The following is a 108,443-nucleotide window of genomic DNA, read 5'->3' as shown; positions in this document are numbered from 1 at the left end:
ACGGCCGCACCCGCCGCACCGCCGGCCGGGCCCCCCGCGCCGCCCGCATCGCCCTGGGCCGGGCCTCCGCTCGCCCCCGACCTCGCAGCGCCCGCCCCCGAGCAGGCGCCCCGCGCCCCGCGCCGCCCCCGCCCCGTCCTGCTGACGGTGTGCGGCCTGGTGCTGGGCACCCTGGCCGGCGGCGGCGTCGGCTACGCCGTGCAGGCGCAGCGCCCGCCCACGCCGCTGCCGCCGCTGCAGGTCGCCCGCCCGTCCTACCCGGCCGTCGTGGTCGACCCGACCGCCTTCGCCGCCGAGCAGCCCCGGCCGCTGGCCATCGACGGTGACCTGCTGAAGCTGCTGATGAGCGCCCCGCAGGGCAGCGGCCCCTGGGGCGACTACCCGGACAAGCCGTCCTGGGTGTCGGTCGGCGAGCTCGCCGAGCGCGCCGGCAACTCCGTGCGCGAGTTCAAGGACCTCAACTCGCGCGGCTTCCGGCGCGCGGCCGAGGTCGACTGGAAGAAGGACGACGTCAAGTACCGGGTCTCGCTGATCCAGTACGCGCCGGAGAACGCGAGCGAGGCGAAGCTCCGCGCCTCCCTCTCCCACCTCCTGTCGTTCGCCGACGGCGCCAACGGCGGTTACAAGGTGGAGGACCAGCCCAGCCGCTGGGCCGAGACCACCGACCAGTACTACTACGGCGTCGCCGTCGCCCAGCGCGGCACGGTGCTGATGTCGGTCGAGGTCTTCGGCACCAAGCCGGTGAACCCCGACGTCGTGAAGGACCTCGCCAAGCAGCAGTGGGAGCGACTGGCATGACCGAGAACACCGTGACCGGGGCCGAGCACCCCGAGCAGGCCCCGGCCGCCGCGCCCGCCGCCGAGCCCGCCGTCGAGCCCGCGGCCGAGCAGCACCCGGCCGCCGCCCGCCCCGCCTCCCGCCGCCTGCTGCGCGCGGGCGCCGCGACCGCCGCGGCGGCCCTGGCCGGCGTGGCCATCGGCATCGGCATCATCAAGACCCAGTACGACGACCCGGCCCCGGCCGTCGCCGCCGGGCCGTCCGCCGCGCCCGCCGCCCCCAGCCCCACCGCGACCCCGTTCGGCGCCAAGTCCAACGGCAACCACTTCGGTTCGCTGCGCGACCTGCTGCTGCCCGTCCCGGCCGGCTACGAGCTGGGCCCCGACCAGGGCGGCTACGGCAACGACACCGAGCTCGGCGCCGAGCAGCTCTCCGACGAGCTGGACGCCGAACTCCAGCAGATCCCCAAGGACAAGCGCGACAAGCTCCGCTCCTACTGGGACGGCCTGCACGTCAAGGCCACCGGCGTGCGCACCTACCGCACCAGCGGCGACGACCTGGTCATCGGCCTGAAGCTGCGCCAGTTCAACCAGCAGGAGGTGCAGAAGCTCAACGAGTACACCGCGGTCTTCACCGGCGACACCGGCCTGTTCCGGATCGGCCCGGAGGTCCCGGGACACCCCGAGGCGCACTGCTACCTGATGCCGGCCCCGCCGTCCGCGCCGATCGACTACCTGGAGTGCTCGGCCGCCGAGGGCGACCTCCTGGTGGTGATGAACGCCGAGGGCGTGGCACCGCTGCCCAAGGACAAGATCGTCGCCCTCTTCACGATGCAGCTCGACCGTCTCGCCAGCCCGGGAGCGTCCGCATGACCGACCACGCCACCCCGCCGCAGCCGTCGCCCCAGCCGCCGTCCGAGCTGCCGCCGCCCCCGCCGGCCCCGCCCGCGGCCCCGGCCCTCGCTCCCCTCGGCACCTCCGAGGTCATCGGCACCGCCCCGCAGGCCCCCGCGGCCCCCGCGGCCCCCGCGGCCCCCGAGACGCCCGAGGAGCGCGAGGCCCGCCTCGCCCGGCGCACCCGCCGCCGCCGGGCCGCGCTGCGCTGGAGCACCGCCACCCTGGTGTTCGCCCTCGCCGGCACCGGCGCCGCCCTGGCCGTCACCGCACCGGAGCGCACCGACATCCCCGGCCTGGCCACCGCGAGCGACGGCCGCTACACCTTCCCGCCGCTGGCGCTGCCGCCCCTGCCCGCCGGCAAGAGCGCACCGGACCCGAAGGGCAAGGGCCTGCACCAGGCGGACCTGCGCCACCTGCTGCTGCCCACCCCCAAGGAGGCCGGCGGCCCGCTGACCGCCCCGACCTTCCCCGCCCCGAGCGCGCCGCCCTCCGCCGGCCCGTCCGCGAGCGCCTCCGCCAGTGCCTCCGCCCCGGCGAGCCCCGCGGCGAGCGCGACGGCGTCCCCCGCCCCCTCCGCGACGGGCCCGGCGCCCGCCGACTGGGTGCCCTGCGACGCCGTCCTCGCCGAGCAGCAGAACCCCGCCGCGCTGCGCGCCCTGCTCGTGCAGGACGCCTGCCGCGCGGCCACCGTCCGCGAGTGGACGGCCTCGGACGGCACCCGCACCCAGATCCGGCTGCTGCGCTTCGGCTCCTCCGCCGAGTCCTGGGACGTCTTCTCCTCGCTGCGTTCGGACAGCCTGCCCAAGGCCCTGCCCGGCGTGCGGGTCGCCGCCCGCGAGGGCTGGGACGCCGTCCCGGGCATCGACCTGTCGACGAAGGAGACCTCGGTGAACGGCGCCAAGGGCACCCCGACCGCCCGCCTCGCCTACCTCTCCGCCTCCGACGTCCTGGCCGTCATCACCATGACCAACCCGGACGGCGTGCCCGCGGCGGCCTTCCGCCAGGTCGTCACCCTGCAGTCCGACCTGCTCGCCTGAGCCGCCGTCCGCCCACCTCCGGGCCGGACACCCCGGGCCGGCCACCCGCCGAGCCGACCACCCCGCGGTGGCCGGACGACGGGTGGCCGGCCCGTTGTCGGTGCGGGGTGCCACGATGCCCGGGCCGCTCGCGCCCCCTGCACCCGGTCGACGACGCCGAGGCCTACGCCGACGCCGTCCGCACGGCCGACCTCGCCTTCGACGCCACCGTCCTCGACGACCCCGACGACGACCCGGAGGACCACCCCCTCGCCAGCGAGGCCGTCGCCGCCCTCGACCGCCTGTAGCACCGGCGCCGGTGGCCGGACGGGCGGGGCGTCAGCGCATGCCGCCGGAGGCGAGGATGACGTCCCCGGTGATCCAGCGCGCGTCGTCGGACGCCAGGAAGGCCACCAGCGGGCCGTAGTCGTCCGGGGTGCCCGTGCGGCCCAGCGGGGTGTCGGCGATCGCCTGCGCCTCCTGGGCGGAGCCGGGGAACCCCATGGCCCTGGTGCCCTCGGTGTCCGACGGCCCGGGCATGATCGCGTTGACCCGGATGCCGCGCGGGCCCAGCTCCTTGGCCGCCACGACGGTGAACGCGTTGACGGCGCTCTTGGACGCGACGTAGAGCGAGGCGTACGGCGGGTGGGTGAGGGTGCCGGCCGTCGAGACGTTGATGATCGACGCGGCGTCGACGTCGTCCTGCGCGGCCAGGGCCTGCGTGGTGAGGATGGTGCCCAGCAGGTTCGTGGTCAGCTCGCGCTGGAACTCCTCCTCGGTGATGGCCGACAGCGGGGCGAAGGCGGCCACGGCCGCGTTGTTCACGAGCACGTCGACCGGCCCGTACTCCTCGCGCGCACGGTCGAACAGGCCGCGCACGTCGTCGCCGCGGGCCACGTCCGCCCGGACCGCGATCGCCCGGCCGCCCCCGGCGGTGATGTCCGCGACGACCCGCTCGGCGCCCGCCGCGTCCTCCCGGTAGTTCACCACGACGGCGGCGCCGGTCCGGGCCAGCGTCTTGGCGATCCCCGCGCCGAGACCCTTCGACGCGCCGGTGACGATCGCCGTACGGGCGTTGTTGCTGCTCACAGTGACTCCTCGAACGTTGGTGCCTGCGGAAGTCACCGTAGGAAAGCTGGTTACTGCAGGGAAGTACCTACTTTTTTGTAAGCTCGTGAGGTGATGGAAACTCAGCACGTCGCGACGGCCGCCCGACTCCTGGCCCACGACACCTTCGACAACAAGTGCGCGCTCAGGCCGATCATGGACCAGACGACGAGCCGCTGGGCGACACTGATCATCTCGGCCCTCGTCGCCGGCCCGCACCGCTTCGCGCAGCTGCACCAACGGGTCGGCGGCATCAGCCAGAAGATGCTGTCGCAGAACCTCAAGGCCCTGGTCCGGGCCGGGCTCGTCGACCGCGAGGTCGCGCCCACCGTCCCGCCCCAGGTCACCTACGCCCTGACGGAACTCGGCGTCGGCCTGGCCGGGCCGCTGACCGAACTCATCCAGTGGTTCGGCCGGCACGGGGACGAGCTCCTCGCCGCCCAGGAGCACTACGACCGGCAGCAGGCGTCGCCGACCGCGTGACGGGCCGCTCCCGGAACCGCCGGAACGCCTCCCGGGCCGGCCAGCGCGGTCGCGGGCCGGCGGGGACGCCTCCCCGGTGACCGTCCGTCACCCGGGTGACGGTGCGCCACCGCCGTCCGGCCGCCGGGCCGCCGTGGCCCCGGTCCGCCGGTGCGTCATGGTCCCGTCGCGGTGTCCGGGTCCTGGTCCGGTGTGCGGTCGGGGCGCAGGGCCGCGGCCACGCCGCAGGCCGCCGCGGCCAGGCCCAGCAGGGCGAGGGGCCGGGACCACTCGCCCGCCGCGGTGGGGGCGAAGGCCACCGGCAGGACCAGCAGGGCGGCGCCGGCGGCGGCCACCGCGGCGAAGGGGCGGACGGTGCGGCGTCGGGGGCCGAGCGCGTCGAGCAGCAGCAGGTAGCCGATGAGCAGGACGGTCACCGCGAGCGCCCGCCACAGCGGCGGCTCGCCGAGGGCGGCGAACAGGACGGCCGCGGTGGGCAGGAGGGTGGTGCGGGCGGCGGTCAGGCGCGCCGGCCAGGTCACCGGGTGGGCGGCCGCTCCCTCAGGGGCCGGCACGGCCGCCCAGAGCGCGCCGACGGCGACGGCCGCGACGCCGATCGGCCCGAACCGGGCGGTCAGCGTGCCCTCCCCGGTGCCGGCGGCGGCGAGGGCGAGGGCGGTGCCGGCGCCGCGCAGCGCGGCGGACTCGAGCCGCGGGGCCCAGGCGGCCCGGTCGGTCCACCCGCTCCACCCGGTGGACGGGCCGGTGCGGGGGCGGGGGGCCGGTGCGGCCACCGTGCGCCGCACCGGCGGCTTCGGCGCCCGCCCGCCCGCCGGGCCGTGCACCGGCCTGCCGGTGGGCCTGCCGGTGGGCCTGCTGGTGGGCTCGTTCACCGGGCCGCTCCCGTGATCCGGCGGCGCAGCAGCGGCGCGAGGGCGAGGTCCAGCGTCCGGCCCGGGGTGTGGCGCACCACCGGGATGCCGCGGCCGCGCAGGGTGGCGCGCATCGCCTCGCGTTCGGCGTGCCACAGGCGCAGCGCGAGGGCGTCGGTCTCGTCGTCGGGGTGCGTCGCCGGTTCGCCGACCGGGATCTCCACCACGACGAGCGGGTTGCCGCGTTCGCGGACCTGGCCGAGGACGTCGAGGATGCGCTGGTCGGCGAGCGGGGTGAAGGCGTAGACGAGGGCGTGGGCGGGCAGGGCCGCGAGCGGCAGGGGCGGGAGGGTGCCGTGCCGGGGGCGGTCCTGACGGACCTCCAGCACGCTCTCGACCATCCGGTAGAACTGCCGGTCCCCGCCGGCGGCGGTGAGCCGGCGCAGCTGTCCGCCGACGGCGACCAGGCCGATGCGGTCGTGGCGGCGCAGGTAGGCGCGGGTCAGGCCGGTGGCGGCGCGCAGGGTCTCGTCGAGGCTGCGCAGCCCGGTGGTGGCGTCGTGGAAGTCGGCGAGGGTGTCCAGCAGGACGACGGCGTCGGCGGCGCGTTCGGCGGCGAACTGGTTGATCTGGACGGCGTCGCGGCGGGTGGTGGACGGCCAGTGGATGCGCCGCTGCCGCTCGCCGGGCACGTGGGGGCGCACGCCGACGACCTCGACGCCGGCGCCCTCGTGCGCGGTGGTGTGCTCGCCGATCCGCTCGGGCAGGCGCACCGGGATCGGGGTCAGGTGGGCGGCGCCGGGGACGGGGAAGACGTCGACGGTGCCGAGGTCGGTGCGCAGGGTACGGCGGGTCAGGCCGCCGGCGTCGGGCACGTCGAGGTCGAGGACGCCCAGGTGGCGCCGGCCCCAGCTGTCGGCGCGCAGGACCAGGTCGACGCCGGTGGCGGTGACGGTCAGGGCGTCCAGGGACAGGCCGGGGCCCAGGGCCACGACGGGTTCCAGCGCACCGATCCGCCCGTCGTGGTGGACGGCGACCCGCACGGTGACGGGCTCGCCCTCGAAGCAGCGCGCCGGCCGGGTGGTGCTCTCGGCGGACAGCCGGGTGGGGCGGCTGCGCCCGGGGGCGGCGAGGGCGAGCAGGACGGCGGGTGCGGCGGCCAGGGCGAGCAGCCAGGCGTGGCCGGTGGCCAGGGCGGCGAGGGCCGCGGCGGTGGCGACGGTGAGCAGGCGCAGGGTCTGCTCGCCGGCGCGCCAGTGCGGCGGGGGCGGGCTGTCGGGCAGGCCGGCGGCGTGGGCCCGGGCGCTGCGGGCGGCGGCCAGCGCCTGGGCGCGCAGGGTGGCGCGGTCCGGGGCGGGGGCGGCTGCGGCGGGCGCTGCGGAGGCGGGGCTCCCGGGGCGGGCCGGGTTCACGGGGTGACCGCGCGGGGCAGGGTCTGCGGTGCCGGGACGGAGCCGACCAGGCGCGCCACCACGTCGTCCGCCTCGATCTGACGCACCCACAGTTCCGGCTTGAGCGTGATGCGGTGGGCCAGGGCGGGGACGGCGAGCGCTTTGACGTCCTCCGGGGTGAGGTAGTCGCGGCCCTCCAGCATGGCGCGGGCGCGGGCCAGTTGGATCAGCGCGAGGCCGCCGCGGGGCGAGGCGCCGACCTGGATCTGCTGGTCCTTGCGGGTGGCGTCGACGAGGGCGATCACGTACTCGACCAGGTCGTCGTCGACCTCGACCCGCTCCACCGCGGCCCGCATGGCGAGGAGTTCGGCCGGTCCGACGACGGTCTCCAGCACCGGTTCGGGGGCCGCCCGGTCGATCCTGGCGCGCAGCATCGCCGCCTCGGTGGCGGGGGAGAGGTAGCCCATCCGCACGCGCAGCAGGAAGCGGTCGAGCTGGGCCTCGGGCAGGGCGTATGTGCCTTCGTACTCGATCGGGTTGGCGGTGGCGATGACCAGGAACGGGTCCGGCAGGCGGCGGGTGACGCCGTCGACGGAGACCTGGCCCTCGGCCATCGCCTCCAGCAGGGCGGCCTGGGTCTTGGGCGGGGTCCGGTTGATCTCGTCGGCGAGCAGCAGCCGGGTGAACAGCGGGCCGGGCCGGAACACCATCTCGCCGGTGCCGCGCTCGTAGAACGGGGCGCCGGTGACGTCCGAGGGCAGCAGGTCGGGGGTGAACTGGATCCGGCGGAAGTCGAGGCCGAGGGCGGTCGCGAAGGAGCGGGCCAGCAGGGTCTTGCCGAGTCCGGGCAGGTCCTCGATCAGGACGTGCCCGCCGGCCAGGGCGCCGAGCATGACCAGGCGCAGCGCCTCGGGCTTGCCGACGACGGCCCGTTCGATCTCCGCGACCACGGCGCGGGCGAGCTCCCCGGCCTTCTGCGGGGTGAGCACGGGGACGGCCCCCGGGGCGGCTTCCGGGGCGGCTTCCGGGGCGGCTCCGGGGTCGGTTTCCCGGTGACCGGGACCGGCGGGGGCGGTGGCTGCGGTGGTGTCGGCAGGGCTGGACGGGGCGGGCATGGCTCTCCTGTGGAAACGATGCGGTGGGTGGTGGGCCCGGGGCCGGGTCTGTGGGGCGCCGGCCCCGGCGGGTTCAGGTCACAGCGACTCGAGCCGGTCGACGAGGGCGCGCAGGACCGCTGCCGGCAGGGGCCCGGCCGGGGCCGGTGCCGCGGGGTCGATCCACGGCCACAGCCGGGGCCCGAGGAGTTCGGCGGCCCGCTCGCGGTCGGCCGGCAGGTGCACGCCGTGGCCCTCCGCGAGCCGGACGGCGTACAGCCGCTGGAGGCGGGTGCGCAGCGGCCCGGTGTCGCCCTGCGGGTCGAGGCCCTGGCCGACGGTCCAGCGCCAGTCGCCGAGGCCGGGCTCGTAGGCCTCCAGCTGCCGCGGCCGGCGGCGCAGGGGGGAACCCGTCGTGCCCGCGCCGGCCACGTGGCGGGCGGTGAGCAGGGCGGCGGCGGCCAGCAGCACGGCCCCGGCCCCGGCACCGGGCCAGCCGCCGACCAGGGCGCACAGGACCTCGGCGAGGACGGCGGGGACGGCCAGTTCGAGCAGGCTGTGGCGCACCGAGCCCGGTACGGCGATCCCGCCCTCGGCCCCGCCGTCCGGCTGCCCGTTCTGCCCGGCCGCTCCGGTGCGTCCGGTGCGTCCGGTGCGTCCGGTGCGTCCGATCGTGGGTTCGCCGCTCATCGGTTCCCTCCCGTTGCGCCCGCTGCGTCCGTTGGGTCCGTTGCGCCCGCTGCGTCCGCCGCCGTCGCGCCCGCCCCGGCGGCGGGGTCGGCGTTCGACCCGGCCGGGTCGGTGGCCGCGAGCCGGGCGGCGATGGCGTCCAGGGCGGTGCGGGCCCGGCGCACCCGGGCGTCGTCCATCGGGTGGGTCGAGTACCGGGCCTCCCGGAACAGTGCGGTGAGCGCCCGGGCCGCGCCGGGGTCGACCCGGTCGTCGGACAGGGCGCGCTCCAGCAGGTCCGTCGGGCTCTCCCAGGCCTGCCGGGGCAGTCCGGAGGCGGCCAGCGAGCCCTCCATCGCCGCGTAGCAGGCGATCACCGCCGCCCGGGCGTCGTCCCCCTCCAGCGCCCTGCGGCCGGAGGCAACGGCCTCGGCGAGGGCGGCCTCGGGGCCGGCCGGCGCGGTGGGCAGCGGCGGGGTCGCCGGGCGGCGGTGGATGCGCAGGTGCCGCAGCGCCCGCACGAGGACGAACACGAAGGCGGTGACCGCGGCCAGGGCCAGGGAGCCGACCAGCACCGCGAACAGCACGCCGAACCCCGGGTCGTCCGCCGGCTTCACCGGGGGCGGGGGCGGGGGAGGGGTCGGGGAGAGGTCCGGGAGCGGCAGCGGCGGCGGCAGCTGGGGCGCGTCGAGCGCCGCGGGCGCGGTGCGGCCGTGCAGGACCAGCAGCAGCACCGGCACCGCGGCGGCGGCCAGCGGCAGCAGGACCATGGCGGCCTCCCGCAGCCGTTCGGCCCGCGGCGTCGGCCCGGCCAGGTGGCGCACCTCCTCGCGGAAGCGCACGGCGAACCGTCCGACCAGGGCGGCCCAGCCGATCCCGATCAGCACCACGAAGCCGACGGCGCCCACCGGCCCGGTGGCCGCCGTGCCCAGCAGTCCGCCCTCGGGGCGCAGCGCCGCCGCGGCCGTCAGCAGTCCGACGACGACCAGCAGCGCGGCCACGTGCCGGCCCCCGGGCCCGCGTGTGCGGCCCATGTGAACCCCCCGGTTCCCCCTCGTGGCGCGCTTCCCGGCGCGCCGGTCCTGCAGCGTCGCACACCGACCGTCACGGTGTCACCTGCCGTCACTCCCGTCACCGCCGCCCCACCGGTCCGGCCCCGGCCCCGGTGCGGGGCCTGCGTGCGCTTCCGGGTACGGGCCGGGGCGCGGGGTCTCAGCCGGTGGTCTGCCCGGGCCGGCCCGGCACCCACAGCGGCACCGGGGAGCCGCACGGCATGGACCGGGCGGCCTCCGCCTCCAGCCACTCCTCGGCCCGCCCCGGGTCCCCGTCGCACAGGTCGACCAGCGCGGCCGCCGCGATCCGGGCGCAGGACAGCATGAGCGCCAGGGCGTCCTGGCGGTGGTGGTGCTCGCGCACGTACGCCTCGGCCCGCTCGTCGATGCGCCGCCCGTGGGCCTCCCGGTCCGCCACCGCGGCGGGCCCGTCCTCGGCCCAGGCGGCCTGCACGCCGTGCCAGACCAGGGCCAGCGCCGCCGGCTCGGCCGGGTGCGCCACCTCCTCCCGGCGGGCCTGCTCCCGGGCCTCGGCGGAGCGTCTGCCCAGCCACTCCAGCGCCTCCGCGCCGTCCCCGTGGCGGGCCCGCAGGACCAGCTCGCCCGCCCGGTAGGCCACCGAGCGCAGCACCTCTCCCGCGGGCACCCGAAGCCCGGGCGCGGCCGAGCCGCCGAAGGCCAGCCACGCGTCCGCGAACGAGGCCGCCCGCACCCGCCCCAGCCAGCCCGGCGCCCCCGAGGCCCCGTCCTGCCACTCCTGCGTACCCAGACGAACCAGGCCCACGGCGGCGAGCCGCACCGCGTCCCCGTCCAGGCCGAGCAGCCTTCCACTCCTCACCACACACCCCCACCAGCGGTCATCAACCCGTGACGGCACATCCCACCACAGAGGGACGCGGACGAACTAGAGCGGGTGGCGGTGCGATTTTTCACCCCACGCATCCGGGCCGCCCGACCGGGGGCCCGGCGGGGGCCTGCCGATCCCGCCGCCCCGGCCGCCGGGCGCGTGCCCGGGGACGGGGGCCCGCCACGGTGGCGGCGGTCATGGCGGGGGCGGTGAGCGGGGGGCGCGTGCAGCGGTGGCAGCGGGGTGCGGTCGTGACCTGGGCGGTCCTGGTGGCCGGGGGCGGCGCCGGGGTGCTGCTCCTCGGCGACGGCGCCGAGAGCACCCCGCAGCCGGCCCCGCCGGCCACCCCGGCCCGCACCCCGTCCGTCCACGCTCCGCCCGTCCACGCTCCGGGCGACCCCTGCAGCGGCTCCGACGTGATCTGCGCCGTCACCGTCCTGTCGGCGCCCTGACCACCCCGCCGACCGGGGGACGCTGCGGCGGGTGCGCCGCCGGGGCGCGATGACGGAGCGTCAGGCGTGCTCTCCTCGACGGGCACCCGGCCATCGCCGACCCGCCGAGGAGAGACCATGCCCCGTCAGACCCGAACCGCCCGGCGCCCGCGCGCCGCAGGACGCGCCGCTGCCGCCGCCGCGGCCTGCGCCGCCCTGGCCCTGGTGGCCGCCACCCCGGCCGTCGCCGTCGCCCCACCGCTGTCCGACCCGCGGATCATCGCCCACTTCGACCTGGCCCGGGGTCAGCAGCCGGAGAACATCGCCCTCGAACCCGACGGCTCCGCCGACCTCACCCTGTCCTTCGCCCGCCAGATCGCCCGGGTCGACCCGGCCGGGGCCCTCACCGTCCTCGCCACCCTGCCCGCCCCCGCCCACCCGAACACCCCGCTCCTGGGTGCCGCGATCGTCACCGGCATCGCCCGCGCCCACGACGGCACCCTCTACTTCGGCTACGCCACCGGCACCGACGACCTGCACGGCATCTGGCGGCTGTGCCCGGGCGGGACGCCCGAGCGCATCGCCGCCCTGCCCGTCACCGGCTTCCCCAACGGCCTGGCCCTCGACGAGCACGAGGGCCGCCTCTACACCGCCGACTCCGCGCTCGGCGTGGTCTACGCGGTACCGGCGGCCGGCGGCACCGCGACGACCTGGTCCGACGACGCGCTGCTCAAGCCCGTCACCGCGTTCGGCGCCAACGGCCTGAAGGTGCACCGCCACGCCGTCTGGGTCGGCAACACCGACACCGGCCAGCTGCTGCGCATCCCCGTCCGCCGGGACGGCTCGGCCGCGCCCGCCCGCGTCCACGCCGCGGGCCTCGACGGCATCGACGACTTCGCCTTCACCGGGCACGGCGACGACCTGATCGCCGCCCTGAACGCGCCCGACGAGGCCGTCGAGGTGACGGCGGACGGCAGCCACCACACCGTCCTGACCGGCGCCGACGGCCTGTCCAACCCGACCTCGGTCGCGGTGCGCGGCGGGACGGTCTACGTCCCCAGCGCGGCCTACTTCACCCGCACCGACCCCAACCTGCTCCTCGCCGACCTGCACCGCTAGGGCGTGTCTTGTGGATCACTGCCGGGGTCGCGACGCCAGGGCACGCACTCCCCCAGCCTTCGGCCGGGGGTACCCCCACGCCGCGTTGTCGTCGGTCGCCGATGGCCCCCAGCCTGGCGGCCGGGAGGTGCCCCCACCGCATGGACTCTCCCCCAGCCTTCGGCCGGGAGGTGCCCCCATCCTCCGCCTTGCGATGCACGCACCCTGACGCCGCGACCTACCCGACAAGATCCACAAGACACGCCCTGGGCCCCGGCGGCCGGGGTCCGCGTACCGGGGAGGGTGTCCGGCAGCGGAGCCGGACACCCTCCCTCGCCCGCACTCCACGGGAAGATCGTCGATCTGCCGGGCCGCTGCTCGGGCGCGGCGCCCGGTGCCGAACGCGGCGGGCGGGGCGGGCCGGCAGGACGCCGGTGTGAACGCCGCCGTGCAGCAGCCGGGTTCACCGTGACCGTCACGGATCCGCCCGCTCCGCCCGTCCACCCGCCGGCCGTTGCACGGGATCCCGGCCGGCTCCCCGGCGGCGCCGCGGCCGCCGGCCCGTGACCGGGCGTCAGGCCCGGACCGGTTGGGGCCGGAACCGGGTGGCGCGGGAGTAGACGGCGGTCACGCACGCCTCGAAGGCAGCGATGGCGAGCAGCGCGGGCCCGGCGCCCGACCGCAGCAACAGCGCGCCGAGCGCCCCGCCGACGAACATCCCGAGGACGGTGGCGCTGCGCCGGGCCCGGACGAGGACCAGGCGCGGGGACGGCGCGGTGTGGATCGACAGCACGTCCGCCAGCAGCTTGACCAGGGTGATCTGCGCGACCGTGGTCGGCATCTCGGGGACCCCGGCCTCCAGCATCCCGCGGCTGCGCCACCCCATGGCGCCCGCGACCAGCGCGGCGACGAGGGCCTCGGCACCGCCGGGCAGTGCACCGGTGCCGCCGACCGCGGTGGCGTACCCGCCGGCGGCGGCCAGGGCCGCGGCCTCGGCGGCGAGGACCAGGACGAGCCAGCGCCGCCCCCGCCCGCTCGCCCGGGAGATGACGGTGTTCGCGGCCGCGGCCCCGATCACGAAGGAGGCCACCGCCTCGGCGGGGCGGGCGACCGGAATCCCGGCGGTCTGCGCGGCCCCGAAGCCGAGCAGCAGGACGTTTCCGGTGGCCAGCGCGGCGAAGGCGTGCCCGAGGCCGAGGAAGGTGACGGCGTCGACGGCGCCCGCGCTGACGGTCAGGGCGGACATCACCAGGCTGATGCGGACCTGGCTCCGGGTGGGATCGGCGGGCACGCCGTCAGTGTGCCCGGGGCGCCGGCCCGGTACGGGCCGTGACACACCGGCCGCGGGTGGCGCACGGCCGGGGGCGCGTCCTGCGGGTGGCGGACGGCCTGCGGGCGGCGTCGCCGCTCAGCGCGTTCCCGCGGTGTCCCCGCCCCCGCCGACGGTGCCCGCGGTGCGCTGGGCGTCGAGGCGGCCGTGGGCGTCGGCCCAGGTGATCGGGAGCTGCTCGACGGGGGTCTGCCAGAAGGTGAAGGTGGACTCCCGCATGGTGCCGCGCAGGCCCCGCATCACGCTGCGGTGGGGTTCGGCGGCGGCGAAGGCGTCGAGGGCCTCGCGGCTCTCCCAGGCGGACAGGGTGTAGAAGGTCCGGCGCAACGGGCGGGCGATCAGAGAGCCGCCGAGGGCACCGGGGGAGCGGCGCAGCTGGCGCCAGACGGTCATCGACCGGGCGAAGAAGCGTGGGACGTCGGACAGCGACCGGACCTCGAACCGGGAGGCCATGACGATCGCCGAGGTGCCGGGGGTGGCCGGGTTCGGGGCGGTCCAGGGCAGCGTGGGCATGGCTGATGCTCCTCGGGGAGGGGTCGGCGCCACATTGGGTAGTGGCACTATCTATGTTAGACAGTGCCGGTATCCAAAAGCCAGGGGAGAACGCGCCCCGGGGAAGACGAAGCCAGAGGAAGGCCGGTGCAGCAGCAGTGCGCATCTCCGAACTGAGCCGCCGCAGCGGAGTCCCGACCGCGACCATCAAGTACTACCTGCGCGAGGGCCTGCTGCCGCCCGGCCGCGCCACCGCCGCCACCCAGGCCGAGTACGACGAGACCCACCTGCGCCGCCTGCGCCTGGTGCGCGCGCTCATCGGCCTGCGCGGACTGAGCGTCAGCGCCACCAAGGAGATCCTCGGCGCGGCCGCCGCCCACGCGGGGGAACGCCACCAGGTCCTCGGACTCGTCGTCGGCGCCCGCCCGGCCGACGAGGATGCGCCACCACCGGCCCCCGCCCCCGGCGCCGCCGAGGTGGACGCCCTGATCGACGGACTCGGCTGGGAGGTCTCCGCACACGCCCCCGCCCGCGCCGTCCTCGGCGAGACCCTGGAGACCCTGCGCTCCCTCGGCGAGGGGGTCTCCGCGGACGCCCTGCGCGGCTACGCCGCCCTCGCCGAGCGCACCGCCGCCCTCGACCTCGACCAGCTCGACCCCGACGCCGACCCCCTCGACCAGGCCGAGAGCGCCCTGCTGCGCACCATCCTGTTCGAACCCGCCCTGCTCGCCCTGCGCCGTCTCGCCCAGGAGAACGAGTCGGCCCGCCGCAACACCTGACCCCCTGTGGGAAAGCCGGCTGCCGGAGGGCGGGGTGCCGGGGGCCGGGCCGTCAGGCGGCCGGGGGCGGGGTCCAGGAGGGGGCGCGGCCGGTCAGGGTGAGCAGGCGCTCCATCGGGGTGGCGGCGGACGCGGCGACGGGCGGGCCGAACAGGCCGGGGAGGCCGTCCGGGTGGGCCTCGGCGACCGTGCGCACCCAGGCCGTGGCGGAGCCGATCGCCGGGGCGAGGGCGGGCAGGTCGCCGGGGAAGCGCTGCCCGGTGGCCACCGCGAGGTCCCAGCCGTGGACGAGCACCTCGTCGATCGCGGCGGCCCCCGCGACCTCGGCCGGCATCTCGCCGCCGCCCACCGTCGCGGTGCCCGTCCAGGCCCCGGCGGGCTGCCAGGCCTCCGCCAGGGCGGCGAGCCGGGCGGGCAGGCTCTCGCGCCAGTCCCGGTCCAGCCGGGTGGCGTCCGGCACCCGGGCCCCGCCGCCGTCGGCCCGGACGGTCTTGGCCGCGGCGTCGTGGAACGCCTCGCTGAGGCCGGCGAGGTGGTCCAGCAGCTCGCCGACGGTGAGCGGGCCGCAGGGGGTGGGGGCGTTCAGCTGGTCGTCCCGCACGCCGCGGACCAGGCCGGCCACGACGGCAGTGGCCGGGCGCAGGTCCGTCCGCATCCCGGCCTCTCCGGGGGAAGGTGTCGTCATCGAAGCTCGCTCCTCGGATGTGCGGGTGGACGGGCGGGCGGGGCAGGGCCGTCAGGCGGCGGGCAGGCCGGCGTAGGCCCGTATCGCGGGGCGGTCCTGCGGCAGCCCCCAGGCCCTCAGGATCTCCAGGAAGTTGCCCCACCGCCAGGTGGGTTCGTCGAGGTCGGCCAGGGTGCGGACCAGGCGCCGGCGGCGTTCGTCGAGCTCGGCGAAGGGCGGCAGCGGCCCGGGGCGCGGCGGGCCGAACGCCAGGCGCAGGGCCGCCGCGGTGACGGCGAAGGCCGCGGGGCCCGACGTCCGGGCCAGGCCGTCGATGACCGCGTCCAGGGCCTCTTCGGGGTGGTCGGCGGCGAGCAGGGTGAGCGAGGCGGCGGCGTAGCCGCGCAGGTCCCCCTCGTGGAAGGCGACGCCGGGCGCGCCGGGCTCCGGGGGATCGGCCTCGGCGGCCGTCAGCTCGGTGAGCACCGCCGCCCCGAGGCCCTGGTCGGCCTCCCCGGTGCCGGCCGTGGGGGTGTCGGCCGCCGCCGTGCCGGTGGCCGTGGGGGTGCTCGTGAGGCGGGCGAGGGCGACGGCGGCCGCCCAGCGCAGCAGCCCGTCGGGGGAGGCCAGGAAGGGGCGCAGGCGCGGCACGAGCGGGGCGTCGCCGAGCAGCCCGACGGCGACCAGGGCGGTGGCGGCGACGGCGGAGTCCGGCCCCCCGGCGCCTTCGCCCCCGGAGCCGTGGGCGTCCAGCAGGGCGAGCAGGAGCGGCAGCGAGTGCGGGGCCTGCTCGGGGAACCAGGCCAGCAGGTACGCCGTCGCCGCGCGCACGCCCGCGTCGCCGTCCGCCAGCAGTGCGGCCAGCCGTGGCACCTCGGCGCGGACGGCGTCGTAGGCGCCGAGCTCCGCGTCCACCGAGCGCAGGTGCTCGTCGGGGTCGAACGTGCGGCGCCGGAACTCCCGGACGCGGCGCTCGCCCTCGTCGGGGGCCGCGGCGACCCAGGCGTCGAGCTCGGCGAGGACCGCCGCCCCGTCCTTCGCCGCCAGTTCGGCCCGTTCGTGGCGCCACTGTGTGATCGCCACCCCCGCGGGCAGGTGCGCCTCGTCGTAGCCGATCGCCAACGAGGCCAGCAGGCCGAGGACTTCGGCCCGGCCGGGCAGCGTGGCGTCCACGGCCAGCCGGGCCAGGAAGGGCACCGCGACGGCCGAGGCCGGATAGCGGCTGCCCTGGTGGAAGATGTTGCCGTACAGGGCGCCGAGCGCCCGGTCGCGTTCGCGCTCCCCGGGCCCGCACAGGGCGCGCAGCAGCCCCGGTACGTCGCCCGCCCCGCCGTAGGCGTGGTCGAGGCCGGCCCAGTCGATCGCGTCCAGGCCGTCCAGGGGATCCGTGGTCGTGCTCCTCATGCCCGGCACTGTGCCACGCGTCACTGACATCCGACCCGCCGTCAGCCCGCGGACCGCCCGGACCGCCCGGACCGCCCGGGGCCCGGCCCTGCCGTCAGGCCGCCGCGAGGTCGTCGAGCAGGGCGAGGGCGTCCTCGACCGAGCCCGCCGGGTCGGTGACCGGGTAGAGGACGCCGCGGACGGTGCGGTCGGCGTCGAGGACGAGGGTGAGCCGCTTGAGCCGGTCGACGCCGGCGGCCCGGAAGGTGGGCAGGCGCAGGGCGGCGGCGAGCTGCAGGTCGGCGTCGGAGAGCAGCGGGAAGGGGATCCGCGCGTGCTCGGCGAACGCGGCGAGCTGGTCCGGGCGCTGGGTGCTGACGCCGTGGACGGCGGCGCCGCGGGCGGTGAACTCGGGGGCCCGGTCGCGGAAGGTGCTGGACTCCAGGGTGCAGCCGGGGGCGCCGGGGATGGCGCCCCAGCCGGGCGGGAGGTCCAGGCCGCCGGGCGGGTAGGCGCCGGGGAAGCAGTAGAGCACCGTCCAGGCGGGCCCGGTGGCGACGGGGTCGGTGCGTTCGCCGGTGGCGGCGGTGAGCTCCAGCACGGGCAGCCGGTGGCCGGTCAGGGCGAGCACCCTGCGGGTCTCGGCGGAGTCGGCGGTGCTGGTGCCGGAGAGCGTGCCGTCCCCCAGGACGTACCGGCCGCCCCAGTCCTGGAGCGCGACCAGCAGGGGCAGCAGGCCGCGTCCGGCCGGCGTCAGGTGGTACTCGTAGCGCGGCGGGTGCGGGTGGTAGAGCCGCTTCTCCAGCACCCCGTCGGCGACCAGTGCCTTGAGGCGCTCGGTGAGGACCCGGCGGCTGATGCCCAGGCCGTCGCGCAGGGCCTCGAACTGGTGGGTCCCGCCGGCGACGTCCCTGATCAGGAGCAGCGTCCACGCGTCGCCGACCACGGCCAGGGCCTGGGAGATCGCGCAGTCCGGGTCCGCCGCTTCGGTGTGCCGCATGAGCACCCATTATAGTGAGTTCCAAAAAGAGACTCACTCGCGGCGACAGGGGGCGGACGGACGTGGCGACGCGTACGGCGATACGGGCACGAGCGAAGCGGACCGGACACGGGGACGGCGCGGGGCAACACGCGACGACGCGCGGAACAGCGGCCGCGGGCGGGGCGGGAGCGTTCTGGCGCTACTGGGGCGCCTCCACCGTCAGCGAACTCGGGGACGAGGTGACCAGGGTGGCCCTGCCGCTGATCGCCGTCGTCACCCTGCACGCGACGGCCCTGCAGGTCGGCCTGCTCACCGGCGCCGCCTACCTGGCCTGGCTGCTGGTCGGACTGCCCGCCGGCGTCCTGGTCCACCGCCTCCCGCTGCGCGGCACCCAGGTGGCGATGGACCTGCTGCGCGCGGCGGCCGTCGCCTCCGTGCCGCTGGCGGCCGCCTTCGGGGTCCTCGGACTGCCACAACTGGTGGTGGTCGCGCTGCTGGTCGGCCTCGCCGGCGTGGTCTTCGACGTCGCCAACTCCACCTTCCTGCCCTCGATCGTCGCCAAGGAGCAGCTGACCGCCCGCAACAGCCTGGTCTCCGGCAGCGCCGCCGCCACCCAGCTGGCCGGCCCCTCGCTCGGCGGAGTGCTCGTCCAACTCGTCGGCGGCGCCGCCTCGATGGTGCTGGACGCCGCCAGCTACCTGCTCTCGGCCGCCCTGCTGCGCAGCCTGCCGAGGGTGGCACAGCCCGGCGCCGACCGGGCGGCCGGGGCCGGGATGCGCGAGCAGATCCGCGAGGGCTGGCGCTACGTCACCCGGCACCCGGTGATCGGGCCGTGCGTCGCCGACGTCACCGTCATCAACTTCGTCTGCGGCGGACTGATGACGCTCACCCCGGTGTTCCTGGTCCGCACCCTCGGCGCGCCCGCCGCCGCCGTGGGCGTCCTGATGGCCACCGGCGGCGTGGGCAGCGTGCTCGGCGCGGCCCTCACCCCCCGCCTGGCCGCCCGGACCGGCAGCGCCGGCCTGCTGCGCCGGGCCGGCGCGGTCGCCGCGCTCTCCGCCTTCCTGCTCCCGGCGGCCGGCCCCGGCTGGGCGACGCTGGTCTTCGCCGTCGGCAACGCGGGCTTCTCCGCGGGGGTGGTGGTCACCAGCATCGTCACCCGCACCCACCGCCAGACCCACACCCCGCCCGAGCTGCTGCCCCGGGTGATGGCCACCGTCCGGTTCGTCTCCTGGGGCGTCATCCCGATCGGCGCCGTCGCCGCCGGAGCCGCCTCCGCGGCCTGGGGGCCGCGCACCACCCTGCTCCTGCTGGCGGTCCTCAGCCTCGCCGCCCCGGCGATCCTGCTGGCCGGCCCCGTCCGCCGACTGCGCGACCTGGGGTGATCCCGCGGGGTGCGGGGTGCGGGGTGCGGGGTGCGGGGTGCGAGGTGCGGGGTGCGCTGCGCGGGGAGGTGCCTCGTGGTCGACTCCCGCGTCGCACGTGGGCCCCGTGCCGGCGCCGCCGGTCGGGGCGGCGGCCTGGCCGGGTACGGAGCCTGCGTCAGGCCGCGGCCCGGTCGGTCGCGCGGTCGGTCGCCCGGTCGGCGGCGTGGTGCCAGGCGGCGGTGACCGCGGCGTGGGCGGTGGCGGTGGCGGCGGCCGGGTCACCGGTCAGCCGCAGCGGGGCGCCGAGGTGGACGTGCAGGGCCGGGCGGCGGACGGGGGCGGTGGCCAGGCCGGCGAGCTGCTTGAGCGGGCCGCCGGAGGTCAGGCGCCGGGAGCCGGCCTGCCCGAGCGGGACGACGGGCGCACCGGTGGCCGTCGCGAGGCGGGCCAGGCCGCTGCGGAACGGGCGGGGCGGCTGCTCGCCGGAGTCGCGGCGCCGGGGCAGGCCGCCCTCGCCGTAGATCAGCACGATCCGCCCGGCGGCGAGCGCCTCGGCGGCCCGGTCCAGGGCGTCGGCCGCGTGCGCGGTGCCGCGGTGGACGGGGATGTGGCCGTCGTGGCGCAGCAGGCGGCCGAGCACCGGCACCCGCCACAGGCCGGCCGTGGCGAGGACCACCGGCCGGGCGCCGAGCCGGTGCAGGGCGGCGAGGACGACGGCCGGGTCGCCGAGCGAGGTGTGGTTGGCGGCGACGATGCTTCCGGGCGCGAGGTCGGCGTCGGGGTCGCTGGTGATCCGCAGGGGCCCGAAGGCGGGGACGAGCAGGGCGGCGGTACGGCTGAGCATGACGGATCCTGATCCTCCGACGGTCGGATGAGCCGTCCACCAGTGTTCGCCGTCGCGCCCCGGCGCACCTGAGTACGCGTACTCAAACCGGACCCCCGCCGCTCCCTCACCTGCCCGGTGCGGCGGCTTCGAGCTCCTCGACGGTGCCGGACATGACGGTGCGCAGGTGCTGCGTGAGGTGTTCGACCGGCCAGTCCCACCAGGCCAGGGCGAGCAGCCGGGTGACGTCGGGTCCGCTGAAGCGGGTGCGGATGAGCCGGGCCGGGTTGCCGCCGACGATGCCGTAGTCGGGCACGTCGTCGACGACGACGGAACCGGAGGCGACGACGGCGCCGTGGCCGATGCGGACCCCGGGCATCACCAGGGCGCCGTGGCCGAGCCAGACGTCGTTGCCGACCACGGTGTCCCCGCGGGTGCTCGCAGCTCGTGCGGTCCGGTGCCCGGGCACCGGCCGGTCCGGCCCGGCGAGGGCACGCGGCCGGCTGATCCGCCGGGCGGGGCGCGGTTCAGCCGGGCGGGTCCGCGCAGCGGCGCAGCACGACGCCGCGGCGGAAGCGCACGCCGCCGGGCAGGTCGAAGTGCCCCTGCCGGCCGGCCACCGGGATCCGCTCGACGGCCACCCCGGCCTTGGCGGTGCAGGAGCCCGCCCGCACGGCCACCAGCCGGCCCCCGCGCACCACCGCGATGATCCCGCTGAGGTCGAACTCCACCTCGATGTCCACCGCGAGGGTGCCGACCGACACCCCGTCGACCAGCACCTTGACGCTGGGGTGGTGGACCGAGCGGATCCGGTGGTCCAGCAGTGCCACGACCTCCTCGCTGCCCGCGGCCGCGCAGGTGCTGCGGGCGGCGGCGGTGAGCGCCGCGTGGGTGCGCCAGCCGCCGGCCAGCAGGTCGATCATGTCCAGCCCCAGGAAGCCCTGGACGACGCTGGCGACCTCCTGCTCGGCGGCCCGGGCCAGCGGCCGGCCCAGGCCGGTCAGGGCCTGCAGCGCCCCCTCGCGGTGCAGCGAGTCGGCGAACGGCTCCACCGCCCCCAGGAAGGTCCCCAGGGCGTAGGGGTCGTCCGTCGAGACGGTCGTCACGGGGTGCTCCCTCGGTCGTCGGGCGGTTCCTCGAGGCTCTGCCGGCCCGGGTCCGGGCGCGGTTCCAGTCGGACGACCCGACCCGTCCGGGTGTCCCCGCCCCGCTCGGTCTCGGTCAGCTTCGTCTCCATGTCCCACCGGGCGCCGATCTCGGCCGTCACCCGGCCCGGCGTGCCGGACGTGCCGGAGGGCGTGCCGGACGGTGCGCCGGCCGGGCGGCGCCCGCGGACCAGGTGCCGCAGCGCGAGCGCCGCGAGGGCGGCGGTGGCGAGGGCGGCGCCGAGCACGATCCAGGTCGTGCGGTCCGACCCGGGCTGCGGGACCTGCCGGGCGACGAGGACCGGGACGGTCTGGGTGACGGCGTGGGTGTCCGCGCACTCCACCGTGATGGTGTGCGGGCCCAGGGGTGCGTCCGGCGGGATGGTGGCGCGGGCGTGGACCCGACCCGAGCCGTCGGCCTGGATCGGGTGCGACCTGGGGCCGCCGTCCCAGGAGAGCACGACCCACGGCGGACCGCCGCCCCGCGGGCAGCCGTCCGTCGGGCCGGACAGGGAGAGCGCGGTGCCGGGGGTCGCGGTGGACGTCCCGTCGGGCTCGCGGGAGGTCGGCCCCGGCGGGGTCGGGGTGACGGGCGGGGTCGGTGCGACGGCCCGGACGTGGACGCGGGCGGTGGCCGCGATGCCCGCCTCCGACCCGCAGGAGGCCCGTACGTCGTGGTCGCCTGTGGCCGCGTCGCGGGGCACGGTGACGGCCGTGGCGAAGCCTCCGCCGCCGTCCGGCCGCCCCTGGTCGGGCAGCGGCGTGCCGTCCCAGGTCAGGGTGGCGGTGTCGCCGGCGGGGCAGGCGAAGCCGGCGCCGGTCACGGTGATGCGCGAGCCGGCCGCGCCCTGCGGCGGATCGGCCGTCAGGGTGGCGGGTGCGACGGTGAGGACGGCGGTCGCGTCGGCCCGGGTGGCTGGCCCCTGGCAGGTGGCCGTCACCGTGTGCGGGCCGGCCCCGGACCCGGGCGGGACCTTGATGGTGCCGGTGGACGGGTTGTCGCCGTCGACCCCGATGGTGGCGAGGACCCCGGCCGGGTCGTCCCAGGTGACCTGGACGATGGTCGGGCGCTTGGTCTTGGAGGTCCGGCAGGCGCCGAACCCGGAGACCGTCACCTGCACCGTTCCGAGCTGCGGTGCGCGGGCCGGGACCAGCCCGAGGGCCGGCTGCCGGGTGCCGGACCCGGTGCCCGAGGGCGACGTCGGGGTCGGGGCCGGGGTCGCAGGCGAGGTCGACGGTGCGGGCGGTGTCGAGGGGGACGGTGACGGGGTGTCCGCCGGGGCCGCGGGGGCCGCGACCATCGCCCGGGCCGCGACCGCCGACACGGCGGGGAGCGCCGCCGGGGCCGGGACCGCCGCCAGGGCCGGGTAGGCGGCCGGGGCGAGGGCGGCGAGCAGCGCGACGAGGCCGGCCGGCACCACCTTCACCAGCGACTCCGTTCGTCTCCCGGCCCCCGCGGCCCATTCTCGCCGCCGCCCCGCCCGCCCGCAGTGCTCCGCACACGTCCCACCCCCGTTTGCCGCCATCCCGCACTCCCACGGCCCATCCCGGCATCCGGACGGCGCAGCGGCGGGGCGCCCCGCCGCCGCGCGGAGCGGCCCCGGCGGCGGACGGCGGGTGGCGGGGGCCGGGGGAGGAGGGGTGCGGCGGCCCGAGGACGGCCCGAGGACGGCTCCGCGGTAGTCCCGAGGGCGGTCCCACGGTGGTCCGGTGACGGAATCCGGCGAGATTCGGCGAGGGCCCCGGCCCCCGGCCGGGCCACGGATCCGGCGACACTACCGGCTATGGATCTGCTGTCCCTGCGCTACTTCCAGACCGTCGCCCGCCACCAGCACATCAGCCGTGCCGCGGAGGAACTGCGGGTCGCCCAGCCGTCGGTGAGCCGCACCATCATCCGGCTCGAGTCCGAGCTCGGCCTGCCGCTGTTCGACCGCCAGGGCCGGCGGATCCGGCTCAACGAGCACGGCGCCGCGTTCCTGCGCAGGGTCGACCGGGTGCTGACCGAACTCGACGACGCCCGACGGGAGATGACCGACGCCGCCGTCGCCGGGCCGGGCCGCCTGGCCGTCGCCGCCGAGACCCTGCCGCAGCTGGCCGGGGCGCTGGCCGCCTTCCGCGCCCACCGCCCCGGGGTGCGGGTGCACCTGTTCCAGGCCCCGGTGGGCGCGATGCGCCGCCATCTGCGCTCCGCCGAGGTCGACTTCGCGCTCGCCTCCCAGCCGCTGGCCGGCCCCGACCTGTGCGCCGTGGAGCTGCTGCGCGAGGAGGTGCTGCTGGCCGTGCCGCCCGGGCACCGGCTGGCCGGCCGCGAGAGCGTCACGGTGGCCGAACTGGCCGACGAGGACTTCGTCAGCACCCGCGCCGGGCACTGGCAACGCGCCCTGCTGGAAAGGCTGTTCGCCCGCGAGGGGCTCACCCCGCAGGTGGTCTGCGAAGGCGACGAGGCGGCCGCCACCTCGGAGCTGGTCCGCGCCGGACTCGGTGTCGGTCTGATGCCCGAGGTCGCCCGGCGCGCCCTCGGCGAGGACGGCCCGGTGGTCTGGCTGCGCCTGGACGCCGCGCACTGCCACCGGACGCTGACCCTGGTGTGGCGCCGGGAGGCCTATCTCTCCCCGGCCGCCCAGGACTTCCGCCGCCTGGCGGTCGAGCACTTCAGACCCGGGGGAGACTCGGCGCCCGGCAGTGGCGGCGGGCCGGACGGGGGCGTCGTGCCGGACGGGGGCGTCGTGCCGGGCGGGATCCTCATGCCCGAGGAGGCATGAGCACATGCTGCAACAGGTCGTGGAAGGCATGAGCGGGCGGCGTTAGCGTCGAAGGCGCCCACCGGTTCCTCGACCACGAGGGGGAGACACCAACGATGACCCGGCCCCGCACCTCCACGCACACCACGCACACCGCACCCGGCCCGAGCGGCCCGAACAACCCCGACGGACCTGCCGGCCCGAGCGGCCCGGACGCCCCGGGGCAGGCCGCCGGCGGCTACGTCGAGGCCCTCCTCGCCGCCCTGGCCGCCGACCCGCACCGCCCGGCCGTCACCACCGCCGAAGGGCGCGTCGTCACCGCGGCCGACCTGCACGACCAGGTCCACCGCCTCGCCGCCGAACTCGCCGAGCGCGGCGTGCGCCGCGGCGCCACCGTCACCCTGCTCACCGGCAACACCGCCGAGGCCCTCGCCGCCCGCTACGCCGCCAACCTGGCCGGCGCCCGGGTGGTCAGCCTCTACGAGGGCATGAGCTCCTCGACGATGGCCCGCATCATGGCCGGCACGGACTGCTCCCTCCTCCTGGCCGACGGACAACGCCACGACACCGCATGGGACCTGCAGCAGATCCCCGGCGCCCCGCAGCTGCTCTGCCTGGGCCCGGACGGCGCCGCCGAGGACGTCCTCGCCGCGGCCGCCCAGCGCCCCGCCCACCCGTTCGACGGTCCGGCCGGCCCCGACGACGACTGGTGCATCCGCCACACCGGCGGCACCACCGGAATCCCCAAGGGCATCCGCACCACCCACGGCGCCTACCGCCAGGTCCTCGACCAGCCCCTCACCGGCGCCGGCGACCCGCCCCGCTACCTGGCCTGCACCTCGCTCGCCCACCTCGCCGGCATCTTCACCGACCTGACCCTCCACCAGGGCGGCACCGTCGTCCTGCAGCACGGCTTCGACCCCGCCGACGTGCTCGCCACCATCGCACGCGAACGCATCACCCACACCTGGCTGCTGCCGCCGCTGCTCTACCGGCTGCTCGACCACCCCGACCTGCCCCGCACCGACCTGTCCAGCCTGCGCCGCATCACCTACGGCGGCACCGCCGCCTCCCCGGCCAGGCTGCGCCAGGCCGCCCACGCCCTGGGGCCCGTCCTCTACGGCTACTACGGGCAGGCCGAGACCCAGCACATCACCCAGACCCTGCCCGGCGACCAGGAGCGCACCGGCCGCGGCGGCCACCTGACGGTCGGCCGGGCCCTGCCCGGCGTGGAGATCGCCGTCCGGGACGCCGACGGCGCCACCCTGCCCGCCGGCGAACCCGGCGAGGTCCAGGTGCGCTCGCCGTACGTGATGACCGGCTACTGGAAGCGGCCCGAGCTGACCGCCGAGGTCCTGCGCGACGGCTGGGTGCACACCGGCGACGTCGGCTACCTCGACGAGGACGGCTACCTCTACGTCGTCGACCGGATCAAGGAGATGATCGTGGTCGTCGGCGGCCACGTCTACCCGGCCGAGGTCGAGGAACTGCTGCTCAGCCACCCGGACGTCGCCCAGTGCGTGGTCTTCGGCGCCCGGGACGCCGACCGGGCCGAGCACGTCCACGCCGCCGTGGTCCCCGCCCCCGGCCGCCGGCCCACCCTGGGCGAGCTGCAGGAGTTCGTCACCACCCGCAGGGGCCGCCTCTACGCCCCGCACGCCCTCCACCTGCTGCCCGCCATCCCCCTCACCGCCGCGGGCAAGCCCGACCGGAACCAGCTGCGCACCCGCCTGCCCGCCGCCTGACCCGGCCCGGACCTGCCGCCCGTCCCCCTCTTCGCATCGGGCGCCCGCACCGCTACTGTTCGGTAACCAAGGCGCCGCGCCCCACCGCGGCGCCGCACCCGAAGGAGCGGCAGTGGCGGAACCGACGGCAGTGACGCACGAGACGGCGTCCCAGACGCCCGCCCGCCTCCTGGGCGCCCTGCTGGTCTCCGCGGGGATCGCCCACTTCGCCGCGCCCCGCCCCTTCGACGCCATCGTGCCGCGGGCCCTGCCCGGCAGCCCCCGGGCGTGGACCTACGCCAGCGGCGCGGCCGAACTCGCCGTCGGCGCCGCCGTCCTCGCCCCGCGCACCAGGTCGGCGGGCGCGCTGGCCGCCGTCGGCCTGTTCGCCGCCGTCTTCCCGGCGAACGTCAAGATGGCCCGCGACTGGCGCCACCGCCCGGCCCCCTGGCGCCACCTGGCGACCGCCCGCCTACCCCTCCAGCTGCCCCTCGCCCTCTGGGCCCTGCACGTCCACCGCACCGCCCGCTGACCGGGCGGTCCCTTTCAAGGGTTGGGCAAGTATGTGGGGGACAGCGTGTTGCTCCTCGGCTGGGGCAACCGCAGCTGACTGCCAGGCAGCCCCAGCCGGCGTTGGGCGGCTGGGGCGTTCGTCTGACAGGACCGCGCCGGACCAGCATCCTTGGAACCACGTAGAACCTGATCGGCATCGGAGGCAGTCATGGCTCTAGAGTTCCTGGGGATCTACCCGAACACCCCGGACGACGGCTCCCCGACCATCTGGCGGGAGACGGAGACCGGTGACCTGCTCATCCAGTCGTACAAGGCCAGCGAGGACGACATCAAGGCCGCGCAGGAGGTCGGCTCGGTCCCCGGTCACACCACGGACATCCCGGACCACGAGTTCATGATCCGGCTGCCCGCCAACATGATCCAGTTCATCCCCCGGCCCGAGGGCGAGGACAACAGCGGTGGCAACAGCGGTTCGTGAGCAGTTGGCGAAGGCCCGGCGCTCTGCGGTTCACCTGGAGATGCGGGACAGCTACATGCTGGACGACCCGGAATTCATCGCCTGGCAGAATGGCAAGCGGCTCGATCCCGCCGACCGTGAATCCTGGTGGCGATCCTGGCTGGACGTCGTTGCCGAGGCGACCGGCCGAGGGGTCGTCATGCGGCGCCTGCGCGTGGTCTCCGAGCCGGTCACCGACTACATCCGGTACGAGTACGACGTGACGTTCCCGAACGTCGCGGCGGGCGAGGACGTACGGTGGCTGCCGCGTTCCCGCGCTGGTGACCTTCTGCTGCCTGGCCTGGACGGCTGGGTGATGGACGACGAGGTGGTGATCCTCCACCACTTCACGGGCGACGGACAGTGGGCTGAGGCCAAGATGGAGGTCCGGACCGATCCGGAGTTGGCCAAGCGGTACCTGGCGGCCTACGAAGCGGCCTGGGAACGGGCGACTCCCCATGCGGAGTACCGTCCCGCCTGATCGGTAACAGTTCATGGCCGTCTCGGCATCTTCAAGTGTCCAGCGCGCCCGCCAGAACCTCGCTGACAGGCTCGGCGAGATCCAGCGGGACGCTGGGCTGACAGGGCGAGAGTTGGCGGCTGCGTGCGGGTGGTACCCGTCCAAGGTCTCTCGCCTGCTGAACGCCCACACGCCGCCTTCGGAGGACGACATCCGGGCGTGGTGCCGCGCTTGTGGTGCGGAGGAGCGCGCAGCGGATTTGGTGGCGTCCCTGCGGGCCGTGGAAGGCATGTTCATCGAGTGGCGGCGTTTGGAGCGTGCGGGCCTCAAGGCCGCGCAGGAGGCCCGGCTGCCACTGTACGAGCGAACTCGCCGGTTCCGCTCCTACTCGTCGTGGCTGGTCCCTGGACTGATCCAGACGCCGGGGTACACGACGGCGGCGCTTCAGGCGATCCAGCAGCGCCGGGGGCTGGTTGACGACGTTCAGGCGGCGGTCGCTGCCCGCATGGAGCGCCAGCGAGTGTTGTACGAGGGCGATCGCCGGTTCGCCTTCCTGGTCGAGGAGTCGGTCATGCGCTGCGGGATCGGCGGCAGGGGCGTGATGCGCGACCAGTTGCACCACCTGACCACGGTCGGATCACTCCCCAACGTCAGCCTGGGAGTCGTTCCGATGCGGCCGGACCGGGTGCGCTGGCCGGCCGAGGGGTTCTGGATCTTCGACAACGCCCAGGTCAACGTTGAACTGGTCTCCGGGTATCTCACGATCACCCAACCCGGCGAGATCAAGCTGTACGCCGAGACCTTCGGTGAACTGGCCGAGCTGGCGGTCCATGGTGTCGCTGCCCGAGAGTTGATCGCGTCGGCGACTGCGCTGCTCGGGTGACCTCGTCATCTCGCGTGGAATCCCATAGAACTTCGTGGCCGTGATTTGGTCCCGCTCTCTACGGTTCTGACGACGGATCAGGGTTGGAGACGGGAGCCACGGCCAATGTCGCAGACGACGGATCTACAGGAACCGGTGGAAGCCGACCGCGTTGCCGGCGATTCCGCCCCGGACCGGGTCGGAATCCTGCGGGAATGGCAGCCCTGCACCTGCGGCAGGGACGTGTGTCCGGACAGGGGCGCGTCGTGAGCCTCCGCGAGATCGCCGTCCGCCTGCCCGAGGTGCCGCCGCCGGACACCGATGAGTGCCCGGGGTGCACGTACTTCGACCGGGCCGAGGCGCAGTACCCGCAGGTCGAGCACCCGACGATCGGGCGGATGCTCGCGCGCAATCGTGCCCGGCACGTCGAGGACGGGGAGTGCGCTGCTTCAGGGGTGGCCGGTGAGTGACCAGGACACCCCGGGGACGCGGCCGGGGCGGGCGGTAGCACCCGGCGGGCATCCGCCTGCCGGGCACGATCAGCAGGGAGGGCCTGACATGGGCAAGCGCGGTGGCGGCACCGGTTCCGGTGACGGCGGCAGGCAGCAGGACGACAGCAACAAGGGCTCCGGGCACGGCGGTGGCGGCTCGGACGAGGGCGGCAACACCTCGGACGGCCAGAACCCGGCGGGCGGTAGGTAGGCGGTGGCCGGAGAGACGCACGAGGAGGCGGGCCCCCGGCGGCTCGCCTCCGCGCTGGTGGCCGGCGGCGCACTCCGACCGGACTGGCTCCCTTCCTTCGAGGCCGTGCCCCGCGAGCGGTTCGTCCCGGACCGCATCTGGCCGGGCATCGCGGACGGCACCCGGCAGAACCCCGTGGTCCACCGCTCGAAGGACCCCGAGGCGTGGCACAGGGCGGTCTACTCGGACATCCCGCTGACCACGCAATGGGACGACGGCGCCCACGAGGGGGACGGCCTCGGGGTCACCCCGAGTTCGTCCAACTCCATGCCCACGATGGTGGTCTCCATGCTCCGGGACCTGGACGTGCGTCCGGGTGACCGGGTGCTGGAGATCGGTACGGGCACCGGGTGGAACGCGGGCCTGCTGGCCCGGCGGCTCGGAGACGCCAACGTGGTGAGCGTCGAGTACGACCCGGACGTCGCCCGGGGTGCCCGGGAGAACCTGAGCCGGGCCGGACTCGCGCCGACCGTGGTCGAGGGCGACGGCCGGGCGGGCTGGCCGCAGGGCGCTCCCTACGATCGCATCATCGCCACGTGCTCCCTGCTGGAGATCCCCGCGGCCTGGCTGGAGCAGTCGGCCCCCGGCGCGGTGATCGTCGCCCCGTTCGGCACCGAGTACGGCGGGGAACAGATCGTGCGGCTGACCGTGAACGGCGACGGTACCCGGGCGGTCGGCCACTTCACCGGCGGTTCAGCATTCATGAGGCTGCGTCAACAACGCACCGAAAGGCCGCTGTTCGAGGAGTACCTGCACGGAGTGGAGTGGCCGGCCGACGGCGTGAGGAGCACCACCACGCTGTCCCCGCGGGACACCGGCGAGTGGTTCCGGCAGTTCGTCATCGGCCTCGGAGTCCCGGGCGCGTTCTGGCGGGCCGAGCGCTACGACAACGGCGCGTACACGTTGTGGATCCACAGCCGGGACAAGCGGTCCTGGGCGTCCGCCGACTACGAGCACGGCCGCACCGAGTACGAGGTGTACCAATCCGGCCCGCGCCGCCTGTGGGACGAGGTGGAAGCCGTCTACCGCTGGTGGGACGACCGCGGCCGACCCGGACACGAGCGCTTCGGCCTCACCGTCACCCCCGACCGCCACACCGCCTGGCTGGACGGTCCCGACGACCCCGTCCCCACCGGCGGCTGACCGAACCCGCCGCTCCCGGGCACCTCGGAGTCCGCGAGCGGCGGGCGCGCCGGCCGCCGCGCCGGGCCCGGTCACGGCACTGACCGGGGCCGGTGTGCGACCAAGATCATGACGGTGCCTATGCTGTCCCGATGTCCGACAGCACCTGCCCGACCCTGCTCTTCGTCATCGGCCCGGCCGCGGTGGGGAAGATGACCGTGGGCGGCGCCATCGCCGAACGCACCGGGTTCAAGCTCTTCCACAACCACCTGACCATCGAGCCGCTGCTGAGGCTGTTCGACTACCAGTCGCCGCAGTTCCAGCGCCTCAACCACGGCTTCCGCGAGCAGATCTTCGCCGAGGCCGCCGCCAGCGACCTGCCGGGCCTGGTGTTCACCCTGGTGTGGGACTTCGACGACCCCGAGGACGCCGCGCTCGTCGAGCGCTACGCGGCCCCGTTCCGCGAGCGCGGCGCGCGGGTGCTGTTCCTGGAGCTCTCCGCCGACCAGGACGTCCGCCTGGAGCGCAACGCGGGTGAGTCCCGGCTGGCGGAGAAGGCCTCCAAGCGCGACCTGGCGTGGTCCAACGACAACCTGGTCGGCATGGACGCCAGGTACCGCCTCAACTCGGTCGACGACTTCGCCCACCTCCCCGGGGCGCACCTGCGGATCGACAACACGCACCTGGAACCGGACGCGGTGGCCGAGCGCGCCGTGCGGCACTTCGGGCTCTGACCCCCACGCCGCGGAGCGCACCGCGCCCCGGCACCGCGCCCCGGATCCGACCCCGGTCCGGGGCGCGGCCGGGGCGCCCGCCCGGTCAGCCGTTGTCGGCCGCCGTGTCCGCGTCCGCCTGGGCCGCGGCGCTCTCCGCGGCGTCGAGCTTGTGCTGCATGTCCTGGACCTGCCCGCTGTCGGCGGCCCCGGCGCCCTTGTCGGCGCCCGCGCCGGAGCCCGAGGGCCCGCAGCCGGTCAGCAGGGCCGTCCCCGCGAGGACGAGGGCGGCCAGCACGGTGGCCGGGCGGCGGGTCACTTGGAGCCGCCCTCGCCGTTGGCGGCGCACCAGGTCGCCACGGACTTGAGGTCGTTCTGGCGGGTCTGCAGCGTGGTGACCAGGGCCTTGCGGGCGGTCAGCCGGTCGTTCAGGAGCGTCTCGATCTCGGTGTGGCCGGCGGTCTTGGCGTTGGTGACCCGCTGCTGCAGCCGGGAGACCGAGCCGACCACCGTCGCGTCGCCGCCCAGCCGGGCGAGCGCCTTGGTGACCCGCTCCTCGGTCTTCGGCAGCCGCTTGCAGATGCCCTTGGCGCCGTCGCCGGTGGGCGCCGCCTTGGCGGTCGGGGCACCGGAGGCCGAGGATCCGGAGCCGGCGGCCTGGGCGGGGGCGACGGCCAGCAGCGAGCCGGCCAGCGCGAGGGCGCCGAGGGCGGCGGCCCGGCGGGCGACGGGCATGCGGTTGACGAGCATGGGAGTCCCTTCCTTCTTCCGTTGCGTCCGCGGGCGCGGCGCGCAGCGCGCCGGTCACGGACGAGCGTCCAGACTCGGCGACCCCCCGACGTGCGGCCGGGGGCGCCGGACGACCGGGAGCGTAGGACGGCTTCTTGTGGATTCCCTGTGGAACGCCCACGGCGGCTCGGCGGGCGCCCGAAGCCCGGCGCCCGAAGCCCTGCCGCCGCCGCCGTCGCTCAGTGCTGCTCGCCCGAGATCCAGTCCCGCCGCCCCGGCAGCTCCACGGTCGGTGCCTCGCTGACGGGCAGCGGCAGGCCGACCTCCACCCGGCACCCGGCCCCGTCCGGCGGCGTCGTGATCCGCACGCCGCCCCGGTGCAGCGCCGCCTGCTGGGCGACCAGGGTGAGCCCGAGCCCCGAACCGGGGCTGTCGCGGCGCCGGTGGAAGCGGTGGAAGACCGCCTCCCGCTCGCCCGGCGCGACGCCGGGCCCGGCGTCGTCGACGGTCAGCACCGCGAGCGCGCCGGCCGCCGTCAGGCGGACCGCCACCCGGGCCGGATCCGTGCCGACGCGCCCGTGCACGGCGGCGTTGCCGAGCAGGTTGGCCAGCATGATCCGCAGCCCGGACTCCCACCCGAACACCCGCAGCTCCGCCGGGACGTCCACGGTGAGGACGGCCTCCGGGTGGCGGCGCCGGGCCTCGGCGGCGGCCGCGTCGACGAGGTCCGGCAGGTCGACCCAGCCGAAGGAGTCGGCCTCCACCAGGTCGCCCCGGGCGAGCATGCCGAGCGCGGTCAGCAGGTCCAGCAGCCGGGCGTGGTCCTCGCGCAACTCGGCCACCACCTCGGCCCGTTCGCCGGGCGCGAGGTCCGGATGCGCGGCCAGCACGTCCAGGTTGGTGCGCAGGCTCATCAGCGGCGTGCGCAGCTCGTGCGAGGCGGCGGAGGAGAACGAGCGCGCGGTGTCCAGCGCCTGCGCGGTGCGCCGCGCCTGCTCGTCGTAGCGGGAGAGCAACAGGGCCAGGGCGGCGCCGAGTTCGTCGACCTCGACGGTGCCGCTGCGCTCCGCGGTGAACTGCGCGCCGACCGGTCCGCCGCCGGCGCCGGGACTCCCATCGGCGGCAGGCCCGTCACCGGCGGCCGGGGGCGCGGCCGGGTCGAGCTGCGCCGCCCGGCGGCTGAGCCTGCGCAGCGGCGCGGTGGCGCGTTCGGCGAGGGCGAAGCCGATCAGGGCGGCGACCGGCGCGGCGACGGCCGCCACCAGCAGCACCCGGCGGCGCACCGCCGCCGTCTGGGTGTCGGCCTGCCCGGCGGGTGCGACCACCCACAGGGTGCCGCTGCCGCCGTTGGCCCCGGTGCCGGAGATCCGGACGGTCAGCACCCGCCAGGCGCCGCCCTGGTCGTGGACGGTGGCCGGGCCGCCCGGGGCGGTGGGGAAGGCCTGCGGGTCGGCGGGCTGCGGGCCGACGGACAGCAGGACGGTGCCGTCCGCGGCGGCGACCCGCACGCCCGAGTCCAGGGCGGCGTCCAGGACCTTGCGCTGCTGGTTCTGCTCGACCTTGGGCCGCCCCTTGGTGTCGGCGGCCACTAGGGCGCGCACGCCCGGCAGGACGGCCGCGGCCCGGTCGCCCAGCCGGGTGTCCTGCTGGTGGCGCAGGTCGCGCCCGACCAGCGGCAGCAGGAGCAGTCCGGCCAGCACCACCAGCAGCGGCACCACGGCGGCGGCCCACAGGGCGATCCGGGTGGAGAGCCTCACGGCGGCCGCTACCCGTTCCCGCCGGGCGCGCGCAGCACGAAGCCCACGCCCCGGACGGTGTGGATCAGCCGGGGGCGGCCGCCGGCCTCGGTCTTGCGCCGCAGGTAGCTGACGAAGGTGTCCACGGCGTCGCTGCGGACCTCGAAGTCGTAGCCCCAGACCCGTTCCAGCAGCAGTTCGCGGGAGAGCACCAGCCCGGCGTTCCTGGCCAGCTGGGTGAGCAGCTCGAACTCCCGCCGGGTGAGCCGCAGTTCCTCGCCGTCGAGGAGGGCCTGCCGGGTCCCGGGGTCGATCAGCAGCGGCCCGGCCACGACCCGGTCGGCGGGCTGCGGCGGGCGGCGGCGCAGCAGGGCGCGCAGCCGCAGCACCAGCTCCTCCAGGGCGAAGGGCTTCACCAGGTAGTCGTCCGCCCCGGCCTGCAGGCCGGCCACCCGGTCGGCGGGCTCGTCCAGGGCCGAGAGCATCAGCACCGGGACGTCGTCGCCGCGGGCGCGCAGCGTGCGGCACACCTCGGCACCGCTGATGCCGGGCATCGACACGTCGAGCACCAGGACGTCCGGTGCGGCCGGCTGCATCGCGGCGAGCGCGCTCCCGCCGTCCTCGGCCAGCGCGACGGTGAACCCGCTCAGCCGCAGGCCGCGCTCCAGGGTGCGCCGGATCGCCGCGTCGTCGTCCACCACCAGGACCCGGCCGCCGCTCCCGGCCCCGCCGCCGGCGCCGACCGCCGCGCCGCTCCCGCTCCCGTCCATCGCCCTCTCCTCGCCTTCGGGCCGCCGACTCTCTCACACGACCCGTGGGCCGCGGCAGCGGGGGAGGGGCGCCGCCGCGCGCACCTGGACGGCCCGCGGGGCCCTTCCCGTCCGTCCGGGAGGCGATCGGAGCCGGGTTCCGGGGAAATTCCGGCGGCCGGCCCGGGGCGAGGGAGAAACGGCCCCCGGATTCATTGTTGGAAATGCCGTGACACGCCCCCCGGGAATTCTCGTCCGGCGTGCGGCCGCGCCCGGCGTGCACGCCTTCCGGCCCCGCCGCCGAAGCGGCCATTCTCCTGAACTGTCTTCCCGGCACAGTGTCTTGGCGGCCCCGAGGGGAGAAATCATGACCACCGTGATGGAAGCGTCCCGATTCCTCCTCTTCGGCGGAATGGCCGGTGCCGGAAGCTACGGCGTCACGAAGACCCCGCCCGAAGGCGGCAGCCACACCATCATGCTCGCGATATCCGTCATCACCTGCCTCGTGGGAGTCATCGGCCTGATCGCCACCCTCTCCGGAAACTGATTCCGGCCCGCCTCCACCGGGCAGGGGAGCGGTGCGGGGGAGCGGGCACGCGGAGGGGCGGGGCATGGGGCGGACGATGGCGCGGGCGGCGGCGGCCGTACTGGCGACGGCGTTCCTGGCGGCGGCGGTGTCACTGGCCTGGTGGGCCGCCGCGGACCGGATCGCGGCGGCCATGGGCCTGGGGCCCGCGGACGGCGTGGTGCTGGTGGAACGCTGCTACGACGCGTACGACAGCGAGGGGGACAACGACGGCACCGACTGCGCCGGCCGCTTCACGCCCGCCGGAGCCCCACCGGCGCAGGCCCGCCCGATCCTGGTGAGGGGCGCCACCGACAAGCACCCGGCCGGTGCCCGGCTCACGGTGCGCCTGGTGGGCGGCGTGGCCTACGAGCCCTCGTCCTCGCCCGCGGTGAAGGCGGGCATCGTGGCGGCCGTGATCCTCGCGCTGGGCGCGGCCCCCGCGGGCTGGCTGCTGGTCGGCGCCTGGCGCGGCAGGGCCCCGGACGGCGGAGCGCTGGTGGTCAGCCTCTTCGTCGGGCTCGGCGCCGTGGCGGTCCTGGGCATCGCCGTCGGGCTGGTCGCGGGGCTCGTCGAACTGGTGCTCTGAGGGGCCGCCCCCGGGGCCCGCCACCGAGAAGGAAATCACCCTATTCACTGCTTCGGGTGATTTCTGCACTTCGATGTATTTCGCGCCGATTATGATCCACTCCCTGTGACGCAACGTCAGAACACCCCAGCACCCCGGAACACCGCCGACGTCGTCATCCTCGGCGCCGGGCCCGCCGGACTCCTCCTCGCCAACCTCCTCCACCGCAACGGCGTCGACTGCGCCGTCCTGGAACGCGCCACCCGCGCCCACGTCCAGACCCGCGCCCGCGCCGGCTTCCTCGCCGCCACCACCGTGCGCACCCTGGAACGCCACGGCCTCGCCGACGGCCTGCACCGGCGCGGCCACCGGCACGGCACCTGCGAGTTCCGCACCGACGACGGCCGCTTCCGCCTCGACTACGCCACCCTCGGCCGCCGCGACCAGCACACCGTCTACCCGCAACAGGACCTCGTCACCGACCTGCTCACCCACTACCTCGACGCCGGCGGCCGCATCCACTTCGAGACCGAGGCCCTCGCCGTCCCCGACCCGCACAGCACCCGCCCCACCGTCACCGTGCGCGACGCCGACGGCCGCCCCGACCACTGGCAGGCCCGCTACGTCGCCGGCTGCGACGGCCGCCACGGCGCCGCCCGCCGCTCCCTGCCCCCCGGCACCGTCCGCCACCACCGCGACCACGGCGTCTCCTGGCTCGGCCTGCTCGCCCAGGCCCCGCCCAGCCTCGACGCCGTCGGCTACGCCCTGCACCCCCACGGCTTCGCCGGCCACATGGCCCGCACCCCCCACGTCACCCGCTACTACCTGCAGTACGAGCGCGGCACCCCCGCCGACACCTGGACCGAGGACCGCATCTGGCACGAACTCGACACCCGGATGCGCACCGACGACCACGGCCCCCTGCACCACGGCCCGATCGCCCACCGCACCGTCGTCGACCTGGAATCCGACGTCGTCCAGCCACTGCGCCACGGCTCGCTCCTGCTGGCCGGCGACGCCGCCAGCCTGATCAGCCCCTCCGCCGCCAAGGGCGCCAACCTCGCCGTCCTGGAAGCCGAACTCCTCGCCCACGCCCTCACCGACACCCTCGCCCACGGCGACCGCGGCGCCCTCGACCGCTACTCGGCCCAGGCCCTGACCCACATCTGGCGCGCCCAGGACTTCTCCCTCTGGATGATCCGGCTGCTGCACGCCGAACCCGGCCAACCGCACGGCGAATCGTTCTTCCACGAATCCCTGCGCCGCTCCCGCCTCGCATCGCTGCGCACCTCCCGCACCCACCAGGACTGGTTCGCCGAGAACTACGTCGGCGTCTGAACCGCCCGCCCGTCCCCCCCAAGACCGCCGCACCCCCGCACCCGCACCCCCGCACCCCGGCACCTGCACCGAGGACACCCCGCCATGACGACGACACCCCCCGACGACGAGACCCGCCTGCGCCAGGCCGCCGCCTTCGTCAGGGAACAGGACACCGCCACCCTGCTCCCGCTCCTGCTCCCCGGCCTCGACGGCCCCGAACTGTGGGCCCTGGCCGCCCACTGCCGCCTCGCCCACGCCGCCCTGCTCGTCTTCCCGCCCGACCGGCCCACCCTGCACGCCCAACTCGCCGCCTGCGGCATGGCCTTCGACACACCCCCGATCCCCAGCGTCGTCGTCCGCGACCGCCTCGCCCGACGCCACCACCACGACCCCGCCGCACTCGACGTCAGGATCCTGCGCCCCGCCGTGCTCGGCCCCGGCCGGGAACCCCGCGAGGTCGAGGTCTTCGCCCTGACCGTCCCGCCCGGCTCCCCGCTGACCCGCATCGCCGCCCACGAACGCGCCCACCAGCACGAGGCCCACCTCGCCCTCGAGGTCGAACACCCCGACCCGCTGGTCCTGCGCGGCCTGTGCGCACTCCTCGCCCGGCACGACGCCACCCCCGACGGCGGCGGCTACAACCCCCACGAGGACGCCACCGTCCTCTACTTCACCACCCCCACCGACGCCAAGGCCGCCTACCGCCGCCTCGAACTCCACGTCCGGGGCGAACACCCCGACATCCTCGCCACCCACCTCGCCCGCCACCACGCCCACCAGCCCGCCGAAACCCTCCTGCACCTGCTCACCGGCGCCTGGACCACCCAGGCCCTCGCCGTCTGCGCCCGCCTCGGCCTCGCCGACGCCCTGAACCCCCGCACCGCCACCACCACCGCCACCCTCGCCCGGCACACCGGCACCCACCCCGACACCCTCGACGCCCTCCTGCACTACCTCGCCATGCTCGACGTCGTCACCCCCGACGGCGACGGCTTCCGCCTCACCGACCTCGGCGCCCTGCTGCGCACCGACACCCCGGACTCGATGCGGGCACTGGCCCTGATGTACGGCGGCCCCTTCTACCAGTCCTTCGCCGCACTGGAACACACCGTGCGCACCGGCGAGGCCGCCTTCGACCACCTCTTCGGCGAGAACCACTTCGACCACTTCGCCCGGGACCCGGAACTCGCCGACCTCTTCGACCGGTCCATGGCCGCGAGCTCCCGCATGTTCGAACCCGTCCCCGCCCACCCGGCCGTCACCGCCGCCGGCCGCTCACCCGCCCCCAGGACCGTCGTCGACATCGCCGGCGGCAACGGCGAACTCCTCGGACGCATCCTGACCGCCCACCCCCGCCTGCACGGCGTCCTCCTCGAACGCCCCCACGTCGTCGAGGCCGCCCGCCACGCCCTCGACGCGGCCGGCTGCGGCGACCGCTGCACCTACCGCTGCGGCGACTTCGCCGACGTCCCCGCGGGCGCCGACCTCTACCTGCTCTCCCGCGTCCTGCACGACTGGGACGACGCGCGCTGCCGCGAGATCCTGCGCCACTGCGCCCGCGCCATGCCCGCCCACGCCGACCTGCTCATCGTCGAACGCGTCCTGCCCGCCGACGCCTCCGCCTCCCTGGCCACCGCCTGGGACCTCCACATGCGGTGCAACACCGGCGGCCGCGAACGCCGCGCCGACCACTACGCCCGCCTGCTCGCCGACGCCGGCCTCGAACTCCTCGACCGCACCCCCCTGCCCCTCGGCGCCACCCTCCTGCACGCCCGCAGGGCCACCCTCCCCAGCCCCACCCGCCCACCCCACCCCACCCCGGCCACCACCACCGTCGGGCCCTCCTGACGTCCAGCCGGGTCAGGCGGGGTCGAAGGGGGTGTCGCTCCAGCGGAACCAGGCGCGGGTGTCCCGGACGTGCAGGAGGAACTCCGGGACGGGGCCCGACGGGGACACCAGGGAGAGGGAGGCGGCGATGCGGTCGTAGCAGTCGTCGAAGCGCTCGAACTGCTCGGCCTCCAGCAGGTCGAGGTACTCGTCGAACCACGGCCGCACCCGCGCGAACGCCTCCGTCGGGACGAAACGACCGTGCAGCCACGGGAAGTCGGCGTCGTCGACCACGATCCCGCCGAGCGGCTCCCCGCCCTGCAGCAACCGCCAGACCCCGCCCACGTACCCCATGGCGCCCCCGTCCCCGCAGCCCCGTGGACCGCACCCTCCCACGCGCCACCGACAACCGACGGGCCCGGCGGACGGAAAAGGCGGTGCCGGGGCCACCCGGTCAGCTGCAGAATCAGCCCATGGTGGACATGCAGGCGTTGCGGGACGCGGTGGCGGGCTGGGCGGCGGGCGGCCCCGGTGAACCCGCGCGGGAACTGGCCGGGCTGCTGGGGGTGCGGACCGCCGTGCTGCTGGAGGGGCCCAGCGACCTCGCGGCCGTCGACGCGCTGGCCGCGCTCACCGGCCGGGACCTGCCCGCCGAGGGGGTGTGCGTCCAGCCGATGGGCGGGGCGATGAGCGTGGGCCGCTACGCCGCCCTGCTCGGCCCGTCGGGGCTGGGGCTGCGCCTGGTCGGCCTCTGCGACGAGGGCGAACAGCGCTTCTACGACCGCGCCCTCGACCGGGCCGACGCCGCGCCCCACCGGGCGGTCTTCGTCTGCGCGGCGGACCTGGAGGACGAACTCATCCGCGCCCTGGGCGTGGCCGGGGTCGAGGAGGTCCTGCGCGCGGAGGGCGACCTCCCGGCCTGGCAGACCTTCGTGCGCCAGCCCGCGCAGCGCGACCGCCCCCCGCAGGACCGGCTGCGCCGCTTCCTCGGCACGAAGAAGGGCCGCAAGATCCGCTACGGCGGCCTCCTCGCCGGCGCCCTCACCCCCGACCGGGTGCCCGCCCCGCTCGCCGCGCTGCTCGCGAGCCTGTGAGCCGCACCGGGCCTGTGAGCCGCGCCGGGCCGGCCGGCGCGGGCTGTCCGGAAACGGCGGGGCCGTCCGCCGTTTCCGGATAGCGCCCGCCCGGCCGCCCGCGGTCCACTGGGGGCGATCTCGCGGTGGCCACCCCACGGGCCATCGCGAGCAGCCTGCGCCGGGAACGGGGAACGGGAACGGGTGACCGGGGGAGCGGTCCCCGGCCCCGCCGGGAAAACCGCAGGTGAGTGTCGGTGGGCCGTTGTATGGTGCGGACCCTGACGATCTTTCATCCTGCACGCTTACGGGGGTCCCCTTGAACCGCAACTCCACCGCGCGCCGCGGCGCGTTCCTGCTCGCCACGACCGGGCTCGTCACCGCCGGCCTGCTGGGCGGCACCGCCCAGGCGATACCCAACTCCGGCTCGCTCTGGGTCGGTTACGGCAAGGCGAACACGTACGCCAGCGTCAAGTGCGTCCAGCAGACGTCCAACTCCCTGCACTACCAGACCGGGTACAAGGAGATCGCGGTGGACGGCCGGTTCGGCCCGGACACCTACGGCGCGATCGTGGCCATCCAGAAGTGGGCCTCGCTGGAGCAGGACGGCGTCGTCGGCCCGCGGACCGGCGACGTCATGGTCGAGTCCACCAAGGACTCCTTCGGCTGCTACCGCTCCCTGCCGACCCTGCGCTAGCCAGCGGCCCCTGACCGGTAGCCGGTAGCCGGCCGGACGCACGCGCGGCCGCCCCGGGCCCGGAGTGCCACTCCGGGCCCGGGGCGGCCGTCGGCCGCGGGCGGCGCCTACGCGCTGTAGACGCCGACCTCGTGCAGCGAGTACCCCCACTGGGTGCCGCGCTGCACCCCGTGGACGCGGACGTAGCGGGCCGGCACACCGGCGAAGCGGGCGGTCTCCAGGCCGCCGCCCCCGGTGGCGGTGGACCACGCCGTGCGCCAGGTGCTGCCGTCGGTGGAGACCTCGATCCGGTAGGCCCGCCCGTAGGCGCGTTCCCAGTCCAGCGTGACCCGCCCGACCAGGGTGGTGGCACCGAGGTCGACCTGGACCCACTGGTCGTCGCTCCACTCGCTGGCCCAGCGGGTGCCGGTGTCGCCGTCCACGGCCCGGCCGGGCGCGTAGCTGACGAACGGGTTCCACCACTCGGTGGTGCTGGCCGTCGCCGGGTGGCCGGCGGCCAGGTTCACGGAGGACCGGTGCTGCTCCGAGGCCCCCCAGGTGGTGAGGTAGGACTCGGCGCCGCGGAACAGGTCGTCCAGCACGTCCTGGCCGCCGACCTGCCGGATGTCCTCCAGCCAGTCCGGGACGAGGCCGTAGTGCGCGGCGCCGTCGGTGTTGATGTCCCAGGTGCGCGAGCCGGTGGTCTGGCGGTCGATGAGGGAGCCGCCGTCCTGGCTGCGGAACGGGTAGTGCACCGGGTTGGCGGTGTCCGCCCCGCGCGGCCCGGGCCAGCCGCCGACGCCGTTCATGTCGGTGCCGTAGCCGTAGCCCACGTGGTACTTGTCGCGCAGCGCGTCGGTGCGCTTGGCCTCCGCGCTGAACGCCTCGGCGCCGTTCATGTACTGGGCGACGAAGCCGCCGAGCTTGTAGACCCGCTCGATCCAGTCGAGGTCCATCCAGCTGTGCGAGGAGATCACGCCCGGGTAGGACTCGGACTCCAGGATGGAGAACGAGCGGTCGGCCGCCTTGACGCTCATGTGGTCGACCTCGAGCATCATCTTGCGTTTCATCAGCCCGCGCACCGCGTACTCGCCGAGCTCGGTGAGCCCGCGGCTGTTGCACTGCGCGTCGCCGGCGTAGGAGGGCACCGCGACCCCGGCGGGGAGCTGCTGCTGCACCGCGGGCGTGGGGGCGAGCCCGATCGGGTTGTCGTGCTGCGGCCCGGCGCACTTCTCGGTCTTCCAGAAGGTGCCGGTGGAGAGGAACTGGCCGACGTTGATGGCCGTCCCGAGCGCGCCCTCGTCGAAGCGCACCCCGCACAGCGCGTTGTCGAACTTGTGGCAGAGGAACATGCTGCGCACGCCCAGCCCGTACAGCTCGTCCAGGCCGCGGTCGATGTCGGCCTTGCTGCACTGGGCGACGTCGAGGATCTGCTTGCAGCCGAAGGGCTCGGAGGTCTCCACGCCGAGGACGACGGCGAGTTTGCCCTGCTTGACGACCTCGCGGGCCTGTGCGCTGTCGGTGACGATGCGGAACCAGCCCTTGCCGGGCCCGCCGTACATCGAGTCGACGTAGGCCTGCAGGTCGTACGTCTTCTGCGCCTGGAGGCGGATGGAGGTCATCTCGTCGCAGCTGCGGTCCTTGAAGAAGTAGACCGAGCAGATGACCCCGTTGGTGACGAGGTCGTTGACCAGGACGCGCTGGCCGCCGCGCCAGGCCCGTTCGATCCACGCGTAGTAGTTCTGCTGGTGGGTGAGCGAGTCGTGGGCCGGCCAGTCCTTGAAGGTGGGCCAGCCGACCGGGTCGTGCTTGCCGTCGCCGCCCTTGGTGATGAGGTCGAAGATGGCGAGCGAGCCGTCGGGGTAGTGCTCGGGGCAGTCCTGCAGGGCGTCCGCGATGCCCGCTTCGGAGAAGGACTTGCCGCAGATGAGGCGGCCGCCGAACGCCTCGTTGGCCATGATGTGGTCGTGGGCGTCGACGAAGCCGCGCACCCGGCCCTGGTCGTCGGTGCCGCGGAAGGGCTCACCGGTGACGTTGATCTGGGAGTCGGGCGAGGGCCGTGCGGTCGGGTTCCACCAGCCGTCCCCGCCGGGTGCGGCGGGCGCCGGTGCGGCGAGCACCATGGCGGCCAGGGTCAGGAGGGCGGCCAGGAGCGCGGCTAATCCGCGTCTGCCGTGAGGGAGTCGGTGCAAGGGGTCACCACCCGTGTCCGAGGTGAGGGGGTGGCGCGGACGGGCACCGGGCACCGTCCGGGACGTGCGGACCGGCCCGTCCGGGCCGGATGTCATGAACCGCGCACTCGGTTGTGACGAGAATCGCCACTGTTGGACTGGTAGTCAATAGCCGTGCCCGGACTGGGCTCCCGGGTGCTCCGGGACTCGGCCCGGACTCGACTCCCGGTCCCGGCGGCCGCCGCGGCCGCCGGGACCCGTGGCTACCGCGGCCCGCCGGGCCCGGCCAGGTGTCGCAGCAACGAGGTCACCGTGCGCTCGTCCAGGCCGGCGGCCCGCCCGGCGGGGCCGAAGAACGCCGCGTCGACCTCCTCGACGGCGACGACGGCGGTGCGGGCCAGTTCCGTGCCGCGCGCCGTGATCCGCAGCCGGCGGGCCCGGGTGTCCCGCGGGTCGGTCTCCCGGTCCAGCAGCCCCTTCGCCTCCAGCTTGCGGACCAGCTGGGAGGTCATCTTCACGTCGGTGCCCGCCTGGCTGGCCAGCTCCTGCTGGTTGGGCACCTCGCCGCGCCCGTTGAGCCACCAGGCGCAGGCCAGCAGCACGAACTGGGCGTGGGTCAGGTCGAACGGCGCGAGCGCGGCCGCGATCTCGCGCTGCCAGCGCAGCGTGGCGTGCCAGAGCCAGAAGCCCGGGCTGTCGGGCCCGCCGTCCGCGGCGGGTGCGGCCTCGCTCACCGGGCGCCGCCGCCCGTGGTGCCGCCCGTGGCGCCGTCCGTGCCGGTGCCGGCGGCGAGGTCGACGGCCCGGGCGAGCAGGGCGGCCATCGCCTGCGGGAAGTCCTCGGTGATGGCGGGCCCCAGCTCCGGGCCCACCCGGTCGGCCTGCGGGCCGGAGATCTCCAGCCGGTGCACCACCCGGGTGCCGCCGTCGCCCCGGGGGCTCAGGGTGTGGCTGAACCGCAGGACGACGCCCTCGAACTCGGTCTCGTCGGCGTAGCGGACGCCGTCCTGGATGTCGGTGATCACCGAGACGATCGGCTCCTGGCCGGTGGGCGTCATCGACACCTTGCCGCCGACCTCGAACGCCCCCAGCAGGGAGACCGCCTCCATCGAGGTGTCCCAGCGGGCCCAGTCGTCGATGTCCTTCAGGACCGCCCAGACCGCCTCCGGCGCCGCGGTCGTCTCACCGGTGTACTCGTGGTTCCACATGGTGGTGCCCCTCTCCCCGTTCCCGATTTGCTCTACGCGCAGACTATCTCCGCGACGACTTTCTTTCAAGGGGTCGATCCAAGGGGTCGAGGAACCCAGCCGAGAGCCCCCGCCCCCGGCGCCCGTCCACCGTGGACGGACGCCGGGAGCAGGGGCTCATCGACCTGGACCGGGGGCCGGAGCGGGTGCCGTCAGCGCACGGACTGCGCCACGCGCTGGGACGGGACGCCCGCCCGCGCGCCCGCCGCCGGGGCGGCCCCGGCGACGGATGCGGCCGGCGCGGCGCCCAGGGCGGTGCCGCGGGTCTCCTCGGCCCACAGCACGCACACCAGCAGGCCCAGGGCCGTCGTCCCGGCCGCGATCAGCATGGTCGGGCCGGTGCCGAGCCCGGTCAGGGACAGCGGCAGCAGGTAGGTGCCGACGGCTGCGCCGATCCGGCTCACCGAGGTGGCGACGCCGACGGCGGTGGCCCGGATCTCGGTGGGGAACAGCTCGTTGGGGTAGGTCCAGTCGAGCACGTTCGGCCCGCCGCACAGGAAGGCGTAGGCGCACAGCGCGGTCAGCGCGACGGCGGCGGGGGCGGTGGGCCACACGCCCAGCAGGGCGAGCGGGACGGTCATCAGGGCGAACGACCAGATGATCACCGGCCGCCGGCCCCGGGTGTCGATCAGGCGCAGCGCCGGGTAGCAGCCGAGCAGGAAGACCAGGCTGATCAGGCCGGTGCCCAGGGTGTCCATCACCGTGCCGCCCGGCATGCCGAAGGACGAGAGGATCTGCGGGCCGAAGGTGAGCATCGCGAAGAGCGGGCCGACCTGGCAGAGGAAGAACAGGCCGCAGAACAGGGTGCGGCGCCGGTAGGGCGGGGTCATCAGCAGGCGCAGCCCGCCGGGCCGGGCGGCCTGCGCGGGGTCGGGCATCAGCTCCCGGCCGTCGACCCGCACCCCGAGGTGCCGCTCGACGACGCGCACGGCGTCACCGACCCGCCCGTTGGCGGCCAGCCAGCGCGGGGACTCCGGCGAGCCGCGGCGGATCACCAGGAAGACGACGCACAGCACGGTGGAGCTGGCCAGCATCCAGCGCCAGCTGCCCGGGCCGGCCAGGCGCAGGAAGGCGTAGCCCGTCACGTAGGCGAGGACGGAGCCCGCGTACCAGGCGACGATCTGCTGACCGAGCAGCCGCCCGCGGTGCTTGGCCGGCAGCCACTCGGCGAGCAGCGAGGTCGCGATGGGGTAGTCGGCGGCCACGGCCATGCCGAGCACGAAGCGCAGCAGGGCGATCGCCCACACCGTGTCCACCCAGAAGGAGAGCACCGAGCAGACGACCATGACGAGCAGGTCGGCGGTGTACATCACCTCCCGGCCGATGCGGTCGGTCAGCACGCCGAAGAGCGCGCCGCCGACGAACATGCCGACCAGGGCGGCGGCGCCGATCAGGCTGACCTCGGCGGTGGAGAGGCCGAGCTCGGGGCGCATCCCGATGAGGGCGACGCCGACGATGCTCAGGATGTAGCCGTCGAGCAGCGGTCCACCGGAGCAGGCCAGGGCCAGTCTGCGGTGGAAGGCGGTATACGGGGCGTTGTCGATGGTGCTGGACATGGGTCTTCGGGTCCTCCGGAGCGCACGGTGTGCTCCCGCACGGCGTGCGCCGGGTAGACGGCAGGGAACGGCACCGCCCGGCGGGTGGTGCCGTCGCCCGGTCACACCGGGCGACCGTCCACGGTTGCCCGGGTGGGGAGGGGGCGCCACCGGGCCGAAGGTCGGGCGGATTCGTGACCAAGGTCCCGAAGCGGACGGGCCCTGCGCCCGTGCCGCGACGGCCCCCGACCAGTCCTGCCGGGCCCGGGCCCGCATCGCCCCGCCGCACCGCCCCCGCGGGTGATCCTTCTCACCCCTGACCCCTTTTCGGCCCATTTGCCCACCACCCGTGGGGTTGGGCCCGTGCTCGCGAGCGCGGCTCGGAGGGGCGGGGCCGGCCGGAAGCCGGTGCGCAGGAAGTCGGCCCGGCCGACTTCCTGCGTACCGGTGGGGGAGGGGCCGCAGGACACGGCCTGGATCACGGATCGAACAGCGGCGGCTTCCCCGCGGTCGGCGGCCGGAACGGCCCGGCACCTGAACCGGTGCCAGGCCCTGCCGTGTTCCCGCAGCCGCCTCAGGAGGGGGTGATGTCCCACAGCTGGCGCGGGTTGTCGTCGCGGAAGCTCTTCACGACCGGGCTGCCGCTGGTGGTCGCCTCGATGACGTAGTTCTCGTCGAGCATCTCGCCGATGACGACCCGGTCCCCGACCCGGTCGAAGGCCCACTGCTGGGTCGGGACGTTCGGGTTGCACTTGACCACCGGGAGCGGCTCGCCCGGGTTGGCCGGAGCCTGGAGGCAGTTGCCGCGCCTGCCCACGCTCTCGATCAGGTAGCCCCGGGGGGAAGGGCGCAGGAGCCAGTCCTGGAAGGCCCCGCCGTTGGCCTCCCAGGTGACGGCGACGGGCCCGAACGAGCTGGCGTCCAGCGCTCCGTTCGTCTCCTCGTTGAAGAAGCGCACGTTCTCGGCCACCACCACCGGCCGACCGGCCGAGGCGCCGGCGGCCGCGGCGGCGGGGGCGGTGGCCGGCACACCGGCGACGGCGATGGCCGTGGCCGCGACGGCGGCGGCCTGCTTGACACTGAACAAGAGGATTCTCCTTCTGCGCTGTTCCCTCGGATCCGTGACTCGACGTCCGGTCACGGATCCGACGCAAACACCCGCCCCGGGCCCCGGCAAGACGGGTGACCCCTCTGGATCCGTACACCGACCGGATGGCCCGGAACCGCCGCAACCGTCGGCGTGTCCCCGGGGCCGCGGCGGGCGTCCCTACCGGGGCCGGCACGCCCCGACGCGAGGGGCGGACGGGGGGAAGGCCCGGGGGAGCGGCCCCGCGCCCGGACCGGCCCCGGGTGGTGCACGGACGAGCCCGTCGCCGCCGAGCGGGACCGGCCGGGCGCCGGGGCGCCGGTGGCCCCGGCGGGGGCGTTGTCACAGGGGGGTGCCAGCATGCTGCCCATGCTCGCCACCTGTCCTGACCAGCGCCGTAACGACCCGTCGGACCCGCCCGGCCTGCGGGGTGACTTCGAGGTGCACCTGACCGTGGGGCCGGGCGCCGCCGAGGCGCTGGCCGCGTGGGCCGCCGACCACGGCCTGAAGTTCACTCACATCCTGCTGGCCCGGGGAGCGGCGCCCTCCCAGCCGATGCTCACCCTGCGCGCCCGCGGCACGCTGGAGGAGGCGGCCGCGGCGACCGCCCGCACCGCCGGGCGGCTGGCCCGGGCCGGGTTCGCCGTCCTGCGCACCAAGATCGAGGCCACGCCCTGGGCCGAGGGCGTCCCCGCCACGGACGGCGACGCCGCGGCGCACGGGCCGCACCGGTACTTCGAACACCATGTCAAGCTGCTCCTGCCGCCCGCGCCGCCCGCCGCCGCCGCCCGCGCTGCCCTGGCCGCCCTCGCCGTGCGGCACGACGCCCACCTCTCGCACAACCCGCGCCGCACGCGCGAGGACGGCCACCGCGAGTGGTTCGTCACCCAGCGGTGCCGCCACGTCGGCCTGGCCACCGCCGGTCGGCGCCTGGACGCGCTGCTCGCGGACCTCGCCGCCGCCGGGCACCGGGTGCTGTCGGCGGAGCGCGAGTTCGTCGCCGTCGACAGCGACGAGGCCCTCGACGCGGGCTGGATCACCGAGCACGACCACCCGGCCCCCGCAGCCAACGAATCAGCGACCGCAACGGCAGAACGAGAAGGAGACCCGCGATGACCGAGGACCAGTCCGCACCGTCCACCCAGTGGACGGGCCTGGAGTACGGGCCCTGGCAGGGCGTGCGACTGCCCCGCAGGCCCCCCACGGAGGAGGTCCGCGAGGACCTCGACCTGCCCCGCAGCGTCCACCCCATCGACGACGAGGCCGTCACCCAGCAGCCCGTCTTCGACCCAGCCCTCGCCGGGTACAGCCGCGCCCTGCGCCCGAGCGAACCCGCCTTCACCGACCCGGCGCTCGCCGAACGCTGGCTCGCCGCCCGCAAGGCCGCCCTGGACACCGTGCTGTCCGCCGTCGCCGCCTCCCCGTGGGCCGAGCACCTGGTGCTGCGCGGCAGCGTCCTGCTGCGTGCCTGGTACGGCGAGCAGGCCCGCGAGCCCGGGGACCTGGACTTCGTGGTCCGCCCGGTCGACTGGCAGCTGGAGGACCCCCGCACCGACCGCATGCTGCAGGACCTCGCCACCGCCGCCGACCACCTCTCCACCGGGGACGCCGGGGACGCCGGGGGCACCGCCGCCACCGGGGGCACCGGGGTGCGCCTGCACGCCGACCAGGCGCTCAGCGACGAGATCTGGACCTACAGCCGCATACCCGGCCGCCGGCTCGTCCTGCCCTGGACGGCGCCGGGCGTGCCGGGCGGCACCGTCCAGCTCGACTTCGTCTTCACCGAACACCTGCCCGTCGAACCGCAGACCTGCGAACTGCCCGGCGTCACCGGCCCGCTGCTCACCGCGACCCCGCAGCTCTCGCTGGCCTGGAAGATCCTCTGGCTGGTCTCCGACAACCACCCCCAGGGCAAGGACCTCTACGACGCCGTCCTGCTCTCCCGCACCACCGAGGTGCCCTACGAGCTGCTGTACGCGGTGTTCGCCCAGGCCGACGAGGGCTCCTGGTGGTCCCGGTCGCCGGTGCTGCCGCACCACATCGGCGAACTCGAGGTCGACTGGGACGAGTTCGCCAAGGACTACCCGCAGTTCGCCGAACCGGTCGAGGAGTACCCGGCGCAGCTGCTCGCCGGCCTCGGTGCCACCTTCGCCGGACGCACCGAGTACGCGCTGCGCGCCCGCTGGCTGGCGCCGCTGATCGGCGAACTGCGGCCGGTGCTGGCCGAGGAGGGCCTGGACGCCGTCCTGCGGCACACCTCCGAGCGGCACACGGGGACCGCCGACTCCCTGGTGATCGTCTGCGAACTGCTGGGCGGCGACCTCGAGTCCGCCCGAAGGGCCATCGCCGACCACCACGGCGGCGAGGCCGACTGGCGCGTGCGCGGGCTCGCGGACGCCGCCGAGCGCTACGCCGCCCAGCGCGCCACCGGCTGACCCCTGCCCGGAACCGTCCTTGACGGTCCGTCAGTCTGGGCGGGGCCGGCACGCCAGCCGTGCCGGCCCCGCTCCCCGCAGGTCGCAGCCCCGACCCGACACCGGGCCCGGTTCCGGGGCCGCCCCGGCCCGGTGCTTCAATCCAGGCAGGTGCATGCCGACCAGGGCGACCGAAACCGCCCGCGCCGCCACGCACCCCGCACCCCTGCACGCCCGCCCGGCCCCCGCCCGGCCGGACCGACGGGGACCCCGGGCGGACCAGCCCGGGCCGCACCAGGGGAGGGAGCCCGCGTGGCGTCCGTGGGAGAGAGACTGAGCAGGACCCGGGCCCGGGCCTTCATCGGCCGCGAGGAGGAACTCGGCCGCTTCACCCGCGCCCTGGCCGGGGACCCGCACGCACCCTTCGCGTTCTACGCCTTCGGCCCCGGCGGCATCGGCAAGTCCGCCCTGCTGCGCACCCTCGCCGACCGCGCCCGCACCGCGGGCCGCCCGCTCCTCGAACTCGACGGACGCTTCGTCAGCCGCGACCCGGCCGACTTCGAACACGCGGCCGCCGGCTTCCTCGACACCCCCGGCACCGTCCTCCTCGTCGACTCCTTCGAACACTGCCAGTGGCTGGAGACCTGGCTGTGGCAGCGCTTCCTGCCCCGCGCCGCCGACGACACCCTGGTCGTCCTGGCCGGCCGCCTCCCACCCCAGCCCCAGTGGACCGCCGACCCCGCCTGGGCCGGCCTGCTCGACGTCCGCGAACTGCAGCCCTTCTCCGACGACCAGGCCCGCAGCCTGCTCACCACCGCCCGGGTCCGGCCCGAACTGCGCGAACGCGTCCTCGGCTTCGCCGGCGGCAACCCACTGGCGCTCTCCCTCGCCGCGGCCGCCGGCTCCACCGGCTGGAACCGCGAAGAGGTCTGGGCCCCCTCCGCCGACCTCCTGCGCACCCTGCTCACCGGCCTGATCGGCGAAGTCCCGACGGCCGCCCACCGCCGTGCCCTGGAAGTCGCCGCCCAGGCCCACGCCACCTCCGAGGAACTGCTCGCCGCCGTCCTGCCCGACGAGGACGCCCACCCCCTCTTCGGCTGGCTGCGCGACCTGCCCTTCATGGAATCCACCCCCCGCGGCCTGCACCCGCACGACGCCGCCCGCGAGACCCTCACCGCCGACCTGCGCTGGCGCGCCCCCAACGCCTTCGAGACGATCCGCCGACGCCTCGCCCAGGAGTACCTGCGCCTGCTGCGCGAAGCCCCCGAGGAACGCGTCTGGACCGTCACCGACGAGCTGTTCTACCTCTTCCGCGAGAGCCGGACCCTGGCCCGGCTGCGCACCTGGTCCCGCGAGGACGAGGTGCACGACTGCCCCCTGCGCCCCGAGGACACCGACGCCGTGCTGCGGATGGCCGAACAGACCGAGGGCCCCGCCTCCGCCGAACTGGTCCACTACTGGATGCGCCGCCAGCCGCAGGCCTTCAGCGTCTACCGCCGCGTCAGCACGGGCGAGACCGTGGCCTTCACCGCCCGCCTCGTCCTGCCGGCCCCCGCCGACCCCCTCGACCTGGCCACCGACCCCGTCGTCGCGGCCGCCTGGGCCCACACCGAGGCCACCGCACCCGTCCGCCCCGGCGAACACATCGGCGTCAGCCGCTTCACCGTCTACCCCGAGCAGTACCAGGTCCCCTCGCGCGTCATCGACCTCAGCAGCTCCCGCGCCCAGGCCGAGGCCGCCCGGGCCCGCGGCCGCGCCTACGGCTTCGCCGTCTGGCGCGACGCCGACACCTGGGCCGAACGCGTCAAGGGCACCCTGGAGGACACCGGGGCCCGGCCGCTCGTCGGCGAGCACACCTACGGCGTGTTCGGCGTCGACTGGCGCGAGGAGGGCGTCGAGGCCTGGCTCGGCCGCTTCCTCGACGCCACCGACACCCCCGCCCAGCCCGGCCCCTCCGCCCTCTCCCGCAGCGCCTTCGACCAGGCCGTGCGCGAGGCACTGGCCCACTGGCGGGACCCAGCCGCCTTCGCCGCCTGCGCCCTGACCCGCACCCGCCTGGCCGCCGACCTCGCCGACCCCGCCGAGGAACTGCGCGCCCTGCTGCGCCGGGCCGTCGACGACCTCGCCGGCGACCCGCGCGGCGTTCGCGCCCGCGAGGCCCTGACGGCGGGCCACTTCTCCGGCGCCCCGACCCAGGAGGCCGCCGCCCGCCGCCTCGGCCTCCCGTACGGCACCTACCGGCGCCACCTGCGCCAGGGGCTGGACCTGCTCTGCGAGGCCCTGTGGCGCCGGGAGCTGCACGGGACGCGGTGACGACGGGCCTGGCGGGTCCGGCGGGTCCGGCGGGTCCGGCGCGGCCGCGGGGGAGCGGGGCCGGGCCGGCCGGCGTGCCCGGTGGACAGCAGCGGACAGCAGTGGACAGTCCCCGCCCCCGCCGGGCCTGGAGAGTGGACACCGCCCCGCACCAGGGTGTCCGTCATGAACCCCCACCGCACACCGCCGGGGCGCACCGCCGCCGCCACCGCCCCCGGCACACCCCCGGCCCCCCGGGCGCCGTCCACCCCCCGGGCGCCGTCCATCCGCGGGGCGGACGGCGCCCGGCGGCCGGGGGCCGCGCTCGCGGTGCTCGCCGCGGCCCAGTTCACCGTCATGCTCGCCACCTCGATCGTGAACGTGGCCCTGCCCCGGATCCGCACCGGCGTCGGCCTCTCCGACACCGGCACCACCTGGGTCGTCAACGCCTACGGCCTGGCCTTCGGCGCCCTGCTCCTGGCCGGCGGGCGGGCCGCCGACCTGTTCGGCCGCCGCCGGGTGCTCACCACCGGCCTCGCCCTGTTCGCGGCCGCCTCGCTCGCCGCGGGCCTCGCCACCACCCCCGCCGCCCTGATCGCCGCCCGCGCCGTCCAGGGCCTCGGCGCCGCCGCCGTCGCCCCCGCCGCGCTCGCCCTGACCATGGACCTCTTCCCGCCCGGCCCCGGCCGCGGCCGCGCCCTCGGCGTCTGGGGCGCCGTCTCCGGCGCCGGGGGAGCGGGCGGCGTCCTGCTGGGCGGCGCCCTCACCCAGGCCTGGGGCTGGCCGTGGATCTTCCACTGCGTCGCCCTCGGCACCCTGCTGGTCCTCGCCGCCACCGTGGCCCTCCTACCGCGCACCGCCGACCACCGCACCGCCGACCGCCGCACCGGCCGCCTCGACCTGCTCGGCACCGCCACCGTCACCCTCGCCCTGACCTGCCTCGTCTGGGGCCTGACCACCGCCCGCGCCGCCGGCTGGAGCGACACCCCGGTCCTGGCCGCCCTCCTCGCCGCCGCCACCCTCCTCGCCGCCTTCGCCGCCCTCCAGCTGCGCCGCGCCCGCGGCGGACCGGACCCGCTGATCCCGCCACGCCTGCTCACCACCGGCCGGGTGGCCGCCGGCAACCTCCTGATGGCCCTGCTGGGATCCGTCTGGATCGCCCTGTTCTACTTCCTGCCGCTCTACCAGCAGCAGGTCCTCGGATCAGGACCGCTGCTCACCGGAGCCGGCCAACTCCCCCTCGCCGCCGCCAACATGCTCGGCTCCACGCTCGCCCCGCGACTGTCCCGCCGGATCGGCGCCAGGGCGACGGTCACCGCCGCCCTGGCCACCGAGGCCGCCGGCCTGCTGTGGCTGTCCCGCATCGACGCCCACGGCGGCTACCTCACCGACGTCCTGGGCCCCAGCGTCCTCGTCGGCCTCGGCCTGAGCACCGCCTTCGTCCAGCTCACCGCCTTCGCCGTCGGAGGCCTGCCGCCCCAGGACACCGGACTGGCCGGCGGACTGGTCAACACCACCCGCCAGGTCGGCGGCGCCATCGGACTGGCCGCCCTGGCCACCCTCGCCGGCTCCGTCACCGCCCACGCCGCCACCCACACCCCCCACCCGGAGGCCCTCACCGCCGGCTACCGCGCCGCCTTCACCGCCTCGGCCGCCCTGCTGGCCGCCACCGCCGCCCTCGCCTGGATCCTCACCCGAAACACCAAGTCATCAGCACAGCAAGCGATCTGACGTCCACCCGCTCCACCCGGAGGAAGAAACCCGCCATGACCACCGCCAAGCCCTACCTGACCGGCCACTACACCCCCCTCGTCGACGAAGTCACCGCCACCGACCTGACCGTCGAGGGCACCCTGCCGCCCGAACTCACCGGCCGACTGCTGCGCAACGGCCACAACCCCAAGCCCGGCATCACCCCCACCCACTGGTTCAAGGGCAGCGGCATGGTCCACGGCATCCGCCTGCGCGCCGGCCGCGCCGAGTGGTACCGCAACCGCTGGGTCCACACCCCCGCCCTCGACGGCGCCCCCTACATGACCGAGACCGGCCCCGACCTCACCGCCAGCACCGCCGGCACCCACGTCATCGAGCACGCCGGCCGCCTGCTCGCCCTCTGCGAGGCCAACCTCCCCTTCGAACTCACCCCGGAGCTGGAGACCGTCGGCGCCTACGACTTCGACGGCAAGCTGCGCACCGCGATGACCGCCCACCCCAAGGAGGACCCGGTCACCGGCGAGCTGCACTTCTTCGGCTCCTCGCCGATCCCGCCGTACCTCGTCCACCACGTCGTCGACGCCAAGGGGCAGCTCGTCCACAGCGCCGAGGTCCCCGGCGCGAGCGCCGCCCTCAAGCACGACTTCGCCCTCACCCGCCGCCACGTCGTCTTCATCGAGGGCAACGTCACCTTCGACCCGCAGGAGCACTCCGGCATCCCCTACGCCTGGCGCGACGACCAGCCCGCCCGCATCGGCGTGATGCCCCGCGGCGAGGACGGCGCCCGGCACGTGCGCTGGTTCTCCATCGAGCCCGGCAACATGCTGCACGTCTCCAACGCCTACGAGGACGGCCGGGGCCGCATCGTCCTGGAGGGCCCGACCGTCGACCGCGAGGGCTTCCGGCTCTCCTGGAACTGGTGGGTCGGCGCCCCCGGGCGCGGCACCGAGCCCAACACCCGCTCCTTCACCCGCCGCTGGGTGATCGACCCGGCGGCCGGCACCGTCGACGAGCAGATCATCGACGACCTGGCGGTGGAGTTCCCGACCCTCAACGAGCAGTACCAGGGCGTCGAGAACCGCTACCAGTACGCCGTCTCCTTCCCCGACGAGCAGGGCTTCGGCGGCTACGGCGTGGTCAAGTACGACCGCTCCACCGGCGCCCGCCGCATCCACCGGATCGGCGACGCCCGGCTGCCGAGCGAGGCGGTCTTCGTCCCCGCCGCCGGAGCCACCCGCGAGGACGACGGCTACCTGCTCACCGTCGTCTCCGACCTCAAGCAGGACGCCTCGCAGCTGCTGGTCCTCGACGCCTGCGACCTCGACCGGGTCGCCGCCGTCCACCTGCCGCACCGGGTGCCCGGAGGCATCCACGGCTCCTGGATCCCCGACACCCCGGCCGACCGCCCCGCCGCCTGACCGGCCGGCGCCCCGACCGGTCCCGGCCACCCGCCCGGTCCCGGGCGCCCGGCCACCCGACCACCTGACCGCGTGGCCCCCGGGCCGCGCCGGGCCCCGCCGAGCGACCTCCCCCACCGCCCGGCGGGGCCCGCCCGTTCTGCCGACGGATTATGGCCCATCTCCCGAAATCTCGGCCGTGAAGAGGGGGCATGACGACCCGGCATCAATGTCAGTGGCGTGCGCTAGGTTCCTCAGCCATGGATGACGGGAGGTGTTCCTTTGCTGTCCGGACGTAAGTACCGGCTTGAACTCGACACGAATCAAGCCGAGTTGTGCGAGATCTTCGGTGGCCTGTGCCGTTCGGTGTGGAACACCGCCCTGGAACAGCGTCGCGAGTACCGCCGGCGCGGTGCGTGGATGAACCCGGCCGCGTGCGCAACCGCCGCGCCGACTTCTGCGCACAGACGGCCAGCACGCTGGCCACCCGCAACGCCGTCGTGGTGCTCGAGGACCTCCGTATCCGCGACATGACCGCGTCGGCGGCCGGCACCCGGGATAAGCCCGGCCGCAACGTGCGGCAGAAGGCCGGACTCAACCGCGCCATCCTGGACAAGGGCTGGCACTTGCTGGAACAGGCGCTCCGCAATGCGGCGCGCACCACCGGCACCAGCGTGGTGCTGGTCAATCCCGCGTACACGTCACAGACCTGCCACGCCTGCAAGAACGTGGACCCGAAAAGCCGCAAGAGCCAAGCGGTCTTCGAGTGCACCGCCTGCCGACACCAGGACCACGCCGACGTGAACGCCGCGAAGAACATCCTCAACGCCGCAGGACATGCGGTGTCAGGGCGTGGAGACCTCGGGAATGCCCGGTCCGGGAAGCGCCAACCGCCGACCACACTCACCCGCACGGTGCGCGCGGCCGGAATTCCCGCCCCCTGGGGCGGGGAGGACGTCAACCAGTGGCCCTGCGGGAGCTGCGGACTGGCGCACGGAGTGACTACCGGGCGGTGGGCGGGCTGATCCGGACCTCCTGGCCGCAGACGGTGACCCGGGCCGGCTTGCCGGCCTGGTCCACCACCGGGACGCGGACCTCGGCGCCCCCGCCCGGCGCGGTCACCTCGGCGGCGCCGGCGGTCACCAGCGGGTTGCAGTTCCCGCTGTCCGGCCCCTTGCCGTTCATCTCCGAGTAGCGCAGGGCGAACACCGCCCGCTTGCCGGGGCCCAGCGCCAGCGTGACGGGGCCGCCCCTGCCGGCCCCGGTGGCCTGCGGCCCCTTGCCCAGGTGGAACTCGAGCCTCGGGTAGCCGGCCAGCGTGCAGGCGTGGGAGCCGGAGTTGAGGGCGACGAGTTCGGCGTTCGCCGGGTCCCGGTCGGTGCTGCCCTCGGCGGTGAGCCGGGTGAGCGTCCACGTCAGCTCCTCGCCGCGGCACCTGCCGTCCTGCGGCCCGCCGGAACCGGATCCGGAGCCGGCGGTCGCACCGGTGGTGGCCGGCGTGCCGGGCCGCCCCGTGGGCGCGGTCGTGGACTGGCCCGCGAGCGGTGCGGCGGACACCGGCGCGGCGGACACCGGCGTTTCGGACACCGGCGCGGCGGCCTCGGCCTTCGGCGAACCGGCCGTGGAGCCGGCCGTCGAAGTGGCCGCGGAGCCGGAAGCGGAAGCCGAACCGCCGCCGGCCCCGCAGGCCGTCAGAGTGAGCCCGGCCAGCAGCGCGGACACCGAAACCGTCAACAGGGAACGCGAACCCATGGATCCCCCCGGATCATCAGGACAGCCGACAGGCCGCCCCCGCCCGGCCTGGCTGTGCATCGTCAGTCAGCAAGGAAGACACCGGGACCGGCCCGGCGGTTGCCCCCGCCCGCGAGGGTCTGGCCGACCCCCGTCCGCGCGGTTAGCCTCACCCGTATGGATCATGACGACAGTCACGGCACGCCTCCTCCTTCGGCGCGGCCGCCACCGCCTACGCCGAGCACCGCCCCGACTACGCCCGGGCCGCGGTGCACTGGGCGCTCGAAGCCGCCCCCGGCCCCCGCGTGCTCGACCTCGGCGCCGGAACCGGCAAGCTGACCGCCGTCCTGGCCGCCCTGGGCGCCGACGTCACCGCCGTCGAACCCGACCCGGCGATGCTGGCCGAGCTGCGCCGCCGCCTGCCGGACGTCCGCGCCCTGCCGGGCAGCGCGGAGGCGATCCCGCTGCCCGACGCCTCCGTCGACGCGGTGCTGGCCGGCAACGCCATGCACTGGTTCGACATGGCCGTCGCCGGGCCCGAGATCGCCCGGGTCCTCGCCCCGGGCGGCGTGCTGGCCGGCCTGTGGAACCTGATGGACGACCAGGTCCCCTGGGTCGCCGGGCTCGCCCGGGTCGCCGGGAGCGCGGCCGTCGGCCCCCGCGACACCCCCGCGAGCTGGCGCGCCGCGACGGCGCACATGCACCTGCCCGGGGCCGGCGCGCCCGCCCGGTTCGGCTCGCCGGAGCAGGCCGACTTCCCGCACGGGCAGCACCGCACCGCCGACACCCTGGTCGACACCCTCGCCACGCGCGCGGGGATGATCGTCATGCCGGAACCGGAACGGGAGGACGCCCTCGCCCGGATCCGCGCCTTCCTCGCGGACCGGCCGGAGACCGCCCACGGCGGGTTCACCCTCCCGATGCGCACCGGCGTGCTGCGCACCCGGCGGCTCTGAGGCCGCCGGCCGTCACAGCTCTGGGCCGCCGCCGACAACTGCCGGTGGGCCCGCGGCGCCGTGACGGCGGGCCCGTCAGCCGTCGCCCTTGATGATCTTCATGGTCAGGTGCGAGTCCACCCGGGCTACGGCCGGCAGCCCCATCAACCGGGCGGTGAGGAAGCTCTCGTAGGCGGCGTGGTCGGCGACCGCGACCCGGACGAAGTAGTCGGGCCGGCCGAAGAGCCGGCGGAACTCGATCACCTCCTCGTAGGAGGCCACCGTCGACTCGAACTCCTCCACCGTCTGGAGGTCGTTGACGCCGATCTCGACCGCGACCACCACGTCGAAGCCCCGCCCGGCCGCCGCCGGGTCGATCCGGGCCCGGTAACCGGCGATGATCCCGGCCTCCTCCAGCCGCTTCACCCGGCGCAGGCACGGCGGCGGGGTGAGGCCGACCCGCTTGGCCAGTTCGACGTTGGTCAGCCGGCCGTCCTGGCGCAGGTGGAACAAAATTTCACGATCGATGCCGTCCAGCATTTCTTTGTTGCTCACAGTGCTACTCCCGGGCAATGATTGGAAACCATATTACCCGGAATTCGTCCTAGAATTTCCCTCATGGATTCCGCACCAGGCGGGACGCTCACCCGTCCCGTTCCGCCGCCCCCTCCCGCCGCCGGACCGCACACCCCCGGACCGAACGCCGCCGGATCCCACGCCGACGAGCCCGACACCACCGCGCCGAGCGCCCGGGCGGACCTGGCCGCCGCGCTCCGGGACTCCAGCTCCGTCGGCCTGGGCCTGTTCCCGCTCGGCATCGCCTTCGGCGTGCTGGTCGCCCACGCGGGCCTGAGCTGGTGGTGGGCCACCGCCTTCACCGCGCTGGTCTACGCCGGGTCGCTGGAATTCCTGCTGATCGGGCTCGTCGTCGCGGTCACCCCGCTCGCCCAGATCGCCCTGACCGCGTTCCTGGTGAACTTCCGGCACGTCTTCTACGCCCTCTCCTTCCCCCTGCACCGGGTCGGCGGCCGCTTCGGCCGGGCGTACAGCACCTTCGCCATGACCGACGAGGCCTACGCCCTGACCACCGGCGAGCAGGCGCGCTCCTGGAGCGGGCGGCGCATCATCTGGCTCCAGGTGCTCTGCCAGGCCTACTGGGTCGCCGGCGGCACCGCCGGAGCCCTCTTCGGGGCGCTGGTGCCGGCGAAGCTCGTCGGCCTCGACTTCGCGCTCACCGCCCTGTTCGTCGTCCTGGCCGTCGACGCCTTCCGGGCCCGGCGCGACATCCCCACCCCGGCGCTGGCCCTGGTCTGCGCCCTCGCCGCGCGCTTCGTCCTGCCCGGCCAGATGCTGCTGGCCGCCACCGCGCTGTTCACCGCCGCCCTGCTGGCCCGCCGCGCCCTCGCCGGACGCCGCGCCCTCGCCGGACGCCGCGCCCTCGCCGGACGCCGCGGCCCCGCCGGGCACCGCACCGCAGACGGCCGCTGTACCGCCGCCGCGAAGGAGCCGACCCGTGCCTGACACGTCCTACCTGCTCGCCGCCATCGGCGTGTCCGTCGCCGTCACCTGGGGCCTGCGTGCGCTGCCCTTCGCCGCCCTCGCCCCGCTGCGGGCCAGCGCGGTGCTCCACTACCTGAGCGCCCGGATGCCGGTCGGCGTGATGGTGATCCTCACCGTCTACGCCCTGCGCGACCTCCCCCTCACCAGCCCCGTCCGGGCCGCCCCCACCCTGCTCGCCCTGGCCGCCACCCTGGGCCTGCACCTGTGGCGGCGCAACGCCGTCCTGAGCATCCTCGGCGGCACCGCCGTTCACGTCGCCCTCGCCAGCACCCTCTTCGCCCACCCCTGAGGTCGGCGGCACGCCCCGGATTTCCGCCAACCACTTTTCCCCGGAATAGGCTTGACGCCTTCGAGGAAACCTCGCCCGCCGTCCGGGGAACGCCCGCCACGCGGCGGCCGACCGGCGTATTCCGGCCCCGGAAACGCGACGACACCGCGCACAGGGAAACCGTCCGCCGCGGAACTAGAGTGACGGTCCACGGCATGCCGCATCAGTGAACTGGTCATCGACGCCGCCGATCCCGAGCGGCTCGCCGCGTTCTGGCGCGAGGTCCTCGGTTACGTCGAACTCGACCGGGACGACGACGGGAGCATCGAGATCGGCCCGCCCGGGTCCGTCCCCGGGGGCCCGCAGCCCACCCTCCTGTTCAGCCCGAGCGAGGACCCGCGCACCGGGAAGCTGCGGATGCACATCGACGTCAACGCCACCGACCGCGACCAGGACGCCGAACTCGAGCGCCTGCTCGCCCTCGGCGCCCGCCCCGTCGACATCGGCCAGAGCGGCGAGGAGAGTTGGCACGTCCTGGCCGACCCGGAGGGCAACGAGTTCTGCCTCCTGCGCACCCGGCTCAGCCCCCTGTGACGGTCGACCGTCCGGCCCGGCCGGGCGCCGCGTCGGCATCCGGCCGGGGCGCTCCCGAGGCGGTTACAGCACCTCGGCCGGGTCCGCGTGGGCGTGCATGGCGACCACCAGGCCGTCGCGCAGGGTGAAGACGTCGGCGGCGGTGATGTCCAGCGGGCTGCCGTCGGTGAGCACGCCGTGCACGTGGTGGACGATGACGACGTCCTCGCCGCGCCGGTAGGCGGTCGGCTCCGAGTGCATCTCGCCCCACATCGCGTACGAGGCGCTCAGGTACTTGTGCACGGCGTCCCGGCCCCGGTGCACGCCCCCGTTGGGGAACTCCTCGGGCTCCACCCAGTCCACGTCGGGGTGCAGGTCGGCGACGGCGGTGTCGATGTCGCCCCGGGCGTAGGCGGCGTAGGCGGCCAGCACGAGGGCGACGTCGGGATCGGTGGGGTCCGCGGGCTGCGCGGGGGAGGAGGTCATGGGCGGGACGCTATCCCGGGTGCCGCCGCCCGGCGGCGCTCGTTCGTGGCGCCGGGGAAGCGCGTCGGCCCGCCCGGCGCGGCCGGGGTTGTGGAGCCTGGCCGCACGCCCCACCAGGTTCCGCGCGCCCCACCAGGGCCTACGGGCGCCGGGCCACGAACACCAGCTCCCGCCCCGGCCGGTCCGGCGCGCCGCGCACCTCCTCCAGTACCAGGCCGGCGGCCGCCAGGTCCGCCTCGACCTCCGCCCGCTCCCGGAAGCGCAGCGTCGAGTCCGAGGTCAGCACCTGCCCGTCCGCGCCGAACACGTACGTCCAGCGGAACGCCACCAGCGGCCCGCGCACCTCGACCAGCTCCACCCAGCTCTCCACCGGCCCGGCGCCGGGGACTTCGGTGACGCGGTGGGAGCGCTCCCGGGTCCACTCCTCCCAGGCCCGGGCCGCCGGATCGCGGGTCTCGAACACCAGGCGCCCGCCGGGGCGCAGCGCCTCCCGGGCTCCCCGCAGGGTGCGCCGCCAGGCGGGCGGGTCGGCGATCGCCTGGGCGACGTTGGCCGTCATCGTCGCCAGGTCGACGGCTGGCGGCGGCAGATCGTCGGCGTCGCCGTGGATCCAGCGCACCCGGTGGCCGCCCGGTTTGGCCCTGGCCACGTCGATGGACGCCGCGGCCGGATCGACCCCGGTCACCTCGATGCCGCGCCCGGCCAGCAGCAGTGCGAACACCCCGGTGCCGCAGCCGATGTCCAGGACCCGACGCGCGCCGAACTCCTCCACCATCAGCAGGTAGGCGTCCAGGTCGGTGCGGTCGGGGTCGAGGGCGTCGTGGACGGCGGCGAGCCGCGGGTGCCCGAAGCACTCGTCAGCCATGCGAACGGCCTTGGGCCTCCCCGGCGGTGGCCCGGGCCTGCCCGGAGGTGGCCCGGGCCGAGGTGGCGTGGAGGGAGCCGAGCAGGGCGAGGGCCCGGGCGCTGGGGCTGCCGGGTTCAGCCTGGTAGACGACGAGTTGCTGGCCGGGTGCGTCGCGCACGTCGAAGGCCTGGTAGGTGAGGGTGAGCGGGCCGACGTCCGGGTGCAGGAAGTGCTTGGCCTCCTGGGTCTTGCCGCGTACGGTGTGGGACTCCCACAGGCGGGTGAAGTCGGTGCTGTGCGCGGTGAGGGTGCGGACGAGCTCCTGCAGCCGGGGGCTGCCGGGGTCGAGCCCGGCGGCCTGCCGCAGGTGGCCGACGACGGCCTGGGCGGTGTGGCCCCACCGTTCGTAGAACTGCCGGCCCGCCGGGTCGAGGAAGACCATCGAGGCGAGGTCGTCCATCCGCTCGAAGGGCGAGTGCAGGGCCTCGGCCAGGGCGTTGGCCGCCAGGACGTCCAGGGTCCGGTTGACGACGAACGCGGGGGCGGCCGGGTATCCGTCCAGTAGTTGGCGCAGGGCGGGGCTGACCAGGTCCGTGGTGTGGGCGAACCGGTTGCCCGGCACCGTCTCCGCCACCTGGTGCAGGTGCGCCTGCTCGTCCGGGCCCAGCTGCAGGGCGCGGCCGAGCGCGTCGATGACCTGGGCCGAGGGGTGGCGTTCGCGGCCCTGTTCCAGGCGGGTGTAGTAGTCCGCGTTCACCCCGGCCAGGACGGCGACCTCCTCCCGGCGCAGTCCGGCGACCCTGCGCATCCCGTGGCTCACCACACCCGCGTCCTGCGGCCGCAGGGCCGCACGGCGGGCGCGCAGGAACTCTCCCAGCTGGTTGTCCGTCACGCCCCCACCCTAGGGTCCCTCTCCGTGCCCTGCCCGGGTGCACCGCACCCAGGCGGGGCGCGTCCTGGCCGGTCGTTTCCGGCGTGCCCAGACTCGGTGGCGCGGGAACGGTTCCGCACGCAGTGACGAAGGGAGTCCGTCCTTGACGGGCAGCACCGAGCAGGGCGGTGTCGACGTGGTCGGCACATGGGTGACGGCGGACGGGTACATCCGCCAGGAGCTGCGGGCCGACGGCCGCTACGACGAGGCCCGCGGCAGCCGCCGCCACGCCTACACGGGCCGCTACACGCTCACCGGCCACCACCTCGACTACGTCGACGACACCGGGTTCACCGCCACGGGCGACATCCGGGACGGGGTCCTCCACCACGAACACCTCGTGCTCCACCGAGAGGAGAAGCAGGCATGACGCAGGACAGGGACAAGGTCGTCCTGGTCACCGGGGCGAGCAGCGGGATCGGGGAGGCCACCGCGCGCCGCCTCGCCGCCGACGGCCACCGCCTGCTCCTCGGCGCCAGGCGCGCCGACCGCCTCGCCGCGCTGGCCGGCGAGCTCGAAGCCGCGGGCGGCACCGCGGCGTTCCGGCGCCTGGACGTCACGGACGCCGCCGACGTCCGGGCCTTCGTGTCCGAGGCCCGCAGCCGTTACGGCCGGGTGGACGTGTTGGTCAACAACGCCGGGGTGATGCCGCTCTCGCCCCTGGAAGCGCTGCGGACCGACGAGTGGGACCGCATGATCGACGTGAACCTGCGGGGAGTCCTGCACGGCATCGCCGCCGCGCTGCCCGTGATGCGGGCCCAGGGCGGCGGGCACCTGGTGAACGTCGCGTCCGTCGGCGCGTACGAGGTCTCTCCCACCGCCGCCGTCTACTGCGCCACCAAGTTCGCCGTGCGCGCGATCACCGAGGGGCTGCGCCAGGAGTGCGGCGGGGACATCCGGGTCACCCTCGTCTCTCCCGGCGTGACGGAGTCCGAGCTCGCCGACGGCATCGCCGACCCCACCGCCCGGGAGGCCATGCGGACGTACCGCGCCGTGGCCCTGCCCGCGTCCGCCGTCGCGGACGCCATCGCCTACGCCGTCTCCCGGCCCCGGGAGGTCGACGTCAACGAGCTCGTCGTCCGCCCCACGGCGAGCGCCCAGTGAGCGCTGGCGGCTACGGGCCGGTCGGGGTGCCGAGCGTCGCGGCACCTTAGGGCGTGTCTTTCGGATCACGCCAGGCGGTCGCCGCCGGGGCACGCACCTCGCCGGCTTCTCGTCAGTCGCCGATGCTCCGCATGGACTCCCTCCTCGGCGCCGCCGATGCACGCACCCCAACGACGCCCGCTGATCCGACGTGATCCGAAAGACACGCCCTAGGCGGGCCGTTCCGCGGGGGTCCGGGGGCGGCCGGCGCGGGCATACTGACCGGGCCGTCCGGCACGGCGGGGGATCAGGAACCGACTCAGCGTCAGTTCCGCTTGTCTGGCGGCGAGTTGATCGTGCGATGTCAGCCGTCATCGAGCCCGAGGAGCCCCCCTTGCCCGACCAGACGCCGAGACCCGGCGAGAAGCCCGGCGCCGCGCCCGACCCCGCCCAGGAGGCCTTCGAGCAGTGCACCCGGCTGGTGCTCGCAGGCCGGTACGAGGAGGCGCTGGCGGCCACCGACGAGGCCGCGCGGCTCCTGCGGGGCCGGCTCGCCGGGGCGAGGGGCGCTGCGGCCCGGGGTGCCGCCGCCACGCTCGCCTACGTGCTGGTGCTCCGCTGCGAGGCGCTGTCCAAGCTGGCGCGGTGGGAGGAGTGCCTGGCCACCGCCTCGGAGGCGGTGGCGCTGGGCCGGGGCCGGCAGACCGACGCGCCCTTCGCCGCGCCGCTGGGCGCCACGCTGCTGGGGCTCGGCACCGCCCTGTGGGGGCTGGGGCGTCCGCAGGAGGCGGTGACGGTGACCGGCGAGGCCGTCGGCCTGTACCGCAGGCTGTCCCGCGCGGACGCCGCCTACCGCCCGCAACTGGCCAACGCGCTCAGCCAGTTCGGCGTGGTGCTGTCCCGGCTCGGGCGGTACGCCGAGGCGTTGAAGGTCACCCGGGAGTCCGTGGTGCTGATGCGCCGGCTGGCCGCGGCGGACCCGGTGGCCCACACGCCCGGGCTGGCCCAGGCCGTGAACAACCTGGCCCGCCGCCAGTCGGCCCGCAACCAGCACCCCGGGCGCTCAGGAGCGCCCACGAGGCCGTGGCGCTCTACCGGCGGCTGGCGCAGACGAACCCGGCGGTGCACCGGCGGGACCTCGCGATGGGGCTCGGCAACCTGGCCAGGATGCACGACACCCGGCAGGGGGCGCTGGCCGCGGTGGAGGAGTCGGTCGCCATCCTCGAGGAGCTGGACCGGGCCGAACCCGGCGCCCACGGCGCACTGCTCGCAGATTCGCTGTCCCTGCTCGCGGCGGCGCTGGCAGACCTGGGGAGGTTCGGCGAGGCGGCCCGGGTCACCACCCGGGCGCTGGCGATGATGCGCGAGCAGGCGGCGCTCAACCCGGTGGCCCGCCGCGGCGACCTCGCGCTGGCCCTGGCCTTCCACGCCCGGGTTCGGGCCGAGGCCGGGACCGACCTCGCCGAGGCCCTGGCCGCCGCCACGGAGTCCCTCGGCCTGATGCGCGGGCTCGCGGCCGAGATCCCCCGGCTCTACGGCTCCCCGCTCGCCGAGGTCACCGCCCTGGAGGCCCGCCTGCGCTCGATGGCGGGGCCCCCGGAGCGCGGGTAGCGAACCCCCGGCCCGCCCGGGGCGCCCGCCGGCCCGGACCTCGGCCGGTTCACCGCGCAGGGGCACCGGCGGGCGCCGGGGCGGGCCGATCGGGCCGGGGGCCGGGCGCGCCGGTTGCCGCCGTCCGGCGCAGGGCCCAGATTGGCAGGGGCGGCGCCGTCCGCGGCCCCGGGGCCCCTGGTCCCGTGCGACGGGCCGACCGGGCCGCCCGGAGGGCCGATGCGGCCCGCCCCGGTCCGGCCCGGACGAACGTGAAGAGGTGCGGCGATGAGCATGGTGGAGGAGTCGATCGACGTGGACGTGCCGGTCCGCGTCGTCTACGACCAGTGGGCGACCTTCGAGGAGTTCCCCGAGTTCATGGAGGGCGTGGAGGAGGTCCGGCAGCTGGACGACCAGCACGCCCACTGGCGGACCAAGATCGCCGGTCTGGCCCGGGAGTTCGACACCGAGATCGTCGAGCGGGTGCCCGATGCGCGGGTCGCCTGGCGCACCACCGGCGAGAGCGTGAAGCACACCGGCACGGTCGACTTCGAGGCGCTCGGCGCGGACCGCACCCGGGTGCGGATGACCATGGTCTTCCACCCCACCGGCCTGGCCGAGAAGGCCGCCGACAAGCTGGGCGTGCTCGACCGCCAGGTGCGCGGTGACCTGCGCCGCTTCAAGACCTTCGTCGAGGACCGCGCCACCGGGAGCTGACGCGGGCCGCGGCAGGACCGGGGCCCGCGGTGTCGTACGGCCGGAGTAGCTTCGACCCCGATACCGAACGAACCGGGGGGCCGACCGCATGACCGACCAGACCACCACGACCACCGCGACCGCACCCGCCGTGGGCACCGCCTCCGCGACCGCGACCGCACCCGCCGTGGGCACCGCCTCCGCGACCGCGGCCCGACTGCACCGGCTGGCCGAGGCCTCCGGCGGGCTGGTGGCCCTCGACCCGGGCATCGACGACGCCCGGATGGACGCCTGGCCCGTCCCGGTGCCCGAGGAGGTCCGGGCCCTGCTGCGCTCGGTCGGCGGGGTGCGCGTCACCGTCAGCCGCTCCGCCGTGAACGGCCACGAGTCCCACGAGCACGTCGACCTCGACCACGCCTACAACCGCGGCCGGTACGCCAACGCCGACGTCAGCTGGTACCAGGACCACGCCGGCGGGGTCGGCACCCACTGGTTCGTCCACACCGACCACGGCGACGGCCACACCTACGTGGACGTCGACCCGCGCACCGGGGCCTGGGGCCCGGTGTTCCGGTTCTGGGACGCCGCCGACACCGACCGCATGGCACCCTCCCTGACCGCCTGGCTCGACCACCTGGCCGACTGCCTGGAACAGGCCCTCGCCGCCACCGGCACCAGGGGTACCGCGGCCGACGTCGGAGCCTTCGGCCGCCGGTTCGGGGACCTGTGGCCCGACGGCGACCGGCGCACCACCAGCGTCGAGGACGTCACCGCGGCCCGGCTGCGCACGAGCGGCGACGACGTGCTGCGCGCGGCCGCGGAGGGCCTGCCCGACGACGCCAGGCTGGCCGACCTGCGCTCCGTCACCGGCCGCGCCGCCGTCGACTTCTGGGCGATCGGCGCGACCTGCCGCTACGCCCGCCTGGCCGGCGGGGGAGTGCTGGTGGCCCTGCCCTGGGACGGCGAGTAGCCCGACCACGGCCCGGGCGGGCAGCCGCCGGTCAGCGCGGCCGGTGGGCGACGGCGGCGAACATCGTCACCGACAGGTGGCAGGCACCCTGCTCGGCGGCGGCGGTGAGGCCGGCGTGCAGGCGGTCGCGCTGCTCCTCGGTGACCAGGCCCCGCCCGACGGCCGCCGCGCCGAGCGCGCGGACGATCGGCCAGGCGACGGCGTGCGGGTCCTGCAGGAGGACGTCGGCGCCGAGCTCGTCGACGCTCAGGCCGGCCGCGCTCAGCCAGCCGGCCAGGCGGCGTCCGGCGTCCGGGGTGGCGGCGGTGGCCCGGGTGACGGCGGCCAGCGCCGGGCGGACCTCCGAGTCGGCCGGGTGGAGCACGAAGGTGGACCAGTCGGTGTCCAGCAGGGCGACCCGGCCGCCGGGGCGCAGGACCCGCGCGATCTCGGCGACGGCCCGCGCCGGGTCGGTCAGGTGCTGGAGGACGCGCTCGCACCAGACCACGTCCTGGTCGGCGTCGGGCAGCGGCAGCGCGAGCGCGTCGCCGTCGAGGAACCGGGCCGGGGAGGCGTCGACGGCGGCCCGCTGCAGGGCGACGGCGCGCAGTCCGGGGTTGGGTTCGACGCCGGTCGCCTCGCCGCCCGGGGCGACGGCCGCCGCGAGCACCCGGGTCTCCGAGCCGGTGCCCGAACCGACGTCCAGCGCCCGCTCACCGGGGCGCGCGCCCAGCCGCGCGTGCGCCCACTCCCGCAGTCTCCGCACACCGGGGTTGGCGGCCTGGACGTCCAGCGCGGCGACCATCCGGTCCGTGACCGCGGGGTCGGTGTTGGCCGCGTGGAAAGCCGAGGTGGGGCGCGGGTCGGTCATGGCCCCCACTGTAGGCAGCCACCCGGGCCCGCCGCCCGCTGCGCCGCGGTGAGTCGGTGAGCCGCCGTGAGTCGGTGAGCCAGGGCATCCATGGTGGCCGGTGGCCAGGAGTGGGCCGGGGCTCCTGTCGTTGACGGCGGTTGACTGCCCGTCGCCGGAACGTCGCCGGAACGTCGGCGGAACGTCGGCGGAGCCGTCCGGACCGCGTGACTGCGTAACTCACCGATTTCCTTGCGTCATTTGACGGATCCGCAGGTCCGGACCAAGCCGCCAGGATCGTCGTCGGTGCGCCCGCCACCGCGCGGGACGGCCGCACCGACGACCAGGAAAGCAGGCGAAGATGAAAGACCTCCTGACACGCGGCCGCGCCGCCACGCAGGCGGACACCGCGTCCGGGACGACCCGCGCCACCCGGGTCCGTCGCCGGGTCGCCACGCTCGTCGGCGCCGGCGCCCTGGCCCTCACCCTGCCCGGGCCGGTCGCCCAGGCGGACTCGCTGCCGAACCTGCCGCAGCGGGCCGGCGGCTACGAGGCGTCCTTCTCGCCCGCCTACGACTACGACACCGACGGCTGCTACGCGGTCGCCGCCATCGCCCCGGACGGCACCCTCAACCCGGGCCTGAAGCTGGGCGGCGACGTCAACGGGAACTGCCGCGACAAGTCCGACCTGGACCGCTCGCAGACCTACGCCCGTTCCAAGTGCAACAACGGCTGGTGCGCCATCGTGTACGCCAGCTACTTCGAGAAGGACCAGACGCAGAACGGCGGCGCGGGCGGCCACCGCCACGACTTCGAGCACGTCGTCTCGTGGGTCAACCAGTCGTCCAACCAGGTCGAGTTCCTGACCGTCACCCAGCACAACAGCCAGCACACCTACCCGCGTTCGTCGGTGCGCTTCGACGGCAGCCACCCGAAGGTCGTCTACCACAAGGACGGCGGCACGGGCGGCCCGGGCAGCCACCTCTTCCGGCTCGCCAACGGCAACGACGAGCCGCCGGAGAACCACTACCACAACTGGCGCCAGCCCCCCATCGTCGACTGGAACGGCTGGCCCAGCACCTGGCTGCGCGACCGCCTCAACAACGCGGACTTCGGATCGGCGACCATCAAGACCACCGACAAGGACGACCGCTTCCGCAACCTGCTCAACGCCTCGAAGCCCGGCGGCATCCCGTTCAACCCCTGGGCCTGACGCCGCGGCCGCCCCGCGCACGTCCAGATGCGGGCCCGGTGACCCCCGTGCACCGGGCCCGCACCGTCCGTCCCCGGGTTCGTCCCCGGGCCCGGGGACGGGGACGGGATCCGGGCGGGCCGGGCCGCGTTCGAGTGCCTTTCTAGCAGCCCCCGCGACCCTTGTGTCCGGGCACCCGCCAGGAGGATGGTTTGCTAGTAGCAACTAACTATTTCAGGCGTTCCAGGAAACCTCACCCGGGCGGAGTGGTGGCATGCCGGCGGTCCCGCAGGAACACCCGCGCCACGAGCGGGAGAACCCGAGCCACGAGCAGGAGGACCCGCGCTACAAGTGGGTCGCGCTGTCGAACACCACCCTGGGCACGCTGGTCGCGACCATCAACAGCTCGATCGTGCTGATCTCGCTGCCCGCGATCTTCAACGGCATCGGCCTCGACCCGCTGCAGCCCGGCAACGTCAGCTACCTGCTCTGGATGCTGATGGGCTACCTCCTGGTCACCGCCGTGCTGGTGGTCACCCTCGGACGCCTCGGGGACATCCACGGCCGGGTGCGGATCTACAACGCCGGCTTCCTGCTCTTCACCCTCACCTCCGTCGCCCTCTCCCTCGACCCCGTCTCCGGCGGCGGCGGCGCGCTCTGGCTGATCCTGTGGCGGGTCGCCCAGGCCGTCGGCGGATCGATGCTGATGGCCAACTCGGCGGCGATCATCACCGACGCCTTCCCCGCCCGCCAGCGCGGCATGGCCCTGGGCGTCAACGTCGTCGCGGCCATCGCCGGATCCTTCATCGGCCTGGTGCTCGGCGGCGTCCTCGCCGAGTGGAACTGGCGCTCGATCTTCTGGGTCAACGTCCCGATCGGCCTGCTGGGCACCGCCTGGGCCTACCGCTCGCTGCGCGACACCGGCGTGCGCCGCCCGGCCCGCATCGACTGGTGGGGCAACCTCACCTTCGCCGTCGGCCTGACCGCCCTGCTCGCCGCCATCACCTACGGCATCCAGCCCTACGGCGGCCGCACCATGGGCTGGACCAACCCGTGGGTGCTGGCCGGCCTGATCGGCGGCACCGCCGTCCTCGCCCTCTTCTGCCTGGTCGAACTCCGCGCCCCCGAACCGATGTTCCCGCTGCGCCTGTTCCGCGACCGCGCCTTCACCGGCGGCAACGCGGCCACCCTGTTCGGCTCCGTCGCCCGCGGCGGCCTGCAGTTCATGCTGATCATCTGGCTGCAGGGGATCTGGCTGCCGCTGCACGGCTACCAGTACGAGGACACCCCGCTGTGGGCGGGCATCTACATGATCCCGCTGACCATCGGCTTCCTGATCGCCGGCCCGCTCGCCGGCCACCTCTCCGACAAGCACGGCGCCCGGCTGTACGCGGCCGCCGGCCTGGCGGTCATGGCCCTGTCCTTCGGCGGCCTGCTGCTCCTGCCCACCGACTTCGGCTACGGCTGGTTCGCCCTGCTGATCCTCCTCAACGGCCTGGGCGGCGGCCTGTTCGCCGCCCCGAACACCGCGCTGATCATGTCCAGCGTCCCGGCCGACGCCCGCGGCGCCGCCTCCGGCATGCGCGCCACCTTCCAGAACGCCGGGATGGTGCTGTCGATCGGCGTGTTCTTCTCCCTGATGGTCGCCGGCCTGTCCAGCTCGCTGCCCCACGGACTGGACACCGGCCTCACCGCGCAGGGCGTCCCGGCCCCCGCCGCGCACACGATCGCCGCCCTGCCCCCGGTCGGCACCCTGTTCGCGGCCTTCCTCGGCTACAACCCGGTCCGCGAACTCCTCGGCCCCGACCTGCTCGGCCACCTCCCGACGGCCAACGCCCAGACCCTCACCGGGCGCCAGTTCTTCCCCCAGCTGATCGCCGGCCCCTTCCACGACGGCCTGGTGGTGGTGTTCTGGTTCGCCATCGCGCTCTCCCTCGCCGGCGCCGCCGCCTCCCTGATCCGCGCCCGTCCCGCCGAGGCCGCCCCGCCGGCCGGTACGGTGAAGCAAACGCCCGCCCCGGCGCGGACCGGCACCGACCCGCGCACCTGAGGAGGACCACCGGCCCATGGCGACCACCACGACCCCGCCCGGGGCCGAACACCCGCTACCGGCCGACGACCTCGCCCGGCTGCGCCTGGCCGTCTCCCGGCTGCACCGGCACATGGTCCAGGCCTCCGGCCGGCGCGACCTCACCTTCGCCCAGCTCTCGGCCCTCGCCAGGATCGAGGCCCACGGCCCGATCCGGCTGGTCGACCTCGCCGCCCGCGAGCAGGTGTCCGCGCCCTCCCTGATCCGCACCCTCGCCCCGCTGCACGCCGACGCCCTGCTCACCAAGGAGGCCGACCCGCAGGACCGGCGCTCCGCCCTGATCCGGATCACCGACGACGGCCGCGCCACGCTGGCCCAGATCCGCGCCGAACGCAACCAGGTCCTCGCCGAACGCACCGCGCTGCTCACCGCCGACCAGCGCGCGGCGCTGCTCGCGGCCCTGCCCGTCCTCGAACTCCTCGCCGAGGACCCGCAGTCCTGACCGTCCGGCCCGCCAGACCGCCCGTCAGGCCACCCGCCCGGATGCCTGGTAAAGCGTCCGCCCGGTCAGCCCGTCCGGCGCAGGTGGCGGCTCAACAGCCCGGACAAGGGCGGAACGGGCGTGTTCGCCGCCCACGGGGTCGCCATGACCGACGCGCAGAAGGCCAAGTACTGCGGAGGAAACCCTCCCGGCCTCGTGCCCGTCCCCGACAGCGAGGCCCCTTCCTCCTGGTCGGCCGCAAGCGCTGCGACTGCCCGGTCGCGTCAGTGGCCGCGGCGGTGGACGACCAGGCCCGGTAACAGGAGCCCCTCCCCGCGGCACCCGCCGAGGTGTCAACACCCGCCCCATGGTCTCGGGCCCGGCGTTCCTGCGCCGTGCCCGAGGCCATGGGGCGGGTGTGTTCCCCGGGCCGGCAGGGCCCGGGGGCGGCCCCGCCGGGAACTCCTCTCCCCGTGCGTGCGCGCCGGGTGAACGTCAAGTCCACTACTCGGCAAGGCAATTCCTTCATCAACCTTCCCGCTGCTCCTCTTGCCCGGCTCATGACAGTCGGTAATCCTGACTGCCACCCCACCACGGCCGCCCCCACGGCCCGACTCGGCGTGTGAGCCGCCGGCCCGCCCCCCACGAAGGAGCCAGCATGCGCACGTTCCTGATACGCGTCGTCACCCTCGCGGCAGCAGCCACCACCCTCGCGGCTCCCGCCGCGCCGACCACCGCGGCGGCCGCCCGGGCGATGTCCTTCCGCCCCCTGCAGTACAACACCAACGGCTACAACTGGGGCGGCTACGCCGCCACGGGCAGCGGTTTCACCTCGGTCTCGGCGACCTGGACCGAGCCGCACGCGACCTGCAACTCCACCAACGACCTCTACGCGCCCTGGGTCGGCATCGACGGGTACGGCTCCTCCACCGTCGAGCAGACCGGGGTGGCCACCGACTGCTCCAGCGGCAGCCCCGTCAACCAGGCCTGGTACGAGATGTACCCGGCGAGCCCGGTCTACCTGAGCCTCAGCTCGTACCCGGTGTCGGCCGGCGACGTCATCACCGCCTCCGTCACCTACGCCGGCAGCAGCAAGTACACCCTCAAGCTGACCGACTCCTCGCGGGGCTGGACCTACAGCACGACCAAGTCCCTGTCCGCGCAGCGGACCAGCGCCGAGGTCATCATCGAGTCGCCGACCGGCTCGTACCCCAAGTTCGGGACCCTCGCGTTCACCTCGGCCACCGTCAACGGCAAGTCCCTCGGCTCCTTCGGCCCGGTCGCCCTCGACCCCAGCTCCAACGGCACCTACGAGGCCCGCACCAGCGCGCTCGGCTCCGGCGGCACCAGCTTCACCGACACCTACCTCCACCAGTGACCGTACCGGCGCCCGGGCGGCCCGCTTCCCGCACACGGGGGGGCGGGCCGCCTGCCGTCCCCCCCCCCCGGCCAGAACGGCGGATCGGGCGGGACCGGGCGGGCAGAGCCCGGTCAGGGGTAGCGCAGGTTCTGGTACGAGCAGACGGAGTTGACGCCGCTGCCGACGATCGTCCAGCCGGCCGGCACGGGGTAGCCGTAGACCCGGCCTCCGGGCATCGTGCAGCCCACGTCGGCGGTGACCGTCGCACCGTGGGGCGCGCCGCCGAGGTAGGCGACCTGGGAGGTCCGGGCGTCGGTGGACACCGCGACCAGCACCCAGCCCGCGGGCACGGTGGTGTTGGCCAGCACGGCGACCCTGGCCAGGTAGGGCGCACCGCCGAGGAACTCGATGGTCTTCAGCCCGGTCGCCTGGTTCTGGGCGACGGCCGCCCAGCCGGCCGGCACCGGCGCGTACAGGCCGATGGTGGTCTGGGTGCCGAACGGGGGGTCGGCGGCGAGGGCCGAGGGGGAGGCGGAGGCCGCTGCCGTCGGCCACAGCAGGGCGGCCAGCGTGACCACAGCGGAGGCCAGGGCGGGGATGCGGGCGGGGGTTCTTCGGACGGAGGTGCCGGAGCGACGCACGGGAACTCCTCGGGCGTACGGGGGCGTTAGGGGCGCTGCCTGCGGGGCGGGTCCTGTCCGCCCCGGGCCACGCTCCACCCCGGCGTGACCGGGCGTCAACGCCGCCCGGCCCGGGGCCGGAGGCACGGCGCGCACGATTGCGCCCGGGCGGGAGCGGGGCGCGCACGAGCCCGCCCTGGGCGGGCAAGGGGCGCGGGGACGGGCCGGGGCCGGGCTCGCCCCGGCCGGGCGCCTGCACGAGCTCGTCACGGCCCGATCAGACCCCGCCGGAACCGAACGGGACGGAAGTCGGCTCCGCACACTGCCGGAACGCCGCCTGCAGCTCCTCCGAGGTGAGGGTCGCCGCCAGGCCGGCGCGCCGTTTGGCCTCGACCGCCCGGCCCACGGCGTGCTCGCGCCACCGCAGTACGTCGTGCGAGTGGGCCATGCAGCGGGCCGCCTCCTCGGTCTCGAAGCCGGTCCTGTCCCCGGCAGGGGCCCCTGCGGCTTCCTGCGGCATGGGGCCCTCCTCCTGGTTCCGGCTCCGCGCGCTCACCCAGGCTGCGATCACCGTGTTCGCCGGGGCGGAGACCTTCGGGTGGAAGACCGGGCAGGCTCCCGCGTCCTTCCTGCCGGATCGGTCGGCGCGTCCGCCGACAACCGGTGCGAAGCCCCCCGGACGCTGCCCCGAGCCCCGCTCCGCCGCGAGCCGGGCCTTCCCACCTGCACGCCGCCGGTCGGCGCAGCGCGTTCCGCCCGGGGCGTGGACGGAGGGGCTCCGGGGAACCGGGCGGATGCAGGGACGGCACGAGCGTTCACACAATGACGCCACGGCGCCGCAGCCGTACCCTCCCGACATCGACGGGGATCACGAGGGTCTGCACTGGGACGACTGCGGTTGGGAGCCCCCTCCTGGACCCGCAGCGTGGAGAGGTTGGTCGGGACCGTGGCCGGCGCCGCGGGGGAGACCGTCCGTCGACTGCGCAGTCCTCTCCGCCTGCGGTTTCCCGCCGGTCAGGCCCGGGGCGGACGTCGACGTGCGGGCCCCGGGGTCATGGCCGGGTTGCTCTGCGGGAGGCCCGGCGGCGGGTCAGGAAAGTGCCGATCAGCATGCCGACGAGGATCGTGACGGTCAGGACGACCCAGAGTGGCAGGGTGACGTCGGCGACCCACAGGGTGATGGTCACGGAGGCGGTGTTGACCGCGATGAACCAGACGGCCAGGACGGCGATGACGCCCATGGCGATGGTGCGCAGTCGTACCTCGCGGCCCTTGACCGTGAGACGCGACGGCTCGTGGTGCGTGCGGGCGTTCTGCGCCATGGCTTCAGTATCCTGCGATCGGCTCGATTCGTCCCCATGAGGTGTCGGCGGACGGGCCCGGGGCCCGTCCGTCCGGCTCAGCGTGCCGTTCAGACGACGTACTCGCAGACAGGTGACCTCAACGTGAATCTCAGGGGGCGCGGACGAGCCGCCACCACCGCCGAACGGCCAGTCGAAGCCCTCGGGGTCGGGTGGCCCGGTCAAGGGCCGAGCGCTCGACGCGTTGCTGTCGGGCACGACAGCTGCTGTCCTTCCACACCCAGGTCGGCGGGGCCGTCGCCAGCGGCGAGGTGCCGCTGGCCCGCCGCACCGCGAGCTGCTCGATGCGACGATCCGTCGCCGACCGACCGGGCTCATCTCGGCCCGGGACGCGCAGACGGCTGAGCAGGCGGCGTGGGCGTGTGCCGTCACGTCACGCCGGCTTGGTGGCCCTGCACCAGGTGCACCGGTACCCGTCGTACCGCTTGCCGGAGTCCACGCCGAGGTCCTCGTTGATGAACTCCAGGGGGCCCCAGCTGTGGCGCAGTTCGGTCTCGCGGCCGCGGCACCTGCGGCACCGTCTGAACCAGAGGCAGTGCTCCGCCTCGGGGGTCCCCCTGGCACCCAGGACGATCCCGTAGAGCGTGAAGCTGCCGTCGTACCGCTCCCAGTAGCCCCAGTCGTGCCCGTTGCAGAAGGCCTTGTTGAACGCGTTGCCGAGCGGCATGGAAGTCCCTTTCCCCAGGGGGAACTCGAGGAGCGAGGCACCCGCGGTATCCCCGCGGGAGGAGATCGACAAGCCCGCGGGGCGCTGCCGGTGGTGCCTGCGCAGCGCCTCGGCGGGCTCGTCGCGGTCCTCGGCCCCGCCCTCCCCCGCCGTCCGCTATCCGAGCTCGAGCATCGCCCCGGTGACCTCGCCGACCGCCGCGGCGGGGAGCGCGGTGGCGGCCTCGTCGAGGACGAGCAGCCGGGCCCCGGGGATCTCGCGCGCCAGCGCCTCGCCGTTGCCGACGGGGAAGAACCGGTCGCGGCGCCCGTGGACGACGAGGGTCGGCACCCCGACGCCGGGCAGGCGCTCGCGCCAGCGGGGCGTGCAGTCCAGCCGGGAGAACACCACGCCCAGCTGGTTGGCCAGCTGGACCGGGGGAGCGGTGCCGGGCGTGCGGTCCCAGACGCGTGCGGCGACGGCCCGGGCGGCGGCGGGGTCGTCGCCGAGGACCTGCGCGCCGGCGGCGGCGAACTCCGCGACCGCCGCGCGGTCGGCCCAGTCGGGCGCCGGGCGCGCGAACAGTCGGCCCATCGTCTCCCCGTCGTGGTCGGGCAGGTCGTCGTCGGGCGGTCCGGGGGCGACCGGGCGGGTGCCGACCAGGGTGAGCGCGCGGAACGCGCCCGGGTGGTCGAGCACGGCCACCTGGGCGACCATCCCGCCGACGCCGATCCCCCCGAGGTGCGCGGGCGCCCCGCCGAGCGCGCCGGCCAGGGCGGCGGCGTCGGCGGCCAGGTCACGCAGGGTGTAGGCGGGTGCCTGCGGGTCCGCGGTCGTGGACTCCCCGCTGTCGCGCAGGTCGTAGCGCACCACCCGGCGCCCGCCGGCGGCCAGGCGCTCGCAGAGCGCGTCGGGCCAGGAGAGCATCGTCGGCCCGCCCGCGAGCAGGACGAGCGGCGCGTCGTGGTCACCGAAGGACTCGACGCCCAGGGCGGTCCCGTCGACGTCGACGGTGGTCATCGTGGTCATCGCGATCACCTGCCCTCGTCGGACCCGAGACCGCGGTCGGGCAGGCTCATGTCGCCCGTCCCGGGCGTGCCGTCGGCGAGCCCGTAGCGCAGGTACACGGTGCCCTGCGGGCCGGCCACCGGCGGTTCGAGGAGCGTGACGTTCGTGGGCACCGCGCCCCCGTCGAACACCTTCTTCCCGACGCCGAGCACGATCGGGTGCACCCAGAGGTCGAGGCGGTCGAAGAGCTTCTCCCGCAGCAGGGACTGCACCAGGTCCAGGCTCCCGACGACCTTCACGTTCTCGTGCCGCTCGCGGATCTCCCGCACCGCGGCGGCCAGGTCCGGGCCGAGCTGCACGGACCCGGCCCACGGCAGCTCGGGCGTGCCGCGGGAGGCCACGTACTTCGGGACGCGGTTGAAGAGCTCGGCGATCTCGCCGTCCTTCTGGTGCGGCCAGTAGGAGGCGAAGATGTCGTACGTCCGCCGGCCCAGCAGCAGGGCGTCGGTGCCCTCGTACGCGGCGAGGATCTGCGCCCCGGTGGTCTCGTTCAGCAGGGGTGCCTGCCAGCCGCCGAACGGGAACCCCGCCGGGTCCTCGTCCGGCCCGCCGGGCGCCTGCCCGACGAGGTCGAGGGTCGCGAACATTTCGATCTGGATGAGGCCCATGTCTGTACTCCCGGTGCGTCGGTCTACCCCGTCGAGATGTAGACCTGCCGGAGCCGGAAAACTCATCGCCGCGCCGCGGACCGGTTCCCGAAGTGTGCCGCGACCCGGTCTCCGGGGGCGTCGGGCCCACCCTTGTAGCCCCGCGCAGGCGCTCCTACCCGCGCGCGGCGGGCTCCAGCACGAAGACGGGGATCTCCCGGTCGGTCTTCTGCTGGTACTCGGCGTACGGCGGGTACGCGGCGACCGCGCGCTCCCACCACTCGGCCTTCTCCTGCCCCGTGACCTCCCGGGCCGTCATGTCCTGGCGCACGGGACCGTCCTGGAGCTCCACGTGCGGGTCGGACGTGACGTTGAAGTACCAGAGCGGGTGGCGCGGGGAGCCGCCCTTCGAGGCCACGGCCGCGTACCGCCCCTCGTGCTCCACGCGCATCACCGGGGTCTTGCGGATCCTGCCGCTCCTCGCGCCGCGCGTGGTGAGGATGACGACGGGCAGGCCCGTGTCCCGGAGCGTCAGCCCCTGCGTGCCGCCCGAACCCTCGTACAGCTCGACCTGCTCGCGCACCCACTGCGCCGGACTCGGCTCGTACTCGCCCTCGAGAGGCATCGCATCACCCCGTCGTCACGTCATGAAGTGCGGTGTCCCGCCGTGGCCGGGTGGCCTGCACAGTGCCTCCGACCAGCGCGAACGCGGATCGTCGAGGCCCGTGCCCCCCACTCCTGCCGCAGGCACCTCCCAGCTGGGGGAGCATATCGGCCGCCACCCAGGCGCGGAGCGCTCCCGCAGGGCCCCGCGCGTGTCCGGGCCCCGCGCGTGGCCGGGCGCGGCCGGGACCGGGGCGCCGGGCGGCCCGGGTCAGCTCCGCCAGAAGCAGAGCACCACGGCGCCCGCCATGACCAGCGCGGTCAGCAGCGGCGCCCCCATCCGGCCGTGCGGCCCGGACGTGACGGCGAGCATCGACACGACCGGCACGGTGAAGCCCAGACCCACCACCAGCACGAGCACCACACCGGACGGCGCGCCGGCGACCACCGCCCCGAACACCACCGTGAACATCAGCACCAGCCACAGCGACGCGGTCACCAGCAGCCAGGCCGCCCGCGCGGTCCACCGGGCCGTCCGGTCGTCGGCGTAGAAGTCGGCGCGGGTCGTCGTCCAGAACCTCAGCAGGGGCCGGTCACGCCGGGCGGAGATCAGCATGCCGCCAGTCTGGCGTGCCCCGGGCCGTCACGGCACCCCCCGGGCCGCCGGATCTCCCGGCCCCGCCCGAGTAGCATGTGGCGCCACGGCCGAAGGGGGCGCGACCATGGGGGACGACGCGACGCAGTCCGCGGGCTTCGGGTGCACGGCGTGCTGCGCCGAGGACGCCGCGGTGGCGCGGGCGCACCACCGGAGCCACACCGGGGTCCGGGTCGAGACGATGATCCGGGACGACTCGCACTTCATCGTCTCCGTCCAGCGCTGCGCCCTCTGTTCGCAGGCCTTCGTGAGCGTCTTCACCGAGTACGTCGACTGGGCCGCCTCACAGGACGCGCAGTACCGCACGGTGCTGCCGATCACCGACGCCGAGGCGGACGACCTGGCGGCGGGGCGGTTGGGCCCGCACCGGGTCGGGGCCCTCGGCCACGGCCGCCGCCACCTGCAGAGCGACTGGCCGAGCGAGGCCGACGAGCCCTCCGTGTACTGGGACAGCGGCGTCTTCGAGGTCCGCGAGGGGTACTGACCCGGACGGGCCCCTGCCGCCCCCGGGCCCCGTGCCGGCCCTGTCGGTCGTGGACAGTACGGTTGCGGCGAGCACCATCGGAACGCACGCACGGGGGCACACATGACCGTTCACCGGCCGGGACTGCCGCAGGACCTCCCGCCGGCCGAGGAGCTGTGGGCGCGCTGGGCGCTGCTCGCCGCCCTCCAGGCGACCACCGCGGACGAGGAACGCCCGCCGCGCCACCGCACCGGCCGGTGGATCGATGACAAGGGCCTGCACTGGGACGACTGCGGCTGCACCTGGTGGGTCATGTCCCAGCGGGGCGACGGCCGGTTCGTGCTCTACGGCGAGGACGAGTCGAGCGGCGTCAAGTGGCACGAGCCGGCGATCGACGTGCTGGCGGGCGGCCCCGACTGGCTGCCCCACGAGGAACTGCGGGACCTGATCCAGGCGTACGAGATCGGCTGCGTCTACTGGTACGAGAACGGCGCCTGGGCCCGGGCGCCGTACCCGGACGGCCTTCGCGACGACGGCCTGGACTGCGGCATGAGCTCCGTCATCGACCGCGGCGAAGTCCTGGGCGAACTGACGGACCACCTGGACGACACGGTCGACACGGCTGACGGGCCGGATGCGCAGGGCCTCCTGGCCGACGCGGAGGCCTACCGGCTGGACCCGCACCGGCTGCTGGAACGGCTGGCCCCGACCAACGCCGACGACGACCCGCTGGACGGGCCGGCCATCGCCCGCGCCCTGACCCGCGCAGGCCTGACCGGGCAGGTCGCGGCGACCGCCACCACCCCCTGACCGCAAGGACACCGCAGCCCACCGAGGGGGCGGGCCCCGGCGACCCGCGCCGCCGGCGCCGACGTGCATACTTGCCGGACGATCAACGGCACGCAGAGGGTGGATGACGCGGTGAAACTGGCTGAAGCGCTCGCACAGCGCGCGGCCGCGGTGCGGCAGGTGGAGCAGCTGCGCTCGCGCGTCGTCGGCAGCGCCCGCTACCAGGAGGGCGAGGAGCCGGCCGAGAACGCGGCCGAGGTCCTGGCCCAGGCCGGGGAGGTACTGGACGAGCTGGAACGGCTGATCCGCCTGATCAACCGGACCAACTCCACCACGCTCGTCGAAGGCGGCGGCACGCTGACCGACGCCCTCGCCCGCCGGGACGTCCTGCGGCTGCGCCACTCGGTGCTCACCGCGGCCGCCGACGCCGCCTCCGGACGCGACCAGCGCGGAGCCGTACGGCAGTTGCGGTCCGAACTCAGGATCCTCTCCGCCCTGCCGGTCGCCGAGCTCCGCGCCCGGGCGGACCTCCTCGCCAAGGAGATCCGCGAGGTGGACACCCTGATCCAGCGCACCAACTGGGAGATCGACCTGCTCGAGGACTGACCCCGCAGACCGGGTGTGGGACAGCAGGTAGTCGCCACGGAGGCGTGCACACACCGAGACCGGCGGTCAAACCGGTCCTGGCGCGTGAAGAGCAACGCAGGGGTTCGATTCCCCACCAACAGTGCAGCTCAGCACCGCGCACAGGTGACGGCACACGCCGCACAGCTCACCACCATGTGCAGATCCGGACGACGAGGGCGGGAACGGGGCGCCCCACACCCGGGTGCGAGGGCCGTGCACACCGCACGGCCCTCGCACCCACTCCACCCGGGGGCCGACGTGCCGCCAGGCCCGGGTTGCCCGCCCACAGGGGCCCGCCGGGCAAATCCGGTGGAGGCGGTTCCGCCCGTCCGGTTAGCCTCGCGCCGTGGTCGATCAGGAGCAGTACGAGCGGTACAGGGAAGACGCGAAGGTGCTGGCGGTGGTCGGGGAGCACGTCCACCTCCAGGTCGGCCGGGTCACCGTGCGACTGCCCGGGGACCTGGCCCGGGCCGCCGTGGACGCCTGGGAACGCGACGAGGAGTCCTCGGGCGACCTCGGCGAGGAGAGCCGCGAGCAGTACGAACTACGGGACCAGGCCGGCACCCTCGCGCTGATCGGCCTCGCGATCTCGGAGTCCGGCCGCTGGGAGGACGACGGGGTCGCCGTCGACCTGCACGTCCACAGCGCGGGCGCGGCCTGGCTCGCCTACGCCGACTCCGCGGGCACGTCCTTCCGGGTACTGGAGTAGCCCCGCCCGGCCGAGGAAGGACCTTCGAGGGCAGCGCCCGCACCGCCCGCGCGGCACCCCCGTCGTCGGTCTGGCCCTCCACCCGGCACAGCACCGGCACCGGGCCCGCCGGGCCCGGTGCTACACGCCGGTGGCGCCGTCGACGCGTTCGCGGACCAGGTCGGCGTGGCCGTTGTGGCGGGCGTACTCCTCGATCATGTGGACGTAGATCCAGCGAAGGCTGACGTCCTGCTCCATGAAGCGCCCCGTGTCGGTCAGGGCGTGCTCGGCGCAGTGCGCACGGGCGCGGGCGATCTCCGCGTGCCAGACGGCGAGGGCGTCGCTCAGGGCGGTGCCCGCGGCGACCTCGAAACCACCGTCGGGGCCGTCCGGGTCGGCCTTCGGGTAGATGGGCGGCGCCGGTTCCCCGGCGAACACGCGACGGAACCAGTTCCGCTCCACCTCCGCCATGTGCTGGACCAGGCCGGTCAGCGTGAAGCCGGACGGCGGCACGGAGGCCGTGGCGGCCTGCTCGTCGTCCAGCCCCTCGCACTTCATGGCCAGGGTGGTGCGGTGGAAGTCGAGCCAGCTCTCGAGCGTCGTGCGCTCGTCGGCGTTCAGGGGCGGCATGGGGCGGTCGATGGCGTTCATCGGTCGATGATCGCAGGCTCCGCGGCCGGCGACGGACGGGGCGTCACCCCGGGTCGGGCGTCGCATGATCCGGCACTAGCCTGGCGCGGTGACGAGTCGAAATCGAACCTCCCGTACCGGCGCGGCCGCCCTCGTGGCTGCCGGCCTCGTGTTCCTCACCGCCTGCGGCGGCGGTGGCGGCACCGCAGGCAGTGGCGCCAGTGCCACCGCCGGCAGTGGCAGCAGCAGTAGTGCCGGCAAGGCGAAGGAGGTCGGCTGGTACCGCACGGTCGGCGACCTCTGCGCGGCGGTCGGCGATCCCGGTCTGCCGGGGCAGCTGAGGAGCTCGATACCGGTGACGAGCGAGGGGATCGCGGACGACCCGTCCTCGACGCTCAGCTGCAGCTACGACGGCGGTCCGGCGACGGAGGACTGGCGGGTGACCATCGACGCGACGGTCTTCGAGGCGGCCCGCGGCTGCCACTGGATGGAGGTCGAGGCGGACATCGCCAAGTCCCCGCTCGGCGGGCCCAAGCCGACCGAGACGCGGAAGTTCGCGATGAACGACGGCGGGGGGCTCGGTCAGGAGGGCTACCAGTCCTCGGTCCGGCACCCGCTCACCGACACCACCCCCGGGCCGGTCGACCAACTGAGCTTCAAGTCGGCTTTCTGCGACGGGAACCTGAACCTGGCGGTCGACGTCGACTACGGCGCCGGCTCGGCCATGTCCGCCGACTACCCGGGCGCGCTCGACAAGGCGGAGGAGGCGTCGCGCAAGAAGGCCGCCGAACTGCTCAAGCGGGCGCGGGAGAAGCTGTACGAGCGGGCGATGAGCCCGCAGCCGACGGCATCGTGACGGGAAGTCGCCCCGGCCGGGGGCCACAGCGGTCGCCCCGGCAGGCCGGCTCGCCCGGTGGACGCGGCCCGTGCGGTGCGCGGTGTCCGGCGGTCGTGCCGCCGGTCCCGCGTCCCCGGGGCCCGGGCTTCGGTGCCCGGCGCTCGCACCGGGTCGGGCCGTCTGCACGGCTCCGGCGTCCGGTGCGGGTCAGTGCTTGAACGCGTCCTTGACCTTGGCTCCGGCCTGTTTGAGGTTTCCCTTGGCCTGGTCGCCGCGGCCTTCGGCCTCGAGGGTACGGTTCCCGGTGGCGCGTCCGACGGACTTCTTCACTCCGCCCTTGACCGCTTCGGCCTTGTGTGCGGCCTTCTTGCCGATGCCCATGGCTGAATCCATCTCCTTTCGTGGTGTCGCGCGTCGTGTGTCGGTGCGGCCGGTCTGCCGCGCCTACGGCTGGCCTTCGTGCGGCTACCCGTCGTTCCCACGGCTATTCGGGCGTGGCGGGGCCTCCGAGGAGGAGGTGCGGTCTGCGGATGCGGGGACTCGGCCTCCTGTTCGTCGGCGCGCGACGCGCCGCGAGGATGCCGGCCGCCGCGACGACGGCCGCGGCAGCCAGGAGGATGAGTCCGAGAAGGATGATCATGACGTGCTCCATTCGGATCTACGTCGTATGCCTACAGCTTGCACCCGGGACTACACTGGTATCTACACCGTAGGTCTACGAACTCTGGGTCACCGGTGCTCACCCTCCGGGAAGAAGGTGCCGACATGGTCGCCCCCACGGCCCGCCCGACCGTCGAGGTCGGGGACCCGCCTCCGACGAAGCGGCTCAGCCGGGAGCGCATGCTCGCCTGCGCACTGGAGATCATCGACCAGGACGGCATAGAGAAACTGTCCATGCGCCGCCTGGCGCGAGCGCTCGACCACGACCCGATGAGCCTCTACCGCCACGCACCGAACAAGGCCGCCCTGCTCGACGGCGTCGCCGAGACCGTCCTCAACCAACTCGAGGTGGACTCCACCGACCCCGACTGGGCCGCCCAACTGCGCGCCGTCGCCCGCCGCTACCGCAGGCTCGCCCTGGCCCACCCCAACGTCGTCCCCCTCCTGGTCACCCGCCCCCTGGCCACGCCCCTCGCCCTGCGTCCCAAAGGCACCCTGCGGCCGCTCGAAGCCGTCCTCACCCTCCTCACCCGGGCCGGCTTCACCGGACCCGACGCCCTGCACATCTACCGCGCCCTGTTCGGGCTCCTCCACGGCCACGTCCTGAACGAACTGCAGGAACTCGTCGACAACCCCGACGAGACCGACGACCTGTTGCGCCTGGGGCTGCACCGGCTGCCGATCGGCGAATTCCCGCTCCTGCGCAGCCTCGCCACCGCCCTCGCCTCCTACGACGGGGCCGCCGAACTCGAACGCGGCCTCGACATCCTCCTCGCCGGCCTGGCCACGCCGCACCCCTAGGGCACCGAAACGACAGCCCCGCACGGATCGCCGTCGAAGGCCTGGCCGGAACCCTCGAAAGGATCTGGTACACGCATTTCCTCCGCACCGCGGAGCACTGCATCGGGGGGAGAGAACGGAGTACGTCATGATCGTCCTCGGAGTCATCCTCCTCGCCATCGGACTCGTCACGGGAATGTCCTTCCTGTGGACCGTCGGCATCGTCCTGGCCCTCATCGGCCTCGCCCTGCTCATCATGGGCTCGCTCGGCCACGAGGTCGCCGGCCGCCGCCACTACTGGTAGACCCGGTGACCCTGATGTCCACCGGCCGACCGGGAGCCCGCACCACGGGCCCCCGGTCCCACCCGGGCCACGGACCGGGAGGACGCGCACTGGTGGCTCACCCAGGCTCGTCCGGCCGACAAGGAGGCATGTGATGGTTCTCTTCCTCTCGATCGTCATCGTGGCGATCATGCTGGGCATCGTCGGCGTCGCGGTGCACGGGATGCTGTACCTGCTCGCCATAGGCGTCCTGCTGCTCATCGCCGACGTGGTGTTCCTCGCCGTGCGCTCGGCACGGAGCCGCCGCCCCGCGGCGCGGTGACACGCGCGCCGTTCACGACAACCGATCCACCCGGGCCCCGGGGCGCGGGCCGTCCCGCGCAGACCGCGGATCGTCCAGGTCCACGCTCGGGTCCACGCTCAGCACGTGGACCCCTGGTGGGGCCGTGTCTCGGTGCGCGGTTCCCGGGCGGATCCGTCAGGCGCCCCGGTGGGCCCGTGCCGCGTGCGGACGCGACCACGACCGTGCGGCGCCCCGCACCCGCGACACCTTCGGGATGACGATCCGCCGCGGACCGGCCGCCACGCGTGCCGACACCGCCCCGGCAGGGCGCTCAGCACGACCGGCGACACAGGGCAGGCACCCACACACGCGCGATCGTACGGACCGCCCCCGGGCGGCATGTCCCGCCGTGAACGCGCACCCTCCCACGCGACAATGACCATCCGACCGGCCCATCCCGATCCCTCGGGGTGCGGCCGGCCACCGGCCCTGCGGAGAGGACGGCTTCGATGAGCGGCGGCGGCGCCTGGACCGCGGCGGCCGTGGCGGCCGTCACCGCCGGCTACGGGCTCTTCTCCCGCAGACTCGCCTCGACACCGCTGTCGGCGCCGATGCTGTTCACCGGTCTCGGCGTGCTCATCGGCCCCGCCGGCCTGGACGTCATCCACCCGGAACGCGACGCCGGCGCGGTGCGCACGCTGGTCGAGGCGGCGCTGACCCTGGTCCTCTTCGCCGACGCGATGACCGTGCGCCGACGGGACCTGCGCACCGGAGGCTTCCTGCCACTGCGCCTGCTGGCCCTCGGCCTGCCGCTCACGATCGGGGCCGGCTGGCTGCTGGCCTGGCCCCTGCTGCCGGGCCTCACCGGCGGGGAGCTCGCGCTGCTCGCCGCGATCCTCGCGCCCACCGACGCGGCACTCGGCAAGGCCGCCATGACCAGCCCCGCGGTGCCGCCGCTCGTCCGCGAGGGCCTGAACGTCGAGAGCGGCCTGAACGACGGGCTGGTGCTGCCGTTCTTCGTCCTGTTCCTCGCCGCGATCCCCGGCACGGCCACCTCCGCGGAGGGGGCGAACGGGGTCCTCTGGCGGACCCTGCTGCTCAGCACCGCCGTGGGCCTGGCCGTCGGCCTCACCGGCGGGCGGCTGCTGCCCTGGTCACAGGCCAGGGGCTGGGTGACCGGCGAGTGGCGACAGGTGTTCGTCCTGGCCGTCGCCGTCGGCGCCTACACGGTGGCGACGGCGGCGGACGGCAGCGGGTTCATCGCCGCCTGGACGGCCGGGTTCGCGTTCGCCCTCGGACTGCGCCAGGCCCCGCCGCTCCCCGCGGACGGATCCGGCGGGCGGCCCGCCGACCTGACCGAGTACCTGGGCGGGCTGCTCGCGACGCTGAGCTTCCTGGTCTTCGGCGCGGTACTGCTCGGCCCGGCCCTGGAAGAGCTGGACTGGCGGGTCGTCACGTACGCGGTGCTCAGCCTGACGGTCGTGCGGATGGTGCCGGTGGTCCTCGCGCTCGCCGGCACGGGCTTCCGGTGGCCCACCGCGGCCTACATCGGCTGGTTCGGGCCGCGCGGCCTGGCCTCCGTGGTCTTCGGGCTCCTCGTGGTCGAGGAGCACGTGCCCGGGATCCACCGGCTCGGTCTCGTCGCCGCGGCCACCGTCGGCCTCAGTGTGGTCGCCCACGGCATGTCGGCCCCGTTCCTCGCCGCCCGCTACGGCACCTGGTACCGGGCCGAGAAGGCCCGCACCCCCGAACTCCGCGAAGCCCTGGCCCCGCCGGAAGCGACCGGGCCCGCCCACCCCGCCCGCCGGCGCCTGAACTGACCCGGCACCAGCACGAGCACGAGCACGAGCACGAGCACGAGCACGAGCACGAGCACCCGCACCCGCACCCGCACCAGCACCCGCAGGACCCGGGTCGCGAAGCCCTACCGCGACCGTCACCGCCCGGGCTTGAGTCTCCCGCAGGGGGAGACGGGAGAGTTACGGGCATGGACGGCGACACGCTCTTCACGATCGGTGACCTGGCCCGGCGGACCGGGCTGACGGTCAAGACCATCCGGTTCTACTCCGACACCGGAGTCGTGCCGCCGACGGACCGCAGCCCGGCCGGCTACCGGCTCTACGACATCGACGCGCTCGCCCGCCTGGACCTGGTGCGCACCCTGCGCGACCTGGGACTCGACCTCGCCCTCATCCGCCAGGTCGTGGACCGGGAGGTCTCGGTGCCCGAGGTCGCCGCCATCCACGCCGATGCCCTGGAGGTGCAGATCCGCACCCTCCGACTGCGCCGCGCCGTCCTGCGCGCGGTGGCCAAGCGGGGCTCCACTCCCGAGGAAACGGACCTCATGCACAAGCTCGCCAAGCTCTCCGACCACGAACGCCGACGCCTGGTCACCGACTTCATCGACGAGGCCTTCGGCGGGCTCGACGCCAACGCCGACCTCGTCGACATGCTGCGCGCGGCCATGCCCGAACTGCCGGACGATCCCGAACCCGAACAGGTCGAGGCCTGGGTGGAACTCGCCGAGCTCACCCAGGATCCCGACTTCCGTGCCGCCGTGCGCCGCATGGCCGAGTACCAGGCGGCCGAACGCGTCCGCGGCGATGCCACCGGTCTGCACCACGACCTCACCGAGGCCGTCCGCGACGGCGTCGGCCGCGCGCTCGACGCGGGCATCGCCCCGGCCGCGGCCGAGGCCGAACCCGTCGTCGACGCCCTGACCGCCCGCTACGCGCAGACCTTCGGCCGCGCCGACGACACGGACCTGCGCCACTGGCTGCTGACCCGCCTGGAGATCGCCGGCGACCCCCGCACGGAGCGCTACTGGCACCTGCTGGCCGTCATCAACGGATGGCCCGTCCCGCCCAGCCTGGCCCCGGTGTTCACCTGGTTCACGCACGCCCTGCGCGCCCACACCGGGCCGTAGTCCCACGCCGGCCTGCCGCCCCCGGCCCCCGCGGCTCCGATCACATCGCGAGGGCCCCCGGGGCGTCCGACGAGGACGCCGTCCTCGGGCCCGGGCGCGGGCCGCCGGCCGCGCAGTAGTCTGCTGGTCGCCGGCGCCGGGGCGGCACGCAACCGGCAGGCACCCGAACGGACAACGGATTCGACGCTGGGGGGACGGGATGTTGACCGGGATCGTGATCGACGCGCTGGACGTCGCGCGCATGGACCGCTTCTGGCAGGAGGCGACGCAGGGCCGCACGGACGGCCTGCGGCTGCGCTTCGTCCCGACCCCGAAGCCGAAGACGGCGCACAAGAACCGGCTCCACCTCGACCTCGCCGGGGGACCGGACTGGGAGGCCGAGGTCGCGCGCCTGCTCGCCCTCGGGGCGACGCGGGCCGACATCGGCCAGGGGGACGTCCCGTGGGACGTGCTGGCCGACCCGGAGGGCAACGAGTTCTGCGTGCTGCGCCCCGGTCACCCGGGCGTGCTCGCCGACTCGGGGCTCGTCGCGATCTGCCTCGACGCCGCCGAAGAGGACCGCCACGCGCAGGCCGCCTTCTGGCAGGCCCGGGCCGACTGGCAGTCGGTCGAGTCCCACGACTGGGGCACCTGGCTGCGCCGCAGGCCCACCAGCACGGTCTCGTTGGTGATCGGGCCGCCCGCGGCGCCGAAGGTCCGGCGGAACAGGCTCCGCCTGGAGGTCGGCCACCCCGACCGGGAGCCGGGCGAGTTCCTGGACGCCGGCGGGAACGAGTTCCACGTCTCGCGCTGACCCCGGCGCCCTGATCCCCGGCCCGCTCACCCGGCGCTGGACCCTCCCCCCGTGGGAGGGTCCACGATGGCGGCGTGCGAGACGAACTCCTCACCATCGGGCGCTTCGCGCGCCTGTGCCGCCTCAGCGTGAAGCAGCTACGGCACTACGACGACACGGGGCTGCTGGCTCCCGTCCACGTGGACGCGGGCTCCGGCTACCGCTACTACGCGCCCGAACAGGCCCGTGACGCCCTGACCATCGCCCTGCTGCGCGAGATGGACCTTCCCCTGGCCGTGATCGCCCGGGCCCTGGCCGCCGGGCCGGAGCACCGGGCGCGGATCCTGCGCGCCGAGCGGGACCGGCTGGCCGAGCGGATCGGCAGGGACCAGGCCCGGCTGAAGACCCTGGAGCGGCTCGCGGAAGGCGGTCTGCCCGGCTACGAGGTGACCCTGGGCAGGGAGCCGGAGCGGCGGCTGGCGGTGCTGCGGGCGACCTGCGCCCCTGCCGGGATCGGGGCCGGGGTCGGGGAGTGCGTGGGCCGGCTGCTGCCCGCGCTCGGCGGGGCGGCGGCCGCGTGGGAGCCGCCGCTGTGGGGGCTGTACCCGCTGGACCTGGACGAGCGGGTGGAGATCGCCGTCGGAGCGCAGGTTCCGCGCGGGGAAGCCGTGCCCGGCCTGGAAATCGTGGTGCTGCCCGGCGGACTCGTCGCCGAGACCACGCACACCGGGCCCTACGCGCACCTGCGGCTGGCCTACAACGCGCTCCTCGCCGCCGTCCACGAGCGCGGACTGCGCCCGCAGGCGCCCGTGCGCGAGGCGTATCTCGTCGGCCCGGCGGAGGCACCGGAGGAAGAACTGACGACCCGGCTGGTCATCCCCGTCCAGGAGGGCGCATGACCACGGTCGCGGGCATCGACGCCCGTGGTACGCAGCACTGCGAGTCGTCAACCCTGGGGGTGCTGCTGCGGCACCAGGGACTCGACCTGTCCGAGCCGATGTTGTTCGGCCTCGGCTCCGGCCTGTCGTTCGTCTACTGGGACGCCAGGAACGCGGACTTCCCGTTCCTCGGGGGACGGGTCAGGCCGTTCGACCTCACCAGGAACCTGGCCGCCGGACTCGGGCTGGACCTCCTGGTGCAGGAGACGACCTCGCCGCGCAGGGCGTGGCGGAACGTGGCGTCCGCCATCGACTCCGGGCGCCCCGTCGGACTCCAGCTCGACAGCTACCACCTGGACTACTTCGACACGAAGGTCCACTTCGGCGGCCACGTCGTCGCCATGTACGGCTACGACGACCACGACGCCCACCTGGTGGACACCGACCAGCAGGGCGGGGCCGTCTCCTGCGGCCTGACCGGCCTCGCCCGGGCCCGGGCCGAGCGCGGCCCGATGACCGCCCGACACCGCTCCTTCACCCTCACCGTCGTGCGGGACCTGCCCGCCCCGCACGCACGGATCGTCCCCGCCATCACCGCCTGCGCCGGCGCCTTCCTCGACCCGCCCATCGCCAACCTCGGTCACCGCGGCATCGAGAAGGCCGGGAAGCTGGTCCGCACCTGGCTCCAGCGCACCGACGACCCCCGGCGGGACCTGCCGCGGGCCGCTCTGCTGATGGAGCGGGCCGGCACCGGCGGCGCCCTGTTCCGCAACCTCTACCGCGACTTCCTCGCCGAGTGCACCGGTCTGCTCGACAGCGTCCACCTGCGCACCGGCCACGCGCTGTACGCCGAGGCGGCCGTCCTGTGGACGCGGACGGCGGCACTGATCGAGGAGGCCGGCGAGTCGGGCGACGCCCGGTGCCTGGCCGAGGCCGGCTCGGTCCTCGACGACCTCGCGCGCGTGGAGCGCGAGGCCATGCGGGCGCTGATCCGCCTGGAGGCATGAGGTCCCGGGCGGGCTGCGGTCCTGACCGCGGCCCGCCCGGCCCGCATCACCCCGCCGGCCCGGCCCCGGAAGCCTCCGGGGCCCCGAGGCCCACCGCCAGCGTCAGTTCGAGGACCCGGTGCGGCGAGGCGAGATCCGGGAACAGCCCCCGCAGCTGCGACATCCGGTACCGGACGGTCTGGGGGTGGACGAACAGCGCCGCCGCCACCTCGTCCCGCCGGCCCTGGTGCAGCAGCCACGCCCGCAGGGTCTCCTCCAGCCGCCCCGCGGTCGCGGCGGGCAGGGTCCGCAGCGGTGCGAGGGCCCGGGCGCGCAGGTCCGCGAACGCGTCCGCGTCGGCGCTCAGCACCAGCTCGGGCAGGTGGTCCTCGGTGTCGCGGATGTCGGGGGAGAGGGAGCGCGCGCGTACGGCCCGCGCGTACGAGGCGGACGCCCGGGCCCACGGCCGGGCCGGGCCGACCACGGCGGTGCGGTCGGTCAGCTGCCGCAGGAGGTGCGACCGGTCGGCGTCGGGGACGAGCAGCACACCGGTGGCGTCCGGCAGGTCGTCGAGGACGAGGGTGCCCGGGTCGAGCACGCGGTAGGCGGGCCGGGTCTGGGCGGCGGGCAGCAGGACCGCGGTCAGCGAGACCGGAGGCTGCCACCCGGCCCGCTGGACGGAGGCCAGCAGCACGTCCGGGCCCGCGCCGGCGAGGAGGTCGCGGGCCAGGTGTTCCAGATGGCGCTCCTGGGCCCGGCCCCGGGCGGCCAGTTCGTCGGCGTGGCCCGCCGCGCTCGCGGCGGAGAGCTCGTCGATGTAGGCGAAGGTCAGCTCGGCGAACTTGGCGACCTCGGCGGCGGGCAGACCGGCCGGTACGGCACCCGCTGCCAGGCACCGCCAGGCCACCCGGGCGCCGACCCGGTAGGCGCTGAGCAGGGCGTCCATCGAACGGCCGTCGCGCACCTCGCCGCGGCCCAGTTCGTAGGCCGCGCCACCGGCGTCGCCGCCCGTGGCGTTCCCGCTCGCGAGGTCCAGGTAGTTCCCGAGGGCGGTGCGGACGGCCCGGCGGATGGTGGCGCCCATGCGGCCCGACAGGGCGTTGGCGTACGAAGGGACCTCGTCGATGATCGCCTGGACGACCTCGTCGGCGGTGGTCTTCAGCGTGGCCCGCAGCGCGGTGACCGTCGTCTCCTCCAGGGCCAGTCCACTGGCCCTCCGGATGGCATCGCTCACGTTCTTGTTCCCTGCGAACAATTCGGCCGAACAGATTTACGTCCTACGGTCAGGACTTTACGCCCTGAGGCGCAGCAAGCTGGGAACCATGACGAGTACAGCCCTCCGCAGCAGGGCGTGGAAACTGCTGGAGATGGTCACGACGCCGCTGCTGCCGTCGGACTACCTCGACCTGGTCAGCCCACTGCGGGCCGGCGCCGACCTGCGGGGGCGCATCGAAGCCGTGCACCCCGAGACGGGTGACTCCGCGACCGTCGTGATCAGGCCGGGACGGGGCTGGCGCGGCCACACGGCCGGCCAGTACGTGCGCATCGGGGTCGACGTCGACGGGAGGCGCCTGTGGCGTTCCTACTCGATCACCTCGCCGACGAACCGACGGGACGGCCGCGTCACCATCACCGTGAAGGCGATCCCGGGCGGCAAGGTCAGCAACCACCTGGTCCGCAGGGCGGCACCCGGCACCCTGATCCAGCTCGACCAGCCGGCCGGCGACTTCGTGCTGCCGCCGACCAAGCCCGCCAAGGTGCTCTACCTGACGGCGGGCAGCGGCATCACGCCCGTGATGGGCATGCTGCGCGACGCCGAGTTCGACGACGCCGTCATGGTCCACTGCGCGCCGCAGCCGCACGACGTGATCTTCCGCGACGAACTGCACGGCCTGGTCGCGGACGGGAAGCTGCGCCTCACCGAGGTGCACACCGGCACCGACGGCCGGCTCGACATCGCCCGGCTCGACGAACTCGTGCCCGACTGGGCCGAGCGCGAGACCTGGGCCTGCGGGCCCGCGGGCCTGCTCGACGCCGCGGAGGAGCGCTGGAGCGAGCACGGCGTCCGGGAGCGCCTGCACACCGAACGCTTCCGCCCCGCCGCCGCCGTCGTCGTGGGCGACGGCAGTGACGGCGGTGAGGTCACGTTCAGCGCCACCGGCAGGACCGTCGAGGCCGACGGTGCCACGCCGCTGCTGGACGTCGGCGAGGAGGCCGGCGTGCTCATGCCCTCCGGGTGCCGCATGGGCGTCTGCTTCGGCTGCGTCACGCCGCTCAAGGCGGGCGCCGTCCGCGACCTGCGCACCGGCGAGATCACCGAGGCCGAGCCGGGCGTCCTCATCCAGACCTGCGTGTCCGCGGCAGCGGGTGCCTGCGACATCGAACGGTAGGAGCACCTTGACCGCCATCGACCCCACCGCCCACCTGAGCGCGGAGCAGATCGAGGAGCTCGGCCGCGAGCTGGACGCGATCCGCGACGAGGTGATCGCCGACCGCGGCGAGAAGGACGCCGCCTACATCCGCAAGGTCATCTCGGCGCAGCGCAAGCTCGAAATGGCCAGCCGGGGCGTCCTGCTGTTCTCGATCTTCCCGCCCGCCTGGCTGATCGGCACCGCCGGCCTGTCCGTGGCGAAGATCATGGACAACATGGAGATCGGCCACAACGTCCTGCACGGCCAGTGGGACTGGATGCGGGACCCGAAGATCCACTCCACCACCTGGGAGTGGGACCACGTCTCGCCGTCCGACCAGTGGAAGCACTCGCACAACGAGCTGCACCACACGTACACCAACGTGATCGGCAAGGACAACGACCTCGGCTACGGCATCATGCGCGTCGACGAGGACCAGAAGTGGCACCCCTTCCACCTCGGCCAGCCGCTGTGGAACTTCCTCAACGCCTGCTTCTTCGAGTACGGCATCGCGGCGTACGACCTGGAGCTCGGCAAGAACCTGAGCAAGCGCCGCCGCAGGAACCCGGAGTTCCGCGCGCGGGCCAGGGCCGTGGGCCGCAAGATCCGCAAGCAGGTGCTCAAGGACTACGTGATCCACCCGCTGCTGTCGGGCCCGTCGTTCCCCACCACGCTCGCCGCCACGTTCACCGCGAACCTGGTCCGCAACATCTGGTCCCACTCGGTGATCATGTGCGGGCACTTCCCGGAGGGCGTGAAGGTCTTCGAGCGCCGGTCGATCGAGGGCGAGACGCGCGGCCAGTGGTACCTGCGCCAGATGATGGGCTCGGCGAACATCAGCGGCAGCAGGGCCATGCACTTCATGACCGGCAACCTGTCGCACCAGATCGAGCACCACCTGTTCCCGGACCTGCCGAGCAACCGGTACGCCGAGGTCGCGGTGAAGGTGCGCGCACTGTTCGAGAAGTACGAGCTGGAGTACGTCACCGGGCCGCTGCCCAAGCAGGTGTTCTCCGCGTGGCACAAGGTCTTCCGGCTCTCCCTGCCGAACAGGAAGCGGCCCGCGGCCGGGACGCCGCAGCGCGAGCGGGAGCTCGTCGCGGTCTGATTCCCGGCCTCCCGGCCGTTGGGCCGCCCGGCTGTTGGGCCGCCCGGCCTCCCGGCCGCTGGGCCGAGCCGGAACGGTCGGCACGTCCCATACCGAACGACCCCGCTGCCGAGACCGGCCGCGGGGTCGTTCGGCACTCGTGCCGAGGGGGACCCCGGCGGTGCCGGCGCCGGGCTACCGGCCGGCCGCCTCCAGCACCTGCGTGACCAGGTCGGTGTCGGCCTTGGGAATCACGATCACGTGCTGCGCGTCGCCCGCCGCCAGGTCCAGGCGCGCCATCTTCGGGAGCGGGGACTTCTGGCCCGACGGCGACAGGCGGAACGGACCCGTCAGGGCGACGTCCTCGCCGGTGCGCCGGTTGCGCCAGGTCACCCGGTCGGCCGCCAGGTAGAGGTGGCCGGAGGCCGTGTGCGGGACGGTGCGGCCCTTGCCGACCGACAGCATCCTGACCGTGCCCAGCGTCGGGCTCGAACAGAACACCTGCAGGGTGGTGCCCGCCCGGAGGTCGGCCAGGTCCTTCTCCGTGCTCAGCCGCCGGATGCCGAACAGCGAGAGCAGGGTGTCGGAGAGGGTTCTGGTGCCCGCGGAGCGGCGGATGGTGCTTGTCATGGCGCAGATCCTCTCAGGGGCGACCGGAAGGCTCGTGACCAGGGCCTTTCCTCACGCAGACGGCCCCGGGCAGCCCGTGCGCCGGGAGCCGGGCCGGCACGCTGCGCACCGTGTCCGAAGGGCCACGGAGCGGCGTCCCGGAGGTTCGACCGCCCGACCGTGCGGGTACATACCGATTGTTCGGCGGCTTCGACAGCCGGACGTCCAGGCAGCTGAACGGCTCCCCGAGGGGGTGGCCATGGCCACGCTGATCGCCTTGTTCGCGGGCCTCGCCATCATCGTGACCGGCCTCGCGGTCTACCTGCACCGGCGGCCCGACGGTCGGACCGAGACCGTCGAAGGGCTGTTGGTCGAGCAGGAGCGCACGGCCCGTCTGCGCGCCGCCCGCTCCTCCTACAGCTCGATCGCCATGCACAGCACCCACGGTCTGACCGTCGACGAGCTGGAGCGGTACCGCAGGTAGGGCCGGCCCCGTCGCCGCGACGGGCGGTGAGGGGCCGGACCCTGGGTGGGTGCACCCGTACCCTGACGGTCAGGCGCTGCGTCGGCGGCGGGCGATGAGCGCGATGCCGCCGGCGAGCAGCGAGGCCGCGCCCAGCGAGACCTTCAGCGTGCTGTCCGAGCCGGTGTGGGCGAGCTCGCTGGCGGCCGTCTGGATCGTGTCGGAGGAGGCCGCGGTCCCGGCGGAGCCGGTGGTCCCGGTGGAACCGGACCCGCCGACCGTGCCGCCGGCGGAACCCGTGTCGGACTTCGTGTCGGAGGCGCTGGTCAGACCGGCCGCGGCGACGGTGCTGTTGCCGCTGTTGCCGCTGTTGCCGCTGTTGCCGACGGCGCCGGTGGCACCAGGGGCGCCCGTGCTGCCGGAGTCGTCCGTGGGGAAGCCCAGGGTGAGGTCGACCGGGAAGCCCTGCGGGCCGACGCTCGCGGGCGCGCCCTGCCCGCCCTCGAAGATGACCTCCGGGTTGACGTGGGTGGTGCCGACGGGGGCGAGGGAGGTGAAGGCGATGCGGACGTGCCGGGTGACGGAGGCGCCGGCCGCCAGGTTCCGGTCCTCGGTGAGGTAGTAGGTGACCGGGCCGCCGTTCTGGCGGCTGGGCACACCGAAGACGTTCTGCCAGCTGCCGTCCTCCTGCTGGACCTGGAGCGCGCTGTTCCGGTCCGCCAGCACGGCGGGGCGGACGTTGTCGTAGCGGGAGGCGCTGGCGTTGGACACGGTCACGTCGAACTCGACCGGGTCGCCGCCGGCGACGGCGGCGGTGGGGGCGTTCTTGACCGACACGTCGAGGGCCTTCAGGGCGACCTCCTTGGTGCTCTCGGCGATGACGTACTGCCCCGTCTGCTCGAGGACGGAGGAGGAGAGCTTGATGGTGCCGCTCGCGCCGGCCCAGTCGTTGTTGACCGGGGCGGACAGGCGCAGCCGGAACGTCTTCGTCGCGCCGGCGGGGACGGTCACGCCGGCGTACCCGCCCTTGAAGTGGAACCCGTCGTTCTGCTGCCGGAAGGTCGTCAGCACCGGCTTCCAGGCGCCCTCGTCGTCGAGGAGGTCCATGGCGATGCGGCCCTCACCGCGGGCGTACTGGTTGCTGGCGTCGAACTCCAGGTTGTAGGTCGCCTGGGTGTTGCCCGGGTTGGTGACCGTCTGGGTGAACTCGACCGGCCCGCCGGCGTTGCCGATCGAGGCGGGTGCCTGGAGCGACAGGGTGGGCGCTGCGCTGACGACGTTGATCAGGAGGTACTGGGGGCCGACGGTGACGGGGGAGTAGCCGCTGCCGATGTCGAGCTTCGCCCACGGGTGGATGTAGCCGGTGCCGGTCGGGGCGTCGGCGGTGAAGGCGAGCCGGACGTGCTTGGTGAAGGTCTCGCCCGGTGCCATGGTCCGGTCGTCGGAGAGGTGGTAGGTGACCCGGTCGGCGACGGTCGGGTTGCTGCCGGGGACGCCGGTGATGTTCTGCCAGCTGCCGTCGGCCTTCCGGACCTGGAGGGTGGTGTGCTGGTCGGCCTCGATGACCTTGTCGACGTTGGTGTAGGCGGAGGCGCTGCGGTTGGCGATGGCGACGTCGAACTCGACCGGGTCGCCGCCGGCGACGGCGGTGGTCGGCGCGTTCTGGACCTGCAGGGTGATGGCCCTGGCCGCGACCTCCTTGGTGCTCTCGGCCAGGACGGCACCGGCCTCGTCGAGCACTGCGGAGCGGAGCGTGACGGTGGAGTCGGTGTTGGACCAGTAGGTCGCGAGCTCGGTGGTCAGGCGCAGCCGGACCGTCGTGGTGGCGCCGGCGGCGACGGTCAGGCCGGGGACCGTATCGGTGACGGGCTTCCAGGTGCCGTCCGCGTCGCGGTAGTCGACCTTGATGGCGCTCGCCGAGACGGGGCCCGCGCCGCTGGTGGTGATCTTCAGCTTGTAGGTGGCCGCGGTGCTGCCCGGGTTGGTGACGGTCTCGGTGAACTCGACCGGCTGGCCGCCGCGGCCGACCGACGCCGGCGGGGTGACGGTCAGCGACGGCTTGTCGTCGGCGGTGGCCTTGGCGGCGGCCTTGGCCGTCGGCTTCGCGGCCGGGGCGGCCGGGGCGGCGGGGGTGGTCGGGGTGGTCGGGGTGGCAGCCGGGGCCGGGGTGGCGGCCGTCGGCTTCGCGGTCGGGGCGGCCGTGGCCGGGGCCGGGGTGGTGGCCGGGACCGGGGTCGCCGCGGTCGGGGTCGCGGTGGCGGTCGGGGCCGGGGCGGCGGCGGTGGCGGCCGGGGCCGGGGCCGGGGCCGGGGCGTCGGCGGCGTAGGCGGCCGGGGAGACCACCACGGCGCCGGTGGCGAGCAGCGCGCCGAGGGTGGCGGCGGTGAGGACCGCGGAGCGGGAACGACGTGCACGCACAATGGACATTCTGAATACCCCCCGGGGTGTTTTCATCGGCAGACGTGTGTCGCTGCTCGATGGATTGCGATGAGTGCGGTGGCAGGATCCGAGGCCCGGGAGTCGGTGCTCCCGGTCTGCCTGCGGTCCGCCGCGGCGGGCTTCCCCGCCGCTCACTCACATAGACGTGCGGGGCCCGCGAGGGTTGCAGGTGAGATCGAAACTTTTTTGACGACTTCTGGAGACCTGCCCGAAAGCCCCTCCGACCAGCGGTTTCGGCAGTGAGAGGGGTGGCTGCCCGGGATGGTCCCGGGCAGCGATCGTCCGAGCAGGCCCGGCGCCGGGCCCGAGGAGGGAGTGCCACCGTGGCAGAGACCTGGGGGCCGTACCGCCCGTGCACCGCCGAGGACGGGAAGGCGTTCCTCGCGGTGCCGAACATCACCGACTACGTGACCCGGGGCCTCGGGTTCACCGGCCGGGTCGACATCGCCCCGGAGGCCGTGCGCTCCTCGACGGGAAACCCGAAGCAGCTTCAGTACCTGGTCATGGGCGGGCAGCCGGGATGCCGAGGTGCTTCTTCACGCTGTCCTCCGTGGTGTCCTGCCGGTCGACCGGGCGGGCGGGTCTGCCGGGGGCGCCCGCCCGTGGCGCCTGGAGCCGAGACTGCCCTGAGGTGCGCCGGGCCGCATGCGGGCGGTGGCACACGGCTGACATCGCCGCAGGGGTGGCCTCCGGGCCCGCGCCGGATGTGCCCGGGGCTGCGCCTTGCCGTCGATTCGGCAGCCCCGGGGTTGCCCGGCCACCGGCGGCGTGTGTCCGTCGGCCCGCGAGGTGACCCTGCCGGAGCGAGCGGTGGAGGAACGCGCCACTGCTCAGTGGTGCGGCGGGGCTCCTTCGGTGCTGATCACCGCGTTGCCGGTGAGACCTGCGGGTGGGGCAGGGCGACTTCGACGTCTTGACGGGTGCCCCAGCGGTTGACGCGGTGGCAGGTGGCCATGGCGTAGAGGTACATGGGGCGCAGGACGAGGGTGCGCCAGAGTGCGGCGAGGGGAGCGCAGGCGAAGCAGGTGAGGAGTTGGCGGCGGGTCATGTCGGAGCGGGAGACGGTGAACAGGCGCAGGGCCATGAGGTAGCTCATGGCGGTGGCGATGGCCAGGCCGTAGAGGGCGATGTCGCCGAGGTGGGCGCGGTAGTCGGCCATGGTGAGGAGCGCGACGGGGATGACGAGGCCGAGCGCGAGGTGGAGGTACTCGGCGACGGTGGTCCAGAAGACGATGCCGGTGGCGGGGAGGTAGCGCAGCCACCACAGGTGGCGGACGGTGGTGCCGCGCATCCAGCGCAGCTGTTGGTTGAGGTAGTGGGGGAGGCGTTCGGGGGCGAGCGTGAAGACGAGCGCGGAGGGCTGGTGGACGGTGTCTCCGGCGAGCATGGCGTAGAAGGTGAGCATCGAGTCGTCGTTCATCTGCATGGGACGGCCGCGGAACTGCTCGTTCTCGTAGGTGCCGGCGGCGTCGCGGACGATGTCGGCCCGGTAGAAGGCGAGGGTGCCGGAGTTGATGGTGACGCGTTTGAGGACGGACTGTGCACTGCGCAGACCCCGGGTGAAGGGGAGGTAGAGCAAGCCGATGAGGCGGGTGAGGGCGTTCGCGTCGTGGTTGAGGACGACGACCTGTCCGGCGACGGACTGGGTCCGGGAGTCGGCGAAGGGCTTGAGTCCTTCACGGACGGCGTGGCAGTCGAGGACGGAGTCGCTGTCCAGGGTGATGAAGACGTCGGCGTCGTCGTTGGCGAGGACGTGCATCTGGGCGTGGCGTTTGCCGCGGTTGGAGGTGCGGTCCCAGGTGGCCTCGATGCCGGCGGCGGCGGCGAGTCGGGCGAATTCGGCCCGGGCCTCGTCGTAGGTCATGGGGGTGCCGTCGGGCCGGACGGAGCCGTCGTCGACGACACGGATGCGCTGGACGGGGCGGGACTGGGCGAGGACCGAGTGCAAGCAGGCCCGCAGGGCGGCCGTGTCCTCGTTGTAGACGGGGATCTGCACCGTGACCCGCAGCCGGTCGAGGCCGTGCTGCTGTTCGGGGGTGGCGGTGCGGGGCCGCTCCCACCAGGACAGGGGGACCCACCACAGCAGCAGGAAGGAGATCAGCCAGGGGGCGGCCAGTGCTCCGGCTCCGTGGTGATGGTGGATGTGGGCGATGAGGGCGGCGGTGTGGGCCGCGGCCCAGGCCGTGAAGGCGGCCACTGGCAGCACGGCGAGCAGCAACAGTGCGCGGGGCGGAGCGTGTTCGGCACTGGGTAGCGGCACGTGTCCGACGGGGGCCGGGGGCGTCACTTGTGGAGCGGACCGCGGCCGCGTCGGAAGGAAAGGCGTACGGCGGCGATGGAGGACAGGACCAGGGCGGTGGCGATGACGACGGGCCAGATCTGCCCGGCCGCCACTCCCGTCGCGGCGAGAGCGGTACCGGGGGCTGCGAACGACGCGTACGGCATGGTGGATCCTCCTCGAAGCGGGGTGTTCGGCACGTCGACCCGTCCGACGCCGGATCGCGGATCCGTGCTGGCGGACGGTCGTGTTGCGGTGCAGGGCGGCGAGCGCGTTGTGTCACGGTCTGGCAGGATCGGGCAGGCCGTTGCCGGCTCCGACGTGCTGCTGTTCGTCCCAGCCGTCCGCGTTCCGACCCTGCGCGGTGCCACTCAGTGCTGCCGACGATAGGAAGAATGCTGCGGTCGTGCACGCCGCGTGCTCCGAAGGGCTACAAGGTGCACCCGCGCGGAGCAGGCTGCCGACAGCAGGCATCCGCATTCCCCCGGCCTCGCCGTCTGGTCCGGCACCGAACCACCGGCCACCGACGGCTACGTGACCGGCTGGATGCGTGAGGGCAGCCTGATGCGCCACCGCCACCGCGAGATCGGCGAATGGTTCGCCGACCGAGGCCTGCGCGAGCCGGCGCCACACCACGACACCCTGTTCTCCTGGCTGCGCGCCCAGCCCCGGCTCACCGAGTTCGTCCGCCGGCTCTTCGACGTCCCCGACGTCGGAACCGAGTTCGCCGACCCGTACGCCGCCCGCTCCGGCCCGGACAACGAGTGGCCCAAGGCGCTCACCGCCCTTGCGGAAGAGGGCCTGCTCGACCGCGCCGAACTGATCGACCGTTGCCTCGGCCGGCTGCTGCGCGGCGACCGGCCCGGCAACCTGCGCGGATTCCTCCAGCTGTACGCGGCGCTGGCACCCGACACCGAGGAGATCCTCGCCCGAGCCCGCGACCACGTCCGGCTGGCCGTCGACGGCGCGTCCGGCCCGGCCAGGACCGCCCTGGCCGCGCTGCGGACCGTGGACGCACGACTGCCCGCAGACCTGTTCGCCGAACTCTCGGCCGCAGTCCTCGTCCGACCGGAGAAGACGCTCACCACCGCGCAGTTGAGCCGAGTCGACGCCGCTAGTTGCCCGGAGGCCGCACCCATGGTGCGAACCGCTGACCAGGTGCCACGTCCTCGCGCCAGTAGCGCAAGACGGTCTCCTGCACGACGTCCAGGCGGTCCGCGGCGATCAGGCACGAGACGGGCTCCGACCCGCCCGCGTCCGCTTCGAAGGCGACGAGCACGGACGGCGTCTCACCGAGCCGGCCCGTGATCCTCGCCAGCTCCTCGGACGTGGGGGCGCGAAATCGGGGATCGTGAAAGTTCGCCGGGCAGCTGACGAACACCGGGGCGGTGAACACCAGCTCCAGCGAGTGGTGATAGGTCAGGTCGTATCCGGCTGCGAGCCGGAACCGGTCACGATCCCAGGCGACGACGTCCCAGTCCCACCAGGACCCTTCCGGGAGCTCGATCGCGCTGTGGAGCTGCTCGACGTCCACTCGGAAACCCCCCTCTCGTTCGAACGGAACCGCAGGCTACGTAGCAGCGTGGGGCGCCGACTCGACGGGTCGGGCCTCTGAGGTGTCCTGGTGATCGGCACGCGGAGACGTCCGTCACCTGCGGGCACCTTCAGCCTTCAGCCTTCCGCCTTCCGCCTTCCGCCTTCCGCCGGGACGGCGGCGTCACCCCGCTCGTGGGGCAACGCGAAGGGGGCTGCAGGATCAGGCCCCGCGGGTGCGGTCCAGGTGGTGGGTGAGGGCGGTCGCGAATTCGGCGGGGTGGCTGAGGTGGGGTGCGTGGCCGGCGCCGGTGAGGGTGTGGACGGTGGCGGCGGGCAGTCGTCGGGCGAGGAGCTCGGTGATCCGGCGAACGGCGGGCGGGCCGTCGGTGCCGACCGTGAGGGTGATCGGGACGGGGCTCGCGGCCAGCGCGGTGAGGTCCAGCGCGTAGTGGTCGGGGTCGCGGAACTGGTCCAGGAACGTCTGGGCGTTGGCCGCGAGCATGGCGCGCTGCGGTTCGTCGAACAGGTCCCGCCAGCGCTCGCCGAAGGCGACCTGTTCCGCGAAGAGGGCGACGGCCTCCTCGGTGCGGCCCGCCTCGATGTGCTCGGCCACCGTGACGACGTGGGTCCGGGCCGCGTCGCGCATCGGTTCGCCGACCGGGTCGCCGGTGAGCAGGGGGAAGGCGGGCGGCTCGTGGACCAGCACGCTGCGGACCAGTTCCGGGTGGCGGGCGGCGGCCATGAGTGAGACGAGGGCGCCGTAGGAGTGGCCGACCACGTGGGCGCTGCCGCCGGAGACCTCGGTGATCACCGAGACCAGGTCGCCGACGTGCTCGTGGATGACGCTCCGGCCCGGCGCGCCGCTGTCGGAGTGGCCGCGACGGTCGTAGCGGACGGCCGTGACGCCGGGCGGGAGCAGCGGGACGACGCCGTCCCAGCTGGTGTGGTCGTCGAAGGAGCCGTGGACGAACACCACCGGCGTCGTGGCCTGGTCCGCGTGCCAGCTCAGTTCGGCGCCGCCGGTCCGGAGACGCCCGGTGCGGTGAACGGTGGTGGTGGCCGGGGGAGTTGCCCGGGTTGCGAGATCCATGTCGGGAAGGGAATCATGTCACCTGTCGGAGAGTCAATCATTGACCCTCTAGTGATCTCGGGGAGTGGATGGTGAAGGTCGGGTCGAGCTCGCGCGTCGAGCAGATCGCGGAGACCGTGCTGGCGGAGATCGCCGCCGGACGCTGGAGGGTGGGCGAACGCATTCCGCCGGAGCCGGTGCTGATGGAACTCCTCGGCGTGGCCAGGAACACGATGCGCGAGGCGGTCCGGGCGCTCGCCCACGCCGGCGTGCTGGAGATCCGGCACGGGGACGGCGTCTACGTGCGGGCGCGCACCGACACGGAAGGCATCCTGCGGCGCCGCTTCGGCACGGAGGACCTGCGCGAGATCCTCGCCGCACGCCGGGCCCTGGAGGTGGAAGTGGCCCGGGCGGCGGCCGAACGCCGCACGCCCGAGGACCTGGACCGGCTCGCCGAGGCCTGGCACCGGCTCCACGGCGCCGGCGAGGGGGAGGGCGAGGGGGAGGCCGACCGGGTCGCGGCCGGAGTCGCCTTCCACCGCGCGGTGCTGGAGGCCTCGCACAACGTCGTCCTGATCGAGCTGTACCAGGGGCTGGTCAGTGCGGTGGCCGAGAGCCTGCGGCGCGCGAACGTCCTCGCGGACCTGCCCCGACCGCCGGTCCACCTGCACCGGGGCCTGTACGAGGCGATCCGCTCCGGTGATCCGGCCCGGGCGGCGGCGGAGGCGGCCAAGCCCCTCGACGCCATGATCGACCTGCTCGGGGCGCAGGCGGCGGGGACGGCGCGCACGGCTTACTGATCGTTTCAGAATGTCGGTGGTGCTCGTGAAGCCGAGCAGGTGAATCTTGCTGCTCGAGCGGGTGATAGCCGTGCTCACGCATGCGTCCAATCCGCGCTGTTCGTGGACGACATGAGGCCTTGGGGTGCAAGGCCGACAGGGCTCTCCTGGCATCAGGTCCGGGGTACTGCAGCCGTCCCGGCGCTTTCGCCCGGTGTGATCAGATTTCACCGGATTCGGGCAGCAGGCCCGAAGCACTGAAGGAGAATCGATGCGCCCTGCCCTCCCGACCAAGCGCACCCTCGCCCTCGTCCTGGCCGCGACGGCCGTCGGCACGGCCGTCGCGGTCAGTGTGCCCGCCATGGCGAGCGACACCCCGCAGGACCACAAGAACCGCTCCACCCGGGCCGCCCAGGTACCGGACCTCATCCTCGACTACACCGGCTCCGAAGCACTGTCCGGGGCTCCGGTGATCGGCGTTCCCTACGGCAATCGCGCCAAGGTCAACGACCTCGACGGCAACCAGATCGGCACCGCCTTCGGCAACTGCGTCAAGGACCAGATCGGCTCGACCCAGGACCAGGTGCTCTGCAGCACCGTGCTCAAGTTCACTGGCGACGCTCAGATCGCCATCACCAGCGTGCGGCCCATCGCGCACCCGGGCGCGGAGCTCCAGTCCTTCGATGCGATCGTCACCGGTGGCACCCTCAAGTACGAGGGCCTCACCGGCAGTGCCCGCTTCACCCCCCGCGGCGCCAGCGTCTACGACGTCAGCTTCAGCTGACCCATCCAGCCCCTGAGGTGGCCCCGACCCCTGCGGTGTCGGGGCCACCGCTCGCCGGAGCCCTGTGAAGCCGTCGCAGGCAGATGAGGCCGCAGGCGGGTTGAAGCAAGCCATGATGGAGATCTGCTCGACGTTCGTAGCGGATGCGCAGGCGCTTGAACTGGTGGAGCCAGGCGAACGTCCGCTCTACCACCCAGCGGGTGCGGCCCAAGCCGGAACCGTGGGCAACGCCGCGACGGGCGATGAGCGGCTTGATGCCTCGCTTCCACAGCAGGCGACGGTACTTGTCGTAGTCGTAGCCCCGGTCGGCAACCAGGCGTCTGGGTCTGTTGCGCGGGCGCCCACGCAGCCCCCGGATCGCTGGACGCGGCGCCACCTCACCGGCGGGCGGGGGAGTTCGACGCCGGGGCTGCAGGCCTCCGGGTCAGCGGTGGCCGATGCCGCGGCCGTCGAGGTAGTCGACCAGCGCGGCCTCTTTCCGGAGCAACCGGTCGCGGTCGTCGGCGGGCAGCGAGGCAAGGGCGTCGACCAGGACGCGCCTGCGAGGAACGTGGACCATGGCGCCCGAGTAGATCCGGCACCCCGAGCACCAGGCGAACCCGATGCAACGCTCGAAGCTGGAGGAATCGGGCGGATGGAAGCGGTACTGGTAGGAGCGGACGGGCTCGTGGCACACCCTGCAGATCCTGCGGTCACCGTCGAGGACGGACCAGCCGTTCCCCCACGTGCGCCAGGACTTCCGTCCGGCCGCTGCTCTTCACGTCGCCATGCGCTGATTCTGCCTGGGCGGTGGTCGAGGGACAACCGAGTGTTCTGGCCGCAGGTTCCGTGGAAGTGGTCTGTGGCTTCTACTGCCGCACCTCGGCGAGGGCTTCACGGCCTCGACGGGGCGAGGTCCGGGGTCGGTCAGAACCACTGAAATGGGCTCATGATCGTAGATCAGCCAACTGTACTCGCCCGTCATCACGACTCCTCGAGGGTTCGGGCCGGATAAGGCGGCAGCGTGGAACACGAGCCTGATGGCACCCAGGTTCCTTGTCGGCCAGGTACCCGGATTCGCAGGAGCCGGCGACTGCTTCACCGCCTCCAGGAGGTTTCGAGGCCGCCTCCGAGGATCGGCCGACCAGGGCAGGGACGCGGGAGTAGGTTGTGGCGGTGACCGAATCCCTGCCGCCCGGCGGTGTTGTGCTCGACGCGGAAGAGTTGGACGCCCGGTGGGCGGACGCGTGGCGGCCGGAACAGGTCGCGGAGCGACTGGGAGGGGTCGGCGCGCCCTGGTGCGTCGCCGCGGGTTGGGCGTTGGACCTCTTCCGCGGGAGGCAGTCGCGCCCGCACGGCGACTTGGAGATCGCGGTGCCCGCGGCGGGATTCCCCGAGATCCGGGACCGCTTCCCCGAGTACGCCTTCGACGCGGCGGGCTCGGGCCGGGTCTGGCCGGACGCGGGCCCCGAAGCGCTGGCGGCCACCCACCAGACCTGGGTGCGGGATCCGGCGAACGGGCGGTTCCTGTTCGACGTCTTCCGCGAGCCGCACCAGGGCGCGACCTGGATCTGCCGTCGTGACGAGAGCCTGCGGCTGCCGTACGACACCGTCATCGAGCGGACGGCGGACGGGACGCCCTACCTCCTGCCGGAACTGGTGCTGCTGTTCAAGGCGAAGGCCGCGCGGCCCAAGGACCAGGCGGACTTCGACGGCGCGCTGCCGCTGCTGGGCCAGGCCCGGCGGGACACCCTCCGTGGGTGGCTGGAGCGTGTCCACCCCGGGCATCCGTGGCTGGCGCAGCTGGCCGGTTAGCGCCCGGTGCGGATCGATCCTCGGCGGCAGAGAGCCGCGTCCGTCACCTGTCACCTGTCACCTGTCACCTGTCATCTGGACCCGGACCGCGGACCGCGCGTCGGTGGTGCGGCTGGCGCCGGCCGGAGCGGCCGTGCCGCATCTCTGCCTGGTCGTCAGCTTCGCCCTTGACCAGGCCGGCCGACCGACCCGCCACCGGCATGGGCCCGCGGCTGCTCCCGGTGTGGTGGAGGTGTGGGCCGGGGGCGCCCCCGGTGGACCCCGTCGCCGGGGGCCGGGGGACGGTCGGGGTTAGGCCTTGGCGTTTCGGCGGGCCGTGTCGACGGCGAAGACCGCGGCGAGCATCGCCGCGGACAGTGCCGCGACGAGGACGGGGCTGGGGCCGGTCGGGCGGCCGTGGGGCCGGACGGCGCCCATGAAGTCGAGGGCTGACACGTTGTTGACCAGGAGGTACCAGAGCGGCAGGTAGACGACCTGGAAGACCCGATGGGTGCGGCTCAGCGTGCCCAGGGACATGGCCAGGGAGGGGATGAAGAGCGCGCCGCAGGCCCAGTGCGCCACTCCGGCGCCGTCGCCCGCCGCCAGCATCCGCAGCAGCGGTACGACGCCGGCGACCGCCGTGAGTACGAGCCCGGAGGCCCACTCCGCGAGCAGACGGCGCCGGGCCGCCGGGTAGGCGCCGAGCAGGACCTCCAGCCCGTTCTCGACCTGTTGGCTTCCCAGCCGGGACCAGATCAGGACCGGCCACAGCCAGGCGGCGGGCAGGAGCAGCCCGGTCAGGGCGTTCATCGGGACGACGAAGCCCGCGACGGTCAGCGCCGCCGCGACCAGCCACCACCACGGCGAGACGCCCTGCAGCAGAATGCGCACCTCGCCGGCGAGCAGCCGGCCGAACGCACCCGCCCGATCGGGCTCGGTCCGCGGAAGTGCGCCCGGCGCGGTGGACCAGCGGGCGGACGGATCCGCTTCCCGGTCCGCTCCGCGCGGAACGGGCACCCGGGGCGCCGCCACCGGCTCCCGCGGAAAGGCGCGGCGCGAGCACGGCCCGCCGCCGGCGGCGCCGCCGCGGGACCGGGCGGGGTCGAACCGGCCGAACCACACGGTGGGCAGCAGCGCCACCGCGACCGCGAGCAGGAGCAGCACCAGCCGGTCCAGGACGAAGCCGGCCGAGACGTCGAAGCCGGTCCACAGGAAGGTGTCGAGCGGCTCGGCGACCTGGGTGAGACCCAGGCTGAACCCGCCCTCGCCGACCTGCCGGTGCTGGGCCGTGATCGACGCGTCCATCGACCGCGCCACCCGGTGCACGCCGAGGCCGCCCAGCGGAGCGGAGGCCGACTGGCCGCCGAGCGACAGCACCAGGGCCGCCACGAACCACACGATGTTCCCGACGCCGCCGCGCAACAGCGGCACCGTCTCGAACAGGATCGCGGCGGCCGCGGTCAGCGCCATCAGCGGCAGCGCGAGCAGCACGAAGGGCTCGACCAGCGCGACCGGGTCGACCGAGCGGTCCTCGCCACGGGCCAGCTGCATCGCCAGCGCCGTGGCCGCGAGGACGCCCAGCATCGAGCCGAGCACCAGCAGGTTGCTCAGGAACTTGGCGCACAGGTAGCCGCCGGTGCGCAGCGGGGTGGCGGCCAGCACCTGGCCGACCCGGGTGGTGTGGTCCCGGGCGATGCCGCTGCGCACCACGTAGAAGCCGCCGAGGGTGAGCCACAGCGTGCCGGCGAGGGCGGTGACCGTGCCGACGTAGGGGCTGTTGTAGATCCCGCGGTGGCCGCCGACGTCCATGATCACCCAGGTGCTGTCCGCGTCCGGTACGGCGAGGTAGCCGAGGCCGACCGCGGCGAGCAGGGTCACCGCGTACGCCGGGCGGCGGACCCGGTCGCGGAAGTCGCCGACCGCCAGGGCGGCCAGGGCGCGAAGGTTCACCGCAGCACCGCCTGAGGGCTGGTGGCCGGTTCGCCGCTGCGGTGGACGAGGGCGAGGTAGGCGTCCTCCAGGTCAGGCGGGACCGGGACCGCGTCCGGGGCGGGTGCGGCGTCGGAGAGCAGCCGCAGGCGCACGCCGCTGGTGGTGCGGACCATCCGGCTGACCACGTGGCGGGCCTGCACGGCCGGGACGTCGGCGGGGGCGGTCAGGAGCTCCCAGACCTGTCCGTCGACCTCCCGGAGCAGGTCCTCGGGGGAGCCGCGGCGCAGCAGCCGCCCCCGGGCGACCACGGCGATGTCCGCGGCGACCGACTCGACGTCGGAGACGATGTGGGTGGAGAGCATCACCATCCGGTCGGCGGCGAGGTCGCTGAGCAGGTTGCGGAAGCGCACCCGTTCCTCCGGGTCGAGGCCGGCCGTCGGCTCGTCGACGACGATGACCCTGGGGTCGGCGAGCAGGGTCTGCGCGATGCCGACCCGGCGCAGCATGCCGCCGGAGTACTTGCCGAGAGGGCGTTTGACGGCCTCGGTCAGGTTGACCAGCTGGATCAGTTCGTCGATCCGGGCCCGGGCGGAGCGGGCCGACAGGCCCTTGGCCGCTGCCAGGTAGGACAGGAACTCCCGCGAGGTCAGGTTCGGGTAGGACCCGAAGTCCTGTGGCAGGTAGCCGAGTTCGCGGCGTAGCCGGTCGGGGTCGGCGATCACGTCGCGCCCCTGGTAGCGGACCTGGCCGCTGGTCGGTCTGGTGACCGTGGACACGATCCGCATCAGCGAGGACTTGCCGGCGCCGTTGGGCCCGAGCAGGCCCAGCATTCCCGGGCCCAGGTGCATCGTGATGCCGTCGACGGCGCGTTTGCCGCCCCGGTACACCTTGGTCACGTCGGTCAGTTCGAGCATCGTCTTCCTCTTCCCCGTCGGACCGTGCGGGCTCAGCCCCTGACGTCCGTCTCCCTGCCGTTGCGGAGCACCGTGACGCCGCGCGGGACACGGTGGAAGCCTCGCCCATCCGCGGGCTCCTGCCATCTGCCGTTCGGCAGATATCGCCGCTCGGGTTGGCGGGTGGGAGGGCGGCGGGTAGGCCGAACGGCCTGGTGCGTCCGGTGCGTCCGGTGCGTCCGGTGTGTCCGGTGAGGGCAGTGAGTCCGGAGGGCGATGGCGCGGGGGCGTCGGGAACGCGCCGACGCGGGTGCGTCAGGAGGTCGCCGGTGCGGGGTGCAACGGGAGGACGGCGCGCACCCGCCAGCCGTCGGCGTGCGGACCGACGGACAGGGTGCCGCCGAGGGCGCCGGTCCGTTCGGCGAGCGCCGTCAGCCCCGTCCCGCCCGTGGAGCGGCGGGCCGGGCCGCCGCTGCCGCGGTGGCCGCGGGGCCGTCCGCCGTCGGTGACGGTCACCCGCACGGCGGGGCCCGCGGCATGGACGGTGCGGACCACTTCCACGTCCAGCCGCTCGGCCCGCGGGGCGTGCCGCCGGACGTTGGTCAGCGCCTCCAGGACGATCCGGTAGGCGGCGTCCTCGATCTCGCGCGGCGCGGCACCGGGCAGCCCCGGTTCCAGGACGAGTGCGCCGGCGGCGCCCGAGGCGAGGAAGCGGTCGACCAACTCCGGGATGTCGGCGAGGCCGTGCACCCTGGTCGGCGGCGGTTCGGCGTCCGCGGAGGCCTGCGGGTCGCGCAGGGTCCGCAGCGTGTGGTCCATCGAGTCGAGCGCCCGCAGGCCCGCGGCCTCCAGGCGGGCCAGGAGTTCCAGGTTCTGCTGCTCGTCGTACCCGCAGACCTGGGCGGCCTGCACCTCCAGCAGGATGCCGGTGACCTCGTGCGCGACGAAGTCGTGCAGGTCGCGGGCGACTTCGAGGCGCTGGTCGTGTCGGGCCTGCTGCACCGCGCGGGCCCGCTGGTCGTCCTGGGCCCGCAGGTGGAGCCCGACGCCGACGGCGCAGGCCGCCGGAAAAGTGGCCAGTGCGACGGCGACCACCGACGGGCCGAAGGCCGGCTGCGGCAGGCGCAGGGTGAAGCGCAGCGGGAGGGCCAGCAGGGCGGCGACCAGGACCCCTCCGGCGAGGAACGCCCGGCGCGGGTCGGCCCGCCGGATCACCCGCCCGCCCAGCACCAGCAACGCGGCGAACTCGAACGGCAGCCAGAGGGCCACCAGGTTCCGCGGTCCCGGGCAGACGGCGTCGGCGATCAGTGAGATCCCCGCGAACAGGCCTGCCGCCAGGACCGGCGAGGCCGGGCCCGGCGGGCGGCGCAGGATCGCCGCGGCCACGGCGAGGACGGCGACGGCCGCCGGGACCAGCGCCGCCGGTGGAGCGATCGTCGCGGGAGCCGCGATCAGGGCCACGGCCATCGCGCAGAGCATGCGTCGACGACGGGTGTCAGGCAGGGACCGGGTGCACACGGACCGAGCCTATGCAACAGGGCCGGACGCTCGGCGAAGAGGTGGCTGGTCGTCAGGAAGGCCCGGTGTGAAGGATCTTGCCGTGACGAGGATCCGCGTTCGCGCCGGAGCGACGGACGCGCACCCGGCCGTCCAGGCCGTCCAGGCCGTCCGGGGTGTCCGGACCGTGGCTCACCCGCCCGACCGGCCGGCCGCGTATCGCCTCTCGAAGGTGCGCACGGCGATGCCGACCCGGTTCCGGACGCCCAGTTTCCGCTGGATGCTGGCCACGTGGGTCTTCACGGTGCCGGGCGAGATGAACAGTTCCCCGGCGATGTCGGCGTTGGTCTTGCCCTCGGCCACCTTCCCGGCGATCTCCTCCTCCCGCCCGGTGAGCGGCTCGACGAGGGCCGGGCCGTCGGGCCGGACGCCGGTGACGTGCCTGAGCAGCCGCACCGTGACGGACGGGCTGATCAGACTGTCGCCCGCGACCGCCGCCCGGACGGCCTCGACCAGCAGGGCCGGGCCCGACCGCTTGAGGAGGAAGCCGGAGGCGCCGTGGCGTAGCGCCGGGTACACGTACTCGTCGAGGTCGAAGGTGGTGACGACGACGACCTTGACCGGGTCCGCCGCCGAGGGGCCGGCGATCCGGCGGACCACCTCCAGACCGTCCATGCGCGGCATGCGGATGTCCACCAGCGCCACGTCGGGCCGCAGCCGGCCCGCTTCCTCCACCGCGGCCACGCCGTCCGCCGCCTCGCCGACCACCTCCATGTCCGGCTGGCTCTCGAGGATCCGCCGCATCCCCCGACGGACCATCTCCTGGTCGTCGGCGAGCAGTAATCGGATGGCCACGAACGGGAATTCTGTCACACCGGCGGATCGCTCACGGGCGGCGGCCGGGTCGGGCACGAAGTGGCGGGGGGGGCCCCCCCCGGGGGGGGCCCCCCCCCGCCCCGGGGGGGGGGGCGGCCGGGCGCGGGGCCCCCCCCCCGGGGCCCCCCCCCCCCGGGGGCGGGGGGGGGGGGTGCAGCCGGGCCCA

Annotated in this window: 118 protein-coding genes and 3 pseudogenes (1 of these 121 running past the window's edge); 65 read left to right on the top strand and 56 right to left on the bottom strand. The window is 74.8% G+C overall.

Going from position 1 to position 108,443, the window contains the following annotated elements:
- The 4 genes from ACFYUY_RS21705 to ACFYUY_RS21690 all read left to right on the top strand — a co-directional run.
- On the top strand, window positions 1–798 hold the 3' portion of the coding sequence (locus ACFYUY_RS21705) for a hypothetical protein (protein WP_387902572.1). It extends 138 nt beyond the left edge of the window; the window shows 798 of its 936 coding nt (coding positions 139–936); its start codon lies beyond the left edge, outside the window; it ends in the stop codon at window positions 796–798.
- Entirely contained in the window at window positions 795–1,649 is an 855-nt protein-coding gene (locus tag ACFYUY_RS21700) for a hypothetical protein (RefSeq protein ID WP_387902569.1), read from the top strand. Before ACFYUY_RS21705 ends, ACFYUY_RS21700 begins: the two co-directional genes overlap by 4 nt.
- A complete protein-coding gene (locus ACFYUY_RS21695; protein WP_387902566.1) occupies window positions 1,646–2,710 on the top strand; it encodes a hypothetical protein in 1,065 nt (354 codons plus the stop codon). The genes ACFYUY_RS21700 and ACFYUY_RS21695 overlap by 4 nt, the downstream gene beginning before the upstream one ends.
- Window positions 2,711–2,817: 107 nt before the next feature.
- Window positions 2,818–2,997, top strand: coding sequence for a hypothetical protein (locus tag ACFYUY_RS21690; protein WP_387902563.1), 180 nt, complete (start codon window positions 2,818–2,820; stop codon window positions 2,995–2,997).
- 31 nt (window positions 2,998–3,028) lie between these two features.
- On the opposite strand, the gene ACFYUY_RS21685 is transcribed toward ACFYUY_RS21690, so the two are convergent.
- A complete protein-coding gene (locus ACFYUY_RS21685) occupies window positions 3,029–3,778 on the bottom strand; it encodes an SDR family oxidoreductase (protein WP_360210520.1) in 750 nt (249 codons plus the stop codon).
- A 93-nt stretch (window positions 3,779–3,871) separates the two neighbouring features.
- Here ACFYUY_RS21685 and ACFYUY_RS21680 point away from each other — a divergent pair, with 93 nt between their 5' ends.
- Window positions 3,872–4,279: a helix-turn-helix domain-containing protein gene (locus ACFYUY_RS21680; protein WP_360210518.1), complete on the top strand. Its 408-nt coding sequence runs from the start codon at window positions 3,872–3,874 to the stop codon at window positions 4,277–4,279.
- 155 nt (window positions 4,280–4,434) lie between these two features.
- On the opposite strand, the gene ACFYUY_RS21675 is transcribed toward ACFYUY_RS21680, so the two are convergent.
- The 6 genes from ACFYUY_RS21675 to ACFYUY_RS21650 all read right to left on the bottom strand — a co-directional run bounded on the left by ACFYUY_RS21675 (window position 4,435) and on the right by ACFYUY_RS21650 (window position 10,174).
- Window positions 4,435–5,151: a hypothetical protein gene (locus ACFYUY_RS21675; RefSeq protein ID WP_387902560.1), complete on the bottom strand. Its 717-nt coding sequence runs from the start codon at window positions 5,149–5,151 to the stop codon at window positions 4,435–4,437.
- Window positions 5,148–6,542, bottom strand: coding sequence for a DUF58 domain-containing protein (locus tag ACFYUY_RS21670; RefSeq protein WP_387902558.1), 1,395 nt, complete (start codon window positions 6,540–6,542; stop codon window positions 5,148–5,150). Before ACFYUY_RS21670 ends, ACFYUY_RS21675 begins: the two co-directional genes overlap by 4 nt.
- Entirely contained in the window at window positions 6,539–7,636 is a 1,098-nt protein-coding gene (locus ACFYUY_RS21665; protein ID WP_387902555.1) for an AAA family ATPase, read from the bottom strand. Before ACFYUY_RS21665 ends, ACFYUY_RS21670 begins: the two co-directional genes overlap by 4 nt.
- A gap of 78 nt (window positions 7,637–7,714) precedes the next feature.
- A complete protein-coding gene (locus ACFYUY_RS21660) occupies window positions 7,715–8,305 on the bottom strand; it encodes a hypothetical protein (protein WP_387902553.1) in 591 nt (196 codons plus the stop codon).
- Window positions 8,302–9,318 (bottom strand): DUF4129 domain-containing protein, encoded by a 1,017-nt coding sequence (locus ACFYUY_RS21655; protein ID WP_387902550.1) that lies wholly within the window; start codon window positions 9,316–9,318, stop codon window positions 8,302–8,304. The genes ACFYUY_RS21660 and ACFYUY_RS21655 overlap by 4 nt, the downstream gene beginning before the upstream one ends.
- 178 nt (window positions 9,319–9,496) lie before the next feature.
- Window positions 9,497–10,174 (bottom strand): hypothetical protein, encoded by a 678-nt coding sequence (locus tag ACFYUY_RS21650; RefSeq protein ID WP_387902548.1) that lies wholly within the window; start codon window positions 10,172–10,174, stop codon window positions 9,497–9,499.
- Window positions 10,175–10,434: 260 nt separating this feature from the next.
- On the opposite strand from ACFYUY_RS21650, the gene ACFYUY_RS21645 reads away from it, so the two are divergent.
- Window positions 10,435–10,635 (top strand): hypothetical protein, encoded by a 201-nt coding sequence (locus ACFYUY_RS21645; protein WP_387902545.1) that lies wholly within the window; start codon window positions 10,435–10,437, stop codon window positions 10,633–10,635.
- A 117-nt stretch (window positions 10,636–10,752) separates the two neighbouring features.
- Window positions 10,753–11,733, top strand: coding sequence for a hypothetical protein (locus ACFYUY_RS21640; protein WP_387902543.1), 981 nt, complete (start codon window positions 10,753–10,755; stop codon window positions 11,731–11,733).
- A gap of 553 nt (window positions 11,734–12,286) precedes the next feature.
- Here the strand turns inward: ACFYUY_RS21640 and ACFYUY_RS21635 are convergent.
- Both ACFYUY_RS21635 and ACFYUY_RS21630 read right to left on the bottom strand, forming a co-directional pair.
- On the bottom strand, window positions 12,287–13,003 hold the full coding sequence (locus ACFYUY_RS21635; RefSeq protein ID WP_387902540.1) for a YoaK family protein: 717 nt from the start codon (window positions 13,001–13,003) through the stop codon (window positions 12,287–12,289).
- Between the two features lie 117 nt (window positions 13,004–13,120).
- Window positions 13,121–13,555, bottom strand: coding sequence for a DUF3291 domain-containing protein (locus ACFYUY_RS21630; RefSeq protein WP_387902537.1), 435 nt, complete (start codon window positions 13,553–13,555; stop codon window positions 13,121–13,123).
- Between the two features lie 137 nt (window positions 13,556–13,692).
- Here ACFYUY_RS21630 and ACFYUY_RS21625 point away from each other — a divergent pair, with 137 nt between their 5' ends.
- Window positions 13,693–14,313 (top strand): MerR family transcriptional regulator, encoded by a 621-nt coding sequence (locus ACFYUY_RS21625; RefSeq protein ID WP_387902534.1) that lies wholly within the window; start codon window positions 13,693–13,695, stop codon window positions 14,311–14,313.
- 52 nt (window positions 14,314–14,365) lie between these two features.
- Here ACFYUY_RS21625 and ACFYUY_RS21620 read toward each other — a convergent pair whose 3' ends face one another.
- The 3 genes from ACFYUY_RS21620 to ACFYUY_RS21610 all read right to left on the bottom strand — a co-directional run bounded on the left by ACFYUY_RS21620 (window position 14,366) and on the right by ACFYUY_RS21610 (window position 17,360).
- Window positions 14,366–14,998, bottom strand: a complete 633-nt coding sequence (locus ACFYUY_RS21620; protein ID WP_387902531.1) for a TIGR03086 family metal-binding protein — start codon at window positions 14,996–14,998, stop codon at window positions 14,366–14,368.
- Window positions 14,999–15,049: 51 nt separating this feature from the next.
- Window positions 15,050–16,381: a hypothetical protein gene (locus ACFYUY_RS21615; RefSeq protein ID WP_387902530.1), complete on the bottom strand. Its 1,332-nt coding sequence runs from the start codon at window positions 16,379–16,381 to the stop codon at window positions 15,050–15,052.
- A gap of 94 nt (window positions 16,382–16,475) precedes the next feature.
- Window positions 16,476–17,360, bottom strand: a complete 885-nt coding sequence (locus tag ACFYUY_RS21610) for a winged helix-turn-helix transcriptional regulator (RefSeq protein ID WP_387902527.1) — start codon at window positions 17,358–17,360, stop codon at window positions 16,476–16,478.
- Window positions 17,361–17,422: 62 nt separating this feature from the next.
- Here ACFYUY_RS21610 and ACFYUY_RS21605 point away from each other — a divergent pair, with 62 nt between their 5' ends.
- Window positions 17,423–18,727, top strand: coding sequence for an MFS transporter (locus tag ACFYUY_RS21605; RefSeq protein WP_387902524.1), 1,305 nt, complete (start codon window positions 17,423–17,425; stop codon window positions 18,725–18,727).
- A 157-nt stretch (window positions 18,728–18,884) separates the two neighbouring features.
- On the opposite strand, the gene ACFYUY_RS21600 is transcribed toward ACFYUY_RS21605, so the two are convergent.
- The 4 genes and pseudogenes from ACFYUY_RS21600 to ACFYUY_RS21585 all read right to left on the bottom strand — a co-directional run bounded on the left by ACFYUY_RS21600 (window position 18,885) and on the right by ACFYUY_RS21585 (window position 22,104).
- Entirely contained in the window at window positions 18,885–19,553 is a 669-nt protein-coding gene (locus ACFYUY_RS21600; protein ID WP_387902522.1) for a lysophospholipid acyltransferase family protein, read from the bottom strand.
- Between the two features lie 106 nt (window positions 19,554–19,659).
- Window positions 19,660–19,965: pseudogene (locus ACFYUY_RS21595) on the bottom strand (antibiotic acetyltransferase); the annotation flags it as partial.
- Window positions 19,966–20,059: 94 nt separating this feature from the next.
- On the bottom strand, window positions 20,060–20,638 hold the full coding sequence (locus ACFYUY_RS21590; RefSeq protein ID WP_387902519.1) for a hypothetical protein: 579 nt from the start codon (window positions 20,636–20,638) through the stop codon (window positions 20,060–20,062).
- Window positions 20,635–22,104: a hypothetical protein gene (locus tag ACFYUY_RS21585; protein WP_387902517.1), complete on the bottom strand. Its 1,470-nt coding sequence runs from the start codon at window positions 22,102–22,104 to the stop codon at window positions 20,635–20,637. The genes ACFYUY_RS21590 and ACFYUY_RS21585 overlap by 4 nt, the downstream gene beginning before the upstream one ends.
- 357 nt (window positions 22,105–22,461) lie before the next feature.
- Here ACFYUY_RS21585 and ACFYUY_RS21580 point away from each other — a divergent pair, with 357 nt between their 5' ends.
- The 10 genes from ACFYUY_RS21580 to ACFYUY_RS21535 all read left to right on the top strand — a co-directional run bounded on the left by ACFYUY_RS21580 (window position 22,462) and on the right by ACFYUY_RS21535 (window position 30,070).
- Window positions 22,462–23,439, top strand: a complete 978-nt coding sequence (locus tag ACFYUY_RS21580; RefSeq protein ID WP_387902514.1) for a LysR family transcriptional regulator — start codon at window positions 22,462–22,464, stop codon at window positions 23,437–23,439.
- 95 nt (window positions 23,440–23,534) lie between these two features.
- Window positions 23,535–25,163 carry an AMP-binding protein gene (locus tag ACFYUY_RS21575; RefSeq protein WP_387902511.1) on the top strand — a complete coding sequence of 543 codons (1,629 nt, stop codon included), beginning with the start codon at window positions 23,535–23,537 and terminating at the stop codon, window positions 25,161–25,163.
- A gap of 112 nt (window positions 25,164–25,275) precedes the next feature.
- Window positions 25,276–25,674 (top strand): MauE/DoxX family redox-associated membrane protein, encoded by a 399-nt coding sequence (locus tag ACFYUY_RS21570; protein WP_360210480.1) that lies wholly within the window; start codon window positions 25,276–25,278, stop codon window positions 25,672–25,674.
- Between the two features lie 189 nt (window positions 25,675–25,863).
- Window positions 25,864–26,133, top strand: a complete 270-nt coding sequence (locus tag ACFYUY_RS21565; protein WP_387902509.1) for a hypothetical protein — start codon at window positions 25,864–25,866, stop codon at window positions 26,131–26,133.
- A complete protein-coding gene (locus tag ACFYUY_RS21560; protein WP_387902506.1) occupies window positions 26,114–26,632 on the top strand; it encodes a DUF6879 family protein in 519 nt (172 codons plus the stop codon). Before ACFYUY_RS21565 ends, ACFYUY_RS21560 begins: the two co-directional genes overlap by 20 nt.
- 13 nt (window positions 26,633–26,645) lie before the next feature.
- Window positions 26,646–27,494, top strand: coding sequence for a helix-turn-helix domain-containing protein (locus tag ACFYUY_RS21555; protein ID WP_387902503.1), 849 nt, complete (start codon window positions 26,646–26,648; stop codon window positions 27,492–27,494).
- 245 nt (window positions 27,495–27,739) lie between these two features.
- Complete coding sequence (locus ACFYUY_RS21550; RefSeq protein ID WP_387902500.1) at window positions 27,740–27,943, top strand: hypothetical protein; 204 nt, start codon at window positions 27,740–27,742, stop codon at window positions 27,941–27,943.
- Window positions 27,944–28,031: 88 nt separating this feature from the next.
- Window positions 28,032–28,175, top strand: a complete 144-nt coding sequence (locus tag ACFYUY_RS21545) for a hypothetical protein (protein ID WP_387902497.1) — start codon at window positions 28,032–28,034, stop codon at window positions 28,173–28,175.
- 3 nt (window positions 28,176–28,178) lie between these two features.
- Window positions 28,179–29,357 (top strand): methyltransferase domain-containing protein, encoded by a 1,179-nt coding sequence (locus tag ACFYUY_RS21540; protein WP_387902494.1) that lies wholly within the window; start codon window positions 28,179–28,181, stop codon window positions 29,355–29,357.
- 131 nt (window positions 29,358–29,488) lie between these two features.
- On the top strand, window positions 29,489–30,070 hold the full coding sequence (locus tag ACFYUY_RS21535; RefSeq protein WP_360210468.1) for an AAA family ATPase: 582 nt from the start codon (window positions 29,489–29,491) through the stop codon (window positions 30,068–30,070).
- Between the two features lie 85 nt (window positions 30,071–30,155).
- On the opposite strand, the gene ACFYUY_RS21530 is transcribed toward ACFYUY_RS21535, so the two are convergent.
- The 4 genes from ACFYUY_RS21530 to ACFYUY_RS21515 all read right to left on the bottom strand — a co-directional run bounded on the left by ACFYUY_RS21530 (window position 30,156) and on the right by ACFYUY_RS21515 (window position 33,284).
- On the bottom strand, window positions 30,156–30,368 hold the full coding sequence (locus ACFYUY_RS21530) for a hypothetical protein (protein WP_360210466.1): 213 nt from the start codon (window positions 30,366–30,368) through the stop codon (window positions 30,156–30,158).
- The gene (locus tag ACFYUY_RS21525; RefSeq protein WP_360210464.1) at window positions 30,365–30,799 is read right to left on the bottom strand and encodes a hypothetical protein; all 435 of its coding nucleotides are present in this window, start codon (window positions 30,797–30,799) and stop codon (window positions 30,365–30,367) included. Before ACFYUY_RS21525 ends, ACFYUY_RS21530 begins: the two co-directional genes overlap by 4 nt.
- A gap of 218 nt (window positions 30,800–31,017) precedes the next feature.
- Window positions 31,018–32,535: a sensor histidine kinase gene (locus tag ACFYUY_RS21520; RefSeq protein ID WP_387902490.1), complete on the bottom strand. Its 1,518-nt coding sequence runs from the start codon at window positions 32,533–32,535 to the stop codon at window positions 31,018–31,020.
- An 8-nt stretch (window positions 32,536–32,543) separates the two neighbouring features.
- A complete protein-coding gene (locus tag ACFYUY_RS21515; RefSeq protein ID WP_387902487.1) occupies window positions 32,544–33,284 on the bottom strand; it encodes a response regulator transcription factor in 741 nt (246 codons plus the stop codon).
- Between the two features lie 346 nt (window positions 33,285–33,630).
- Between ACFYUY_RS21515 and ACFYUY_RS21510 the strand changes: the two genes are divergently transcribed.
- From ACFYUY_RS21510 to ACFYUY_RS21495, 4 genes are all read left to right on the top strand, one after another.
- The gene (locus ACFYUY_RS21510) at window positions 33,631–33,810 is read left to right on the top strand and encodes a hypothetical protein (protein ID WP_360210458.1); all 180 of its coding nucleotides are present in this window, start codon (window positions 33,631–33,633) and stop codon (window positions 33,808–33,810) included.
- Window positions 33,811–33,874: 64 nt separating this feature from the next.
- Window positions 33,875–34,417, top strand: coding sequence for a hypothetical protein (locus ACFYUY_RS21505; RefSeq protein ID WP_387902484.1), 543 nt, complete (start codon window positions 33,875–33,877; stop codon window positions 34,415–34,417).
- 105 nt (window positions 34,418–34,522) lie between these two features.
- Window positions 34,523–35,734: a 4-hydroxybenzoate 3-monooxygenase gene (locus ACFYUY_RS21500; protein WP_387902481.1), complete on the top strand. Its 1,212-nt coding sequence runs from the start codon at window positions 34,523–34,525 to the stop codon at window positions 35,732–35,734.
- 84 nt (window positions 35,735–35,818) lie between these two features.
- Window positions 35,819–37,564 (top strand): methyltransferase, encoded by a 1,746-nt coding sequence (locus tag ACFYUY_RS21495; RefSeq protein WP_387902479.1) that lies wholly within the window; start codon window positions 35,819–35,821, stop codon window positions 37,562–37,564.
- A gap of 12 nt (window positions 37,565–37,576) precedes the next feature.
- On the opposite strand, the gene ACFYUY_RS21490 is transcribed toward ACFYUY_RS21495, so the two are convergent.
- The gene (locus tag ACFYUY_RS21490; RefSeq protein ID WP_387902476.1) at window positions 37,577–37,897 is read right to left on the bottom strand and encodes a hypothetical protein; all 321 of its coding nucleotides are present in this window, start codon (window positions 37,895–37,897) and stop codon (window positions 37,577–37,579) included.
- Between the two features lie 119 nt (window positions 37,898–38,016).
- Here ACFYUY_RS21490 and ACFYUY_RS21485 point away from each other — a divergent pair, with 119 nt between their 5' ends.
- The gene (locus tag ACFYUY_RS21485; RefSeq protein ID WP_387902474.1) at window positions 38,017–38,637 is read left to right on the top strand and encodes a TOPRIM nucleotidyl transferase/hydrolase domain-containing protein; all 621 of its coding nucleotides are present in this window, start codon (window positions 38,017–38,019) and stop codon (window positions 38,635–38,637) included.
- Between the two features lie 298 nt (window positions 38,638–38,935).
- On the top strand, window positions 38,936–39,313 hold the full coding sequence (locus ACFYUY_RS21480) for a peptidoglycan-binding protein (RefSeq protein WP_387902472.1): 378 nt from the start codon (window positions 38,936–38,938) through the stop codon (window positions 39,311–39,313).
- Window positions 39,314–39,420: 107 nt separating this feature from the next.
- Here the strand turns inward: ACFYUY_RS21480 and ACFYUY_RS21475 are convergent, their stop codons facing one another.
- The 5 genes from ACFYUY_RS21475 to ACFYUY_RS21455 form a co-directional block, all read right to left on the bottom strand.
- Window positions 39,421–41,415 carry a discoidin domain-containing protein gene (locus ACFYUY_RS21475; protein WP_387902469.1) on the bottom strand — a complete coding sequence of 665 codons (1,995 nt, stop codon included), beginning with the start codon at window positions 41,413–41,415 and terminating at the stop codon, window positions 39,421–39,423.
- A gap of 311 nt (window positions 41,416–41,726) precedes the next feature.
- Window positions 41,727–42,197, bottom strand: a complete 471-nt coding sequence (locus ACFYUY_RS21470) for a MarR family transcriptional regulator (protein WP_360210444.1) — start codon at window positions 42,195–42,197, stop codon at window positions 41,727–41,729.
- Window positions 42,194–42,670 carry an SRPBCC family protein gene (locus ACFYUY_RS21465; protein ID WP_387902465.1) on the bottom strand — a complete coding sequence of 159 codons (477 nt, stop codon included), beginning with the start codon at window positions 42,668–42,670 and terminating at the stop codon, window positions 42,194–42,196. Before ACFYUY_RS21465 ends, ACFYUY_RS21470 begins: the two co-directional genes overlap by 4 nt.
- Window positions 42,671–42,861: 191 nt before the next feature.
- Entirely contained in the window at window positions 42,862–44,265 is a 1,404-nt protein-coding gene (locus ACFYUY_RS21460; protein ID WP_387902462.1) for an MFS transporter, read from the bottom strand.
- Window positions 44,266–44,818: 553 nt separating this feature from the next.
- On the bottom strand, window positions 44,819–45,331 hold the full coding sequence (locus ACFYUY_RS21455; protein WP_387902459.1) for a ricin-type beta-trefoil lectin domain protein: 513 nt from the start codon (window positions 45,329–45,331) through the stop codon (window positions 44,819–44,821).
- Window positions 45,332–45,691: 360 nt separating this feature from the next.
- Here ACFYUY_RS21455 and ACFYUY_RS21450 point away from each other — a divergent pair, with 360 nt between their 5' ends.
- From ACFYUY_RS21450 to ACFYUY_RS21420, 7 genes are all read left to right on the top strand, one after another.
- Entirely contained in the window at window positions 45,692–46,447 is a 756-nt protein-coding gene (locus ACFYUY_RS21450) for a hypothetical protein (protein WP_387902456.1), read from the top strand.
- Window positions 46,444–47,766 carry a nucleotidyl transferase AbiEii/AbiGii toxin family protein gene (locus ACFYUY_RS21445; protein WP_387902453.1) on the top strand — a complete coding sequence of 441 codons (1,323 nt, stop codon included), beginning with the start codon at window positions 46,444–46,446 and terminating at the stop codon, window positions 47,764–47,766. Before ACFYUY_RS21450 ends, ACFYUY_RS21445 begins: the two co-directional genes overlap by 4 nt.
- Before the next feature lie 300 nt (window positions 47,767–48,066).
- Entirely contained in the window at window positions 48,067–50,058 is a 1,992-nt protein-coding gene (locus ACFYUY_RS21440; RefSeq protein ID WP_387902450.1) for an ATP-binding protein, read from the top strand.
- A 165-nt stretch (window positions 50,059–50,223) separates the two neighbouring features.
- On the top strand, window positions 50,224–51,768 hold the full coding sequence (locus tag ACFYUY_RS21435) for an MFS transporter (RefSeq protein WP_387902447.1): 1,545 nt from the start codon (window positions 50,224–50,226) through the stop codon (window positions 51,766–51,768).
- A gap of 35 nt (window positions 51,769–51,803) precedes the next feature.
- On the top strand, window positions 51,804–53,168 hold the full coding sequence (locus tag ACFYUY_RS21430; RefSeq protein WP_387902445.1) for a carotenoid oxygenase family protein: 1,365 nt from the start codon (window positions 51,804–51,806) through the stop codon (window positions 53,166–53,168).
- Between the two features lie 243 nt (window positions 53,169–53,411).
- Window positions 53,412–53,681, top strand: a complete 270-nt coding sequence (locus tag ACFYUY_RS21425) for a helix-turn-helix domain-containing protein (protein ID WP_387902442.1) — start codon at window positions 53,412–53,414, stop codon at window positions 53,679–53,681.
- On the top strand, window positions 53,582–54,172 hold the full coding sequence (locus ACFYUY_RS21420) for an RNA-guided endonuclease InsQ/TnpB family protein (protein WP_387902439.1): 591 nt from the start codon (window positions 53,582–53,584) through the stop codon (window positions 54,170–54,172). Before ACFYUY_RS21425 ends, ACFYUY_RS21420 begins: the two co-directional genes overlap by 100 nt.
- Here the strand turns inward: ACFYUY_RS21420 and ACFYUY_RS21415 are convergent.
- Window positions 54,150–54,881 (bottom strand): DUF4232 domain-containing protein, encoded by a 732-nt coding sequence (locus ACFYUY_RS21415; RefSeq protein ID WP_387902437.1) that lies wholly within the window; start codon window positions 54,879–54,881, stop codon window positions 54,150–54,152. The genes ACFYUY_RS21420 and ACFYUY_RS21415 overlap by 23 nt on opposite strands.
- A gap of 242 nt (window positions 54,882–55,123) precedes the next feature.
- On the opposite strand from ACFYUY_RS21415, the pseudogene ACFYUY_RS21410 reads away from it, so the two are divergent.
- Window positions 55,124–55,834: pseudogene (locus ACFYUY_RS21410) on the top strand (class I SAM-dependent methyltransferase); the annotation flags it as partial.
- A 75-nt stretch (window positions 55,835–55,909) separates the two neighbouring features.
- On the opposite strand, the gene ACFYUY_RS21405 reads toward ACFYUY_RS21410, so the two are convergent.
- Entirely contained in the window at window positions 55,910–56,353 is a 444-nt protein-coding gene (locus ACFYUY_RS21405) for an Lrp/AsnC family transcriptional regulator (RefSeq protein WP_387902781.1), read from the bottom strand.
- A gap of 78 nt (window positions 56,354–56,431) precedes the next feature.
- Here ACFYUY_RS21405 and ACFYUY_RS21400 point away from each other — a divergent pair, with 78 nt between their 5' ends.
- The 3 genes from ACFYUY_RS21400 (at window position 56,432) to ACFYUY_RS21390 (ending at window position 58,235) form a co-directional block, all read left to right on the top strand.
- Entirely contained in the window at window positions 56,432–57,334 is a 903-nt protein-coding gene (locus ACFYUY_RS21400; RefSeq protein WP_387902434.1) for an AzlC family ABC transporter permease, read from the top strand.
- Window positions 57,327–57,662 (top strand): AzlD domain-containing protein, encoded by a 336-nt coding sequence (locus ACFYUY_RS21395; RefSeq protein ID WP_360210414.1) that lies wholly within the window; start codon window positions 57,327–57,329, stop codon window positions 57,660–57,662. Before ACFYUY_RS21400 ends, ACFYUY_RS21395 begins: the two co-directional genes overlap by 8 nt.
- Window positions 57,663–57,863: 201 nt before the next feature.
- Window positions 57,864–58,235 (top strand): VOC family protein, encoded by a 372-nt coding sequence (locus ACFYUY_RS21390; protein ID WP_387902778.1) that lies wholly within the window; start codon window positions 57,864–57,866, stop codon window positions 58,233–58,235.
- Between the two features lie 63 nt (window positions 58,236–58,298).
- Here the strand turns inward: ACFYUY_RS21390 and ACFYUY_RS21385 are convergent, their stop codons facing one another.
- The 3 genes from ACFYUY_RS21385 to ACFYUY_RS21375 all read right to left on the bottom strand — a co-directional run bounded on the left by ACFYUY_RS21385 (window position 58,299) and on the right by ACFYUY_RS21375 (window position 60,439).
- Window positions 58,299–58,700, bottom strand: a complete 402-nt coding sequence (locus ACFYUY_RS21385) for a nuclear transport factor 2 family protein (protein ID WP_360210410.1) — start codon at window positions 58,698–58,700, stop codon at window positions 58,299–58,301.
- A gap of 139 nt (window positions 58,701–58,839) precedes the next feature.
- Window positions 58,840–59,565 carry a class I SAM-dependent methyltransferase gene (locus tag ACFYUY_RS21380; protein WP_360210408.1) on the bottom strand — a complete coding sequence of 242 codons (726 nt, stop codon included), beginning with the start codon at window positions 59,563–59,565 and terminating at the stop codon, window positions 58,840–58,842.
- A complete protein-coding gene (locus ACFYUY_RS21375) occupies window positions 59,558–60,439 on the bottom strand; it encodes a helix-turn-helix transcriptional regulator (protein ID WP_387902429.1) in 882 nt (293 codons plus the stop codon). The genes ACFYUY_RS21380 and ACFYUY_RS21375 overlap by 8 nt, the downstream gene beginning before the upstream one ends.
- Before the next feature lie 142 nt (window positions 60,440–60,581).
- Here ACFYUY_RS21375 and ACFYUY_RS21370 point away from each other — a divergent pair, with 142 nt between their 5' ends.
- The 6 genes from ACFYUY_RS21370 (at window position 60,582) to ACFYUY_RS21345 (ending at window position 64,817) form a co-directional block, all read left to right on the top strand.
- The gene (locus tag ACFYUY_RS21370) at window positions 60,582–60,848 is read left to right on the top strand and encodes an Atu4866 domain-containing protein (protein ID WP_387902426.1); all 267 of its coding nucleotides are present in this window, start codon (window positions 60,582–60,584) and stop codon (window positions 60,846–60,848) included.
- Window positions 60,845–61,582 (top strand): SDR family oxidoreductase, encoded by a 738-nt coding sequence (locus tag ACFYUY_RS21365; protein WP_387902423.1) that lies wholly within the window; start codon window positions 60,845–60,847, stop codon window positions 61,580–61,582. Before ACFYUY_RS21370 ends, ACFYUY_RS21365 begins: the two co-directional genes overlap by 4 nt.
- Before the next feature lie 373 nt (window positions 61,583–61,955).
- Window positions 61,956–62,921: a hypothetical protein gene (locus ACFYUY_RS21360; RefSeq protein ID WP_387902420.1), complete on the top strand. Its 966-nt coding sequence runs from the start codon at window positions 61,956–61,958 to the stop codon at window positions 62,919–62,921.
- The gene (locus tag ACFYUY_RS21355; RefSeq protein ID WP_387902417.1) at window positions 62,918–63,172 is read left to right on the top strand and encodes a hypothetical protein; all 255 of its coding nucleotides are present in this window, start codon (window positions 62,918–62,920) and stop codon (window positions 63,170–63,172) included. Before ACFYUY_RS21360 ends, ACFYUY_RS21355 begins: the two co-directional genes overlap by 4 nt.
- 267 nt (window positions 63,173–63,439) lie before the next feature.
- Window positions 63,440–63,868 (top strand): SRPBCC family protein, encoded by a 429-nt coding sequence (locus ACFYUY_RS21350; RefSeq protein ID WP_387902414.1) that lies wholly within the window; start codon window positions 63,440–63,442, stop codon window positions 63,866–63,868.
- An 88-nt stretch (window positions 63,869–63,956) separates the two neighbouring features.
- Window positions 63,957–64,817 (top strand): SMI1/KNR4 family protein, encoded by an 861-nt coding sequence (locus tag ACFYUY_RS21345; RefSeq protein WP_387902411.1) that lies wholly within the window; start codon window positions 63,957–63,959, stop codon window positions 64,815–64,817.
- Window positions 64,818–64,848: 31 nt separating this feature from the next.
- Here the strand turns inward: ACFYUY_RS21345 and ACFYUY_RS21340 are convergent, their stop codons facing one another.
- Window positions 64,849–65,667 carry a methyltransferase domain-containing protein gene (locus ACFYUY_RS21340; RefSeq protein ID WP_387902408.1) on the bottom strand — a complete coding sequence of 273 codons (819 nt, stop codon included), beginning with the start codon at window positions 65,665–65,667 and terminating at the stop codon, window positions 64,849–64,851.
- A gap of 340 nt (window positions 65,668–66,007) precedes the next feature.
- On the opposite strand from ACFYUY_RS21340, the gene ACFYUY_RS21335 reads away from it, so the two are divergent.
- From ACFYUY_RS21335 to ACFYUY_RS21320, 4 genes are all read left to right on the top strand, one after another.
- The gene (locus tag ACFYUY_RS21335) at window positions 66,008–66,859 is read left to right on the top strand and encodes an NPP1 family protein (protein ID WP_387902405.1); all 852 of its coding nucleotides are present in this window, start codon (window positions 66,008–66,010) and stop codon (window positions 66,857–66,859) included.
- Between the two features lie 253 nt (window positions 66,860–67,112).
- Window positions 67,113–68,888, top strand: a complete 1,776-nt coding sequence (locus tag ACFYUY_RS21330; protein ID WP_387902403.1) for an MFS transporter — start codon at window positions 67,113–67,115, stop codon at window positions 68,886–68,888.
- Window positions 68,889–68,904: 16 nt separating this feature from the next.
- Window positions 68,905–69,369 (top strand): MarR family transcriptional regulator, encoded by a 465-nt coding sequence (locus ACFYUY_RS21325; RefSeq protein WP_360222022.1) that lies wholly within the window; start codon window positions 68,905–68,907, stop codon window positions 69,367–69,369.
- Between the two features lie 637 nt (window positions 69,370–70,006).
- Window positions 70,007–70,726 carry a G1 family glutamic endopeptidase gene (locus ACFYUY_RS21320; protein WP_360222019.1) on the top strand — a complete coding sequence of 240 codons (720 nt, stop codon included), beginning with the start codon at window positions 70,007–70,009 and terminating at the stop codon, window positions 70,724–70,726.
- Window positions 70,727–70,839: 113 nt separating this feature from the next.
- Here ACFYUY_RS21320 and ACFYUY_RS21315 read toward each other — a convergent pair whose 3' ends face one another.
- From ACFYUY_RS21315 to ACFYUY_RS21280, 8 genes are all read right to left on the bottom strand, one after another.
- Window positions 70,840–71,349 (bottom strand): hypothetical protein, encoded by a 510-nt coding sequence (locus tag ACFYUY_RS21315; protein WP_387902400.1) that lies wholly within the window; start codon window positions 71,347–71,349, stop codon window positions 70,840–70,842.
- A gap of 256 nt (window positions 71,350–71,605) precedes the next feature.
- On the bottom strand, window positions 71,606–71,848 hold the full coding sequence (locus tag ACFYUY_RS21310) for a hypothetical protein (protein WP_387902397.1): 243 nt from the start codon (window positions 71,846–71,848) through the stop codon (window positions 71,606–71,608).
- A gap of 532 nt (window positions 71,849–72,380) precedes the next feature.
- Entirely contained in the window at window positions 72,381–72,650 is a 270-nt protein-coding gene (locus ACFYUY_RS21305; protein ID WP_360222010.1) for a LapA family protein, read from the bottom strand.
- Between the two features lie 412 nt (window positions 72,651–73,062).
- A complete protein-coding gene (locus ACFYUY_RS21300) occupies window positions 73,063–73,356 on the bottom strand; it encodes a hypothetical protein (protein WP_360222007.1) in 294 nt (97 codons plus the stop codon).
- Between the two features lie 156 nt (window positions 73,357–73,512).
- Complete coding sequence (locus ACFYUY_RS21295; RefSeq protein WP_360222028.1) at window positions 73,513–74,355, bottom strand: alpha/beta hydrolase; 843 nt, start codon at window positions 74,353–74,355, stop codon at window positions 73,513–73,515.
- A 14-nt stretch (window positions 74,356–74,369) separates the two neighbouring features.
- On the bottom strand, window positions 74,370–75,011 hold the full coding sequence (locus ACFYUY_RS21290; protein ID WP_360222004.1) for a dihydrofolate reductase family protein: 642 nt from the start codon (window positions 75,009–75,011) through the stop codon (window positions 74,370–74,372).
- Window positions 75,012–75,165: 154 nt separating this feature from the next.
- Window positions 75,166–75,615 (bottom strand): nitroreductase family deazaflavin-dependent oxidoreductase, encoded by a 450-nt coding sequence (locus tag ACFYUY_RS21285; RefSeq protein ID WP_360222001.1) that lies wholly within the window; start codon window positions 75,613–75,615, stop codon window positions 75,166–75,168.
- Between the two features lie 249 nt (window positions 75,616–75,864).
- Entirely contained in the window at window positions 75,865–76,209 is a 345-nt protein-coding gene (locus ACFYUY_RS21280; protein WP_387902393.1) for a hypothetical protein, read from the bottom strand.
- A gap of 106 nt (window positions 76,210–76,315) precedes the next feature.
- Here ACFYUY_RS21280 and ACFYUY_RS21275 point away from each other — a divergent pair, with 106 nt between their 5' ends.
- The 4 genes from ACFYUY_RS21275 to ACFYUY_RS21260 all read left to right on the top strand — a co-directional run bounded on the left by ACFYUY_RS21275 (window position 76,316) and on the right by ACFYUY_RS21260 (window position 78,836).
- On the top strand, window positions 76,316–76,732 hold the full coding sequence (locus ACFYUY_RS21275; RefSeq protein WP_360221995.1) for a hypothetical protein: 417 nt from the start codon (window positions 76,316–76,318) through the stop codon (window positions 76,730–76,732).
- 102 nt (window positions 76,733–76,834) lie between these two features.
- Entirely contained in the window at window positions 76,835–77,521 is a 687-nt protein-coding gene (locus tag ACFYUY_RS21270) for a hypothetical protein (RefSeq protein ID WP_387902391.1), read from the top strand.
- 111 nt (window positions 77,522–77,632) lie between these two features.
- Complete coding sequence (locus ACFYUY_RS21265) at window positions 77,633–78,106, top strand: DIP1984 family protein (RefSeq protein WP_360221989.1); 474 nt, start codon at window positions 77,633–77,635, stop codon at window positions 78,104–78,106.
- A 367-nt stretch (window positions 78,107–78,473) separates the two neighbouring features.
- Entirely contained in the window at window positions 78,474–78,836 is a 363-nt protein-coding gene (locus ACFYUY_RS21260; RefSeq protein WP_387902388.1) for a hypothetical protein, read from the top strand.
- A gap of 120 nt (window positions 78,837–78,956) precedes the next feature.
- Here the strand turns inward: ACFYUY_RS21260 and ACFYUY_RS21255 are convergent, their stop codons facing one another.
- On the bottom strand, window positions 78,957–79,466 hold the full coding sequence (locus ACFYUY_RS21255) for a DinB family protein (RefSeq protein ID WP_387902385.1): 510 nt from the start codon (window positions 79,464–79,466) through the stop codon (window positions 78,957–78,959).
- Between the two features lie 88 nt (window positions 79,467–79,554).
- On the opposite strand from ACFYUY_RS21255, the gene ACFYUY_RS21250 reads away from it, so the two are divergent.
- Window positions 79,555–80,301 carry a hypothetical protein gene (locus ACFYUY_RS21250; protein WP_387902382.1) on the top strand — a complete coding sequence of 249 codons (747 nt, stop codon included), beginning with the start codon at window positions 79,555–79,557 and terminating at the stop codon, window positions 80,299–80,301.
- A 189-nt stretch (window positions 80,302–80,490) separates the two neighbouring features.
- On the opposite strand, the gene ACFYUY_RS21245 is transcribed toward ACFYUY_RS21250, so the two are convergent.
- Window positions 80,491–80,664, bottom strand: a complete 174-nt coding sequence (locus ACFYUY_RS21245) for a CsbD family protein (protein WP_360221978.1) — start codon at window positions 80,662–80,664, stop codon at window positions 80,491–80,493.
- 384 nt (window positions 80,665–81,048) lie between these two features.
- Between ACFYUY_RS21245 and ACFYUY_RS21240 the strand changes: the two genes are divergently transcribed.
- From ACFYUY_RS21240 to ACFYUY_RS21205, 8 genes are all read left to right on the top strand, one after another.
- Complete coding sequence (locus ACFYUY_RS21240; protein WP_360221975.1) at window positions 81,049–81,744, top strand: TetR/AcrR family transcriptional regulator C-terminal domain-containing protein; 696 nt, start codon at window positions 81,049–81,051, stop codon at window positions 81,742–81,744.
- 127 nt (window positions 81,745–81,871) lie between these two features.
- Window positions 81,872–82,027 carry a DUF6131 family protein gene (locus ACFYUY_RS21235; RefSeq protein ID WP_360221972.1) on the top strand — a complete coding sequence of 52 codons (156 nt, stop codon included), beginning with the start codon at window positions 81,872–81,874 and terminating at the stop codon, window positions 82,025–82,027.
- Window positions 82,028–82,160: 133 nt separating this feature from the next.
- On the top strand, window positions 82,161–82,328 hold the full coding sequence (locus ACFYUY_RS21230; protein ID WP_360221969.1) for a hypothetical protein: 168 nt from the start codon (window positions 82,161–82,163) through the stop codon (window positions 82,326–82,328).
- 470 nt (window positions 82,329–82,798) lie between these two features.
- A complete protein-coding gene (locus ACFYUY_RS21225) occupies window positions 82,799–84,109 on the top strand; it encodes a cation:proton antiporter (protein ID WP_387902380.1) in 1,311 nt (436 codons plus the stop codon).
- A 167-nt stretch (window positions 84,110–84,276) separates the two neighbouring features.
- Window positions 84,277–85,215: a MerR family transcriptional regulator gene (locus tag ACFYUY_RS21220; protein WP_387902378.1), complete on the top strand. Its 939-nt coding sequence runs from the start codon at window positions 84,277–84,279 to the stop codon at window positions 85,213–85,215.
- Window positions 85,216–85,414: 199 nt separating this feature from the next.
- On the top strand, window positions 85,415–86,008 hold the full coding sequence (locus tag ACFYUY_RS21215; protein ID WP_360221960.1) for a VOC family protein: 594 nt from the start codon (window positions 85,415–85,417) through the stop codon (window positions 86,006–86,008).
- 74 nt (window positions 86,009–86,082) lie between these two features.
- Entirely contained in the window at window positions 86,083–86,886 is an 804-nt protein-coding gene (locus ACFYUY_RS21210; protein ID WP_387902375.1) for a MerR family transcriptional regulator, read from the top strand.
- Entirely contained in the window at window positions 86,883–87,872 is a 990-nt protein-coding gene (locus ACFYUY_RS21205; RefSeq protein WP_387902373.1) for a BtrH N-terminal domain-containing protein, read from the top strand. The genes ACFYUY_RS21210 and ACFYUY_RS21205 overlap by 4 nt, the downstream gene beginning before the upstream one ends.
- Before the next feature lie 46 nt (window positions 87,873–87,918).
- Here ACFYUY_RS21205 and ACFYUY_RS21200 read toward each other — a convergent pair whose 3' ends face one another.
- A complete protein-coding gene (locus ACFYUY_RS21200; RefSeq protein WP_387902370.1) occupies window positions 87,919–89,085 on the bottom strand; it encodes a helix-turn-helix domain-containing protein in 1,167 nt (388 codons plus the stop codon).
- Between the two features lie 88 nt (window positions 89,086–89,173).
- Between ACFYUY_RS21200 and ACFYUY_RS21195 the strand changes: the two genes are divergently transcribed.
- Together ACFYUY_RS21195 and ACFYUY_RS21190 are read left to right on the top strand one after the other, a co-directional pair.
- Window positions 89,174–90,241, top strand: a complete 1,068-nt coding sequence (locus tag ACFYUY_RS21195; protein ID WP_387902368.1) for a ferredoxin reductase — start codon at window positions 89,174–89,176, stop codon at window positions 90,239–90,241.
- Window positions 90,242–90,248: 7 nt separating this feature from the next.
- Window positions 90,249–91,370, top strand: coding sequence for a fatty acid desaturase family protein (locus tag ACFYUY_RS21190; protein ID WP_387902366.1), 1,122 nt, complete (start codon window positions 90,249–90,251; stop codon window positions 91,368–91,370).
- Window positions 91,371–91,544: 174 nt separating this feature from the next.
- On the opposite strand, the gene ACFYUY_RS21185 is transcribed toward ACFYUY_RS21190, so the two are convergent.
- Window positions 91,545–91,979, bottom strand: a complete 435-nt coding sequence (locus ACFYUY_RS21185) for a hypothetical protein (protein WP_387902364.1) — start codon at window positions 91,977–91,979, stop codon at window positions 91,545–91,547.
- A 238-nt stretch (window positions 91,980–92,217) separates the two neighbouring features.
- Here ACFYUY_RS21185 and ACFYUY_RS21180 point away from each other — a divergent pair, with 238 nt between their 5' ends.
- Window positions 92,218–92,442: a hypothetical protein gene (locus ACFYUY_RS21180; RefSeq protein ID WP_387902362.1), complete on the top strand. Its 225-nt coding sequence runs from the start codon at window positions 92,218–92,220 to the stop codon at window positions 92,440–92,442.
- 69 nt (window positions 92,443–92,511) lie between these two features.
- Here the strand turns inward: ACFYUY_RS21180 and ACFYUY_RS21175 are convergent, their stop codons facing one another.
- From ACFYUY_RS21175 to ACFYUY_RS21150, 6 genes are all read right to left on the bottom strand, one after another.
- Window positions 92,512–94,839 carry an LPXTG cell wall anchor domain-containing protein gene (locus ACFYUY_RS21175; RefSeq protein ID WP_387902360.1) on the bottom strand — a complete coding sequence of 776 codons (2,328 nt, stop codon included), beginning with the start codon at window positions 94,837–94,839 and terminating at the stop codon, window positions 92,512–92,514.
- 883 nt (window positions 94,840–95,722) lie between these two features.
- A complete protein-coding gene (locus tag ACFYUY_RS21170) occupies window positions 95,723–97,120 on the bottom strand; it encodes a glycosyltransferase (RefSeq protein ID WP_360220159.1) in 1,398 nt (465 codons plus the stop codon).
- Between the two features lie 23 nt (window positions 97,121–97,143).
- Window positions 97,144–97,305, bottom strand: a complete 162-nt coding sequence (locus tag ACFYUY_RS21165; protein WP_360220157.1) for a hypothetical protein — start codon at window positions 97,303–97,305, stop codon at window positions 97,144–97,146.
- 112 nt (window positions 97,306–97,417) lie between these two features.
- Window positions 97,418–98,083: a hypothetical protein gene (locus tag ACFYUY_RS21160; RefSeq protein WP_360220154.1), complete on the bottom strand. Its 666-nt coding sequence runs from the start codon at window positions 98,081–98,083 to the stop codon at window positions 97,418–97,420.
- Between the two features lie 169 nt (window positions 98,084–98,252).
- A complete protein-coding gene (locus ACFYUY_RS21155) occupies window positions 98,253–98,672 on the bottom strand; it encodes a hypothetical protein (protein WP_387902358.1) in 420 nt (139 codons plus the stop codon).
- Between the two features lie 222 nt (window positions 98,673–98,894).
- Window positions 98,895–99,764 carry an alpha/beta fold hydrolase gene (locus ACFYUY_RS21150; RefSeq protein WP_387902356.1) on the bottom strand — a complete coding sequence of 290 codons (870 nt, stop codon included), beginning with the start codon at window positions 99,762–99,764 and terminating at the stop codon, window positions 98,895–98,897.
- Between the two features lie 68 nt (window positions 99,765–99,832).
- On the opposite strand from ACFYUY_RS21150, the gene ACFYUY_RS21145 reads away from it, so the two are divergent.
- The gene (locus ACFYUY_RS21145; protein ID WP_387902353.1) at window positions 99,833–100,543 is read left to right on the top strand and encodes a FadR/GntR family transcriptional regulator; all 711 of its coding nucleotides are present in this window, start codon (window positions 99,833–99,835) and stop codon (window positions 100,541–100,543) included.
- A 250-nt stretch (window positions 100,544–100,793) separates the two neighbouring features.
- Complete coding sequence (locus ACFYUY_RS21140; RefSeq protein WP_360220142.1) at window positions 100,794–101,306, top strand: hypothetical protein; 513 nt, start codon at window positions 100,794–100,796, stop codon at window positions 101,304–101,306.
- Here the strand turns inward: ACFYUY_RS21140 and ACFYUY_RS21135 are convergent.
- Window positions 101,299–101,670 (bottom strand): annotated as a pseudogene (locus ACFYUY_RS21135) (transposase); the annotation flags it as partial. The gene ACFYUY_RS21140 and the pseudogene ACFYUY_RS21135 sit on opposite strands and share 8 nt — an antisense overlap.
- A gap of 60 nt (window positions 101,671–101,730) precedes the next feature.
- Window positions 101,731–101,982 carry a hypothetical protein gene (locus ACFYUY_RS21130; protein ID WP_387902350.1) on the bottom strand — a complete coding sequence of 84 codons (252 nt, stop codon included), beginning with the start codon at window positions 101,980–101,982 and terminating at the stop codon, window positions 101,731–101,733.
- Between the two features lie 479 nt (window positions 101,983–102,461).
- Between ACFYUY_RS21130 and ACFYUY_RS21125 the strand changes: the two genes are divergently transcribed.
- Entirely contained in the window at window positions 102,462–103,100 is a 639-nt protein-coding gene (locus tag ACFYUY_RS21125; protein ID WP_360220136.1) for a nucleotidyltransferase domain-containing protein, read from the top strand.
- Window positions 103,101–103,391: 291 nt separating this feature from the next.
- Here ACFYUY_RS21125 and ACFYUY_RS21120 read toward each other — a convergent pair whose 3' ends face one another.
- From ACFYUY_RS21120 to ACFYUY_RS21105, 4 genes are all read right to left on the bottom strand, one after another.
- Entirely contained in the window at window positions 103,392–105,029 is a 1,638-nt protein-coding gene (locus tag ACFYUY_RS21120) for a hypothetical protein (RefSeq protein WP_387902348.1), read from the bottom strand.
- Window positions 105,026–105,925 carry an ABC transporter ATP-binding protein gene (locus ACFYUY_RS21115; RefSeq protein WP_387902345.1) on the bottom strand — a complete coding sequence of 300 codons (900 nt, stop codon included), beginning with the start codon at window positions 105,923–105,925 and terminating at the stop codon, window positions 105,026–105,028. Before ACFYUY_RS21115 ends, ACFYUY_RS21120 begins: the two co-directional genes overlap by 4 nt.
- 294 nt (window positions 105,926–106,219) lie before the next feature.
- A complete protein-coding gene (locus tag ACFYUY_RS21110) occupies window positions 106,220–107,371 on the bottom strand; it encodes a sensor histidine kinase (protein ID WP_387902342.1) in 1,152 nt (383 codons plus the stop codon).
- Window positions 107,372–107,593: 222 nt separating this feature from the next.
- Window positions 107,594–108,256 (bottom strand): response regulator transcription factor, encoded by a 663-nt coding sequence (locus ACFYUY_RS21105; protein WP_360220124.1) that lies wholly within the window; start codon window positions 108,254–108,256, stop codon window positions 107,594–107,596.
- Window positions 108,257–108,443 lie beyond the last annotated feature (187 nt).

The sequence above is a fragment of the Kitasatospora sp. NPDC004745 genome (assembly GCF_042873275.1).
In the GTDB taxonomy this organism is placed as follows: Bacteria; Actinomycetota; Actinomycetes; order Streptomycetales; family Streptomycetaceae; genus Kitasatospora.
Note: the sequence above shows the minus strand (reverse complement) of the source record. Positions and strands in the feature narration are given on the sequence as shown.

Excerpts from the sequence above, each read along its gene's own strand:
- ACFYUY_RS21700 (WP_387902569.1), top strand. The coding sequence starts at position 795 with ATGACCGAGAACACCGTGACCGGGGCCGAGCACCCCGAGCAGGCCCCG.
- ACFYUY_RS21695 (WP_387902566.1), top strand. The coding sequence starts at position 1,646 with ATGACCGACCACGCCACCCCGCCGCAGCCGTCGCCCCAGCCGCCGTCC.
- ACFYUY_RS21680 (WP_360210518.1), top strand. The coding sequence starts at position 3,872 with ATGGAAACTCAGCACGTCGCGACGGCCGCCCGACTCCTGGCCCACGAC.
- ACFYUY_RS21665 (WP_387902555.1), bottom strand. The coding sequence starts at position 7,636 with ATGCCCGCCCCGTCCAGCCCTGCCGACACCACCGCAGCCACCGCCCCC.
- ACFYUY_RS21660 (WP_387902553.1), bottom strand. The coding sequence starts at position 8,305 with ATGAGCGGCGAACCCACGATCGGACGCACCGGACGCACCGGACGCACC.
- ACFYUY_RS21655 (WP_387902550.1), bottom strand. The coding sequence starts at position 9,318 with ATGGGCCGCACACGCGGGCCCGGGGGCCGGCACGTGGCCGCGCTGCTG.
- ACFYUY_RS21640 (WP_387902543.1), top strand. The coding sequence starts at position 10,753 with ATGCCCCGTCAGACCCGAACCGCCCGGCGCCCGCGCGCCGCAGGACGC.
- ACFYUY_RS21630 (WP_387902537.1), bottom strand. The coding sequence starts at position 13,555 with ATGCCCACGCTGCCCTGGACCGCCCCGAACCCGGCCACCCCCGGCACC.
- ACFYUY_RS21620 (WP_387902531.1), bottom strand. The coding sequence starts at position 14,998 with ATGACGACACCTTCCCCCGGAGAGGCCGGGATGCGGACGGACCTGCGC.
- ACFYUY_RS21615 (WP_387902530.1), bottom strand. The coding sequence starts at position 16,381 with ATGAGGAGCACGACCACGGATCCCCTGGACGGCCTGGACGCGATCGAC.
- ACFYUY_RS21610 (WP_387902527.1), bottom strand. The coding sequence starts at position 17,360 with ATGCGGCACACCGAAGCGGCGGACCCGGACTGCGCGATCTCCCAGGCC.
- ACFYUY_RS21600 (WP_387902522.1), bottom strand. The coding sequence starts at position 19,553 with ATGCTCAGCCGTACCGCCGCCCTGCTCGTCCCCGCCTTCGGGCCCCTG.
- ACFYUY_RS21580 (WP_387902514.1), top strand. The coding sequence starts at position 22,462 with ATGGATCTGCTGTCCCTGCGCTACTTCCAGACCGTCGCCCGCCACCAG.
- ACFYUY_RS21575 (WP_387902511.1), top strand. The coding sequence starts at position 23,535 with ATGACCCGGCCCCGCACCTCCACGCACACCACGCACACCGCACCCGGC.
- ACFYUY_RS21565 (WP_387902509.1), top strand. The coding sequence starts at position 25,864 with ATGGCTCTAGAGTTCCTGGGGATCTACCCGAACACCCCGGACGACGGC.
- ACFYUY_RS21555 (WP_387902503.1), top strand. The coding sequence starts at position 26,646 with ATGGCCGTCTCGGCATCTTCAAGTGTCCAGCGCGCCCGCCAGAACCTC.
- ACFYUY_RS21545 (WP_387902497.1), top strand. The coding sequence starts at position 28,032 with ATGGGCAAGCGCGGTGGCGGCACCGGTTCCGGTGACGGCGGCAGGCAG.
- ACFYUY_RS21535 (WP_360210468.1), top strand. The coding sequence starts at position 29,489 with ATGTCCGACAGCACCTGCCCGACCCTGCTCTTCGTCATCGGCCCGGCC.
- ACFYUY_RS21525 (WP_360210464.1), bottom strand. The coding sequence starts at position 30,799 with ATGCTCGTCAACCGCATGCCCGTCGCCCGCCGGGCCGCCGCCCTCGGC.
- ACFYUY_RS21515 (WP_387902487.1), bottom strand. The coding sequence starts at position 33,284 with ATGGACGGGAGCGGGAGCGGCGCGGCGGTCGGCGCCGGCGGCGGGGCC.
- ACFYUY_RS21510 (WP_360210458.1), top strand. The coding sequence starts at position 33,631 with ATGACCACCGTGATGGAAGCGTCCCGATTCCTCCTCTTCGGCGGAATG.
- ACFYUY_RS21505 (WP_387902484.1), top strand. The coding sequence starts at position 33,875 with ATGGGGCGGACGATGGCGCGGGCGGCGGCGGCCGTACTGGCGACGGCG.
- ACFYUY_RS21495 (WP_387902479.1), top strand. The coding sequence starts at position 35,819 with ATGACGACGACACCCCCCGACGACGAGACCCGCCTGCGCCAGGCCGCC.
- ACFYUY_RS21490 (WP_387902476.1), bottom strand. The coding sequence starts at position 37,897 with ATGGGGTACGTGGGCGGGGTCTGGCGGTTGCTGCAGGGCGGGGAGCCG.
- ACFYUY_RS21485 (WP_387902474.1), top strand. The coding sequence starts at position 38,017 with ATGGTGGACATGCAGGCGTTGCGGGACGCGGTGGCGGGCTGGGCGGCG.
- ACFYUY_RS21475 (WP_387902469.1), bottom strand. The coding sequence starts at position 41,415 with ATGGTGCTCGCCGCACCGGCGCCCGCCGCACCCGGCGGGGACGGCTGG.
- ACFYUY_RS21465 (WP_387902465.1), bottom strand. The coding sequence starts at position 42,670 with ATGTGGAACCACGAGTACACCGGTGAGACGACCGCGGCGCCGGAGGCG.
- ACFYUY_RS21460 (WP_387902462.1), bottom strand. The coding sequence starts at position 44,265 with ATGTCCAGCACCATCGACAACGCCCCGTATACCGCCTTCCACCGCAGA.
- ACFYUY_RS21450 (WP_387902456.1), top strand. The coding sequence starts at position 45,692 with ATGCTGCCCATGCTCGCCACCTGTCCTGACCAGCGCCGTAACGACCCG.
- ACFYUY_RS21445 (WP_387902453.1), top strand. The coding sequence starts at position 46,444 with ATGACCGAGGACCAGTCCGCACCGTCCACCCAGTGGACGGGCCTGGAG.
- ACFYUY_RS21435 (WP_387902447.1), top strand. The coding sequence starts at position 50,224 with ATGAACCCCCACCGCACACCGCCGGGGCGCACCGCCGCCGCCACCGCC.
- ACFYUY_RS21430 (WP_387902445.1), top strand. The coding sequence starts at position 51,804 with ATGACCACCGCCAAGCCCTACCTGACCGGCCACTACACCCCCCTCGTC.
- ACFYUY_RS21425 (WP_387902442.1), top strand. The coding sequence starts at position 53,412 with ATGACGGGAGGTGTTCCTTTGCTGTCCGGACGTAAGTACCGGCTTGAA.
- ACFYUY_RS21405 (WP_387902781.1), bottom strand. The coding sequence starts at position 56,353 with ATGCTGGACGGCATCGATCGTGAAATTTTGTTCCACCTGCGCCAGGAC.
- ACFYUY_RS21400 (WP_387902434.1), top strand. The coding sequence starts at position 56,432 with ATGGATTCCGCACCAGGCGGGACGCTCACCCGTCCCGTTCCGCCGCCC.
- ACFYUY_RS21385 (WP_360210410.1), bottom strand. The coding sequence starts at position 58,700 with ATGACCTCCTCCCCCGCGCAGCCCGCGGACCCCACCGATCCCGACGTC.
- ACFYUY_RS21380 (WP_360210408.1), bottom strand. The coding sequence starts at position 59,565 with ATGGCTGACGAGTGCTTCGGGCACCCGCGGCTCGCCGCCGTCCACGAC.
- ACFYUY_RS21365 (WP_387902423.1), top strand. The coding sequence starts at position 60,845 with ATGACGCAGGACAGGGACAAGGTCGTCCTGGTCACCGGGGCGAGCAGC.
- ACFYUY_RS21355 (WP_387902417.1), top strand. The coding sequence starts at position 62,918 with ATGATGCGCGAGCAGGCGGCGCTCAACCCGGTGGCCCGCCGCGGCGAC.
- ACFYUY_RS21350 (WP_387902414.1), top strand. The coding sequence starts at position 63,440 with ATGAGCATGGTGGAGGAGTCGATCGACGTGGACGTGCCGGTCCGCGTC.
- ACFYUY_RS21345 (WP_387902411.1), top strand. The coding sequence starts at position 63,957 with ATGACCGACCAGACCACCACGACCACCGCGACCGCACCCGCCGTGGGC.
- ACFYUY_RS21340 (WP_387902408.1), bottom strand. The coding sequence starts at position 65,667 with ATGACCGACCCGCGCCCCACCTCGGCTTTCCACGCGGCCAACACCGAC.
- ACFYUY_RS21335 (WP_387902405.1), top strand. The coding sequence starts at position 66,008 with ATGAAAGACCTCCTGACACGCGGCCGCGCCGCCACGCAGGCGGACACC.
- ACFYUY_RS21330 (WP_387902403.1), top strand. The coding sequence starts at position 67,113 with ATGCCGGCGGTCCCGCAGGAACACCCGCGCCACGAGCGGGAGAACCCG.
- ACFYUY_RS21325 (WP_360222022.1), top strand. The coding sequence starts at position 68,905 with ATGGCGACCACCACGACCCCGCCCGGGGCCGAACACCCGCTACCGGCC.
- ACFYUY_RS21320 (WP_360222019.1), top strand. The coding sequence starts at position 70,007 with ATGCGCACGTTCCTGATACGCGTCGTCACCCTCGCGGCAGCAGCCACC.
- ACFYUY_RS21310 (WP_387902397.1), bottom strand. The coding sequence starts at position 71,848 with ATGCCGCAGGAAGCCGCAGGGGCCCCTGCCGGGGACAGGACCGGCTTC.
- ACFYUY_RS21305 (WP_360222010.1), bottom strand. The coding sequence starts at position 72,650 with ATGGCGCAGAACGCCCGCACGCACCACGAGCCGTCGCGTCTCACGGTC.
- ACFYUY_RS21300 (WP_360222007.1), bottom strand. The coding sequence starts at position 73,356 with ATGCCGCTCGGCAACGCGTTCAACAAGGCCTTCTGCAACGGGCACGAC.
- ACFYUY_RS21295 (WP_360222028.1), bottom strand. The coding sequence starts at position 74,355 with ATGACCACCGTCGACGTCGACGGGACCGCCCTGGGCGTCGAGTCCTTC.
- ACFYUY_RS21290 (WP_360222004.1), bottom strand. The coding sequence starts at position 75,011 with ATGGGCCTCATCCAGATCGAAATGTTCGCGACCCTCGACCTCGTCGGG.
- ACFYUY_RS21285 (WP_360222001.1), bottom strand. The coding sequence starts at position 75,615 with ATGCCTCTCGAGGGCGAGTACGAGCCGAGTCCGGCGCAGTGGGTGCGC.
- ACFYUY_RS21280 (WP_387902393.1), bottom strand. The coding sequence starts at position 76,209 with ATGCTGATCTCCGCCCGGCGTGACCGGCCCCTGCTGAGGTTCTGGACG.
- ACFYUY_RS21275 (WP_360221995.1), top strand. The coding sequence starts at position 76,316 with ATGGGGGACGACGCGACGCAGTCCGCGGGCTTCGGGTGCACGGCGTGC.
- ACFYUY_RS21270 (WP_387902391.1), top strand. The coding sequence starts at position 76,835 with ATGACCGTTCACCGGCCGGGACTGCCGCAGGACCTCCCGCCGGCCGAG.
- ACFYUY_RS21255 (WP_387902385.1), bottom strand. The coding sequence starts at position 79,466 with ATGAACGCCATCGACCGCCCCATGCCGCCCCTGAACGCCGACGAGCGC.
- ACFYUY_RS21245 (WP_360221978.1), bottom strand. The coding sequence starts at position 80,664 with ATGGGCATCGGCAAGAAGGCCGCACACAAGGCCGAAGCGGTCAAGGGC.
- ACFYUY_RS21240 (WP_360221975.1), top strand. The coding sequence starts at position 81,049 with ATGGTCGCCCCCACGGCCCGCCCGACCGTCGAGGTCGGGGACCCGCCT.
- ACFYUY_RS21235 (WP_360221972.1), top strand. The coding sequence starts at position 81,872 with ATGATCGTCCTCGGAGTCATCCTCCTCGCCATCGGACTCGTCACGGGA.
- ACFYUY_RS21230 (WP_360221969.1), top strand. The coding sequence starts at position 82,161 with ATGGTTCTCTTCCTCTCGATCGTCATCGTGGCGATCATGCTGGGCATC.
- ACFYUY_RS21225 (WP_387902380.1), top strand. The coding sequence starts at position 82,799 with ATGAGCGGCGGCGGCGCCTGGACCGCGGCGGCCGTGGCGGCCGTCACC.
- ACFYUY_RS21220 (WP_387902378.1), top strand. The coding sequence starts at position 84,277 with ATGGACGGCGACACGCTCTTCACGATCGGTGACCTGGCCCGGCGGACC.
- ACFYUY_RS21215 (WP_360221960.1), top strand. The coding sequence starts at position 85,415 with ATGTTGACCGGGATCGTGATCGACGCGCTGGACGTCGCGCGCATGGAC.
- ACFYUY_RS21205 (WP_387902373.1), top strand. The coding sequence starts at position 86,883 with ATGACCACGGTCGCGGGCATCGACGCCCGTGGTACGCAGCACTGCGAG.
- ACFYUY_RS21195 (WP_387902368.1), top strand. The coding sequence starts at position 89,174 with ATGACGAGTACAGCCCTCCGCAGCAGGGCGTGGAAACTGCTGGAGATG.
- ACFYUY_RS21185 (WP_387902364.1), bottom strand. The coding sequence starts at position 91,979 with ATGACAAGCACCATCCGCCGCTCCGCGGGCACCAGAACCCTCTCCGAC.
- ACFYUY_RS21180 (WP_387902362.1), top strand. The coding sequence starts at position 92,218 with ATGGCCACGCTGATCGCCTTGTTCGCGGGCCTCGCCATCATCGTGACC.
- ACFYUY_RS21165 (WP_360220157.1), bottom strand. The coding sequence starts at position 97,305 with ATGCCGTACGCGTCGTTCGCAGCCCCCGGTACCGCTCTCGCCGCGACG.
- ACFYUY_RS21150 (WP_387902356.1), bottom strand. The coding sequence starts at position 99,764 with ATGGATCTCGCAACCCGGGCAACTCCCCCGGCCACCACCACCGTTCAC.
- ACFYUY_RS21145 (WP_387902353.1), top strand. The coding sequence starts at position 99,833 with ATGGTGAAGGTCGGGTCGAGCTCGCGCGTCGAGCAGATCGCGGAGACC.
- ACFYUY_RS21140 (WP_360220142.1), top strand. The coding sequence starts at position 100,794 with ATGCGCCCTGCCCTCCCGACCAAGCGCACCCTCGCCCTCGTCCTGGCC.
- ACFYUY_RS21115 (WP_387902345.1), bottom strand. The coding sequence starts at position 105,925 with ATGCTCGAACTGACCGACGTGACCAAGGTGTACCGGGGCGGCAAACGC.
- ACFYUY_RS21110 (WP_387902342.1), bottom strand. The coding sequence starts at position 107,371 with ATGGCCGTGGCCCTGATCGCGGCTCCCGCGACGATCGCTCCACCGGCG.